This is a genomic window from Sphingobium agrisoli, from assembly GCF_041877245.1.
Lineage (GTDB): Bacteria > Pseudomonadota > Alphaproteobacteria > Sphingomonadales > Sphingomonadaceae > Sphingobium.
On sequence record NZ_JBHDJI010000015.1, the window covers coordinates 1 to 81,204 of the forward strand.

Consider the following 81,204-nt stretch of genomic DNA (forward strand, 5'->3'; position numbering starts at 1 on the left):
CGGCATCAGCCCGCTCGCATTCGAAGCCCAGGTGGCATAATGAGATGGGTGACCGGCGCAAAACCGTTACAAGTCCACACTTTCTCGGCGGTGGTGCCGAGGGTCAGGCTGCAATGGCGAACTGGCTCAAGGGGGGCTTCGAGATGGATCGGAGCGGCAACTGGCGTCTCAAGCCTCAGATCGCCGATACACTGCAGCGCGACGTGCAGGCCATCATCGTGCAGACCGGCTGGTCAAGGAGCATCGCAAGGTCAGCAGAAGATAGTACTTCGATGGGAACCGACATTGGAGGCTCTATCTCCGCCGGTGCACGTCGCGGCGGAGCGAACCAGCGCGCCGGAAAGGGAGGAAGTTCTGTAAGCGGCGGAGCTGGGGGCTCCCTCGGTTTCGTAAGCTCAGATCGCGGATCCACCACTGAAACAGCGGGCGCGACTGTAGACATCGTCAACTACGACGTGCGCGCCGCGATTGCCGCTGCGGAGATGTCGGCGGGACGGTCGGGAAGCCCAGAGACTGCTTTCGCAAAAAGCCTCTCGGAACAAATTCTCGGAGATCATGGACTCAGAAATCGTTACCTCGAACAAGCCGACTCCGCACGCGGCACTGCTGACATCACCGGGCCGATCACATCGATCGAGCAATCCTCGGTGCTAAGCAGTGGACGGTTCTCTGACGATCTCGCGCACGGCCCGTTCGACGGTAATCCTGAATTCAAACAGCGGAGAGATAAATGATTATACTAGAGCCTGTTGTGGCGGCGAGAATGCTTCGGCGACCGCGGATCGAGAGGATCTGCCATCGGATCCAGATATCCGCCGACAGATCGCTTCGGGAAAAGCTGTTCGTCGGCAGGCGGTCCCCACTCCCAGCCCCTATAACCCATCCACACGCGGATGAAGCCGATGCTCAGCGCCATCAAGGCGGTCAGCGGATAGAAAAGCACATTGAGGTAGCCCGCCAATGCCGTCGTGTAGAGATCGTCGAGGATCGCGCTCCAATAAGAGCCGATTTTGCCGGTCCAATAGAGGGCTGCTCCCGCCCACCAGAGCTTCGCATACCACGGACGCCAGAGCCAGCGAGAAGCGCGCGGCCTTTCCAGCTTGTCGGCGATGTAGATGTCGTCACCAGGAAGAGCCAGTCCCTCGGCTTCCGTGTTCATCGCCTTCTCCCTTCGTGTTGATCCATATCATGACGTAGCGAACATGTGAATTTTATCGGCTCCCATTATGGAGGTGTCGATCCGGTGGCCGGAGACGAAAGTCCGGCTCCGCCCTGCCCTCCTCTCTCCTCCTTTCTCTCCGCGAAGTCAGTTGAGGCCCAGCTGCCTGATCATCGGCGACAGCATCGCGCTCGGCCTCGCAAGCGCGCTTGCGTTCACGACCGCGGGGGGTTGCGATGTCCGAGCGCGAGTGGGCGCATCGAGCCGAGCGATCGCCTCCTTTGCCAAAACACGGGCATATGAGGCCGCGTTCATCTCCGCCGGGGCCAATGACGTAGCCAATCCCGATCTGATATCTGACCTTCAGCGACTGCGGCAAACGTTACGGGCTCGGCAGGTCACCTGGGTGTATCCGCGGGCCAAGCCAGCAGCGTGGGCCGTTTACCACGTTGCGAGACGCTTCAACGATCGCACAGTGAGCGTTGAGCAATTCTCCTCACGCGACGGAGTTCACCCAGCGAATTACCAAGCACTCATCCCAAAGATTTTTGGGGTCGCCGTGAAACCGCCGCGAGACGCCGCGGCTCCGCAATAACCCGTCCGCAAAGTGCCGTCGCCCGCGTGGCGGCTGATGAACGCCCAAACGCGATCGGCTTGTACCGATGTGTGGTTCCCATCGATTTCTCAGTGCGAGCATTTCTGACAGGCCGACGAGCAAAGGTCAAAGCGACATCGCTATGTTGGCAAAGATCGTTACCGCCAGATGCAGGTCAGAGCGGGCGGCGAATTGCCGCTATGAACGCCCTGAAGGCAGCGCTGGGTTGCCTCCGGCTTGGATAATAAAGGTGGTTCGGCTGAAGGATCGGTGCCCAGCCTGGTAGCACCTCAATCAAATTGCCGGCATCGAGGTGCGCATGGACTTGCTCCGCGATGAGGCAGCTGATCCCGAGCCCCTCCAGCGCCGCATCCCGCATCACATCGACGTCGTTCGTGATGAAGGTCGAGGGAATTGAGCGCTCAAACCGCGCACCCCCTCGCTGAAACTCCCACCGATGCAGAGATCCGGAGGATGCATGACGATAGCTGATGCATCTGTGCGCGGCGAGATCGCCCGGCTCAAGCGGCGCGCCATGATCAGCCAAATAGGAAGGCGCCGCGACGAAGACGAGTGGCTGTGCGTCACTGATCCGTATTGAGACCATATCTCTCTGCAACTGTCCCTCATGCCGAACGCCGCAGTCAAAGCGCTCAGCGACGATATCGACCAACCCGTCATTCACCACCAGTTCCACCGCAATATCGGGGAACTCCCGCGCAAGCGCTCGAAGGCGAGGCAGGATGACATGCACAGCGGCGGGGCGATGCGCGTTGACACGCACCTGCCCACGCGGACGATCCCGGCTGTCATTCAATATTCCTACCGCTTCCTCGACCGAGGCCATCGCCGGTCTTAGCCGCCGCAACAATTCTTCACCCGCGTCGGTGGGAGCAAGCGAGCGCGTGGTGCGGTCGAGTAACCGAATTCCCAACTTCCCCTCTACGCCGCGCAACGCATGACTGAGGGCAGAGGGCGAAAGGCCTAGTCGGGTTGCTGCTTTCGCAAAGCTTCCTGCCTCAACAATCTCAGCGAATATGGCGAGGCCGGACCAAAGATCACGATCCATTCTTGAAAATACCTCAGCAACCCATACGGTGTTTATGTCCTAATCATTGGTGTCCCCGAACTCCATATTTCTCCTTCAACGCCTGGAGGAAGCGAATATGAACTTAGAAACCTATCGGCCGCTCGGGCGGTCCGGCCTGCTCGTCAGCCCGTTGGCGCTGGGCACGATGACTTTCGGCACCCCGCGCTGGGGAATGGATGCGGGCGCCAGTCGGGCGGTTTTCGACCGTTACACCGACCTAGGTGGAAATTTCTTGGATACAGCGGACGTCTATTCCGGCGGCGAGTCCGAGGAGATGATCGGCGCATTCGTCAAAGACACGGGGTCACGCGATCGTCTGGTCATCGCGACCAAATCGGGCTTTGCGACAGGCAAGGCGCCGCTGACGGGCGGGAATGGGGCTCGCCACGTCCATGCCGCCGTCGATGGTTCCTTGACACGTCTCGGTACCGATTTCATCGATCTTTACTGGATTCACATCTGGGACGGGATCACGCCCGCCGAAGAATTGCTCCAGACGATGGCGGGCCTGATCCGGTCGGGCAAGATCCGCTACTGGGGCCTCTCGAACAGCCCGGCGTGGTACGTGACGCAGTTGGTGATGCTTGCACGCTCCCATGGCCTCCCCGCTCCCATAGGTTTGCAATATTTCTACTCGCTCGCGGAGCGTGGAGTAGAAAATGAGCATATCCCGCTTGCTAGTGCCTTCGGAATGGGACTCATCCCGTGGAGCCCGCTGGCCTATGGTTTGCTGGCCGGAAAATATGATCGTGCATCGGTCGAGGCCGGGCCCTCCCGGCAAGCGGGCGTCCCTAACTCCGGCGGTGACGCTAGTCCGCGACCGGAGGGTGACAAACGTCTCGATGGAGACAATCCATTTGGCGATGCGCTGTTTACCGAGCGCAACTGGCGCATCGTCGATGAGGTCAAACGCGTCGCTACAGATACAGGTGAAACCCCAGCACGAATTGCTCTGGCCTGGGTCATAGGGCGCCCCGGCGTCGCATCTACACTCATGGGTGTAAGTCGCGCGGACCAAGTGACCGACAATGTATCGGCACTCGGGCTAAAGCTGTCATCGGACCATCTAGCAGCGCTCGACGCGGTGAGCGGTGGAGCTGAAAACTTTCTCTACGCCCTTTTCAATCCGGTAGTTCGCAATCAAATCGTGTTTGGCGGCGCCTGCGTCGGTTAAGTGAGGCCCGCGGCCTCGCTTTCAAGGCAAGGGGCTACTCTGCTTGGAAGCGGGACGGCGATCGCGCCCTGGGCCCCCGAACCATTGGACCGTGGGGTGCAATCCATGGCGCTGCTCGCGTCCGCATCGTCGACATCGACCGGCAAAGATGAGTCCGCGGGGTTGGCAGAACACGCCAACCCCCGGTGTCATCCATGATGGCCGTACCAATCGAGCTCGGTAACGTGCCCGAGGGCGGCTGACACGCGCTAATTCATGGCCTTGACGATTTCCTCGACCATCTTCTTGGCATCGCCGAGCAGCATCATCGTGTTGTCCATGTAGAAGACATCGTTATCGACGCCAGCATAGCCCACACCCCCCATCGAGCGCTTCACGAACAGCACGGTCTTTGCCTTCTCGACGTCAAGGATAGGCATACCGTAGATCGGAGAAGTCTTGTCGGTCTTCGCTGCTGGATTGGTTACGTCATTCGCGCCTATCACAAAGGCGATGTCCGTCTGAGCGAATTCCGAATTGATGTCCTCCAACTCGAAGACCTCATCATAGGGAACGTTTGCCTCTGCGAGCAGCACGTTCATATGGCCTGGCATGCGTCCGGCAACCGGATGAATCGCATATTTGACCCTGACGCCTGCCGCCTTCAGAACGTCGCCCATCTCGCGCAGAGCATGCTGCGCCTGACTGACTGCCATGCCGTAGCCAGGAACGATGATGACCTGCTCGGCCTGCCCCATGAGGAAGGCTGCATCATCGGCCGAGCCACGCTTCCATGGGCGCTGCTCCTTGGCGTCGCCGCCGCCAGACGCGGCGCTGTCACCGCCGAAGCCGCCGGCGATCACGCTTATGAAGCTCCGGTTCATCGCCTTGCACATAATGTAGCTGAGAATTGCACCGGACGAACCCACCAGGGCGCCGGTAATGATCATCGCTGAATTGTGCAGGGTGAAGCCCATCGCTGCGGCCGCCCAGCCCGAGTAGCTGTTCAGCATGGAGACGACCACCGGCATATCCGCACCGCCGATGGGAATGATCAGAAGGAAGCCGATAACGAAGCTTAGCGCGGTGACAGTGAGGAACACCCAATGAGCGTCGTCAGTGACGAAATAGCCGATGAGCCCAAAGATTGCGGCCAGCGTACCCAGGTTGATGATATGCCGCCCTGGCAGCATGATCGGCTTGCCAGACATATTGCCGTTGAGTTTCAGGAAGGCGATCACCGAACCTGAGAACGTGATCGCGCCGATCGCGACGCCTAGCCCCATCTCGATCCGGCTGACATTGTGGATATGACCTGTCGCCTCGTCCAAAATCCCGAAGGCACCCGGATTGAGGAAGGCGGCCCCAGCGACCAGAACTGCAGCGAGTCCCACCAGCGAATGGAAGGCAGCGACGAGCTGCGGCATGTCGGTCATCGCGATCTTGCGAGCGGTCACGGAACCGATTGCGCCGCCGATGGCGATAGCGATCGCAATCTCGACAAGTCCGGTGCCGTGCAGGACGAGCGTTGTGGCAACGGCGATGAGCATGCCGGCCATGCCGAAGCGGTTGCCGCGGCGGGAGCTGGCCGGACTTGAAAGCCCGCGCAACGCCAGAATGAAGAGGATACCCGATACCAGATAGGCCAAGGAGGCCCATGCGGGTGTGGCGGCTAGTTCATGCATTATCTATCCCCCTGGCCCGCGCTCAGCTCTTGCGCTCTTTTTTCTTGTACATCGCGAGCATCCGCTCGGTGACCGCGAAGCCGCCAAAGATATTGACGCTCGCGAAAACCACCGCGACGAGGCCAAGATATTTGGCATAGACGCTGCCCTGCGCCGCGCTCGCGATCAGTGCGCCGACGATGATCACTGAGGAAATGGCGTTTGTGACCGCCATCAGCGGCGTGTGCAGTGCCGGCGTCACCGACCACACGACATAATAGCCCACGAAGCAGGCCAGCACGAAGATCGACAAGATCGAGATGAAATCCACAGGCTTGGTCCTTTTGGCGATCAGCCGAGCAGTCGTTCGTGGACAACCTTGCCGCCCCGCGTGAGGCGCACGGCGTTGCCGATCTCCTCGTCGAGGATCGGCTTGCCAGCATTCTTGTCCCAGAACGCGCTCAGGAAGTTGAAGAGATTGCGCGCGAAAAGCGCCGATGCATCCGCAGCCAGACTGCTCGCAATGTTCCTGGCCCCGACGATCCGGACCCCGTGTCTGACGACCGTCTCGCCCGTAACGACGCCCTCGACATTGCCGCCACTTTCCGCTGTTAGGTCGACGATGACCGAGCCCGCTCTCATCGTCGCGATCTGCGTATCGCTGATGAGCCTGGGAGGAGCGCGGCCCGGGATCAGCGCCGTGGTGATGACAATGTCCTGCTTGGCAATATGGCCCGAGACAAGCTCGGCTTGCGCCTTTTGATATTCCGGCGACATCTCACTCGCATAGCCGCCGGCACCCTCGCCTTCGATGCCCGCCAACTGCTCCACGAATACCGGCTTGGCGCCGAGTGACAGGATCTGTTCCTTGGTTGCGGAACGCACATCGGTGGCAGAGACCTGCGCGCCGAGGCGGCGGGCAGTGGCGATTGCCTGAAGACCGGCCACACCTACTCCCATTATGAAGGCGCGTGCCGCCGAGACCGTGCCGGCTGCGGTCATCATCATCGGGAAGGCGCGACCATATTCGCTGGCGGCGACCAGCACAGCCTTGTAGCCGGCCAGGTTCGACTGCGACGAAAGGATATCCATCGATTGGGCGCGGGTGATGCGCGGCATGAACTCCATGGCGAGCGCTTCAATGCCGGCCGCTGCATAACGATCGACGAGAGGCCGCTGCGCCAGAGGGTCGAGACTCCCAACAAGCCATGCGTCCCGTTTCACGCCAACGATCGATTCTGTCGCTGGACCACGTACGCAAAGTAGAATATCGGCATTCTCAGTGACGACACCGCGATCGGCGACCGTCGCGCCGGCATCCTGGTAAGCGCTATCGGCGATCGAAGCGCTCTCACCTGCCCCCGCCTCGACGGCGATATCAGCTCCCAGAGCAATGAACTTCTTCACCGTTTCAGGTGTTGCCGAAACGCGCCGCTCATAGTCGGTGGTTTCCCGCAGGATCGCAATCTTCATGCCGCCTCATACCGTCATGTTATTTGTTGCCGCCCGGCAAGGTGGCAGTTGACACCTTGTATCCATGCGCAAGGGAGAGCTTCTGCTCTGGCAGCCGCGTGCCACATGCAAGGCATCGCTGCGATGGCCTCGATTAGTTGAAACTGATCGTTGATGTTTCTGATCGATCCATTCAACGGGGATTTCAACACGAAGCGACCGAATTCCCCGCCCACCGGCTGATTATGCAACCTGCGCCGATGAATACCGATCTCGGCGAGGCCGGAAGCAATGGTCCACGACGATCGCTATCGGCATTCTTTGATCGATCTCAGCACGCATTGGCGTCGTCCTGTTTCGTGCGAACATATATGCTGGGTTCGTTGCTCCCACCGCTCGCGGCCGTCACATCCCGGCCCTTGGGGGAAGGAAAGAAACACGAGCCGGGCCGGTTGATGCCCCGATGGGCGACGGTCGGAGTCCGGGTAGCGCGGAGAGACAAGATGCTCAAAGACGTTGAGGCACGACTTGCCATTCAGGATTTGCATGGGCGGTACACCGATGCCTTCTATCGCAAGAGCGAAGAGGACTACCGTGCCTGCTGGGCGACGGATGGCGAATGGATAGCTTTTGGACGTGCCACCAAGGGTCGCGAGACTATCGTCGAGTTTTGGCGCACCTTGATGAAGGATCGCCACAATATTTTGCATAGTCCCGTCGCTTCGATCATCGATGTGGAGGGCGATCAAGCGCGCGGGCGCATTTATGTCAGCGAATCGGTACGTGCGACTGATGGCAAGCCGCGCATTGTGATGGGCATCTACCATGATGAATATAAAGTGGAGGACGGTCGCTGGCGGTTCTCTCGCCGATGGTGGAACCTGACCTATCTTGGTCCGCCGGACTTCAGCGGGCGCTACTGGGATGTAGCCCCGATGGGGCCGCCACCTGCCTTCGAAGGCTGGGATGAGCCCAACAGGCCAACGCTGGAAGAGGTCGCCGCCTACGTCCAGACGTTATGATGTGGGTGGCTGCGCGCTCACCTCGCCAAGCCTCGCTTGAGAGCTGCCTTCCAGGATGCAGTGAAGCGTCGCGAGATCGCGGCGTCCGGCACAGCAAGGTCGAACCCATGATAGGCACCCGGTACTATCAGCAGTTCGGTGGGAACGGCCGCGTCCATCAGGCGTCCGGCGAACTCGATGTCCTCCCGCGCGAAAAGATCGATCGAGCCCGCCCCGATATATGTCGGGGGAAGCCCGGCGAGATTAGTCGCGCGCGCCGGCACGCACTGTGTCGGCACGGCATCGCTGCCGGCGGGCATACCGAGCAACGATGACCATCCAAAGCGATTGGAAGCGGGAGTCCAGATGAAACGCCCCGCGTTGGGAGCCGCCGGCCTGCTGCTGCCGGTCCGATCGTCAAGCATCGGATAGAGGAGGAGCTGGAAGGCGATGTGGGGCCCGCGCCTGTCTCGCGCGGCGATCGACAGTGAGGCCACATGACCGGCCCCGGCGCTTTCGCCGCCGACTGCTATTCGGCGTACGTCCACGCCGAGAGCGCCCGCATTGTCCCGCAGCCAGCAGAGCGCCGAATAAATATCCTCAAGCGCAGCCGGGAAGCGCGCTTCCGGTGCCAATCGGTAATCGACGGCCACAACCACGCAGTCATTCTCGATCGCGATCTCCTGAACCAGCTTGGGGTTTCGATCCGCGCTGAACATGACATATCCCCCGCCGTGAACGTAGAGATATGCCGGTCGGCCGCGCGCACCCGGTGAAGGATCGACGATGAAGATCGCGACCGGCGGATTTCCGTGGGATCCCGGGATGATTTTTCGCGCGAGTTGCGGAGCGGGGGGTGGAAGAGTCACAGGAGGGACGGTCGGAGGTGCGTTTCGCCAGCGCAACAAGGTTTCAGCAGTAAGGTCGCCCGCCCCGATCTGACGCAAGCGCGGTATCAGTTCGGGGTCGACTCCTGCGTAAGCCTCTTCCGAAGGGGCAGCCCCCGCTGCTGCACGGCCATCGTCAGCCATGAGACAACCCGAAGCCAGCGCAGTGACGAGAATTTCGCGCCGCGTGATCCTCATGTGCGCGAGGCATGACTGGTCCGCGCCTCGTCAACCAAGCTGGCAACCGCCTTGCGCAACAGCATCAGTTCCATCTCTGCGATGAGCATGTCGGCGTCATCGAAGCCCAGACCATATGGCGCGAGCGCGCTTTTGCCGGCGCGCTTGGTCGCCGCGAGCAGCCTCTGCCAAGCCTCGGCAAGCAAGTGCTTGTCCTCGACGAAGTCGATACCCATGTCGGCCGAAAGGTCGCCGGGCCCGTAGAGGACGATGTCGATGCCCTCGACTGCCAGAATCTCCTCGATATTTTCGATCGCCTTGCGCGACTCCAGAACCGGAATGATCAGGACGTTCGCATCGGACGCATCCACATGCGCGGACCATCCCGCCATCCCATAGCCGCCGGCGTTACAGGCCGGACACATGCCTCTCTTTCCACGAGGCGCATATCGGCTGGCCGCAACCGCTGAACGGGCGTCTTCGGCAGTGTCGACATGGGGGACGAGGACCCCATGCGCACCGAGATCGAGCATCGACTGGATCAAGGTCGGGGAGTTCTCGAGAATCCGAACAAAAGGCAGAATCCCACCGAGATTTGCCGCTCGAACGTGGTTTTCAATGTCGGCGCGTCCGAAACGGCCGTGCTCGCCGTCAATGACAACGAAATCGACGCCCGCAAGCGCCATTATATCGGTCGATGCCGGATCGAGGGAAGAGACGAAGATGCCGAGCGGCTGCCTCCCCTGCGCCATGATCTCAATGAGACGCGATCGCGCGATTATGCTGGTCATTAGCTCGCCTTTCAACCTGTAGGCGCATCGCGCGAGTCAGCCATGGTGGGGAGGCGCCACTGGTCAGCCATGGCTCTTCCAACTAAACTCCTTACCGCCTTGCGCCTGCGCGGCTTGATAGGCGGCACGATAGGATCCGTTGCGGATGTCGTCGATCACATCAAGGTGTTGAGGAGTCCAGCCGAGTTCAGAGACCGTTCGCCGCGCGATCGATCGGCTGTTGACCGCGAGCGCGATATCCACCCAGAAGCTGCCCCAAAGTTCGCACGCAGCGTCATAATCGAGGCTCTGGGTCTCGCATCCCACGACCTGAGCGACCGCTTCGGCGATGCTGCGGAAATTGGCCTCGCCCGAAACCGTGTGATAAAGCGCGCCGGGCGTTCCCCGCTCGACGGCGAGGAGATAGCATGCCGCGAGATCGTCGACATGCACGGCCGAATAGAGGTTGAGGCCATATCCCAGATAGCAGGCCTTGCCTGTTTTCCGTGCCGATTCGAATATCTGCGGGATCTGAATGCTCCCGCCATGCCCGTAGATGAGCGGCGGCCGGATGACGTAGGTGCTCAGGCCGTCACCCGAGGCCTGCCGCACCAGATCTTCGGTCTGGATCCGGATGGCACGGTTCGGACGGGACGGAAAGGGAAAGGGATCGTCTTCTGCAAAGGTTTCCTGGTTCCAGGATCCATCCTTCGACTCGATCGACAGTACGCCGCTGCCCGAGGTAAAAATAAGATGCTTTCTAGAACCGGTGCGGCAGGCCGCAACAAGCGCCTGCATGAGCGGCGCTTCCTCTTCGAAGGGAATCATGCCGGCCATGATGACCACGTCGAAGGGATCGACAAGTGCAGCAAGGCTCGAAAGATCGGACAGGTTGCCCGGCACAGCACTCACCCCGGCCTCTTGCAGCGCTGCCTCATTGGAAGCATTTCGCGAAAGGCCGGAAACGTCGTGACCCGCCGCTTTGAAAGTGCGCGCAACGGCCGATCCAACAAAGCCCGTGGCGCCTATAACGAATACCTTCATGATCTCTCCCCGATTACGGCTGATCGCATCTGGGCGAACTTTTAGCCTGATTGAGGTCGAAGGAGCAGTTTCGAGCCTTGCTCAAAGTGAGCATGACATGCGCCGAGCGACCGTCCGGCGGGAGCGGGGCGTCTGCCGCTCGAGTTCACGCGATCGATTAGCGAACCCTTGTTCCTTCGGCGCCGTAATCGTCGGGGAGGCTGTAATATGGCTGATCATATATCTGGAGCATCTCGGAGGAGACATTGTCGAGCCCAATTCGCTTCGCGCGAACAACTGCCGGACGATCCGACATTTGCTTGAACCACCGGCCGACGTGCGGAAAGTCGTTGAACGACTGGCCGTGCATGCGGTGGAAGAATACCCAGCCCCAGCAAGACATGTCCGCGATGCTATAGTCTCCCGCGAGCCATTCGACGTCTCCCAGACGTCGATCCAGCACCCCGTAAAGCCGGGCGGCTTCCTTTGTGAACCGCTCGCTCGCATGCTCATTGCCTTCCGGAGCATATCGGCGAAAATAATGGGCCTGGCCCGCGATCGGGCCTAGTGCGGACATTTGCCAGAAAAGCCACTCCAGCGCGACCGCCCGCTCGGCGCCCGTAGGGGCCAGGAAAAGACCGCTCTTCTCCGCCAGATAGATGAGGATCGCGCCTGATTCGAAGATGGGAAGAGGTCCGTTGGATGCCTCGGTATCCACGATCGCCGGCACCCGGCCGTTGGGGTTGATCTTGAGGAACTCCGGCGAGAACTGCTCGGAATCATGGATGTTGACGAGCTTGAGCTGATAAGGAAGCCCACACTCCTCCAACATGATCGCAACTTTCCAGGTGTTAGGCGTCGGATGGTAATATAGCTCGATCATAGTTCAGTCCGCTTTCGATTTTTCAGTGCTGCTGCCGGGAATTTGCCGGCTGCATCTGTAGGCGCCTCGAATATTCGAGATCGTCGTGCCTTACGCCACAGTGCCCCCGTCGACGACGAGGCTTTGGCTCGTCACCATTCGAGCGCGGTCGCTGCCGAGGAAGACTACCATTTCCGCAATTTCCACCGGCTCGACCATCCTTCCCAGTTTCGCCATCGCAGACACCTGCTCGAAAAACTGGGTCGTGTCCCCGCCCCCGGTCGCAGCTTCAGCAGACCGCGCCATCATACGGCTGTTGACCGAGCCCGGATGGACAGTGTTGCATCTTATCCCACGCGGCGCGCAGTCGGCGGCGATCGAACGCATCATTCCTGCCACGGCGGCCTTGCTGGCGGAATAGGCGGCGTTACCCGGGAGAGCCATCAGCGAAGCGATCGATGAGGTGATGACGATGCACCCGCCGTCTCGCATGATCGGCAGGAAGTGTTTCGCCATCAGAAACACGCCCTTCACGTTCACGGCCATGATCCGGTCGAACAGCGCTTCGTCAAGCTCGGCAACAGGTGCATAGGGCTGCTCGATGCCCGCATTCAGGAAGAGCAAATCGACCGGCCCCATCTTTTCGCTCACGGCCGCCGCTGCAGCTTCGACATCGCTGCTCGAAGTGACGTCCACGCGCCGGTGAAAAAGGCTTGGATGCCCTGCCGCTGCTGCGGCGATCGCGTCTGCGTCGATGTCGAGAAGCATGACGGATGCTCCCTCTTCCGCGGATCGACGCGCGGTGGCGCCTCCAATGTCACCGGCGGCCCCGGTGATGACGACCGTCTTCCCGTCCAGCTCCAATGTCATTCTCCCTCCTTTTGATCGTTTGCTTGCGTTTGCACCGTCTGGTTGGCGGCCTGGTCTCGCGGGCCAAGCTGCAGAAAGCGCCGAATGGCTGCGAACAGATCGCGCTCGAAGCTCTCGGAAAGTGTGCCCGGCAATCTGTCGAAGCCATGAAAGCAACCCGGGTAGGTCCGCAATTCGACCGGCACTCCCGCGCGCACGAGAGCATGGCCAAAGGCAAGGCACTCGTCGACGAAGAGATCGAGCGTACCAACTCCAATGAAGGCGGCAGGCAGGGAGGAAAAGTCTTGCGCGAGTGATGGCGAGAAATAGCCGAGCTGTTCCGCCGTCAGCTCTTGCTCACCTCGCATTGCATTCCAGCCGAACTGGTTCATCGAGCGAGTCCACAGAAAGTCACCGGTGAAGGGATTGGGAGACGGCTCTTGCGCCGCGCCGGCCCGGCAATCCAGCATGGGGTACATCAGCAGTTGGACGCTGGGCTGCGGGCCGCCGCGGTCCCGCGCCAGGAGGCACAGGGCGGCAGCCAAGCCGCCGCCGCCGCTGTCGCCCATCACTGCCACGCGCCCCGTGTCGACATTCAGTTCATCGGCGTTATCGAACAGCCATTTAAGGCCGTCATAACAGTCTTCCAACGGTCCAGGGAAAGGCGTCTCAGGCGCCAGCCTGTAATCCACGCTGACGACGACGACGCCGAGCTCGTCCGCGAGCCTGGCGCAATAGCCGTTCATCATGGCGGCACTGCCCATGACGAACCCGCCGCTATGGATATAGAGAATTGCTGCCCTCAGGCCTTCCGATCTGATCGCCGGCTCAAAAAGAATGAGCGGCGCCCCGGAGATAAGCCGCGGCCGAACTGGGGAGGCGTCACTAGAAGGAAGAAGGTTGATGAACATATCGACCATGGCGCTGCGGGCCTCGCCGAGCGTTCCAGCCGTGAGTTGAAGCATCGGTATCTGCTGCAATATCTCGCGATATTCAGCGTCAACCCTGTCGATGGCGATCGTGGTCAAGCTCTTACCTTATTTCTGCGCATTCGGCTCGGTCCTGCCGGTGCGCTAGCGCCCGGCCGCATCACGATAGCATCAGGGCCCGGCCGCGCGGGTTCGGGATACATTGAAAAAGCGCGCATTCCGTATTTTTTTCGATCGCGCGCGGAATAAGGCCAGCGCTCTACGGCAGCGCGTTCGCGTGCGGGGGACAGCAGCCTGCGACAATGCTCCATTTCTGAAAGCAAATCTCATTTTTACAATATCGCCATGAACGCGGGCGACGCCAGCGCGCGCTATCGGGGGGCTGGAGTTTTCCACACCACTGATGCCAACTGCCGTTCAGAACAAAAACTATAAGGCGAAACAGAGAGGGGAGTTTTATGCACAAGCGATATCTGAAGCACTCGACGGGGCTGGCGACCATCACGACCTTCGCGGTCGCGCTCATGGCCGTCTCGAGCAAGGCCGAGGCCCAATCCGTCCAGCCGCCGCAAGCCACTAGCGCCAGTGACGAATCAACGGGCGGCGGTGTGCAGGAAATTATCGTCACCGCGCAGAAGCGCGCTCAGAGGCTGCAGGACGTCCCTGTGGCCGTCAGCGCGTTCAACGATGCGGCGCTTGAAGAGCGCGGTATCAAGGATGTTCGGGAACTGACGAGGATCACACCAGGGCTCCAGGTGGCCCAGGGAACGGGCGTCGCGCTTCCCTTTCTGCGCGGTATCGGCAGCAATGCCTCGGCGGCCGGCAATGAATCCAGCGTCGCCGTCTATGCCGATGGCGTCTATTATACCCGGCTGCCGGTTGGCTTTCTCTCGCTTAGCAACATCGAGCGCGTCGAAGTCCTCAAAGGGCCGCAGGGCACCTTGTTCGGGCGCAACTCGTCCGGCGGCGTCATCAACATCGTAACGCCGGATCCGTCGTTTGACTTTTCCGGTCACGCCAGCCTTGGCTACGGCAATTACCAGACCTTCCAGGGCGACCTCTATGTGACGGGCGGCCTGTCGGACACCCTAGCCATGGACATCACCGTCGGTGGCACGAACCAGGCCGACGGCTGGGGTACGAATATCGCGACCGGCAATAAGGCCGGTTTTCAGAACGACTTCACGGTGCGCTCCAAATTGCTGTGGAAGCCCGGCAGCAGCACCAAGGTGGTGCTCACCGGCTATTACTCGCTCTCAAGGGTCAGCACCCAGGGAAATATCATGAAGGGCTATACCGGCGGCACGAGCCTTCCGCCCTATGTCGTCCTTCCGCCCCTGCCCGACTTCTATGACACGCGAAACGGGATCGACGGTCGCAATATCACCAAGGGTGAGGGCGGCTCTCTCCGCATCGAGCAGGATGTCGGCTTTGGTACCCTCACGAGCACGACGGCATTTACGCGCGAGCGCGAGAAGCAGCCCGGCGTTTCAGACCTCACGCCCCAGGGCGATGGTCGGTACCTGCTCCACATCGGTGTAAAACAGTTCACCCAGGAGCTTCAGCTCGCCGGCAAGCAAGGGCCACTGACCTACGTCGCGGGCCTGTTTTACTATAATGCGCTCAGCAAATATGATCCCTCGGACTTTAGCGGGCCGCTCTTTTCCGGACCCGGCTTCAACGGCGTGCAGATTTTCGCCAAGCAGCGGGCGAAATCCTATGCCGGCTATGGTCAAGCGACTTTGGAAGTCGCGCCTAAGCTCAGCCTGACCGGGGGCTTACGCTACACGCATGAGAAAACGTCCGGCGACGGGCGAACCGCTCTCATCAACAACGGCGCTGAGATCGCCAGCTTCCCCGTGCCTCCGGACTCCAAAAGTCTCGACAGACTTACCTACCGAACAGCAGTGGATTACAAGTTCACACCCGACATTCTGGGCTACGTCTCTTACAGCCGGGGCTACAAGTCGGGTGGATATAATCTCATTCCTTTCTCAGCGCCGCCGCAGCGCCCAGAAACGGTGGATGCGTATGAAGCAGGTCTCAAGACGTCCCTGTTCGACCGCCACCTGCGACTGAACGGCGCTGCCTTCTACTATCGGGTCTCCGATCCCCAGGTGCAGTTGATCAGGTCCGGGTCGATCATCCTGTCCAACGCGGAGAGCGCCCGCGTAAAGGGCGTGGAATTGGAGGCCGAGGCCGCTCTGTCATCGCAGTTCAGCGCGCACGGCGGTTTTACCTATCTCGACGCGACTTACAAATCCTACAACAACGCCCCTTCCGCGCCGCCTAATCCCAACACCAATCCTGCGCTGGGATATGTCGGCGGCACCATTCCCGCTATTTCGGTGGACGCAAGCGGCAATCAACTGCCGCTCTCGGCCAAATATGTCTTCAACGTGGGTGCGAGCTATACGGTGGACACAGGGCATGGCGATGCGCAACTCTCGGTCGACTATTACCACACCTCGAAGCTCTATTTCGAGCCGGACAATCTGCTGAAGCAGAACGGCTACGGCTTATTGAGCGCGCAGCTTAAATATTCGCCCACACCAAACACCAGCATACGCTTTTGGGGGAAGAATCTGCTGGACAAGCAATATGTCTCCCTCGGCGTCACCTATGCCGGTCCGGCGGGTTATCCCTATCTGCCGGGTCCGCCGCGCACCTATGGCGTGACGGGCGAAATCAAGTTCTAGTGCCAAGGCGGTCCGGGCGGTCCACATGGCCGGACCGGACCGCACCTTCTTTTAACTGCTCGGAGTTCAACTATGCTGCGTTTCTACTTTCATCACACGCCTAACCCGATGAAGGTGGGCTTGCTCCTTGAAGAACTCGGGCTGGATTATGAGACGATCCCGGTCGATATTCTGAAAGGGGATCAACACGAGCCGGCCTTCCGCGCGCTCAACCCCAACGGCAAGGTTCCCGTTCTTGTCGATGGCGACGTGACCGTCTTCGATTCTAACGCGATCATCCTCTACCTCGCGGAAAAGCACGGCCGTTTCCTGCCGACCGCAGAGAAAGAACGAGGCGCGGCGCTTTCATGGCTGTTCTTCGTGGCGACCGGGTTGTCGCCTTTTTCGGGCCAGGCTGTCCACTTCCTGCGCCATGCGCCGGAAACCCTGCCATACGCGCAGAATCGGTACCTTAAGGAAACACAGCGCCACTATCAGGTGATCGAAGACCATCTCGCGACCAACGCCTTTCTGGCAGGAACCGAATATAGCATCGCGGACATGGCGTTCTGGGGGTGGGCCAACATGGCGCCGGTCATCTTCGGGGATGAAGGCCTTGCAGCTTACCCCCGCGCTGCCAAGCTTCACGCTGAGATCACGGCGCGTCCGGCGGCACAGCGCGCGAACCTGATCAAGGACCGCTTCCAGCTGAAGACCGGCTTCGACGAAGAAACTCACCGGGTGATGTTCCCTCAAAACCACTGAAGGTGCACGCGGTGATACCGCCCTTCTGGTCCAGACTGGATTCGCGTTTGCTGTCAGAGCAGGCTGCGGCACCGCGTGCGCCTGAGCGGTCGCTGGTCTCCAAGCTAAAGGGTGTCGTTGGGCGTCGCCATGTCCTGACGGGGGCGGCGGCTACGCGCCGCTTCTCCCAAGGATATCGCTTCGGCGGAGGCCCGGCCCTGGCCGTGGTGCGCCCCGGGACGCTCCTCGAGCAGTGGGAGGTTCTGCAGCATTGCACCGCTGCCGGCGTCATCATCATAGCGCAGGCGGCCAATACGGGCTTGACCGGGGGCTCCACCCCCTTCGGTCGTTATGATCGCGACGTGATCATCATCAACACTGGACGCCTGCGCGGTACGCATCTTCTTCGCGGAGGCACGCAGGTTCTTTGCCTTCCGGGGACCACGCTTCACGAACTGGAGCAGACGCTCAAACCTCTGGGGCGCGAGCCCCACTCTGTGATCGGGTCGTCCTGCCTTGGCGCTACTGTTATCGGTGGCATTTGCAACAATTCAGGCGGAGCTCTGGTGCGCCGCGGCCCGGCCTACACGGAGCTTGCCCTATATGCGCAAGTTGGAGCCGACGGCGCTTTGCGCTTGGTCAACCATCTTGGGATGGAGCTGGGCACGCAACCGGAGGAGATATTGGACCGATTGGATCGGGGATGCTTCACGGACGCCAATGTCACGACCACCGAAGGACGTGCTGCGTCGGACGCCCGCTATCGCGACCATGTCCGCCAGATCGATGAGGACACACCCGCCCGGTTCAACGCGGATCCCCTGAGATTGTTCGAGGCTGCCGGCAGCGCGGGGAAGGTTGTGCTGTTCGCGGTTCGCCTCGACACTTTTGCCGCCGACGAGCGCACCGCGACCTTTTACCTTGGGACGAACGATCCAGCGGCATTGACCAGGCTGCGTCGCCATATCCTGAGCAGCTTCTCCCATCTGCCGGTCTCGGGGGAGTATGTGCATCGTGATGCCTTCGACATTGCCGCCAGATATGGCAAGGATCTTTTCCTCGCGATCAAATATCTGGGGACGGAGAAGCTCCCCGCCCTGTTTGCAACGAAAGTCCGGCTCGACAATTGGGCGGATCGGCTTCCGTTGCTGCCGCGGCAATCCAGCGATCATTTCCTTCAATGGTGCAGCAGCCTGTGGGGCAATCACCTTCCCCGAAGATTGCTCCAATTTCGTCAGCATTATGAGCATCATCTCATATTGAAGATGGCGGACGGCGGCGTCGAGGAAGCACGAGACTATCTCGGATCTGCTTTTAGATCGTCCGTGAGTGACTTTTTCGAATGCAGCCCATCGGAAGCGGCGGACGCCTTCCGCCATCGATTTGCGGTGGCTGGCGCGGCGGTCAGATATCGCGCGATACATCAAGATAGCGTCGAGGAAATCGTGGCGATCGACTTCGCTCTTCGGCGTAATGACCAGGACTGGGTCGAGCAATTACCGGCATCCATGTCGAGTGCAATCCAGCACCGGCTTTATTACGGACACTTCTTCTGCCACGTATTTCATCATGATTATGTCATATCCAAGGGGGTCGACGCCGCTGCCTTGGAGGAAAAGATGTTGGCGCTGCTTGACCAGCGCGGCGCTGAGTATCCGGCGGAGCATAATGTCGGTCATCTTTATCATGCCAAGAAGCCGCTTGCTGAGCATTACGCAAGGCTCGACCCGCTCAACATCTTCAATCCGGGCATAGGGCGCACTGGTCGCGCCGCCAAGACTGCTACATTTACGGCCCGGGAGCGGTAGTTCAGGCAGGGCGTAACCGTCGGGCAAAAAGCGACAGTCCGAGGAAAGCAACAGGCACGGCGGGTCTCGATGATCAATCCGCCATAGTGAATGCCACAATGAGCAACCCGGAAAGATCGCTTTTGGCGCCACCGGAATGGCAATCTGGTTCCGGCAAGCATGGCGGAGATGAACAGGTGCGATCTGGAATACTGAAGGCGGCTTACATCGGCAAAGGCCAAAATCACCGCCGTTGTTGCGGCACCGCCTTCCGGGTGCTTCCCTCTACCGTAGCGATGAGTCTTGGGTTGATCATCGGTTCGGCTGCTCACAGCCAAGGTGTTGTTGTGCCCAAGTCCGGCCCGCCGAGTGGTGAGAAGCTTTTTGGGCAGCAATGCGGAGCATGCCATTCCACCATAGCGGGAGAGGTTCGTGTCGGTCCGTCGCTGGCTGGTGTCGTGGGCCGGACCGCCGGGAAGTCGCCGGGCTTCAATTACTCCAGCGCGCTGCGCTCTTCCCGGATCAAGTGGACCGACCAAACGCTCAATCTTTGGCTTGCCGACAGCAACGCTCAAGTTCCTGGCAGCGTCATGAACTATCGTCAGCCTGATGCAGCCAAGCGCCTGGCGATCATTGGTTATCTCAAGGGACTAAACGGCAAATGATCGATAGCCCGACTTCATATTTGGGAGCAAGCAAGCATGGCTAAGATCATCCACTCCATGGTGCGCGTGACGGACGAACGAAAGTCCATAGAGTTCTACAAGGAAGCTCTGGGTCTTGATGTCGCTGGACGATTTCCGTTCGATGACTTCACGCTCGTCTATCTGCGCAGCCCGGACAATGATTTCGAGCTGGAGCTGACCGTCAATCATGGGCGGGTCGAGCCCTATTCGCTCGGTGAAGGCTACGGTCACATAGCGGTCGTGAGCGATGACCTGGATGCTGAACATGCGCGTATGGAAAGTGCCGGCCTTTCGCCTCAGCCCATCAAGGAATTCAAGGACGAACGGCTGCCCGCTCGGTTCTTCTTCATCAGCGATCCCGACGGCTACAAGATCGAGGTCCTGCAGAAAAATGGCCGCTACCGCTAATGCGAACCTGCCGAACGGCAGATGCGCGGTGAATATTTCGCTCGCCTGAAGGATCTTATCCGATGTCACGCATCGATATCATAGGTGACCGTGTCTGTATCATGTCGTGCGTGCTTATCGCCGGCTATTTTCTCTACACCGCACTCTTCTGATCGTTCGAAGACGGCTCTCAAATTCGTCTTCTTTCACATATCGGGGCAAGGCCATGCACATTGAAGACAGGAACGGTAATTTCGATCGAAGGACATTGATTGTCGGATCGGCCACTGCTGTCTTCATGGCATCCGCGGCGGCAGTTCTTCCAGGCCGGGTACTCGCACAATCGATGCCGATGGGTTTTGCCGATTCCGCTCCCTTGATACGGATGGCGCGAGATCTTTTTCCGCACGACCGCTTCGCAGACGATCAGTATCAGCGCGCAATCGCAACGATCGCCGAACAGCTCGCCGCCGACGCGAGCAAGAACCAGCTTCTTCGAGCCGGTGCCGCGCTGCTCGACGATGCTGCACGAAGGAAGTACGGGCGCCCATATCTCGCGATCGAGCATGAGCAGGATCGCGCCCTTGTCTTGAAGACGATTGAAAGCAGCGATTTCTTCAAAACCCTTCGGTCGGGGCTCGTCACGTCCCTGTATAACCAGCAAACGCTGTGGAGCCGCTTTGGTTACGAAGGATCGTCCGCGGAAAAAGGCGGATATATCCGTCGCGGCTTCGACGACATCGATTGGCTGCCGGCCTGAACAAGGCGGAGGGATGGTTCATGACAGCGAAATTTGATCTGAATGACGACAGCGTCGTCGTCATCGTGGGCTCGGGCGCGGGTGGCGGCACCTTGGCAAACGAGCTGGCGCAGAAGGGCATCAAGGTCGTATGCCTTGAGGCGGGGAAGCGCTACGAAATCGCCGACTTCGTCAATGACGAGTGGGAAAGTTTCGGGCAGCTCGCCTGGACAGATCGCCGAACGACATCAGGTTCCTGGCGTATCGCGACCGATTTTCCCGAGCTGCCCGCCTGGATCGTCAAAGCCGTGGGCGGCACGACCACGCATTGGGCCGGAGCGTCCTTGCGCTTCCAGGATCATGAATGGAAGGCCCGCACAACCTACGGCGACATCGCCGGCGCCGCGCTGCTCGACTGGCCAATCGACGCTGCCGAAATGGCACCGTGGTACGCCGCCGCGGAATTTCGGATGGGCACGACCGGGACCAACGGGATACCACGGCTTCCGGGGAACAATAATTTCAAGGTGTTGCACGCCGGGGCCACGAAGATCGGCTACAAGGAAGTTCATACCGGGAACATGTCGATCAACAGCCAGCCGCGCGATGGTAGAGGCGCATGTCAGCAGATCGGCTTTTGCTTCCAGGGGTGCAAGTCCGGTGCGAAATGGTCCACCCTCTATACCGAAATCCCCAAGGGTGAGGCGACGGGAAAGCTGGAGGTTCGTGCCGAATGCCACGTCCTGCGCATCGAACATGACGCGCGTGGGAGAGCCACAGCGGCGATTTACGCGGATGCGGACGGCAAGATTCAGCGGCAGAGAGCGCGGGTGGTGGCGATCGCGGGGAATTCGATAGAAAGCCCAAGGCTGCTCCTCAATTCTGCAAGCTCGCTTTTCCCGCATGGCCTAGCCAACGGCGCCGGCCATGTCGGGCGGCATTATATGCGCCATACGACTGGAACGGTATGGGGCATTTTCGACAAGCCGGTCCACATGTATCGTGGCACCGTCATGGCTGGCATCGTGCGGGACGAGGCGCGCCACGATCCCTCGCGGGGCTATGTCGGCGGCTTCGAGATGGAGACCATTTCTCTTGGTCTCCCCTTCATGGCCGCGTTCATGAACCCAGGCGCCTGGGGTCGCGACTTCACCTCGGCGCTCGATCGCTATGATCACATGGCAGGACTCTGGATTGTCGGCGAAGACATGCCGCAGGCCAACAACCGGGTCACGCTCAGCAGCGAGGTCAAGGACCAGCACGGCATGCCCGTGGCTAATGTCCATTATGACGATCATGCCAATGATCTGGCGATGCGCGCCCATGCCTACAAGCAAGGGGAAGCCATCTATAATGCCGTGGGGGCAACGCGCACTATCGTCACGCCGCCCTATCCATCGACCCATAACCTTGGCACCAACCGGATGAGCGACCGTCCGGAAGACGGCGTTGTCGACCGCTGGGGTCGGTCTCACGAGGTGAGCAATCTGTTCATCTCCGATGGTAGCCAGTTCACGACCAGTGCCGCTGAAAACCCGACCCTCACGATCGTCGCACTGGCGCTCCGCCAGGCCGAGCATCTCGCAGGTCTCATGAGCCGGAATGAAGTCTGACCTATGGTTGATACAATAACATCGTCGTCGCGCTATGATCTTATCGTCGTGGGCGCTGGCTCGGGCGGGGTACGGGCCGCGCGTGTCGCGTCCAACCATGGCGCGCGCGTTGCTCTGATTGAGGAACATCGCGTCGGGGGGACATGCGTGATCCGCGGCTGCGTGCCCAAGAAGCTGCTCGTCTATGGCGCTCACTTCGCGGAGGATCTGCGCGATGCCCGTCAGTTCGGTTGGGACGTCCCACCCTGTCGTTTCGACTGGCCGGTGCTGCGCGATCGCGTCTTGAGCGAAGTCAGCCGACTGGAAGGTCTCTATAAGTCGTCGCTGACGTCTGCCGGCGTCGAGCTCGTACATGGCCGCGCAAGGCTTGCCGATCCTAATCGCGTCGTTCTGGAGGACGGTCAGTCGCTCGAGGCTGATCGGATCCTGCTCGCTACGGGTGCATGGCCTGCACGTCCCGACTGCCCTGGCGCTGAATATGGGATCACTTCGAACGAGGTCTTCCACCTGGACGCCCTTCCCCGCCGCATCTTGATCGCGGGCGGCGGCTATATCGCCAATGAATTCGCCGGCATCTTCAACGAGTTTGGGGCCGATGTCACACTGATGACGCGCGGCGACGCGATCCTGCGTGGCTATGATGAGGAACTCTGCCGGCGTCTGCAGGACATATCAGTTGCGAAGGGTATCTCCTTCCGCTTCCATGCAGCCTTCCAGCGGATAGAAAAGCGTTCCGACGGATCGCTGATCGCCTACATCGTCGGACAGGAGCCTATCGAGGCTGATGCGATCCTATTTGCCATAGGGCGGGTACCCAAAAGCTTCGACATGGGTCTGGAGGGTGCCGGCGTCGCCGTGGACGCAAATGGTGCCATCAGGATCGACGCCGAGTATCGAACTAACCTTCCAAATGTGTTTGCGGTGGGCGATGTCACAAATCGGGTGCAGCTCACGCCGGTGGCGATCCGCGAGGGCCAATGTTTCGCGGACGCTCAATTCGGTGGGAAGCCATCCGAAGTCGACTACGAACATATACCGAGCGCGGTGTTCAGCCATCCGCCCATGGCTGGCGTTGGCCTTACCGAAGCAAGCGCGCAAGCACTGGGCCAACCGATCAAAGTCTATCGGTCTAGCTTCAAGCCGATGAAGAATGTTCTTGCCGGACGTGATGAGCGCGCCCTGTACAAGATGATCGTCGACGCCGAAAGCGAACGGGTGCTCGGCATCCATATGATTGGTCCGGATGCACCGGAATTGCTCCAGGTCGCTGCCGTAGCTGTGAAAGCGGGCCTTACCAAAGCGGCCTTCGATCAGACCGTCGCGCTGCATCCCTCGATGGCCGAGGAACTCGTGCTGCTGCGCTGAAATCAGCGTGTCTCACCTGGCGTGAGATCGTGCATCGACACTGAACAAACAGCAGGGCGCGTGAAGCGCGCCCTGCCAATTCAAGGAGCAAGATCATGAGAAGCTGGTTCGTAACGGGTGCCAACCGAGGCATCGGCTTGGAGATTGCACGCTCCGCCCTCGCTGCGGGCGATCGCGTTGTCGCGGCATCGCGCAAGCCGGAAGATGTCGCGGCCGCCCTTGGCGGTTCTGGCGACCGCCTCTTGGCCGTTCCGCTCGACGTGACGAACGCCGATCAAGCGCAAGAAGCCGTAAAGGCTGCTGTCGCTGCATTCGGCAGGATTGATGTCCTCGTCAACAATGCGGGCTTCGCTCAGATTGGTCCGTTCGAGGCGAGTTCGCATGAGCAGATCCAACGGCAATTCGATACCAATGTTTTCGGAACGTTTCATGTGACTCGAGCCGTTCTCCCGATTTTGCGGGCGCAGCGCTCTGGGCACATCTTCACCATTTCGTCTCTCGTTGGCCTCGTGGGCTTTGGAAACTCCTCGCTCTACTGCGCAACGAAGTTCGCTCTCGAGGGATGGTCTGAATCAATCGGCCAGGAATTGGCAGAGTTTGGGATCAAGGTGACGCTGCTCGAGCCAGGGCAGTTCCGTACCGATTTCCTCGATCAAAGCTCCGTCAAGTTTTCCGGCCTTGAGATCGACGATTACAAGGCGGGTTCGGAGGCCCACAAGGCGGCGCTGGCCGGATTCAATCACCATCAGCAGGGTGATCCCTCCAAGATTGGCAAGGTAATCCTCGCAATCCTGGACGCGGAGGAAACGCCGGTGCGCGTAGCGGTGGGATCCGATGCCCTCGCTACCCTGCAGGCGCGAGGCGATACCTTTCACGCGCAAGCCGACGCTTGGCGCGCGCTCTCGCTCAGCACGGATTTCCCCTCCGCCTGACACCAGCCTACCGGCTTGGGTCTTATGATCAGGGATGCGCGCCTGCGGCGCGCCTCCCTCACTGTCAAGCGGTCGGCGTGACAATAGGACCTAGTCGGCTGCCCCGGAACAGATAGTGGGGAGGATAAGCGAGGCGCGAGGCAGCTCTGCATCCACGTAAGCGCTGCCGACATCAGCCATGATGCACGCGCACTTCGGGTCTAGCCATGGGCTACGGCGACGTCTCCGAGGAAGATACCCGAACCTGACTGAATGAAGTTCGCAATATCCTGAGCGATCTCCAGTCTGGCCGCGTCGTCTGGGAAGAACTGATCCCAGTCCTCAATGGTTTGAAACGAGAAATCCGCGTAGCCGCCCACGGGAGATGCGCCCTCGGACCATGACACGACTTCATCGACCCAATTGCGCTCATATTTGGTCAGACTTGCGTGGACGCGAAGCGCTGTCGAGACATGCTCATCCCAATGACGACGTGCTTCCGCGCCTGACAGCTCGGCGAGCCAGCTGACAGGTGTCACATAGGTCAGCGCGGGGCGTGCTCCTTTGCTCCCGGCCTCCGCAAATCGCGGGTCCTTCTCCAGCATCGGGGTGACGCGATAGCTGACGAAAGCGGCGCCTCGCTTGCGCAAGAGCGGCTCTGCTATACGAACCGTGCGCCGGAAATCCTCCGTGGTGACGAACCAGCTTTCGAGCAACACATGGTAGGCGACCTGCGCGGGGTCACCCGGATCGCCCCTCCGTTCCGGAGCCTGGCCAGGCGCAGGCTGCGACAACCGGACCACGGCCGAGACTAGACCAACGCTGGCCTCGACAAAGCGCTGAAAATATTCCGTCGTGAACCACGCCTGGAAAGCCTCGATATCCTCTCCAGATGGGGCGGCGACAAAGGTGGTGAATTTCATGGATGCTGCTCCGGTTTCCGGCGATCCTTGTCGCCCAAGCTATATGCTACGATATAGTCGCCCATCCTTGACCTTAAGGGCAACGACCCTCCCGCAGCTATGACGACCATCTGACGGCCGGACGGCGATAGATAGGTTGCAGGCGACGCGTGACCGCCGGCCGGCAGCTTCGCTTCCCAGAGAAGCTTACCGCTGCCGGTGTCGTACGCGCGGAAATAGGCGTCTTGGCTGGCTCCGATGAAGGTAAGGCCACTGGCGGTTGTCAGCGAGCCGCCCTGCAGCGGCGTACCCACGCGCAAATAGAGATGGGAGCGATAGCCCAGCGGCCCGCTCTCCTCTGCGCTCCCGATCGGCTGCGTCCAGACCAGCTTGCCCGTTCGCACATTGACCGCCGAGAGCACGCCATAAGGCGGCTGTTGGCAGGGGATGCCCAGCGGGGACAGGAATGGGTTGAGTTCGATGCCGACGGGCGTTCCTTGCTGGGCAGCCAGCGAAGGATGCCCTCCCGTCGATGTGCCTATCTTTGACCAGACAATCGGCCGTATCCCGTCACGACGGCGCTCGGTATCGGGGATGAGCCGCGCGTAAGTCGCCAGGCGCAATGTGCCGACGATCGCGACATTGCGCCTGGGGTCGATCGAGACCCCGCCCCAGTTGCTTCCGCCCATATAGCCCGGATAGATGATGAAAGGGGAAAGGCCGGGCGGCGTAAATTCCCCCTCGAACCGAGCCTCCTTGAAGCGAATCCGGCACCAGAGCTGATCGAGCGCGGTGACCCCCCACATGTCGCGTTCAGTCAGGGCCGGCCCGCTCAAGGCAGGCAGACCCGTGGAATAGGGCTGCGTGGGCGAAAGGCGTTCGCCAGCTACGATGCCGCTTTGCGGAACCGGGCGCTCGACTACCGTGGAAAGTGGCTTGCCGGTTCTTCGGTCGAGGAGGAACAGTTGGCCCCGCTTGGTGGGCTGCACGAGCGCCGGCACGATCGATGCGCCGCGTCGGATGTCGACTAGACTGGGCGAGAGGACATCATAGTCCCAGAGATCATGATGCACCGTCTGGAAGGACCAGCGAACAGTACCGGTCCGTGCGTCCAGCGCGACGATCGAACTCCCATATTTCTCGTCGAATGGGCGGCGTCGGCCGCCGAAATGATCCGGCGGCGCTCCGCCCAGAGGGACATAGACGAGTCCCAGCGCCTCGTCGGCCGCCATCGGAGCCCAGCTGTTCGGCGTAGACGGGGTATAGGTTTCGCCTGCCGGCGGCGCACCTTTCCGGTCCGGACGCCCCATGTCCCATGCCCAGGAAAGTTTCCCGGTCTTCACATCATAGGCGCGGATCACGCCGGAAGGCTCGCCCCAGAACTGGTTGTCGAAGACCCAGCCGCCAAGGACGACATTGCCTCCAACCGCCGTCGGCGCCGATGTCTGGTAGTAATAGCCCGGACGCACAGGACCCATGCCTTCGAGCAGGGACACCTCGCCCGCTCTACCAAAGCCCGTACATTTCCGACCGGTATGCGCATCGAGCGCTATGAGTCTCGCATCGACCGTGTTCGTCAGAATGCGCTCCGGGCATTGCGCGTCGTCAACCCTTGCGAAAGCCAGACCGCGGCAGGCAGCTACGGGGACTTCACGAATGTCCGCACCTGATCGAAAGCGCCACCTTTCCTTCCCATTCTCGGCATCCAGCGCGATGACGTCGCTGTAGCCGGTGCAGGCATAGAGCGTATCGCCGATCTTGAGCGGAGTCATTTCCAGGGCGGATTGCTTTCCGAGTCCGGGTGGGGTCGGCCCGACCCGATATGTCCAGGCCACCTTCAGCTTGTCGACGTTATCCGGCGTGATCTGGCCGAGTCCGCTCGATCGATGGGCGCCTGCGTCGCCTCCATAATGAGCCCAATCGGCGGCCGGCATATCGCTGCCGGCTGCTACTGCCGCGTCCGCCGCACCCACCCCAGCCTGGAACGCCGGATCGATGGACGGCGATACGAAAAACCTATGCGTCAGGCCCCCGAGCGCGACCATTATCGCTATCGCGGCTATACCACCAATGCGCATGCCTCTGTTGCGATGTCGCGCAGCGGCCCGCTGGGTGCCTTCCCGTTCTGCGCCTTTCCAGAATATCAGCGGAATGCCGAGTACGAAGGGCGGGATGATGCGTGGGGCGAGCGCCCATCCATTGGCCCCCGCTTCACCAACCGCCCAGGCGATCGTCGCCAGCAGCATGATGGCATAGACCCCGACGCCCTCACGCCGCCGCATGGCAACCAAAACGCCCGCGATCAGAGTGGCTCCTCCGGCAAGCGCGTAGTAGAAGGAGCCACCGAGCCAGATAAGCCTAATCCCGCCGAGCAGCAGAGCACCGCCCACAAGGGCGAGGACAGCCGCATAGGCGAGGATCATTCCGCGAAGGGCGAGCCCTGCCGGCCGCCTGCCGCTGGCTTTGGCGCCAGCCTGATTTGGGGAGCGGATTTCATCATCAGCCATTATCGCGGGCTTTCTCTACCGGTGGCACGGCTTCACGGTCTGATGAAGCCGGTTTTGGATCATGGAGACGCAGGACCGCACCGGACGATGCCCTTCCAAGCCCGCGATCGCCGTCGGATCGAAACGGCTGCGCGCGCCGGCTTTGCAGAATAGTCCAGGTTCTTCAGAGCTGCCGACGTAGCCAGGCTGTCGAAAGACCCACGAACTGCTGGATGCGCGAGCGGCTCAGACTAAGGCATGGTCTTGCGCCTGGATCAGACGGTCGCGGCCGCGACCCTGCCCCTCGCTGCGAAATAGCCGTAGGAAGGATCATCAGGCGCGCGTGTCCCTCGGACAAGTTGTTGGACAAGTCCGTCGGCCATCTGCTCGACGACGGGATCGACCCGGTTCCAGTCTCCAATAACCTGGCGATGTGCGATTTTCCAAACGCCATCTCGGCATTCGAAGCGGTCGAGATAGCGGCCGCACCCCGCAAGATCGAACAGTCCCCCGTCCCGCTCGAAACGCATGATGACCTGAACATAGGTCTCGACCGCAGCCTTGTCCCCATCAAGTTCGATATAGATGTTAGTGATGTAGTGGGACGTCCAGAGGAAATGATTGCTCTGGGTGTCGATCGCCCATTCGACGAACTCCGCCGCCGGCCCATTGAAGCTTCCGTGCGCGTCCCACCCGTCCTCATGATAGGCGGAAAGGGCGAGAGCTCGGTCACAGCGATCGAGCGCTCTTGCGAGCCGCGCCAGCACCTGATGAATGTCCGCTCGCGCCTTCAGCTCCCGCAAAGCCGCCGCGTCGTCTAAATTCGCCACCATCCGCTACCCTCGCCCATGTAATTGGTCCTTAGACACTGGTCTGACAGTCCCGCCCCAGGAAGGAAAGCTGCGGCGGGTTCGCCAGATCGTACAAAAATTCAGAAAAGCGGCGCTGCGATGGGCCTGAGACGCCATGCGCACTTGTGCAATGGACTGATCATTTTGCCACAAAAGCAAAACTCATCGGATATGCAGCGGACGTGTAGCGCAGTGCCGCGGACAGGCATTTGGGACAGCCAGAAGCCCCAAAAGAACGCTGCATGAGAGGAAAACGGGATGGCTGAACCTGAGGTACCGGCAACAAGCCCTTCAGTACGAGCGCGGACATGCACGGCGCCTCTCATCGGCTCCAGGTCGGCCGCCGCCGGAGGGTTCCGTGGCCCAGGAGACGGGCTGCGGAAGTTCGTCGGGCGGCCAAGCAATCACGTCTAGGCTTCGTACCGCGCAGCAGACCGGGGTCTTTCTCGGTCGCTGTTCCGAACTCCAACCCTTAAGCCCAGCATCTATAACCAGACAAGGACTGAACGATGGCCGTCAACCTCAACCGGATTTACCACATCAACATCAACGTCAAGGACCTGGATCGCTCGATCGCCTTCTATGAATCGCTGGGCTTCCATGTCACGGCCCGCTTCGAGATGGAGGGGGAACTCGGGGAGCGCAATGCCAGCGCGTTCGGCGTGCCTTTCAATCCGATCAAAGCCGCGTTCATGAAGTTGGGCAATACGCCCCAATCGATGCTCATCGACCTCTGCCAGCATCTCGATCCGCCGACCGAGGGAACCCCAGTCCAATCCCTTCACCATGCGGGCTTCGTTCGCATGGCCTTCCACGTCGACAATATCGAAGAGGTTTATCAGGAACTGCTGGACATGGGGGTCACGATGCTTGGCCCTCTGGAATTCATGACGCCCCCAGGCGGCACCCGCTCGGGCGTGTTTGCTTTCTACGATCCCGACGGTACCATCCTCGAGGTTCTGACCGGGGTCGAGCACATGGCCGGCTAAATCGAAGGCAAGTCGACGCCACGCCGGATTTTTGGGGGGGCTGCCATGGACGGAGTTCGTTACCGCAGCGCCCGGTCGATAAGCTGGGCAGCCCCCCCAAAAGCCGATGCCCTCCCTGCTGAGAACGGGGGCAGTGGCTTGCTGAACCCGCGGATCAGTCGCCAACTGACTGACGAGCTGGACCCCGCGGCTCCCGGCGGAGGAATGTGCGCACGCGTCTCGTAAGCCAGACATGCCGCTGGCACATTCAACAATCGGCGCATAGCCGAGGCTGTCAACGCAGATGTACCGGTAGGGCAGGCGTCGTCTGCTCATCACCTGCTTATGGGCTCATGCCCGGCAGCGACGGCGGATCGTCAAACCGTGGCTCCGCCGTCGACGACCAATACCGTCCCCGTTATGTAGCTTGCCTCATCTGAGGCCAGAAACACAGTCGCCTGCGCGATCTCAGCCGCATGAGCATAGCGGCCAAGGGTAATCGAGCGGCCATAAGCCTCACCCGCTTCGGCAAGGAACTGCTGGGCCTGTGGCCCGACCGTCCCTATCGCCTTGGTAGAAGACTGTAAAAAGTTCGTCTCCGTTGCACCGGGCGCCACGGCGTTCACTCTCACGCCGCGAGATCCCACCTCGTGTGCCGCCTGACGCGTCAAGCTGATGACCGCGCCCTTCGCGGCAGCATAAGGGGATCCGCCGCCGCCTGCCTTCAGTCCGGCGGTTGACGCCATGTTGACGATGGAGCCCGAGCCGGCCGGAAGCATATGCTTAAGAGCGCTTTGCATCATGAACGCTACCGCGCGGACGTTTACGTTGAATATGCGATCCCATATCTCTGGCGTGACTTCTTCTACCGGTGCGAAGAGGTCCATCACGCCGGCAATGTTCGCGAGGACATCGAGCTTTCCAAAGCGCGCAACGACTTGGTCAACGACAGCATCCATCCTGGCGATCTCAGTGACATCGGCGGGGATTGCCAGAACGTCTTTACCACCGATGGCCGCGGCTGCAGCCGTGACGGCATCGGCATCATAATCCAGCAGGGCCAAGCGAGCCCCTTCGGCCGCGGCTACCCGAGCCACGGCGCTGCCGATGCCATTGCCCGCTCCCGTAATCAGCAGGACTTTGCCGTCCAGCCGTCCGCCGCTGCGCGCCAACACCCGATCCTGGTCCACTGCCCGATCCTTTCGATGAAACTTCGTTATCCGATCTGAGGAATAGGCCCGTCGTCGGATACCCTCCGACGTTCGCAAGGCCGTGCCTGCGGCTAGAAGCTGAAATCGACCGCTATTCCATATTTGCGCGGCGGGGCCGGCATCCAAGGATAGCCCGCGACCCCTTCCTGCGTGGACGCACTCGCGGCGTATTTTTGGCCGGTAAGATTCTTGCCCCAGATCCTCACACCGAGATTCTTGGTCGGCATAAATTTCAGCTGCGCATTGACGATGCTGTATCTGCCCTGATGAAGGAAATTATCAGGCTCAAAATAGAAGCCATCATTGTAATAATAGTCAGCGGTCAGCTGCCAATCGCCGTTTGATGTCTCGAGGATGTAGTCGAAGCCAAGGTTGGCGGTGAACTTAGATGCGTAAGGTGTCTGGTTCCCCTTAGCATCGATGGACAACAGAGGCGAGATGGTGCCTCCAACAGGGCCAAGCGCCGGATTGGTATTCGGATTGGGCGGGCCGCTCGGCGCATTCTGATAATCGGTATACTTCGGATCGAGATAGGTCGCCCCAAATCGGGCTGTGAGACCCTTTGTGACGGCGACCTGTCCTTCCAATTCAACGCCCTTGATCCGCGCGCCCTGCGCATTGGAAAGCAGGATCGTGCCGTTCGCGATCAGCAGCACCTGCGGATCGGTAATGTCATAGTAAAAGGCCGACGCATTTATTCGCAATCGACGATCGAACAGCTCGGACTTGATGCCGATCTCATAGGCGTCCAGGACCTCGGGGTCGGTCGGAACGGGTGTGTAGGTCAGCAGATTATACTGGCCCGACTTATACCCTCGGCTGAACGAGGCATAGGCAAGAACATTATCCTGTACCTGATAATCGATTGCCGTCTTGAAGGTCAGCTTCTTGAAGGTTTTTGAATCCTCCGGGAAGTCGACAGCGACGATCGGAGGATTGGTCAGCAAGGTGATGACACTATCCGCCTTGATTTTGTCTATGGTGTAGCGAAGTCCTCCGGTCAGTTTCAGCCCGGGAGCAACCTCGTAAGTCGCTTGGCCAAAGGCGGCGTACGAGACCGATCGTTGCTCGGCGGGTGCGTTCAGACCGGGACCGAAGGGCAGTCCCCGGAAGAAGGTTCCTTTGTCATATTGGCTGACGTTGTTATAATAGTAGAGACCCAGGATCCAGTTGAGACGTTGCGATCCCTGGCCTTGCAGTTGAAGCTCTTGCGTGAACTGCTTCACCGTCGAGGGAAGATCGACACGAAAATTGGGTGCCGGGTCGTATATGCCGTCGGCCACGCCGACCTCATCCTCAAGGATATAAGCGGAGATGCTGACCAGCCGCGCGAAAGAGAGCTCCTGCTCGGCTTTCAGCGTGAGCGAGAAGGTCTCCGACTCATAATGCATGCCCTCGTTGTCACGCACATTGTAATAGCCAATGTCGGACTGGCGAAACAATGTGTAGGGGGGCTCGAGCGTTCCCTGAGTGGTACCCGGGTAGGTGCCGCCTTGCGCCGAAACGTTCGACCAGGAGTATAGGCCGCTCAGGAGGAAGCGGGTCGTGTCAGATGGCTCGAACAACAGCTTGGAACGGACGAGAATGCTATCCTCATAGCCGTTCTTCTTACCAGTCGTCACGTTGCGGCCATACCCGCCATCCGTCTTCCCGCTGATCGCAATGTCGGCGGCCAGCCTGTCCGTGAGGCCCGTTGTGGCATAGATATTCGCTGCGAACGCATCAAAGCGACCATAGCCGATGCTACCCCTCACCGAGCCGGTATGAGACGGATCCTTCGTGATGAGGTGAATGACGCCGCCGCTGGAATTACGGCCGAACAATGTGCCCTGCGGACCCTTAAGTACTTCAATCCGGTCAATATTATTAAGGTCCAGAAACCCGGTTCGAAGACGCGAATAATACACGCCGTCGAGATAGACGGCCACACTCGATTCACTTCCGACCGCGTTAGCGTTGCTTCCCACGCCGCGCAGATAAGGAAGGACGACGCTGGCCGAGTTTGCAAGCTGGATGCCTGGCATTGATATCGCGATATCGGTGATATTGTCGATGCCACGAGACTCCAGGGCGCCACTGTTAAAGGTGGTGATGGCGAGCGGGACTTTCTGCTGATTCTCCTCGCGCTTCTGCGCGACCACCACGATCTCCTCCAGTTGCCCTTCGGTGCTTGCTGCTTCTTGCGCGAATGCCGGAAAGCCGGATACGATAGCCAGCATGCAGACACTGCCGCGCAGATACCATCGAGCCACACCGTTTCCCATGGTCATTCCTCCCCTCGATTATTAGCCGTCAGTTATTAGGTTTGAGCCGTACTGATATCGCCGCTATCCGAGCGCTTCTTGCCGCTCACCGGACTGAGCGATTGGGACGTCCCACTGCAGCCAGAGGCTTGTGATGGCGTTCTGCTGCGACGCGCTCATGATTGGCGGTCGTGCTCCGTCCACCTTGAAGTCCGGGATGCGGGTAAGCCACTCCTCCAGGAAGATCGTCACCTCCCGCCGAGCAAGTATCGCGCCGGCGCAGGTGTGAGGACCGGCCCCAAAGGTGATGTGTCGGGGATTACGCGTGAAGTCGACCTCATCTGGTCGTTCCAGCGTGTCTTCATTCATATTGAAAAAGGTGGGAGAAAGCAGAATGCGATCACCTCTCTTCAAGACCACACCTTCGTGGCAGTAGTCGACGGCTAGCACTCGTGCGACATTAGAGCCGGTGTAGCGGCGCAGGAGCTCCTGAACGATGCCGCCCATCCGGGATGGATTTTCGCGGATATAGAGCCGGTCCGCCGGATGTCTTGCCAGGTGCAGCGTGATGAAGCTCAGCATCATGGCCACGGTGTCGAGCCCCGCGAACAAGAGCAGCGTCAAGGTCGAGATAACCTCTTCCTCGGAATATGGACGCCCGTCGATCGTCGATCCGATTATACGGGATACCCCGTCGCTGCCTGGGTTTTTACGGCGATAGTCGATCGCCCCGGTCAGATACTCGGTGATGCCAGACAGTGCGGCCGTCTTTGAAGCGATTTCGGGCGAAGTTATGAAATCTTCGACGAGGCCTCGCAGGAGTTTGAGATCGGAAGCCGGGAGCCCCATGATGTGCAGGAATATCCGTAGTGGAAGCTGCAGCGCGAACTGGGACACGAACTCGCATTTGCCCTCTCCGAGAAACGCATCGATCAGCGAAATCGTCAGCGATCGTACATCTCCATCGATGGACTCGATCGCTTTCGGACTGAACAGAGGCATGATGTTTGCGCGATACTTGCCATGCTCTGGGGGATCGCTTTGAGCTGGCAGAAAGCGGCTCGGACCAGGATTGGGAAGCACGATCTGCGCGCTGGAAAATATCTCGGTCGCACGAAGAAAGCGGAAAACATCCGCGCCGTTTGTCGCAACCCAATGGCCACCGTTGCGGGGAGAATAGACAAGCGGCCCCTTGCCGCTAAAAATGCGCCATGCGAGCTGCGGATCAACCACCGCGCCAGGCATATTGTAAAAATCGACATCAACAACGAGTTCGTTCGGTACGTGCGGCGGCAGGGTGAACTTGTCGGCCATGCGAAGCGCGTCCTCCTCTCCAAAGGCTGCCAGCTCATTTTTTTGGTTGCTGACGCGAGCGCTGGTCCTCTTGCTAAGGGAGGCGATTTTGGCCCGCAACATGCGTGCGCAGAACGCGAAAGAGATGATCGGAAATCCGAGACTGTCGTCTTCAAATCAAGTTGCCTGCGCAGGTCGGGTCTCGTCCCGCCGCAGCAGAACTGAGTTCGCGCCGGCACTGCTGCGATGCTCCCCTCAACGCTCGGACGCGTTGAGTAATTATTCCGGTCCTCGCCGTGAGCCACCGGCCACGGGTTTGCGGATCAACCCAGGATCAGGCCCCCCTCCCCTCTCGCCGATCAGTTTTTTAATGCTGTTCTAGCGGGTCGCGCGCGACCTTGGGACTGCTTCGATCAGGGCGCGTTCTGCATTGATTGACGACGCATAGAGGAAGGGCAGGCCCACGCTGACAACAGCCGGTGGCCATTTCCCAGACTACCAGCTGCTCTGCTGACGCTGCCCTATGTCTGGGCTCCCGGCGCCGGGAGGCTCGCAGCAAGTGCAATCATTGCCCTATGGGGCTTGTGTAGCTTTGGCATGAACGAAGTTCTCGGGCGCATCCCAGAAGGGGGGCCTCGGCGGATCCGTGGCGTCTCGACCCGCTGCGATGCCTCGTTGCACCGCGGGCCGCTCATACATGGCAAAGTACCACCTCGCGATATTGGGGAAATCGTCGAGTTGCTGCCCGTGCATGCGATGGAAGTAGACCCAGCCCCAGGTTGCCATGTCGGCAATGCCATATTGATCCCCCGCGAGCCATTCGGCGACCGCCAGCCGCCGGTCGAGGACCCCATAAAGTCGTGCGCTCTCCTTGGTGAAACGGGCCTTGCCATAGTCGTTACCCTCGGGAGCCGAACGCATGAAGTGATGCGTCTGCCCCGCCATCGGCCCCAAGCCACCCATCTGCCAGAACAGCCACTCAAGCGCCGAAACACGCGCCGGGCCGGAAGGCGCCAGAAACTTGCCCGTTTTCTCGGCGAGATAAACGAGGATCGCCCCGGATTCGAATACCGATTGCGGCCCTCCGGGCGCATCATGATCGACAATTGCAGGCACGCGGTTGTTCGGGCTGATCGCAAGGAAGTCCGGCGCGAACTGCTCGTTCTCCATGATGTTGATCGGCCTCAGCCGATAAGGAAGCCCGCACTCTTCCAGCATGATGCTGGCCTTCCAGGTGTTGGGCGTGGGATAATAATATAAATCGATCATGGCTTAGAACTCCAGCGGAAGGCCGATATGATTTCGGTAGATGAAATCACGATGTTCGATCAGCAGGGGATCGAGTGCCTTTGCGACTGCGGGATCAAGGTCGCTATATTTGTCGATGAGCCATGCCGGCATTGCCGGCTGGTGTTCAACCGGCAGTGGCGCCACCATCTGGGAGAAGCAGGCCCAATGATAGTCTATCGTGCTCGGCTGGTCGCCGATCATGTAGCGTGACCCTCGCTCCCGCTGAGCGCGAAGACGGCCAGCCAGCGTGCCCATGATGTCAATCAAGCGAGCTCTTGCAGCGGTGACGGCCGCATCAGAAAAACCATATTGCAGCAACATCGTGCGGACATGTGCCGGGGATTCGTCCGACATGTCCTTCGGGCCATAGCTCGTCTCGAACATGAGAAGACGGCGCGCCCAGCCGAAGCCGTGAGGCGCGCAGATTTCCGCGGACAAGCCCAATGCGAGGGCGCGGTCGGCAGACTGCTCGGGAAGCAAGGACGGGCCGGAGCCGAGGCGCTCCGCCATCATTGCGAGGTCGAGCCAGCCATGGGTAGGAGGATCATCATCCAGCATGGCGACCGGCGCGTTGCGGATGCCTCCGGTCCACACGCACAGTTCCTCGTTGGCGCCGCCGGCGACCTGTTCCACGGCGACGTAGGGCACGTTGCGGGCGTTGAAGATCGCCTTGGCGGATTCACTCCATGGGCCCGGGAGATGGGCGGTCAGTACAAGCCGAAGCCCCCGCATCTGCCGCGCTTCGGCCACCGAAAAATATTTCACGTTGCTCTCTCCTGCCTATGGACGCTGGACGATGCTCACTGGGCGGTGAACCCGCCATCGACCGGCAAGGTGACACCGCTTATGAAGCGGGCGTCATCGCTCGCCAGAAACGCGACGGCCGCTGCGATATCCTCTGGCGCAGCGACGCCGTGCAGCGGACTCAACCCCTTCAACCCATCGATGACCTCCGATGGTTGCTTTGAAGCGCCGGACATGCGCTGCAGCAACGGCGTGTAGACCGCCGTTGGCGCGACCGCGTTCACTCTGATCCCGCGCGGTCCATATTCGATGGCCGCCTCGCGGGTGAGGTTCGAGACACCCGCCTTTGCGGCGACATAAGGCGGAAGACCCGATACCGCCACCATGCCGGCGATGGAGGAGATATTGACGATGTTGCCGCCATCGCCCTGCTTGACGAACTGTCCCAGGCCATATTTCATGCAGTAGAAGACGCCAGTGAGATTGACGTCGATCACGTTGCGCCAATTTTCCAATGTGGCTTCATGGATGAGTGCGCGCGCAGATTCTATCCCCGCGTTGTTTACAAGAACATCCAGTCGCCCGAAGCTCTCTACCGCAAGCGAGATCGCCTGCTCCACGGAAGCCGGATCCGCCACATTCATTCCGACCGCCCGCCCCCCGAACTGCGTTGCGACAGCCTGCGCCCCCTCGACATTCAAATCGGCTACCACTACGCGGGAACCCTCTTCCGCGAAACGGGCGACCGTGGCTTTGCCCAGACCCGAGGCGCCGCCGGTGACAAGCACCACTTTTCCAGAAAGATTCTTCACTTCTCGTCTCCGTCACTTCGTTGACGCGACATTCGGCATGTTCGATGGAAGGAAATCCAAGCGGATGCCGTTGGCGCAGGCCGAGCGGCCGAGGACGAGAAGCATCGCCATCGCCGGGATGGCCAATCCCATGGTCCATGCAAGCGATTGCCCGAGCAGCCGCTCATCGCGAAGGATGTAGTCCGTTATGAAGGCAACCACGACGGGCCCCGTTCCCGCCCCAAGCAGACTGGAGACAAGGACGAAGCAAGCGCTCACCCGGCCGCGAAGGCTGGGCGGCGCGATACGCTGCCAGGTCGAGAATGAGCCGGCGGAAACTACGCCCAGTGCCACCATCCCGAAGCCGAGCGAGAGAATAGCGAGGAGCGGGCTTGCTACGATGTAACCCATGGTGACGAGTGGCCACGCGATAAGGCTGCTGCCCGCAGGCACGATCAGACAGGCGTCGCGAACGCCTGCTCTGTTGACGCGATCGATGAGCATTCCGCCCATGACTGCCCCCGCCGCTCCGGACAAAGCGACGACAAGTCCCCACACCCAACCTATTTCACCCGGTTGCCACCCGAATGTCCGGGCGAAATATGCGGGCGTCCAAGCGCCCATGGCGTATGCGACGAGACTCGCGAGGCCGAAGGCGCCGAAGCTGTATACGACGACGCTCCAATTGCCGGTAAGGTACGCGCCAAAACCCTGAACCGCCGACTTGCGGTGTGCATCCGCGCGACGCGGAGGGCGCGGATCGCGGAGGAGCAAGGCCAGAAAAGCGAACGCGAAGCCAGGCAAACCCGTAACGAGAAAAACGGCCTGCCAGGATGCGATATCGCCGATTATCGGGAATGAAACCGACGCGCTCCCGACGAAGAGGCTGACGACCAAGCCTCCAACGCCGAGCGCGACACCGCTCCCGAGATAAAACCCGGCAGCATAGATGCCCATCGGCGTTCCTACCTTCTCGGGCGGGAAAAGGTCGCTGATAAGCGATACGGACGCCGGCGTGAGCGACGCTTCACCCACGCCCACCATGGTGCGCCCGAAGAAGAGCTGCCAGAAGCTGCTCGCCAGACCGCATGCCGCTGCGCTCAACGACCAGGTCGTGACCGCCAGGTAGATGATGATCTTGCGAGGATAACGGTCGACGGCCCAGCCCAAAGGGATGCTGGCGATGCTGTAAAAAAGCGCGAAGGCGAAGCCCTGCAGCAATCCAAGTTCGGTATCGCTCAGGCGAAGGTCACGCTTGATCGGCTCCACCATGAGGGCGATGATCTGCCGATCAAGAATGGAGATCATCGATAGCAGCAGCAGGATCGCCAGCGATGTCCAGGCCGCAATCGGTGAGTAGGCTGACGCGACATCCGATGTTTTGCGCGACGGTGAAGAATGAAGGTCAGACACGAGCACGCCGATCCTGGTGTTTTCGGGCCGGACTAAATCCGATCCTGCTTTGTCGTTGGCACGCCTGATTTCACCGGCACGTTCGAGGAAAGGATAAGCCATCACCCTCGAACGTGCCGGCTTGCTCAGAAAGTCATTGAAGCCGAAACCCCATAGGTCGCAGGCATTCCGGGGAACCTGACGGTAACGTCGGCCGCCTTGACCACGTTTGTCCAATAATATTTGTTGAATATGTTCCGGCCCCAAATCCAGGCCTTCCACTTTCCTTCGGGGGAGCTGATGCCCAGCTGCCCGTCAACGAGCGTGTATTTGTTGATATCGAAATCCTGCAATCCGGTGCTGCCCGGCGGCGTAAAGACGGCTGAGGTCTTGCTGCGATAGGCTACGTTCACTCCGACGAAGGCATCCAAAGTGTTCGTCACCGGGTGAGAATAATTCAGATCCGCGTTGAGGCTGTATTTCGGGGTGAAGTTAAACGATGTTCCGCTCAAATCCTCAGGCGTGCTACCGATCACCGAGAAGCCCGTATACTTGATGACCTTGCTCTTGATATAGGTACCACTCAGGCTGAACGTCAGATCACGAACGGGACTGATCACAGCGGAGAATTCGGCTCCCTCTATCTTCGACTTGGGAATATTGTCCTGCGCCGACACGTTGCCCACAGGCGGTGCGAAGATACGAGCACGAAGCTGCTTGTTTATATAATCGTAACGAAAGATCGCAGCCTCGAAACGAAGAAGGCGCGAGACCGAGATGCGGCCACCGAGCTCATATGCGGTCAGCTTCTCTTGCACCACCGGTCCGTAGACGATGGGATCGAGGGCACCCAGCGTAGCGAAATTGCCAGACTTATAGCCCCTGCTGACCCGCGCGTAGATCAGGGATCGACTGGTCGGCTTGAAGTTGAGATTGAGGTTCCAGGGGACATTGTCCTGTTTGAGCTCTTTATGGGCAAGCCCGGGCGTCAACAGCGGGAGACCGCCCGTGTCCTGGGCCTGACCGGCGGCAGTACGGTACAGCGAGAAGCACTGGCCGACCTGGAGCAGCGGCACTGGTGCAAGGCCGGCGCCCGCTCGGAAGACGTTGATCAGGTTCGTGTAGGCTGGGGCGGAAAACGCGTCGAGAATGGTTCCGCAACCCTCGAACTTCCTCGTTTCCTCGCTGAGGCGAATGCCGCCAGTGAAATTGAGCCGATCGGTCAGCGGCACATCGATGCTGGTGAAGACACCCCAGCTGTTGATCTTCTGATCAACCCGGGTTCCCGCGCCGTGCGCCGGCAGACCTGCTAGAAGCCGAACGGTCGAGGAATCCCTGATATCCTCCAGAATGCGATCATTTGTCGTGTCGTCCGAGATGTTGACGCCGACCACCCAGTTCACCCCGGAGAAATTAGCTGAAAGCCTGACCTCCTGATAAAGCGATTTGATCTTGCCGAACTGCTCTCTTTGCACTGCCAGGGCATTGGCAATACCGTCATAATCCGTCGTCTGGCGTCGGTTCATATGGGAATAGGCTGTGATCGACGTCAGCTTCACCTCGTCGCTCACATCCAGTTCAGCACGCACCGACCCCTGCCAGAACTTATCATCGCGATCGAGCGGTGTGTTGGGTTCCCAGTCCGTATCGCGCGCATTGTCGCCGGGGCGAGGTGCGTTGACTACGTTGGGAAGCGCCAGGGCCGGATTGGTCGGCGTCACCCGTACAAGCTGTGGCACCAACGTATCAGATCGGTCGATCCAACCATTGGCGTTGAAGGTGACGCGGAAAGTGTCGGCGGGTTCCCACTCGACGATCGCCCTGCCGACGAAGTTCTTCACCTTGCCGATGGTATCGTCCCGCGTCAGGCTTCGTTGCCAACCGCCGCCCAGGGTCCCACGCGCGGCAACGCGCGCCTTTAGCGTGGGCGTGATCGGACCGCTGATGAACCCCTCCAGGCTGCCGCGGTTGAAGCGTCCGAATGTACCTGTGACGCCCGCAGCGAAATCGTCCGTCGGCTTGTTGGCGATATAGTTGATCGCGCCGCCGGTCGAGTTTTGACCATATAACGTGCCCTGCGGCCCCTTGAGCACTTCGATCCGCTGGAGATCCAGCGCGGCACCCTGGGTAGTGATTGGATATGCGAGCGGCACTTCGTCGACATAGATCGCGACTGAGGAGGTGGACCCCACGCTCGGCTCGTTGATGCCGACGCCCCGAAGCGTGTAGATGGGCGTACTGAAGCCGCTGTCGCTGACCGACAAACCAGCGACCAGCTTCGACAGATCCTCGGCTTGGGTGACGTTGCGCTGCGCAAGCGCCTCTGCGCCGATCGCGGTGATTGACATGCCGACGTCCGATAGCGCCTGAGCACGACGTTGCGCCGTCACTACGATATCGCCATCATCGGCAGGAGTTGCAGCCGTCGATGCCACATTCTCCTGCGCCCGCGCGCTGCCGCAAAAGCTGGCGATGGATGCGCTCGCAAGGAGGATTGCCTTCGTACCCCGCATCATTTCGTCAATCCTATCATAACCCGTCTCCCTCTTGGCTTCTCGCCCGCAGCGATGTCGGCGGACGGAAGAGTCTGTTTTCCATGCTCAACGATACTCGAAACCCGACGATAAAAGGCCGTTTCGTTTGGGCGAATCTGCGCAATCCATGCTGATTCCGTGCAGCGCGGCCGCGCCTGGTAAGCGCCTAGAAATCCATCGGCAGCTTCAGATATCGTGCGTAGATAAAATCGCGATGAGCCAGGAGGCCGGGGGTGACGGCCTTTCTCAATCGCGGCTCCCCTGATTCATACAGGTGCCGAATGTGATCCGGCATAGGGTTCAATTCGGCCGGTAGAGGGGACAACATGCCGAGAAATGTCGCGAGATGAAGATCGGGCGCCGTCAGGCTGTCTCCGACCAGATAAGGTGAACCTGCACTCACCTGATGATCGAGCCGGTTTTGAAACATCTCGAGTATCGACACGACTCGATCGGATGCGGCGGCCATCGCCTCCGGCGTGCCGTTAAAATCTTTGAACATTCTCTCGGGAAGGATGGTGAGTTCCGGTTTTCCACCGACAGCTTGCACCTGACGGTGAAAGAGGTCGAGCCTCCGGTTCCAGCCAAGACCATCCTCGCCGCAAATCGCATGGGACAGACCGATGCACTCGACCTGGACCGCGCGATCATCCGGCAGCAGCGACGGCCCACTGCCGAGCCGCTGCGCGAGATACAGAATATCTATCCAGCTGTGCCGAGGCCTGTCGTCGTTATACATCGCGACGGGCGCGTTTCGCGTTCCCGTCCAGGCGAAAATCTCGTCGTTCGTCCCCATGCCTTGGTGACGAACCGCAAGATAGGCAATATTCCTGACATGGAACAAGCTTTTCGCGGCCTCGCCCCAGGGATTAGGGCTCCCTGCAGAAAGGACTAGCCTCAAGCCCTCCCGATCCCGGGCTTCGCTGCAACTGATATAGTCCAATATCTTAGCCTTTCGTGGCAAAAAGAGCCACGCCTGCTCCGGCGCCGGCGATCCTCAGCCGACCTCTTCAAAATAGCTATTTTGTTCGTTGCCGACCAAAGGCCAGAAAATCTCCATCCATGCTTTGATTTCCGGACTTTTAATCAGGAGTTCCTTGGCTGTTGCGGACTCCCATTCCATCGAACAGATGAACGCGCTTTCCGAAGCCTTGTCGCGCAAGAGGCGCAGCGATACAGCGCCGGGATGCGAGAAGAATATGCTCCTGAAGGTCGGGAAAAGCTCGATGTAACGCTCCGCCTGACCATCCTTGATCTGGATATGGCTATGCTCGATCAGATGGTCAGGCATCGAATTCTCCACCAGGAACGGGTATAGCGCGCTGGTTGAACAGCAAGCGGCGGAAGCGCTCCTTCTCTTCCGGCGTGAATGTATTCGGATCGACGGTCAGTTCCTTGCCGACATCGAGTCCTCGCTGGACGCCGGGGCGGCTCAACACCAACTCCAGCCACCGCCTGACGTGGGGAAAGACGTCCAAATCCTGTCCGTGCGCCTTCCAGTTCATCGCCCAGGGAATGACGGACATGTCGGCTATGCTGTACTCCGCGCCGGCCACGAATTCATGCTTGTGCAACGCATAGTTCAGCACGCCATACAGCCGGTTGGCTTCGTCGTCGAAGCGCCGGAGGGCGTAGCTTTGATCACCCTGCTCGGATCCCAGGCGATTGAAATGATTATACTCGCCTATCTTCGGACCCATATTGGCCATCTGCCAGATTAGCCATTGCACCACGGCGTATTTCTTGTCGGTCGACTGGGGCCAGAACTGGCCGGATTTCTCCGCGAGATACATGAGGATTGCGCCGGATTCGAACACCGAGATCGCAGCGCCTCCGCCTAAGGGATCGTTGTCCACCATAGTTGGCATGCGGTGGTTCGGGTTGAGCGCGAGATAGCTTTCGTCAAATTGCTCGCCCATCACGATGTTGAGAGGCTTGATCCGATATGGAATCGACGCCTCCTCCAGCAGGATCGTCACCTTCTTTCCGTTCGGCGTCGGCCAGAAATACAGGTCGATCATCTTTTGTCCTCTCTATCTCAATTGCGCGTCTTCGTGCAGTGCTCGTCGCTGATCCGTCGGCCGGCATCACGCTAGTGCAGCAAGAAGATAGCTTGGCGACATCGGTGTGCGTGTAAGGCCGTCCCGCGAATGCGTCGCCAAACCTCTGCCATACAACCGTCGCGCTGAGAGCGGCTCAGCGGAACAGACCACGGTCCACCTGCTGCCGTACCGTCAATCCACCGCAACCGCAGTAGGCACAGGGGTATCGGCGCTTTGAAGAAGATCTTCGATTACCCGCATCTCCGTGAACACGATTTTATGGGTCGTGTTCATGACGGCATAAGCGCCCGTGATCTCCAGGACCGGAAGCTCGTCGAGCGGATCCATGTCAAGATGACCAAAGGTTACAGACGCCTTGTCTGCAAGCCATGCGCGGTCGATGCTGTTCCCTTCCTCCGTGGAGGTGGCGCAAACCGCATACTGGGTGAAGTGGGAATAATCCGGGCTTGGGATAGCCCTAACCGTCATTTGCTCTGGCCAGACCGCTTGCGCGCGGACAGTGTCGAGTTGCTCGCCCGTCAACTCCGCGCCGATGCGAATGCCCATCGTGATGAGGCGTGTTCCCCGCCGATCGACCGTGATCTCGAATTCGTCGGGCGCCACCGGAATGAAGCTGATGTCGCCCATCTTCTTGGCCATGCCGAAATAGACGCTCCATGGCCCCATGATGTCCATGGAGGTCTTGTCCCCTCGCAGGCCATCCACATATTCCCAGCCCGATTGACCCTTTCGTCCATTGTGGATGCAGGGCGCTGCAAACTGAACGGCATGGTAGGGCGTCACCTGTCCATCAATCGCCCGGTTCTGCGGATTGACGAAATACCACATCTTCACGATGGGCTCTTCCGACCTATCGGCCTTGAGCGGCGGCTGGAGGATCAGGCGCTCGATCGCGTCGTGAGTGCTGCGGAACGTGACCATGTAGACCGGGTAGCTTGGCATAGCTGGCCCATCATATTGAAAGCCGTCACCGGGCATGGCGCCGGTCAAGTTCAAGATCCCGCCGATATAGGTTCCGCTGTTCATATCCTGTCCTTCAAAATCGCCTCGGCTTTCGTCTGGAGCCGGAGTCGTTCAAAAACCTCGCCTGGTCGCCACCCTCGATCGCGAGCACCTGCACCTCCGCCGTTATCGGCGGTCGAACGTCATCCAGAGCTGTGTTAAACCATAGGCGACGTACGTGGTTGTATATGCGTAGCTTTCCGGCCCTCTTGATGCGCGGAAATGCTGCATGCGCTCCGTCAGCTGACGGAAGGCCGCCCGCAACTCACCACGGGCCAACTGATTGCCGATGCACATATGGATGCCGCTTCCGAAAGTCAGATGCGAGCGCGCATTTGCCCGATCAAGATCGAGTGTTTCCGGATCCGGGAAAACCTCTGGATCGAGATTGGCCGCGCCAAAGCGCGTTTCGATGATCGAGCCTGCGGGAATGTCGACGCCTCCGATGGCGATGTCGGCCGTCACGCGCCTGAACATGGTGGTCGCCGGGGCCTTGATCCTCAGCACTTCCTCGATAAATGCATCGAGCTTTTTCGGGTCGTCGCGGATCTGATCCACCAGTTCCGGTCGGTCGATCAGGATTTCCATGCCGCCCGCGATCGCGTTCGCCGTCGTCTCGCCGCCGGCGATGAACAGGAGCCAAAGGATGCTGATCAGCTCGCGCATGTCGAGCTTGCGGCCGTCGGTCTCGGCATGAACGAGCGTGCTCAGCAGGCTTCCATCGGGAGCGGCGCGGACACGTTCGACATTCTTGGCCAAATATTGCTGCAGCTCGATGACGGCCTGCACCAACACAAGCTCCCGCTCCGGCGCCAACGCCGGGTTGGATGTCTCGAGCGACATATCGCTCCACCGCTTGAACTTATCGATATCGCGGTCCGTCACTCCCAGGATCTCGGTGAACACCGTAAGCGGCAGGCGCATGGCGAAAGCATCGAAAAAATCAACTTCCGGCTTGTCGATAAAGCTGTCGATCAACTCTTTGACGGCGCGCTCAATCTGAGGCTCGAGGGCGGCAACCTTGTCGCGCGCGAAGGCCTTGTCCACGAGGGAGCGATACAGACGGTGGTCTGGAGGATCGTTGGTGACGAGCGTGTCCATCGGCAGGTAACCCTGCTCCTCGAACATCTTGTTGATCTGCTCACTGATATCGGACTTCCGGGTCTGGATGACCCCGGTCTTGCAAGACAAGGACTTGGTATCCATCGCCGCTTTGCGCACATCGCTGTAACGGGTCAGAATATAGTTGCCGCTGACAGGATCGCGATAGACCGGACTCTCGTCCCGAAGCTTGTGATAGGCGGGAAACGGGCATCGCCGAGTTTCGGGATCCGTGAAGGTGATCGGGCAACCGTCGAGTTCGACGCTGCTCCGCTGCCGTTCGCTGAGATCCTGCCTATCCAATGATGCTCTCCATTCCTTATAGGGCTTCGAGGCGTCACATCGCCCGGATCGCCGCGGCGAACCGAGCGCGTAAGAACAGGCTCGGCCCGGTGCGAGCGGTGCCCTTAGCCGACAGCCTGGCGCATCTCTGCAGGCGCCACGTCACTATGGCCGCGCCTCAAGCTCTCGGGGATGAGACCGTTCAGGTCCGCGGTGATGAGAAGGGCAAGCCGCGCCGAGCCGGGACGCATCTGGTTGATCCCGCCACCGTTGAACCACAGGCCGCGTTGAGCGGTCTGCCCCCAAATGTTGGCCCATTCTCCCTCGGGATCGAGGCGCGCGATCTCGCCAACCTTGTCCGCGACATCCTCGCCGAAGAAGTCGACGACCTCGGTCCTGCGGCTTTGATAACCGGTGGCGAGGATAACGATGTCAGCCTCGACGATACTGCCGTCGTCCAGCTTCGCGCCGGTCGAAACGAATTCAACGAACTTTTGAAACGGCTGGATCTTGATGGCGCCGTCGGCGATCAGCTCGGATGTGCCGGTGTTGAGATAGTAGCCACCGCCAGATCGCAGGAAGAGATCGAGCCAGCCCTGACCATTCACACCGTCGCCCAATTGGAGGCCCGCAGCCTCGAGGCGCGTGAGAAGCGGGCGATCAAGTTCCTTAGCCATCTTGTGATAAGCCTGGCTGGCCTTCTCGCGCAGCGGATTGATCAATCCGATACCATAGCGGATGTCGACCAGCGGCGTCGGGATCTCGGGATCCAAATAAGCGGCGTAGGCGAGGTTAGCCGTGGCCACGTTATTGACGACGACGGGATCACGCTGGAACATGGTCACGGCGACACCGTGCTCCACAAGGTCCCGCGCGATGTCGTGCGCGCTGGTGGCGACGCCGATGATAACCGCCTTCTTGATGTCGTAGTCGGAAATCCGCGTGTACTGCGAGGAATGAATCACCTTCCCGGCAAAACTGTCCAGTCCCGGGAAGTTAGGCATCGACGGCTTACCGCCGATCCCGCCGGTCGCGAGCACGATATGGCGCGGATGCAGGACCCGTTCGCTGCCATCGGGCAAGCCGAGAACCGCGTCCCATTGCTGCAGCTCGCTGTCATAGCGCGCGCTCTTGAACGTCGTGCTGGTCCAGACATTGAGGTCCATGTAGCGCGCATACAGATCGAGCCACTCGCCGATCAGGTCTTTCGGCAGATATTCCGGATAGTGCGGCGGAAAGGACAGAAAGGGGAAATCGTTCATCTCGATCGGATTGTGGAGAAACAGCGAGTCATAGCGCTTATTCCAGCTGTCCCCGACCCTCTCATGCCGATCGACATTGAGCACATCGACGCCGAACTTGCGGAGATAGGCAGAGGTGGTCAGCCCCGCCTGGCCAGCACCGATGACCATGACCTCCGGCTCGGCATTGTCATAGCGCCGCGCCGCATCGCGATGCTCCTTCCAGGTCTCCCCCGGATAGCTCGGCGTGAAACCGCGGCCGCGCGGATGGGGCGGCACTTTTTCAATGAGCTTGAGATCCTCAAGACGGGTGAAAACCGCCCGCGCCTTCAGTCGCCCGCCCTCGGGAACGGCGTTGAGGAGGAGGACGGCCGATCCATCCTTGGTTTCGAAATCGAAAAAGGCTTCGACAATGGCGGACTCGCCTGTCCCAAGAATTTGCGGCGCCGGCCAACTCTCCGACAGGCGGAAGCGGGTGGGCTCAGCCTCCCGCGCCAAGGACAGGAGCGTGGACACCACCGTGTCGCGGCCGTGGAATTGCCGGTAATCCCAGGTCAGCGCCCCGTTGTCGCGGAAATAGGAGGGATCGCAAAAAAGCTCGGTCAGTCTCGATCGATCATCCGCCTTGATCGCAGCTTCGAAATCCGAGATCCACGCGGCCGCTTCGGCTTGGAGTTGAGTATCGTTCATCGAGACATCCTGTTCCTTGGTCGCATTTTTCACGCCGAACGCAGGCGGCCAGGCGCACATTTCGTGCCGAATGGGCCCTCGCGGCGGTGAAGCTGTCCTTGTTCGCCTGCTTCTGCCTGGAGATAAAAGCTGGCAGCAGGCGGGGCAACCGTGATCACGCGACCGTTCGCATCGCGAACATCGTCCTTTATACCTCCCTCCGAGGGGTGCGATGCTATAGAAAAGCCGTCAAATGATACAGATCATGCCCGGAGCTCTCGGTCGCACCCGGCGAGTTCACTGCGAGAACAATACGGCAATCGATCTTGCGACCCATGTCATCACTGCTTAGCCGTCTCGACTTCGACCACGATGCGTTGGAGGGCAGGCGAGCGCTAGAACTGTTCAGGGGTCAGGTGGCGAACGCGCGATCGGCCGAGCGTCTGCTTCTTTCCTTCCGAATGCTTCTGCTGGCCCATGACATCGTTCCCGGGGATAAAGAGACAGTCCGCCGCGGATGCGAAGAGAATATTGCGGGAGAGTTGAGAATGGAATTCGTCACCTATCCAAGCCTCGAAGGCAAGATTTGCTGGATTTCCGGCGGCGCGAGCGGCATTGGACGGGCGGTCGCGGCCAGCCTCGCGGCCAGCGGCGCGACTGCTGTGATCGCCGATTTGGACGAGGGGAGTGCCCGCAACGCGATCGAGGCCATTGTCTCAGGCGGTGGCAAAGCGGTGTTCAGCCAGGTCAACATTCTCGACACAGCTTCCGTCGAAGAGAGCGTTCAAAGTACCGCGGACCGTTTTGGGCGGCTTGACGTCTTGGTAAATTCGGCCGGACGCACCTCGACCGATCGCTATGATGATTTCGAACGCAACGTCGATATGTTCCTCCTCGGGACGTGGCGCGCGATGCGAGTGGGGCTTCCGCTGCTCCAGCAGGCAGGTGGCGGTTCGGTCATCAACATCGCATCGATCGCTGGTGTGACGGGATCGATCGGCCCGGCAGGCTATGGTCCGTCCAAGCATGGCGTGGTCGGCGCCACCAAGGACGCAGCACTCAAGCATGCCAAAGACGGCATTCGCGTGAATGTCGTGTGTCCCGGCTACATTGAAACGCCGATGACGGCAGGCTTCGCGCCGACGAAGGCGGAAAGCGACGCCCTCATCAACGACAAGCTCCGTGTCCCGATGGGACGATGGGGTCAGCCGGAGGAGATTGCAGCCGTCGTCGCTTTCCTAGCGTCCGACCAAGCCTCGTTCATCACCGGACAGGCGATTGTTGTGGATGGTGGCTTGACCGCACGATAGGCAACGATGCCGACGATCGCGCAATGCGCAGCTCAGGCGGACGGCACGCCTTTACGCTCGGTAAAATCCGCGAGCGATTGCTCGACCTGGTGGACGCAGATTTGTAGCTTGTCGAGATAGCGCTCGGCAGCTTGCTCCGTCGTCATGACGCTGCGAAAGAACACGATGTTCACTGCGCCGGCCACATGGCCATTTGGCCCGGAGACGGGAAGCGCGATCGCACTGATTTTTCCTTCGCTCTGTCCGGTCGAACTTGCATAACCGCGCTCGCGCACCGTCGCGATCAGACTGTGGATACGCTCGCGATTGCGGACATCCTCGGCATTCGTCCCGCCCATTTTCTCTACGATCTCGAGCGAAGCTTCGAGCTCGTCATCGTCCATCGCTGACAATATCGCCAGACCCAGCGCCGAACGCACGAGGAAGCGCTCCTTCCCAACCATGGCGCGATGGACCGACATGGGGCTGATCTTGTGGGTCGTCAGCCGGATCAGAACCTTTCCTCCGACGAAACTAGCAAAGTCGCACGGCCACAGCACATCCTTGCTCAGTTCGAACAGCGGCGGCCAAGCGAATTGGGTGACGATGTCGTCATCTTTCAAAGCGTCGGCGAGATAGGCGAATTTCGGTGTCAATGCGACGGCGCCGTCCTCGGTCCGACGGGAAACATAGCCAAGCTGTATGAGGGTATTCACCAGCCGATATGTTGACGACCGTTCGATGTTCGCAGCAGCGCTCAGGTCGCCCATCTTGGCCCAGCCAAGCTCGCTCAGCGCCTCGATGACCTGCAACCCCCGAACCAGCGACCGCACATCTTTATAGGGGGCTTCCTCGCTCGCTTTCACCGGCCCTCTCTCATGTTCACATTGAGAACATCCACGCAAATGCCGTTGCAAAAGACCAAGCATTTTCCCAATCGTCAAGCGGCAATCCCGCTTTAATCCCACGGCCATTCAGATGGGTGTAATTCAGGAGCAACTCGATGATTGTCGGATCCGTGTGCTTGTCACACAGCCCGCTTAAGGACCGGACCCGCCCGAGTTCTGAAAAGGAAGCTCGATTCAACGCTTCCCTCGATGAGGCGGGAAAATTCGTGGCGGAGCAGCAGCCCGATCTCACGGTCATTTTTTACCCCGACCATATCAACGGTTTCTTTTACGGCCTCCTTCCGCCCTTCTGCATTGGAATTGAAGGCACGTCGATCGGAGATTATGGCACGGCTGCAGGCAAGCTCGACATTCCGGAGGCGCGTGCGGCGGAGCTGGCGAAATTTGTTCTGAACGCGGGTGTCGATGCTGCGATCTCGCACAATATGCAGGTTGATCACGGCGCCGTGCAGCCACTCGAATGGCTTTCGACGGATCACGCGCTCCATCGGGTCATTCCAATATTCGTCAATTGTGCAGCGCCGCCGCTTCCGACCTTCGAACGCGCACGAGCTCTAGGCCGTGCGGTCGGCGCGTGGGCCAGGCAGGCGCCGGAACGCGTTTTGGTTATCGGCTCCGGCGGACTGTCTCACGATCCGCCCATGGCTGAGTTGGCGAGCGCGACGCCTCAAGCACGCGAGCGTCTGATCTCCGGAGCGCCGCTCGATCACGCGTCGCGCTTTGCGCGGCAAGCGCGCGCCGCCACGGAAGGGAATGCGATGGCAGTCGGGCAGTCGCGATTGCGGCCGGCCAACGCCGAATGGGATCGCCAACTGCTGGACGCCTTCCTCGCCGGAAATCTGTCGAGCCTCGACGACTGTTCCCAGCAATCGATCAGCGAAGCGGGCGGCCGCGGTGGTCACGAGGCGCGCACCTGGGTGGCCGCTCTCTCCGCCTTGGGCGCAGGGTATTCGGCCACGGAAATTTTCTACGAGGTCATCGACGAGTGGATCACCGGCATGGGGATTCTCACGGCGACGTCCGCCTAAGTCATTCATGAATGCCCGGAAGGTAAGAACACACATGTCCGAATTCCACAAATCCGTCTGGTCTGACCTGACCCAAGTCGCCTTCACCCAGGGCTATATCGATGCCGACGGCATCAGAACGCGCTTTCTTTCGTCCGGATCGAGCGACAAGCCGTTGCTCCTGCTCCTGCACGGGACAGGCGGTCACGCCGAAGCCTACAGCCGCAACCTTGCGGCCCATGGCGAGCATTTCTGGACGGTTGCCATCGATCTTATCGGCCATGGCTGGAGCGATAAGCCGGCCTGTGCTTACGAAGTGCCGGACTACGGCCCCCATGTCCTGGCGGTAATGAAGGCCCTGGGGCGCGATAAAGCGAGTATCTCGGGGGAGTCTCTGGGCGGTTGGGTAGCGGGTTGGATCGCGCTGCATCATCCGGAGAAGGTGGATCGCCTCGTCCTCAACACGGCAGGCGGCTGGACCGCGCATCCCGAAGTAATGGCTCGGATCAAGCGGCTCTCGATGGAGGCGGTGAACGATCCGACGCCGGCGAGGATCAGGAGCAGGCTTGAATTCCTGATGCATGACATCTCGAAGGTGAACGACGATCTGGTCGAGACGCGCCGTGCGATCTACGCCCAGCCGGGCTTTCCCGAGGTAATGGAGCGCGTGCTGTGCATGCAGGACATGGATGTCCGCCGCCGGAACATGTTTTCAGACGAAGATACGCGGCGCATCGCGTCCCCTGCCCTCGTGCTCTGGACCTCGCACGATCCGACGGCAACTCCGGACGAAGGTCGCCGCATCGCGGAGCTGCTGCCGAACGCCCGCTACGAGGTGATGAACGAATGTGGCCACTGGCCGCAGTTCGAAGATGCCGAGAAGTTCAATCAGCTCCATCTAGATTTTCTGCTGGGCCGCTCATGAGGCATGCTTGCGCCGTCGCCGCTCGCGGAACGACCATAATTCCCCTGACGCCAGGGCATAATGATGCTGCCAGGAGACACTATCGTGCTCGATGACATGGAAGTCGACGTCGCCATCGTCGGCGCGGGACCGGTCGGGCTGACGATCGCCAACTATCTCGGCTGCCTGGGAATCAGCACGCTCGTCCTGGAGCAGCGCGACCGGCTGATCGACTACCCTCGGGGCGTCGGAATGGACGACGAGTGCCTGCGCAGCTTCCAGGCTATCGGGCTCGGCGACGCGATCGCAGAGCATACGACCCCTGGCCAGAAGATGCGCTTCCTGACGATGACGGGAAAGACATTTGCGCTGATCGATCCAAAGACGCGGGAATTCGGATGGCCAAGGCGGAGTTCGTTCATCCAGCCCATGGTCGATGCGATCCTCTATGAGGGCTTGCAGAGGTTCAGCTCCGTTCGAACGCTTTTTGGAGCGGAGGTCTCGGCCTTCGTGGAGCATCCGGATCATGTGGAGCTTGCCGTCAAGACGGGCGATCGTAGCGCGGCGGTCAAAGCCAAATGGCTGGTGGGTTGCGACGGCGGCCGCAGCAACGTGCGCAAGCAGCTCGGCATCGCTTTCGACGGCATCACGGATTCGACGCGGTGGGTGGTGATCGACATCCTCGATGATCCCGTCGGGCTGCCGGACTCCTATCTCCACTGCGTTCCGTCGCGGCCCTATGTTTCGATCGCCCTGCCCCATGGCATGCGCAGGCTCGAGTTCATGGTGTTCGGCGACGAAAGCGAAGAGGAACTGACATCGCCGCAGGGCGTCGCCCAACTGCTCGCCCGCGCATTGCCCCATCCCGAGCGCGCCAATGTCCTGCGAAGCCGCGTTTACACCCACAATGCCCGCCTGGCGCGGAGTTTCGGCAAGGGGCGGGTTCTGATCGCCGGCGATGCAGCGCACCTGATGCCTGTTTGGCAAGGTCAGGGCTATAATAGCGGAATCCGCGACGCGACCAATCTTTCCTGGAAACTCGCCATGGTCGTGCGCGGTGAAGCCTCTCCCGACATCCTCAAAAGCTATGAGAGTGAGCGGCGCACGCATGCCAAGGCCATGATCGATCTTTCGGTCACGGCTGGACGCATCTTCGCGCCTACGAACAAGCTCGTCGCCTGGCTCCGGGATCGTATCGCCTTGGCCCTAAATGCGATCCCGCCGGTGAAGCGCTACTTCGTGCAAATGCGCTTCAAGCCGATGCCCCGCTTCACGCAGGGCATCGTTTTGTCGGATGCAGCGGGAAAGCCGGAGGGCAACGCTACTGGCCGGCTCTTCCCCCAACCCGATGTTCTGACCAGAGACGGCAAGCGCAGCAGGCTCGACGATGTCATCGGCCTGCGCTTTGCCGTGCTTTCCTGGGGGAGCGATCCCCAATTGCACATGTCTGACGCTGTCCGACGCTACTGGTCGCAGGTTGGCGCCCATATGATCGCCGTGATCCCTCCCACGCAGCTCAGCAATTTCCGCGGAACGATTCTCCCGGGGACCACCGTCGTCGGGGACCTGCACGACGCTTTGCACGAATGGTTTGCGCAGCAGGACGCCGACGGTTCCATCGTCGTCATCCGGCCGGACCGCTTCGTCGCCGCTATAGTTTCGCCGCAAGCTCTGGACGAGGCGAGCCGAAAAGTGGCCAGCCTCATAGGTGGGCAAGCCACCTTGCAGATCGATAATCTGGAATTGGGCGGTCGATCGGATGTCACGACAAGCAAGCGCATAGCAACGGTGTGACACCTGGGGGTAAGGACATGGCTCTAACCTTGTTCGCCTTCCCGGGATCGTGCTCCCTTACCGGTATGATTGCTCTAGAAGAGGCAGCAGTTCCTTACGAGGTATTCGTCCTCGATATGTTTGAGGGCCAGCATCTTGATACTGACTACCTCACTCTCAACCCAAAAGGCAAAATTCCGACTCTTTTGGTTGATGGCCAGCCACTCACCGAAACCGTTGCGATACTGACATATATCGCCGACTTACGTGCTGACGCTCACATGCTGCCGTCCGTCGGCCTTCCCTTAGAGCGAGCATTGGTCGTTTCAAAGGCGGCCTGGCTGGCCTCGAGCACGCTTTCGGCGTTTAATCGCCTGTTCCTGCCGGGAAACGCCTGTTCAGACGAGGCGGCAGAGCAATCCGTGCGCGAAGCGGCCCGCACCACGATCAAGAAAGATTTGTGCATTCTCGAAAGCGAGTTGGCGCCGACCGGATATTGGCTCGGCGAGTTCTCAATCGCCGACATTTTCGCGTTCTTTATCCATCAGGTGGCAACGCAATGTTCGATGGATCTCGACGATTTACCAAAGTTTGTCGGCTTGACATCCCGTTTGGCTGAGCGACCCGCATTCCGCTGCGCGATGGCGTGGACAAGGGAATTTGTCACACATGCGTGAAGCGCCACAGATTGCGCCGGGCAACTCTCGACGGGGGTGCGATCGCCGATGCGACCACTCAAAACCGCAGTTATTGTTTCCGCCCAACGACAAGAACAGGATGATCGAATGACTGAGAACGATCTGCGAGACATGTTCGCAATGGAGCTTCATGAAGCACTGAGGAAGAATTGTACGGTTGCTCCGCTTCGCGACAGGGCCGATCTCACGATCGACGATGCCTATGCGATCTCTCTTGGCATTCTGGCCAGGCGCGAAGCAGACGGAGAAACCGTCATCGGGAAGAAGATCGGCGTCACCTCCAAGGCCGTGCAGGATATGCTTGGCGTCGATCGTCCGGATTTCGGATTTCTGACCGATCGGATGTGGATCAATGGCGATACCCCATACCGCATAGCGGGCAACCTCATCGCGCCCCGCGCGGAAGCAGAGATCGCCTTCATCCTCAATCAAGATCTTATTGGTCCGGGCGTTACGGATAGCGATGTGCTTGCGGCTACGGAGGCGGTGTGCGCCTGCTTCGAAATCGTCGACAGCAGGATCGAGAACTGGAACATCCAGATCGTCGACACGATCGCCGACAATGCGTCTTGCGGAGTTTTCGTCCTCGGGGATGCAAGGGTCGATCCACGCACCGTCGACTTGCCGAACCTCAAATGCGAGGTCTTCAAGAATGGCCGGCTTATTTCCGAAGGCTATGGCTCGGCCGTGCAGGGTTCGCCTCTCACCGCGGTCGCTTGGCTTGCCAACACCCTGGGCGCCTACGGCGTTCCGCTGAAGGCGGGCGAGATCATCCTGTCGGGTTCCCTCGTGCCTCTCGAGCCGGCGGCGCCTGGCGACATTTTCAAAACTCGGATCGACAAGCTGGGCAGCGCCAAAATCAGCTTCGCTTGAAAGGGCGCGCAGAGCGCGCCCTTTCCTCTAAGCACTAGGCCGCTTGCTCCTTGAGCATGTCCAACGCCACATCGACGATCATGTCTTCCTGACCACCCACCATCTTGCGGCGGCCTAGTTCGACAAGGATCGTCCTGGTATCGAGTCCGTAGGTTTCCGCCGCCTTCTCGGCATGGCGCAGGAAGGACGAATAGACCCCGGCATAACCGAGCGCGAGCGTCTCGCGATCGACGCGGACGGGCCGGTCCTGCAACGGCCTGACGAGATCTTCCGCAGCGTCCATCAACGCCATCACGTCGCAGCCATGGTTCCATCCACGGCGATCCGCTGCCGCAATGAACACTTCCAGCGGAGCATTGCCCGCACCCGCGCCCATGCCCGCGAGACTGGCATCGATCCTGACTGCGCCGCACTCCGCCGCCACCATGGAGTTCGCCACACCCAGCGACAGGTTGTGATGCGCGTGCATGCCCCGCTGCGTCTCGGGCTTGAGCACGCGGTCATAGGCTTCGAACCGCGCCTTGACGCCCGCCATGTCGAGCGCGCCGCCGCTGTCGGTCACATAGACGCACTGCGCGCCATAGCTTTCCATCAGCAGCGCCTGCTGCGCCAGGGCATCGGGCTCGATCATGTGGCTCATCATCAGGAAGCCCGAGACGTCCATGCCTAGATCCCGCGCTATCCCGATATGCTGCTTCGAGACGTCCGCTTCGGTGCAGTGCGTCGCCACACGTACCGAACGCACGCCAAGATCATAGGCCCGGCGTAGTTCATCGACCGTGCCGACGCCCGGCAGGATGAGGGTGGTGAGAACCGACCGCTCAAGAACGCTCGCTACCGCCTCGAGCCATTCCCAGTCGGTGTGCGCGCCGAAGCCGTAATTGAAGCTGGCCCCGTTCAGGCCATCGCCATGCGCGACCTCAATCGCGTCGACGCCAGCCTTGTCGAGGGCCTTGGCGATCGCCGCGACATGATCGACCCCATACATGTGGCGGATGGCGTGCATGCCGTCGCGAAGGGTGACGTCCTGGACGTAAATCTTGTCGCCCGCTTCCACATTGAATTTAGCGCTCATGCCGCCACCTTCTTTCCTTCGCGAATGCGCTGCGCCAGCAACTCACCGGTCGCCTTGGCCGCAGCTGTCATGATGTCGAGATTGCCCGAATAGCTGGGCAGATAATCGCCCGCGCCCTCGACCTCGAGCAGGATCATCGTCTTGATGCCCGTGAATTCACCACGGCCAGGAATCTTGAGCTTGTTGTTGTCGCCGAAGCGTTCGAACTGCACCTCTTGTTTGAGGCGATAGCCCGGCACGTAGGCCTGCACCTTCTTCACCATCGCTTCGACTGAGGCGCGAATCGTCTCCTCATCGGCGCCCTCGGACAGTGTGAAGACCGTGTCGCGCATGATCATGGGCGGCTCGGCCGGATTGAGGATGATGATGGCCTTCCCCTGGGCGGCGCCACCCACCTTCTCGATCGCACCTGCGGTCGTGCGCGTAAACTCGTCGATGTTCGCACGCGTGCCCGGCCCGGCAGAACGCGAGGATACCGACGCTACGATCTCGGCATAATGGACGGTCGCGACCTGGCTGACGGCGGCGACCATCGGGATGGTCGCCTGTCCGCCGCAAGTGACCATGTTAACATTGCCCGCGTCCAGATTGGCGTCGCCGTTCACCGTGGGAATCGTATAGGGACCGATCGCCGCCGGGGTGAGATCGACCACCTGCTTGCCGTCCGCCCGGAGAGCCGCGTCATGCACCTTGTGGGCATAGGCAGATGTTGCATCGAACACGATACCGATCTCTGGGTAGATCGGCATGCTCTGGAGACCTTCAAGCCCCTCATGCGTCGTTTCGACACCGTGGTCGCGCGCCATGGCAAGCCCTTCGGACTTCTCGTCGATCCCGACAACGGCGACAAGCTCCATGTTCTGCGGATATTTGATCATCTTGATCATCAGGTCAGTGCCGATGTTGCCCGAACCGATGATAGCGGCCTTTATTTTACTCACAGGATCTCCTTTCCATAGACATGTCGCATGGGAGGCGCAGGTCCGTCGTATCGAAGGACTCTCCAATTGAAGATTCATCAACAAGGTTCAACGGTGGGCCTATCCCGAATTCCCGCCTGTCGAAAGTTGATGCATAGGACTGGCATGAAGAACAAATCGATGAGTCGAACTTCGCAACTGACGGACAAAACACTCGATGTCCTCGAGGCGGTAGCGCGCCTGGGCAGCGCTTCGTTGCCAGAAATCCAAGCCCGGTGTGGACTTTCTATGGCCACGGCGCACCGGATCATGCAATCGCTGATCGACCGGGGCTTTGTGATGCGGACGGGCCGGGCGGACTATCGACTTGGTAGCGTCGCCATCACGCTGGCCGAAGGTGTTTCAGTGCGTGACATCCTCGCGCCGGCCGCCCGCCCGCATCTGCTCAGCCTCTCAAAGCATACAAAGAGCAACACCCATCTGGGCGTCTGGAACGACGGCATGGTGGCTTATCTGGTCAAGCGGCGCTTTGGGAAACTCCCGGTTCATTCCGCCGAGGGTGCCCAGCTGGAGGGCTATTGCTCGGCTCTCGGCAAGATCCTGCTTTCGGGCATGCCGGATGACGAACTCGATCAATATCTGGCGGATGGTGGTTTCATCGCGCTGACGCCGCATACCATCACCGATCCGGAGCAGCTCCGCGCAGAGATCGAGGATGTCCGGCGTCGTGGCTGGGCGGCCGACAATGAGGAAATCGCCCTTGGCCTACGGTGCATCGCGGTTCCAGTAAGAGGACGGGACGGGAGCATCCTGGCGGCAATTTCGATCAGCAGGGTCGGACCTTCGGTCCAGGCTGAAGAACCGACGATGCTTCTGCCTTTGCTATGTGAGACAGCCGAAGCGATCACAACGAAGCTATTCCCGATTCCGATCCGACCGATCGATCGCTAGGTCCTCTCACGCGATCTGGTCGCGCGCGGTGCAGATCCCCGCACGCGAATTCCTCTGTCCGTGAAGCCTCTTTAAGCGTTGCAAACCATAGCGGGCCCTCGCGTTCTCAGGGCGAACAAATCTCCATTTGCCGTTGTCCGGCATCTCGCGCGTTCGTATCCGGCTGGAGAGAGCATTCGGTTGCGGCAGACAACATGGCGGGTCCGGCAAGGAAGTCGCGCTCCATAAGGCATGCGTTTCGGGGAGGGAGAGACATGAAGGTCACCAAAGCTGCTCGCCAGAGCATAAGGTTGTCGGGCTCTGCCTCCTTCGCTGCGCTGGCCATCTGCTTCACTGCGACGCAGGCGCAAGCGCAGCAATCGGCCAATGACACTGCGCAAGGCCAGTCAGCCGGCCTTGAAGAGATCGTCGTGACGGCACAGCGCCGATCGGAAAATCTCCAGAAGGTCCCGGTGTCGGTAAGCGCCGTTACGTCCGATGCATTGGCTTCGGCCGGCATTAGAAATGGCGCGGACCTTGGGCGCATCGTACCAGCCTTGAGCGTGTTTACGACCAGCGGCGCCGTCCAACCCTTCCTTCGCGGCGTAGGCACCCCCTCGTCGCTGCAAGGCTATGAGAGCAGCGTCGCGGTTTATGTCGACGACACCTACATCTCGCGCGTCCCCCCCTCGCTCTTGGAGCTTTCGAGCATCGAGCGGGTGGAAGTGCTCAAGGGTCCTCAAGGTACGCTGTTCGGCCGCAACGCCAGCAGCGGCCTGATCCGAATCATCACGCGCGACCCATCGCACGATCCCGTTCTGGAAGGGTCCGTCGGTCTGGGCAATTACGGTACCTTTCGGGGCACCCTTTATGCTTCCACCGGTATTACATCCAATCTCGCCGTCGACGTCTCCGGCCTAATCTCGGATCAGGCGGATGGTTGGGGCCGCAACTTCGGCATCGGCGGCAAGTGGGGCAAGGATACCACGAAGGCAGCCCGTACGAAGGTGAAATGGGAGCCGACCTCCACAACCTCCGTAAGCCTGAGCGCGGACTATACCCACTCCCGCAATAGCTTCATCGCGAATAGCCAGTATAATTATGGGCCCTATCGCGGCTACAGCGAGCCGCCCTACGGCCTCCAGCCTCGGCGTGGCTTCTACGATATCGAAACGAACGACCCGCCGATCGTTGTCGAGGAGAATTACGGCTTTTCCGGGAAGATCGCTCAGGACCTTTCCTTTGGCACATTGTCGAGCATCACGACCTATCGGAAGGATACAGGCTACAACGTCTTCGATTCCGATTTCTCGAGCCAGCCATTCTTGCGAGCAGACCTATACGGATTTACCAAGACCTTTACGCAGGAACTACAGCTCGCTTCGCGCAAATCGTCGGATTTCACCTGGATTGCGGGCCTTTATTATCTGAACTCCAGAGCGGGCTATCTGCCGTCCCGTTTCACCGGAGATGGAATCGATGTTGCTGCACCTCTCCTTGGCCTGCCGACCGGAACACCCTTGGTCAGCGACACCTACGCGGAAAACAGGAACAAGTCCTACGCCGGCTATGCCCAGGCTACCTATCACGTCACGCCGACCACCGGCATCACGCTCGGGGCACGATATACCAAGGACGATATTGCGGGCGTCGGATCTTCGCAAATCTACCCCGTGGGCGGCACACCCTTCACGCTTTCCACGGTGAACGTATCGAGCTCCTTCGAGAAATTCACATATAAGGCTGCTGTGGACCAGCAGGTAACGCCCGATGTTCTGGTCTATGTCTCGCAGAGCAGAGGCTATAAGGCCGGGCTGTACAACACACTGCCCGTTAACAACACGCCGGCGAAGCCTGAAGTTCTTGACGCGACCGAGATCGGCGTGAAGTCTGAATTGTTCGACCGAAAGCTTCGCCTCAATGCCGCCGGCTTCTATTACAAGCTTCACGACGCTCAGTTTCAGCAGTTCAACGGCCCTACGGTTCAGGTGATAAACGCCAAAAGCGCGCGCATTTGGGGCGCTGAAATTGACGGTGTAGCCGTGTTGGCGAGAGGTCTGCAGCTGCGCTTCAGCGGCGGGTACTTGGATACGAAATATACCAGCTTCACTAATGCGCAGACGCCTGTTCCCAATCCCAACACCGATCCCGCACTGGGTCCGGTCGGAGGCTATCTGGATAATCTAGCGCCGTATGATGCATCGGGGAACCGGATCGTCCGCGCCCCTAAATGGACCGCGAATATCGGCGCAAATTATGAGCTGGAGACCTCCGCCGGTAATTTCAATTTTGACGTCAATTATTCCTATACAGGCAATTTCTATTGGGACGCCGATAATGTTCTCAAGCAACCTGGCTATGGCCTACTCGACGCCCAGATCAAATATACCTTCCCGCAACAGGAGCGGTTCTCCGTCCGATTGTGGGCAAAGAATCTGACGAAAAGGGAATATTATGTGGCTGAAATTCAGAGCTCCGGCGCGCGAGGATCGTCAGCCATGCCAGGCGCACCACGAACCTATGGCTTCGATTGGCTTTTCAACTTCTAGGCAGGATCGCGGCGGCTGGGCTGCCCCGACAAGCAGCGATGCGTCTTTGGCCAGACGACACGCCTCAAAGGATGGCTTTAAAGTCCCGTTTCTACCTGTCATTCCAATGATGACCGGCCGTCATGGGCGAGGAGTATCGGAAAATGTGTGACAAGCACGGGCATGGCGCATCAGGGGGCTCCGAGGTAGGCCAGCTTTTGTCGGACGCGCCGAGCAACTGGGGCCGCTGGGGTCCGACCGACGAGGTGGGATCGCTGAATTTCCTGACCAACCTCGAAGTTCTGCGCGGCGTACGCGCAGTTCGACAGGGAAAGGTGTTCACCTGCGGCGAAGTGATCGGCAACCCGAACGGCGACCCGCTCTGGCCTGGGCGGGCACCGGCCAAGCGCGAGACGATGATCGACAAGGACAGCTATGTTCGCGGCGACCTACCTTCCCTGCCCGGTGGCGCTGAATTCACCGACGATCGCATCGAGATGTTTCTTCAGGGCTCAACCCAATTCGATGCACTGGGGCATGTCTGGTATGACGACAAGCTCTGGAACGGCTATCCGTCCAGCGACACCAATGGCGGCCTCAAAAATGCTTCGATCCTTCCGATTTCCGAGCGCGGCGTCGTAGGACGCGGCGTTTTGCTCGACATGGCTGCCTACAAGGGCAAGCCGTTTCTCGACAAGGGTGACCTCCTTCATCTGGAGGATCTGCTCGGCTGCGCCGAACAGCAGCAGGTGAAAATCGAGAAGCACGACATTCTCTGCCTACGCCTTGGCTTCCTCCAATTATTGCGGGTCCAAGGGCCGGAAACTTTCTACAAGGATTTTCTGGAGCCTGGTCTTACCTACTCGCCAGAACTGGTCGCGTGGTTCCACGAAATGGAAATACCCTGTCTGGCGACCGACACGATCTCGAACGAGACCGAACTTGACCCAGCGATCGGCGTCCAGATTCCGCTTCATTGCGCTTTGATGCGGAACCTTGGAATTGCGTTCAATGAAGTCTGCAATTTCGAGGCGCTCAACAAAGACTGTCATGCCGATGGCCAATGGGATTTCCTCTACGCGGCCGCGCCCCTGAAAGTCACCGAGGCGACTGGCGCTCCCGTCAATGTGCTGGCGATCAAGTGATCGCGTCCCTTTCGTCTGGTCCGGCATTCGTCCGCGGTCTGTCGGCACCGCAACCCGCAGAGGATGGGCATGGCTGAAAGTGCGTATGATCTCGTCATCGCCGGATCGGGCGCGGCTGGCCTTTCAGCGGCGATCATCGCGCAATCCAAGGGTCTACGGGTCGCGATCGTCGAAAAAACGAGCTTGATCGGCGGTACGACATCCTATTCCGGCGGCGTCGTCTGGATACCCAATAGCCGCCAGAACGTCGCCACCGGCCTGCGGGACACGCTCGATGAAGCTGAGCGGTATCTCGACAGCACCGTGAGCACACCGCACGAACGCGAGGCGCGCCGCGAATATCTGGAACGTGGGCCTGAGGCGTTCGCCTATCTTGAAAGCCTGACGGGCCCTCTCTTCTACGTCCGCGCGATCAACTCACCGGACTATTTTCCGGACGCGGCGGGCGCTTCGCAACAGGGCCGGGCGATGACGCCTCTCAGCGTCGATGGCCGACTATTGGGTGATCGGTTCAACGACATTCGCCCTCCCCTTCCAGAGCTTTGCCTGTTCGGTCGGCAGATGCTCGAGCTTATGGATGTCTATCATCTCCTGAACGCCCGTCGGTCTGCCAAATCCGCGCTCCACACCGGCCGCCTTCTATTGCGCGATCTGCGAGATCGTACCCTCTATCGCAAATATGGCCGCGGAACCCGTCTTACCGGCGGGAATGCGCTGGTCGCCAACCTCTACAAATCGGTCTTGGATCGTGGCATCCCTATATTTCGCAAAAGCCCTATCGTGGAACTGACGCGAGAAGGCGATCGCGTTACCGGCGTCATCGTCGCGCGGAACGGAAGCCGCGAGACGCTGCGCGCCGCACGGGGCGTGATCCTCGCCACCGGCGGGTTTCCCTGGAGCAAACCGCTGCGGAACGCGCACATGGACGAAGCCGAATTCGGCTACTCAGCGACCAGTCCCGACAGCACGGGAGACGGTATCGCAATCGCGACGGCGATCGGCGCGAAGTTTGATACGGCGAACGTTGAAGGCGCGTTCTGGACCCCTGTCTCAACCGGAACGCGCAAGGATGGGTCGGTCGCGCGCTTCCCTCATCTCATGGCGGACAGGGCGAAGCCCGGGCTGATCGCGGTCAACAAGTCCGGGGTACGCTTCTTCAACGAGGCGGAAAATTATCATGACTTTGTCCGCGCCATGCTCGGGCGGATGAAAAACGAGGATCAGCAGCCGGTCCATTTGCTGTGCGACGCCACCTTCGTTCGCAAATATGCCTTCGGCGCGGTGCCACCTCTCGCGTCGGAGCGTCGTCGCGCTGTGCGGTCCGGCTATCTCATCGAAGCATCAACCATCGATGAGCTGGCCGACAAGATCGGCGTGGACCGCGATGCTCTCAACGAAACCATCGCCGAGTTCAATCGGGATGCCGAACGGGGTGTCGACACTAAATTCGGTAAGGGCGATAGCGCCTACAACCGATATCTTGGCGATGCATCTAACAAGCCCAATCCCTGTCTGGGGCCGCTCAAAAAGGCGCCCTTCTACGCCATTCGTGTCCATGCCGGCGACATCGGGACAACTTATGGTCTGGCGGCGGACATCCATTCCCGTGTTCTCGATGAGCAGGGGCAGCCAATCGACGGCCTCTATGCCTGCGGCAATGACCGCAATTCGGTGATGGGGGGATTCTATCCGAGCGGAGGAATCACGATCGGCCCTGCCCTCACCTTCGCCTATCTGGCGGTGATGCATGCGGCCCGAGAGGACCCGCGCCCCGTAGCCGCCAGTTGACGGCTCGCCCACATCCTCCCTCCGAAAGGCCGGACCTCCATGTCAAGCACCTCGTCCCATATCGCGTTCCAGCGCAAGGAGATACTCGTCGACGGGCTCGAGACCAGCTATCTTGAGGCGGGATCCGGCGACCCCGTCATTCTGCTCCATGGCGGCGAGTTTGGCGGCGAAGCCGAAATCTGTTGGGAAGAGACCATCCCCGCGCTGGCCGAACACTTCCGCGTCCTGGCACCCGACCTGCTCGGCTTCGGCCACACGGCCAAGGTTGTTGATTTTGTCGATGGACGGGCGCGTCGGATCCGGCATTTGGCGCGATTTGTGGAGGAGGTTGGTGCTGTCGGCGCGCCCTGTGTCGGCAATTCGATGGGCGGGATGCTCCTTCTTTTCGACGCTGCCTCGCCGACCCCCCGGCTGACTCCGCGCAAGATCGTGACCATCGCCGGCGGCGGCGCATTGCTTATGGATTCTCCCCACACTGAAGCACTGTTCGCCTATGACGGTTCAGTAAAGGGCATGACGAAGATCGTGGAAGCGCTCTTTCACGGCGAGCGCTGGATCACCGACAGCGATTATATCGAGCGGCGCCGCGCAAGCAGCCTTGCGCCCGGCGCGTGGGAGGCCGTCGCAGCCGCGCGCTTTCGCCGCCCGGAAGAATTCCAAGAAGCAAGGGCACCGTCCGGCGGCATCGACTATGCCCGGATTTCCACGGAAACGCTGATTATCGCGGGCGCGAACGACAAGATCAAGCCATCGGGATGGTGGGAAGAACTTACCGGCAAGATGGCAAAGGCCGACACTCTCATTGTGCCCGAAGCAGGCCATTGCGCCCAGATTGAGCAGCCTGAAATCGTCAACGAAGCGCTGATCGCATTTTTGGCCGCAAAATAGGCGTCTCACTGCTTGAGCGCAGCCGCCGTGAGGCGTTTCGGCGCAGTCTAGGACTGTCTGCCGTTTCGTACACGCATCCTGAAAGCGAGTGGTGTCTCCCCCGTCGCACGTTTAAACGCGCTGCAAAAGGAACTGGCGCCGGAAAGCCCCAGCAGGTGAGCGATCTGCTTAAGCATCAGGTCAGTGTTGGCCAGCAATTCGCGAGCGCGCTTGACCCTCTGCTGCTCTACATATCTGTGCACGCTGAGGCCAAATGTCTGGCGGAAAAGCCGGTTCAGATGTGACTCGCTGATGATGCAGTGACGGGCGATATGCGCCACGGAAATGCTGCATCCAAGATTGTCGGCGACATATGTCTTAATGTCCTGCTGCTTGCGCTTCGACAGTTTCGCGGATGAGGTGCGGTGGGCAGTCAAATCCCGCTCGCCCGCCACGGAATCGTAGACTTCGTTGAGGATGATCTGCAGCAGCAATTCGATCGTATCTTCAGTTGATGGGGTCGGATGCTGCAGTTCCTCGGCGATCCAGCTCATTGCCCGCTCGATGCGGCCGCCAAACAAATTGAGCCCGAGTGACAGGCGATCTTCCGTCCATTCGAGCCGGCCCGCGACGGTAGCCTCGAACCACTCGGGGTCGATAATGCATCGCACTGTCTGTTCCACGGCAAAGGTTTCGTCGCGTATCACCTCGATCTCGGCATGAGCTGGTAGAAAAAATGTCTTGCTGGGAAGCCGGTAATTGCAGCCCGCGACCGCGACACGCGTGCGCGATTCCGATGGGATAATGCGCCGGACCAACAAATGGGAGTCGTATCGCCGTGAATATTGGGCGACATCGGTCCAGCGGAAATTGACCAGCTGGACTTGCGCTGCCGACAGGTTTAGCTGGCGCCCAATATGCTCATCATGAGCCATTCCAGATCTCTCGCCAAATCAATATCCCACGTATCCTATGCCACCTGCTGAAGCAACGGAAGGCATCCAGCCAGACCGCACCGCTGAGCGACTTCCCCGAGTGCGCAACGCTTCCGATGAAAACGCTGGGAGCTTCAGAGACGGATGTCTACCGCCAGTCCATAGGTGAGAGGCGGAGCCGGCAGATACGGGTAGCCAGCAGCACCAGACTGCGTGGAGGCACGAAGTAAATATCGGGATCCGGTCAGGTTCTTGCCCCACAGTCTAAAAGCAAAGACATCGTTCGGGCTGTACCGCACCTGTGCGTTAACAACTTCGAACGACCGCTGTCTGATGAGATTGTCGGGTTCCGTGAAATAGCCGTCATTGTAGAAGTAGTCGGCAGTGAGGAGCCATTTTCCGGAACTGGAATCGAACTCGTAGTCGACGCCGATATTGCCGGTGAGTTTGGGAGCCTGTGGCGTGTAGTTGCCGCCGGCAACGACGCCTTTCAATGGTGACGCCGCGCCGAACGGCGGGCTGAGATTCTGCGGGCCGCTTGGCGCACAACGAACGCACGCCCCGGTGACTGGGTCGATAAAGCCGTAGCGGGTATATCGGGAGGACATCCTGTTCAGGCTCGTGCGTAGGGTCAGGCCGCGCGTGATCCGAGCCTCCGCCTCCAATTCCAGGCCCTTCACGCGGGATGCATCGGCATTCGAGAATAGGACCGTGGTACCAACGGTCAATTGCACCTGCGGATTTTTCAGCTTGTAATAATAGGCCGCGGCATTGAGACGCAGCCGCCGGTCGAAGAATGTGCTCTTGAAGCCCACCTCATAGGCGTCGACCACTTCCGGCTTGTTCGGGATGGGATTGTAGGTGAGCGTGTTGAACACCGCCGATTTGAAGCCGCGACTGGCGCTCCCGTAAACCAGCGCGTCGCGGCTGAGCTGGTAGTCGAGCGCTGCTTTATAGGTGAGTTTGTTCAAGCTGTCTCGCGCCGCGGGCGCGTCAGAAAGGATATTGCCGTTGCCCCGGACGATCCTGCCGTCGGCGCGGTTCCGGTCCCAGCTAAAGCGCAAGCCGCCGGTAAGCTTGAGGCGCGGCAGAATTTCATGCGTCGCCTGCGCGAAGACCGCGTATGATTTCGCACGCTGGAAACCGATAGGATGGAAACCCTCATTGCGCAGCACAGCTGCCTGGCTTCCATTTGGGCTGTAGAAGAACGTCTCGTCGTCATAGCCGCTCTTTGCATTATAGTAAAAGAGCCCGAGAACCCAATCCCAGGACGATCCGGGTGGGGAGGAAAGCTGGACTTCCTGGGTGAACTGCTTGACGGGCGCATGCAGCAGCGCGACTTGGTCGGGTCGAGGACCATTATCGGCATCCGTACCGGCACTGCTGATCGTCTTGATGTAGCCGCTGATGCTACTGAGCGTGGCAAATGACAGTTCCTGACGGGCGTGCAAGGTCACGCGCCAACTTCGCGCTTTCAGGAAACCGTCCTGGTCATTATCCTGATCGAACCAGTCCCGCGGCAGCAGCGGATCGAAGGGCGCGGTGAGATAGCCCCGGATGGTACCAGGCAAACTGTTCCCTTCGCGCCCCATCTTGGAATAAGAATAGAGGCCGGTGAGGATGAACCGTGTGTTGTCCGACGGCTCAAACATCAACTTTGATCTGGCGGTCATATAATCGAGGTAATTCGTACGGCGTCCGGTCGTGACGTTCGTACCGAAGCCGCTGCCCTGTCTTCGGCCATTCAGGGACACGTCGAGCGCAAGCCTATCGGTGAGCCCTCCAGTGACGTAGATATTCCCTTCGACAAGGTTGAAGCGACCATAGCTCAGGCTCCCCGTCGCCTTCGGATCATATGAGGGGATGGGCGTGACGATCTGGATCACGCCACCGCTGGCGTTGCGGCCGAACAACGTTCCCTGAGGGCCTTTCAAGACCTCGACGCGTTCCACGTTTCCGAGTGAAAAGAAGCCGACCGGCAGTCGTGAGTAATAGACCCCATCGACATAGAGAGCGACGCTGGCCTCGTTGCCGACCGTCGTGCTGGAATTTCCTACGCCCCTGAGAAACGGTTGTACCGTGCCGCCGGACTGGCCAATCTGGAGACCGGGAAGAGCGCGCGATAAATCCTCGACCCCGCTGATCCCGCGCGCCTGCAGGTCGCCGGTCTGGAGGGCGGTTATCGCCATTGGAACCTGCTGCAGATTTTGCTCACGCTTCTGAGCGGTGACGATGATGTCGTCGATTTGCGGTTCATCGCCGGTCGCCTGACCATAGGCCGGCGGACTGAGAGACAGCGCGATCGCTGCCGATGCGACGCCATAGCTCCTAAACCTCATCATAGCTCTCCCTCCCATTGTCCGCCCGATTTCGGGTCCGGTTATCCGAAGGGCAAAGTAGGCTGTGCGCCCACGCGGGCGCTATGCTCGCGGATGTATTGATTCGGTCATGCGGTTTCTGAATCCCGCCGCGCTCATCTTCCAAGCGGCGCGCGGTTGCGCGCCATTCGCTTTCCTGCAGCCACACCTTGAACGGGTGAACTGTTGAGAAGACGCCGATCCCGGATATACGAAACCAGCCGATGGATTCTCATATCCTGTCAGACAGCCTACTGACTCACGCCCGCTTCATTCACATAATCCTTTGAAATACTGCACTTAGTCTGGAAATCCGCTCCTTCGTTATTCGGCGGCCCCGACGACTTAAGGGGCGGGCCCCGATTGTGATCGCGCACCAGATCCGCCTATATCGTTGGCGGTATTGCGGTTGAGGCACCCGTGCCCAGCTCCGCGGTCGGCGGATTCCAGCCGCGCTCTCCAGACAAATGCTTCGAGGTTGATAGTGGAACGATCGAACTATGAGACGCAGCGTGTGGGCTATATCGGCCTCGGCAATATGGGCGGCGGCATCGCTACCCACTTGGTGCGCGCGGGCGTGCCGTTGATCGCCTATGACATCAACCCTGACGCAGTGGAGAAGATTGTCACCGCGGGCGGCAAGGGTGCGGAGTCCGTGCGTCAAGTCACGGAGGAGGCTGACATCCTCATCGTCTGTGTGCTCGATTCAGCGCAAGTGATGGATGTCGTGGCCGGCGCGAACGGCATTCTCGAGCACTCTCGCCCGGGCCAAATCGTCATCATTCAGTCGACCGTGATCCCGCAGACTATCGTGCGCGTGGCGGATGCGGCCAGGGAGCGGGGCGTCGACCTGATCGATGCGCCGGTCAGCGGCAGCTTCGACGACCGCCTGAACGGCACGCTGGCCGTGATCGTTGGTGGTGACGACACGGTGGTCGAGCGCTGCCGCCCGGTCCTCGAAACCATCGGAAACAAGGTGCGGCATGTAGGCCCGCTGGGTAGTGCCGAGGTGGCAAAGCTCGCCAATAATGCCATCATGCATACCACTCGCCTCGCCGCCATCGAGATCATGCGGTTCGCCGCGGCCTATGGTGTTTCGGAGGACATGGTGCGAGCGGTGGCAAAGGTGTGCAGCGCCGATTCCTGGGTGCTCGACAACTGGGGCTATTTCGATGCGCAGACGATGCTCGCGATCGGAGATGATGCACCGCAGATCCGCAACGCGCTGGAGGCGGCAGAGCATCGCGACATCGATCTGCCACTCTGTCGGGCAACTGCCGGTATTGCCCCCTCCATCGAATCCGGCCGACGGCGACAGTTGCAAGCGTGTGAGCCTTCCACCCACGCTGATTAGCGCGCCAAAGGTGCGGACAACTTACAACATCCTCTGGGAACAGGTTGCCAATGATAGCCATCGGCGAGTTGCAGATAGACCGAGTTGAGGAGATTTGCGGCGCATTTCTCGGTATGGACGAGTTTCTTGATGGCGTACCTCGCGAGGTTCTTGCGCGGGATCCGGCATGGCGCGCGCGCCACGGCGTTGACTCCACCGGCAAGCTTGTCACCAGTGTGCATAGCTGGATCGTCCGAACGAAGCACCATGTGATTCTGATCGACACATGTTTGGGCAACGATAAGGATCGCGGCGAGGGCAACGCCGGTCACCGGCTCCAGCTTGACTGGCTCAACCGCCTAAGGGCCAAGGGCTTACGGCCGGAAGACGTCGACTTCGTCATGTGCACGCATCTTCACACCGATCATGTCGGATGGAATACCCGCCTCGTCGATGGCCGCTGGGTCCCAACCTTTCCCAACGCGCGCTATATATTCTCGCGCATGGAGTATGAGCATTGGCATCCAGAAATCCGCGCGTCGAACTTCCTCGATCAAGGCGTTGCGTTCTTGAACAGCGTTCTTCCCTGCGTGGAGGCGGGGCAAGCCGACATTGTCGAGGAAGGCTATTCGATAGACGATCATCTGATGTTGGAGGGCGCGCCTGGGCACACACCCGGCACGTGCATCATTCGCGCAAGCAGCGCAGGCTCGGTCGGATTGTTCGTCGGCGACTGTATGCATTCCCCAATCCAGGTCGCTTACCCTGACGTAAATTCGGTTGCCTGCGAAATTCCAGATCAAGCACGCGATACCCGTCGGCGCCTGCTCTCGGAATGCGCGGAGCACGGCCATATGATCCTGCCCGCGCATTTTCCGCCGCCCTTCGCCGGCCATGTAAAGCGAGCAGGCGAGGCGTTCGAATATCTTCCGCTTACAGGTGACACGGACCGCCGCCATATGTGACACCCGACCAGCTATCCCGTCGTGGGCAGGAGGCCGTAGCCAGCTTTTCGGGTCCCCTTAGCAAACTTGAAGACGGACCCGTCCGGCTGGCAAGGCCCTCTTATCCGCGTGTCGTGGCTATCCCCAATGGCGCTGAGCCGCCGCTCGGCTTTGTTCGTCCGTCACCCCGTCGCCCGGCTACCTGCTCAAATAGCCAATGCAGTGCACAGCTTTGGCAAATCTTTACATCTCCCCAGAAGCCCGGAATCGCGGCAACGCTTCAAGAAGCAAAAGACGATAGCTCCGTTGCGTGTGATGCAGGGCTTTGGACGGTTTGATCGCCGAGGACATGCTTCGCCCGCAAGTTTAGAAGGCCGAAAGTGAGCGCTGATTTTCATCGCCTGGTCATTGTGGACGTCGTCCACGAGACCGATGATGCCAGGTCCTTTTTCCTGAAGGTCCCGGAAGATGTTCGCACGGTGTTCGCATATCGCTCGGGGCAATTTTTAACGGTAGGCGCACCCGGGCAGAACGAGGAGATACACCAGCGCTGTTACTCGTTGTCCAGCGTGCACGGCTGCGACGCCGATCTCAAGATTACAGTAAAGCGGGTGCCCCTCGGTCACGTTTCGAATTGGATGATCGATAATCTCAAACCCGACGATCGTTTGGCGGTCATGCGGCCCGCCGGCCTGTTCACAAGCCGCTGGCCGGATCGCAACCTCGCATTGTTTGCCGCCGGAAGCGGGATCACGCCGATCATCTCGCTCGCCAAGGATCGACTTCGATCCCATGCATCGGCCAGCGTCTTCCTGTTTTACGCCAATCGCGACGAGCGCTCCGTTATATTTCGGACCGAGTTGGCCGCGCTCGCGCAAGAGTTTCCGGCCCGGTTTCGCGTCATCCACTGGTTGGAGAGCGTTCAGGGCCTGCCGTCGCAGACGCAGATCTCCGGCCATGCCTCCGGCCTGGAGAGCAGCGAGTATTTCATCTGCGGCCCCTCCCCGTTTATGGATGCCGTCTCAGCGGCTCTATCCGGCCTGGGCATCGAAAAGGATCTCGTGCATCTGGAGCGGTTCGTCCTTGCTTCGCCTGGCGAGCCAACGATCGATCGATCGCCCGCGGCGCGTAGCGACGCCGCTACGGACGGCGGGAACGCAAGTTTGACGGTAGTGCTCGACGGGCAGGCGACCACGATCGATTGGAACACCGGCGAACTGATGCTCGACGCCCTTCAGGCCGCCGGGCTCAATCCGCCCTATTCGTGCCGCTCGGGTTCCTGCGGAGCGTGCATCTGCACGCTGGAGAGCGGCGAGGTCGAGATGCGGCACAATGAAGTGCTCGACGAGGCAGATCTGGAGGACGGCTTGGTGCTCGCCTGCCAATCGGTAGCCCGCTCAAGCCACATCAAGGTCAGCTTCTGACATCGAGGGAGAATGAAATCATGTTCAAGGTGTTGGCCTTTCTATCGCGCAAGCCGGGCATGTCGCCGGAAGAATTTAAAGCATATTACGAGACGCGGCATGTCCAGGTAATCAACGAGGTCGCTCCCGGGATTCCCGTCTACCGGCGCAATTTCCTGCAATTGAACGACCCGCAGAATCGCAATGCAGACCAGATCAACTTCGACGTGGTCACGGAGATGGAATTCCCCGACCGGGAGTCGTTCCAGCTTTGGGCCAAGAGTTTCGCGGCGCCTGGCGCTGCCGAGCGCGTTGCTGAGGACGAAGCGCAATTCATCGATCGAGACCATATTCGCGTCTGTGTTGTCGAGGTCTCGGAGAAGGATTAACGGCCGCGCACAATGGCTGCGACCCGCGTACGAAGGAACGGCGTTTGGAATGCCTTGCGGAGACCCGGTGTCCCCGCGGTCGGGCGCAGTTGCACGGTTCGCCCTTGAAAGGCCACTGCTTCCGGATCGGGAGGCGTATCCCCTGTCGCAGCATCGCAAAACGAAATTCATGCGCTGATCGGCAAATCATTTCCGCTTCCGGTGCGCGACGGGGCCGTTAGCCTCGTCGCTACATCATTAGGGAACCGGGGACCTTCCGCAACCTCGGCTACCCTGTGGGCGAGAGGATAGTTTCATTGGACAATGCTGCACCAGAACGGGGACAGCTCGCCGGCAACGAGCCTCCCCGACGTTATGCCCGGGGTTGGCACTGCCTGGGTCTTTCAGCGCCATTCAAGGACGGCCGACCCCATACGCTGGAGATCTTCGGAACCAAGCTGGTGGCGTTCGAGCAGGCGGACGGCCGCATGGCCGTTCTGGACGGTTTTTGCCCGCACATGGGCGCCGACCTCGGCACCGGTGCCATTATCGAGGGCACGGTCGCGTGCCCGTTTCACGGGTGGCAGTGGAACGGCAAGGGCGAATGCGCGCACATCCCCTATTCGCCTCGCATTCCGCGCAAGGCCAAGACAAAGTCCTGGCCTGTGATGGAGCAGAACGAGCAGTTGTTCGTCTATCACGATCCCGAGCAGAAGCCGCCGCCTTCCGAAGTGGCCATTCCCGCGATCGACGCCGTGGTGAACGGCGAGTGCACCCCTTGGGAGTGGCAGACAATCCATATCCCCGCCAACTGCCGCGAACTCATCGACAACGTCGCCGACGCGATGCACTTCAAGCTCGTCCATGGACTGGAAGCGACTCGCTTCGCAAATGTCTTCGAGCGGCACATGGCTACTCAGAGCGGCACCTTCCAGGCGCTGAGCGCGGACGATGGACGCGGAAATAGCGACGGCACGGCGGCATTCTCGTTCGAAAGCACAGCAACCTATTATGGTCCGGCATATATGATCGTCAGTCAGACGGTCGATCATCTCGGTAAGCCCGTCGAGCTCTATCTGATCAACGCTCATTACCCGATTACGCCGACCAGCTTTGCGCTACACGTCGGCATCACCACGCGGCGCATCGAAGGCGTCTCCACGGACGAGAGCATCGCGCTCGGGCGGGCGGTAGCGAAGGCGGCGGTCGACACATTTCTCCAGGATGTCGGCATCTGGCAGACCAAAGCCAGAATAGACGCTCCGGTGCTCACCGAATTTTGCGGGCCGATCTATCAACTCCGCCGCTGGTACGAGCAATTTTATGTCGACGCGGCGGATGTGGTCCCTGCGATGACCGACAGGTTCGAATATGAGGTCGACCTCCGAACGCCCAACCAGATGCTCAATGCGGCGGCTCGGTCCTGACCGCTTTCCGTCATCGACCGCCGTTCGGAAGGCATCCGATAAGATCGCCAGCGTCTTAAAGCGGGTCCCCGTCAGTCTCCAAGCGATGCAGAATATCGCTCTTCAATCGCGGCGAAGGCGTCGAGGCGCGCCGCACGCATGAGTTCCAGCGGGCTGGTGTAAGGCCCGGCGTTACGGGCCCAATATGCAGCGTCACTGCCGGTCTCGTGAATGGTCTTGAACAGATCGGCCATGGCATTCGCCGCAGCGCTGAGCGCGCTTGCCGCGTACATGGTGAATGCATAACCGGCATCCGCAAGGTCGTCGGTGGTGTAGCCGGGGGGCGGGCTTCCGCCCATGTTCATCACCGGCCCGTCGATCGCCGCGATCATCCTGCGCGCCCATTCCATCTGCTCATCCGCGAGAAGGCTGAAATAGGATTGCCTCTCCACCTGCATGATGACCGGCATGACCATGTCCGCGCCTTCCTCCAGAAAGAGGTTGGAGCGGTCGATCACCTCCTGGAAGGATATGGTGTCGGCATCCGTGCGGGCCACGATGACGAAATCGGGATCGGTTCTGGCGTCGAGCGCAGCCTTTAGCCTGTCGATCGCCTCTCCCCGTCCGACCACCTTGCGACCAGTCAGCAGCGGACAATGTTTGGGCAACGCCTGATCCTCGATATGTACGCCGGCAATGCCCGCCCGCTCCATTTCCCGGATCGTCCGGCCGACGTTCAGCACGCCGCCGAAGCCGGTGTCGATATCAGCGAGAATCGGGATATTAGTCGCCTCGGCCATGCGGGCGGCATGGCCGCAAATCTCCGTCATCGACATCAGCCCCAAGTCCGGAGCGCCAAGTTGCGACGCCTCGACGCCCAGCCCGGTCATATGGATTGCGCGAAACCCCGCCAGTTGCGCCAAACGCGCGGAAAATGCATCGAAACAGCCTGCGGCAACCACCATGCCGCTCGCTAGCTCATTCCGGAGCATAGAGGTCATTTTCACCGAGCGCGCCCTTATGCCACGCGTGCCAGCGCCCAGTCGAGCGCATTCCCGGCAGCAAGGATATCGCGAACGAGCTGGGGCACCGGCTGAAACCGACGGCTTTCTCCCGTCGTTTCGTTCTGCGCCTCTCCGGAGGCAAGGTCGATGCGCAGCCGGTCTCCGTCATTCACGAAGTCGCCGATGCCTGGCAATTGCCATATCGGATAGCCTTGGTCGATCGCCGCACGTTGAAAGAGCGCGTTGACGCTTTCGCAGAAAAGTGCCGCGATACCCGCATATTTGCACGCCATGATCGCACTCGTGTAATAATGCGCATGGCCGGTCCCGAGGCGCGATCCGGCAACGATGATATCGCCCGGCACAAGCTTCTGGAGAAACTCCGGATCGACATTTTCCAGCACATGTTTGGCGCAGCCGTCCCAGTCATGGCTCATGCCAAGTTTGTCATAGTCCGCTGAAACGATGTCGGTCGCGCAAAGATCGTCGCCATATTTCCATGCTCTGCCCTGCACTATCATATGAGCGTTTCCTCCCGTGCCGGCAGCCTCGCCGGGTCGATGATCCTTCCGGTCACGGCCGATGCCGCCACCACCGCGGCATTGGCCAGGATGACCTCGGACTCCTTGCTGCCCATTCGACCGCGAAGCGTCTCGACCGACGTGGAGATGCAACGCTCTCCGTCGCTTAATTTTAACGGTGAAAGATTGCCACTATAGCAGGCGCCGCACCCCGGTTGGGTGACGGTGGCGCCGGCGTCCACCAAGTCCTGCAAAATGCCGGTCCGGCTTGCTTCGCGATAGGTTTCAGCCGAAATCGGCGTGACCACCAGCCTCACGGTCGGATGCACCTGGCGCCCGCGCAGAATGTCGGCAGCCAGGGCGAGGTCGGACAGGCGTCCGCTGGAACAGGACCCCACATATGCGGCATCGACCGCCAGGCCCGTGACATCGTCCAGCGGCCGAACCAGCTCGATCTGGTGAGGGCCAGCGACAAGCGGCCGAATGCATGAAAGATCATATTCGAAATGCGCGACATATTCCGCATCGGCGTCCGCCTCGACAGGAGCAAACGCTTCGCGCGCGCGCGGTTGGATATAATCGAGGAGAACCTGGTCGGGCGGGAAGATGATCGTCAGCGCGCCGATCTGCACGGAGCCGTTGGCGATCGCCAGACGCATGTCCATCGACAAGTTCAGGACACCGGGGCCGTCAAATTCGATTACGCGCCCCTGCGCCACTTCCCCAAGATCGGCGATCAGGCGATAGACGAAATCCTTGCCGTTGACTCCCCCGGGGAAGGCACCGGTCAGCGTGATGCGGATGCATTCCGGCACGATCATCCAGATGTCGCCGGTAACGATGATAGGATCCACCCCGAACAATGCAGGCAAGGCTAGGCAGTTGGTTGCGCCCATCGTCGAGCTCTGGGTGTCTGCGCCAATGCAGACCGTACCAGGAAGCGCCCAGCCATGCTCCACGGGTATCTGATGCGATATGCCGTTTCGACCCAGATCGTAGATATTTTCCTCAGGAATTCCCTGCTCCTTGGCGAAGCTCCTGATCTTGGGATGCTCCGTGACGGCCTGAACCTTCATCCAGTCAGGCTGGAACATATGGTCGAAGCAGAAGATGATCTTCTTGGGATCCCAGACCTTGAGCCCCCTGTCCCTGAAGGTGTCGATGAATGTCTGGCCGTCAAGGCATGTCAGAAAGCTGATTTTCGCGAGCACCGCGTCTCCGGGGGAAACATCCTCAGCGCCGCTGGCTCGGGCCAGAATTTTCGCTGTCATGGTCGACCCCATAGGCCTGACTCCTGTCCAAAATCTTCGGCGCATCGACTGTAACCTGCGAGGTACGACAGTGCGGGGCATGTGGGGACGGAACTTTTTTGCGTAACCGCTCATCTTTGTCGCAGTCGACGCATCCGGGCGCCCCGGACTGTGCGGAATTTGTGCCGGGCTAACGTGCGCACCTTGTTCGACAAAAAACCGTCTAGCGCGGAGGCATTTCTTCAGGCTCGGTCCGCGGGACGAGCGTGAACTAAAAACTTCTCCTAATAAGGCTCATTAGTCGCGAGCGGGTAGTCGTTCACTTCGACCATACCAATATCGATTTGAACGGCGTCATCGTATCGGCTCTTGAAAGAGTCCATCTTTCGCTGACGTTTATGACGAGCTTAGCGCTCACTCGCCGGCCGGCCTGCGATTGCTCCCCGTGTCTTAGCGGCGGCTTGTTACTCGCCGGTATCGCCATGAAATGCGGCGAACGCGCGAGACCGGAAGCCTCGATCCAAGCCGATCTGGCGACGGATCGTTTGGGCGGCTGGCCCATGAAGGAGGAGTTTCGATTTGTATCGCTTTGACGGAAAGACTGTGCTGATTTCGGGCGCCGCGCGCGGCCAAGGCTCTTCACACGCGCGGGCATTCGTAGCGGAAGGCGCCAACGTCGTGGTCGCCGACATCCGCGAAGAGCGCGGTCGCGCCCTTGCCGAGGAGCTCGGCGAGAATGCTGCCTTTATAAAACTTGATGTGCGCATCCCCGGCGATTGGGACGCAACCGTGCGCGAGGCCGAGCGCCGCTTCGGACCGGTGTCCGTGCTGATCAACAATGCGGGAATACTAGCGCCTGCGGTGGCTATTGCCGACAGCGACCCGGAAGACTGGAACGAGGTCATCGCCAGCAACCTGACAGGGCCTTACCTCGGGATCAGGGCGGTTGTACCGTCCATGCGCAAAGCGGGAAGTGGAGCGATCGTCAATATAGCATCCACCTCGGGCCACGTCGGCACGGCAATGCTCGCGCCTTACGTATCCAGCAAATGGGGCGTTCGAGGGTTGACGCAGACTGCGGCAATCGAGCTCGCCCGCGATCGCATCCGCGTGAACTCGATCAGTCCAGGCGTCATCAACACCCCGCTGATTACCACCGCGCTCCGACCGGGCGAGGTTCCGGTGAGCGATCACTTTTCTGCTGATCCGTTCGCAATTCCGCGGATGGGCGAACCGGAAGAAGTGACGAAACTCGTGCTCTTCCTGACCTCGGAGAACGCAGCGTTCATTACCGGGTCCGACTACGTTATCGATGGCGGAATGCTTCTCGGCCCCGTCCCGAGCGCGAAATGAAGCACAACCCTTTAACGGAGCGTAGGATGATCGTTATCGGCGAGAACTCAGTGGGCGACGAACGCGACGTCCAGGCGATTATCGAGACACTACGCGACGCCGGCCGTGCGGTTGAGCGAGGCGATCCAGATGGAGTGGCCGCAATGTTCGATCCAGGTGACGAAGCGACTATCTTCGACTTCCTGGCACCTGGCGTATGCGGGGTGGAAGACATCCGGCGCAACGTCGCTGGCATAGCGCAAACAGCAGTCGGCGAGGTTGTTTGCACCTACCCCAAGGTAACTGTTCGGATGCTCGCGCCAGACATCGCCTACTCCCTTTCTTATACCGAAATCGATATCAACAGCGAGGATGGCTCTCGCGTCCATGTTCATGCAGCCGTGACCGATATCTGGCGGCGGATAGACGGCCGTTGGCTCTGCATCCATGAGCACAGCTCACTGCCCGTCGATGTCGCCACCGGTAAAGCGGAATTGTTGCAGCCGATTTAGCTTTCCCGTTCGGTGGAAATCGGCGCCTCGGCTGCATGAGGCGCCTCCCCTCCCCATGCGCATTCGCGCTTGGGAAGTGCCTGTCATGAAAATTTGCTTGCTCGAAGCGCGTCCTTAAACAGCTCGAAGGCCGTCGTGCCCTGCCGATCAGGATAGTAGAGATGGTAGCCGGCAAACCGCTCGCACCAGGGTTCGAGCATTCGGATCAGAAGACCGTCGGCTATAGGGGCCGCAACCACATCCTCCAATATGTATAGGACACCGAACCCCTCTACGGCCGCGGCCACAAGTAGGTCGGCGTCATTAAACACCGGGCCACGGCCTGGCGCGACGGTCACCGAGTGTCCGTCGCGCTCGAACGACCACGGTGACAGATCGCCGCTGGCGTCGCGATAGGCGATACAGCGATGGCCCGTGAGTTCCATGGGCTCCTTGGGCGCCGCACGGCCGGCCAAATAGGCGGGCGAGGCCACCACTGCGACGCGAAGCGGAGATCCTATCGGCACCGCGATCATGTCCTTTTCAAGTCGTTCTCCCAGCCGGACTCCCCCATCGTATCGGCCCGCCACGACGTCGGTCAGCGCATCATCCACGCAGAGCTCAACTTCGATGCCGGGATGAAGGCGCATGAAGGTCGGAAGCATAGGCCACAACACTGTATCTGCGGCGTGTTTACCCGTCGTGATGCGGACGGTGCCGATTGCCGCACCACGATCCTGCGATAGAGCCCCGATTTCGTCGTCCAAGCCTTCGAGTGCGGGTGTCAAAGTCGCAAGCAGGCGTTCGCCCGCAGCCGTCGGCGCAACGCTACGCGTCGTGCGAGAAAGCAGGCGGAAGCCTAGATCGCCTTCCAAGCGCTTCATGGTCTGGCTCAACGCCGACTGTGTCACTCCCAATCGCTTCGCGGCGCGCGTGAAGCTACGATCGGCTGCGATAGCCGCGAAGATGGCGAGGTCGGCAAGCTGATCCGGGCGCATTGATAATCCCTGCTTCTAGGCCATATTATCTATTAGCCTGTTAACTCGATAAATTAGCACACCTAAATAGAACAAAACAATCTTAGCTAGGAACAGACTATGGGTCAGGTATGGTTGGTGACGGGAGCAAGCCGAGGGTTAGGACGCGAGATCGCGCGCGCAGCCCTGGACGCAGGCAAGATCGTTGTGGCAACGGCCAGGTCTGCCGATGCGGTGCTTGACGCATTCGGGAGTGAAAATGATCGCCTGCATCCACGCACATTGGATATCACAGACGCCGAGGCCGCAAAGTCGGTTGCGGCCGAAACCGTCGCGCGGTTCGGTGCGATCGACGTGTTGGTCAACAACGCCGGCTACGCCGAGCTCGGTTTTTTCGAGACATTCACCGACGCCGCAGTCCGGCGGCAATTTGAGGTGAACCTGTTCGGTACCATGAATGTTGCACGCGCAGTGGCTCCTCACATGCGCGAGCGGCGCTCAGGCCTCATTGTCACCATCTCGTCAGTCAGCGGGCTGGTCTCAAACGGTGGGGGCGCCGTCTACTCGGCTTCGAAGTTCGCAGTCGAGGGATGGATGGAGGGCTTCGCGCAGGAACTGGCGCCTTTGGGCGTTCGCTCACTCCTTGTCGAGCCGGGGATGCTTCGGACCGACTTCATGGACAGCAAATCGGCGAGCTTTGGCAGCATTGAGATCCCAGACTACGCTGAAGCGATCGCGCAATATCGTGCATTCGTGGACGGAGCTAACGGGAGCCAGCCGGGCGACCCGAAGGAACTGGCGGTTTGCATCGTGACCCTTGCTTCGCAGGACAAGGCGCCGGCGCGGCTCGTGTTCGGCAACGATGCCCGACAGTGGGCCACCGCAAAGATCGATCATTTGCGAGAAGAGATCGCCCACTCCGCTGACAAGATTTGAAACGACACCAAGATGACCCATCAGCGACGCTGCTGCAATCAGCGTGCCTCGCTGCGGTAAGGGATCATTGCGGGATCCGATAATCGAGAGGGGCAATTCATCAGGTGCCGGGTTGGAGCACGGTTGGGGCCCAAGGTTTTGGAGGCCATCGCGTCCATATCGTGTTCGCAATGAGAACAAATCTGGCAGGAGGTTTGCAATTCACGCATTTTGGATTTAGACGTTTGAGGACAGGACACCTGTGGATCCGTGGTTCACAGTGTGTCCCCGACCAACAATGTTGGCGGGATCAAGGCAGCGAGCGCCAGCTTGGGTTGCCGTCGGCCCGTCGAAGGGACCGGTATGGCGAACGAAAATGTTCCACCTGCAGCGCGTCGAAGATTGCGCCCATTTTTCCTGAATGACGCGCCTCATAACCGACGGTTGGAGGCGACTGTTGGCAGCGGATTTCGCCATTGAGGTTGCCGCCCTCTTGTTCCAGCCGGAGAAAGCTGATCCGGCACTGGACAGGGGCTCAGGTCGGCCCCGATATTAATCGGGACCGGCCACCCTCGCGTAGAATGATCTAATAAGCGCAAGAGCGCAGAAAACAGATAGGAGTGGCCTGATGGTAGCAAGGACGAGCAACGTTACCGGTGAGATGAAGCTACCTGGTCTCAACGTTCAGGTTCTCGACTATCGTTGGGACGTGGATGAAAGCATATCCGAATGTGAGGATGACTTCATCCTTCGGTATCGTCCCCATCCGGGCCAAGTCAGCGTCGCTGCTCATATGAAGGGCGGGAAGGTGCAGGATTACGGGCCCTTGATGTTTTTTCCGGCGCATACGCAAACGGAGACCACTCCGGCAAAGATGAGTGAGCGCACCCGCAATGTGATGTGTCGTTTCACGGACGATTGGTTCCAGAGGGTGTGGATCGATCGTCATGATTGGACAGCGAATGATTTGGAACGTTGCTATAATATGCACAATTTCCGGATCGAACATGCGATGCAAAGACTGTCCGCCGAGGTGACTTCCCCCGGATTCGGCAGCGACCTAATGGTGGAATCGCTCGCCAACCTTGTTGCAGTGGAGATCGCGCGCCATTTCCGTGATCGCTGCAACCCGAAGCGGATTCGAACTTACGAGGGACAATTCTCAGCCAGAGAACTGACGAGCATCTACGACTATATAGACAGCGCGATAAATCGATGCCCAACGACAGAAGAAATTTCCAGAGAATGCGGAATAAGCTCAGCGCACCTACGGAGATCTTTTAAAAAGACCACCGGGCTGACGCTTCACGAATATGTCGCTCGAACCCGGCTGAGTAAAGCGCAGACAATTCTTGCGGAGACAGATCTGCCGCTGAAAGAAGTCGCCTACCGGCTGGGCTTTACGAGTTCAAGCACCTTCTCCTCAACTTTCCGAAAGGATTCAGGCGAAACCCCCAGCGGCTACCGCCAGAGAGTTCGAAAGGGCAACTAACGTCCAGCACAGCCATCCATCAAGAGACCTGTGAGCCGGCAAGAAAGGCTGCCCTGCCTACCCTGTGTGTTGGGACTCGCCGTTGATCTGGCCCCAGGCCAGGCGTTTTTATACTAAGGTGCGTTGAGGCTGACTCACGCGGGGGATTCCCAAGCTCGTGAAAATCTGATTCGACGTAGCAGGCACG

The 81,204-nt window shown here is 59.9% G+C and carries 69 protein-coding genes and 1 pseudogene; 33 read left to right on the plus strand and 37 right to left on the minus strand.

Annotated features, from left to right (window positions below):
• Nucleotides 1-734 (plus strand): annotated as a pseudogene (locus ACETPF_RS18885) (conjugal transfer protein TraG N-terminal domain-containing protein); the annotation flags it as partial.
• 5 nt (nucleotides 735-739) lie between these two features.
• Here ACETPF_RS18885 and ACETPF_RS18890 read toward each other — a convergent pair.
• Nucleotides 740-1,159: a hypothetical protein gene (locus tag ACETPF_RS18890; RefSeq protein WP_373936155.1), complete on the minus strand. Its 420-nt coding sequence runs from the start codon at nucleotides 1,157-1,159 to the stop codon at nucleotides 740-742.
• A gap of 770 nt (nucleotides 1,160-1,929) precedes the next feature.
• A complete protein-coding gene (locus ACETPF_RS18895) occupies nucleotides 1,930-2,823 on the minus strand; it encodes a LysR family transcriptional regulator (protein WP_373936156.1) in 894 nt (297 codons plus the stop codon).
• A 97-nt stretch (nucleotides 2,824-2,920) separates the two neighbouring features.
• Here ACETPF_RS18895 and ACETPF_RS18900 point away from each other — a divergent pair, with 97 nt between their 5' ends.
• Nucleotides 2,921-4,018 carry an aldo/keto reductase gene (locus ACETPF_RS18900; RefSeq protein WP_373936157.1) on the plus strand — a complete coding sequence of 366 codons (1,098 nt, stop codon included), beginning with the start codon at nucleotides 2,921-2,923 and terminating at the stop codon, nucleotides 4,016-4,018.
• A 248-nt stretch (nucleotides 4,019-4,266) separates the two neighbouring features.
• Here the strand turns inward: ACETPF_RS18900 and ACETPF_RS18905 are convergent, their stop codons facing one another.
• From ACETPF_RS18905 to ACETPF_RS18915, 3 genes are read right to left on the minus strand one after another with little or no spacing between them, the layout of a single operon-like run.
• The gene (locus ACETPF_RS18905) at nucleotides 4,267-5,682 is read right to left on the minus strand and encodes an NAD(P)(+) transhydrogenase (Re/Si-specific) subunit beta (protein WP_373936158.1); all 1,416 of its coding nucleotides are present in this window, start codon (nucleotides 5,680-5,682) and stop codon (nucleotides 4,267-4,269) included.
• Nucleotides 5,683-5,704: 22 nt separating this feature from the next.
• Nucleotides 5,705-5,992 (minus strand): NAD(P) transhydrogenase subunit alpha part 2, encoded by a 288-nt coding sequence (locus ACETPF_RS18910; RefSeq protein WP_373936159.1) that lies wholly within the window; start codon nucleotides 5,990-5,992, stop codon nucleotides 5,705-5,707.
• A 20-nt stretch (nucleotides 5,993-6,012) separates the two neighbouring features.
• Nucleotides 6,013-7,134 carry an NAD(P) transhydrogenase subunit alpha gene (locus ACETPF_RS18915; RefSeq protein WP_373936160.1) on the minus strand — a complete coding sequence of 374 codons (1,122 nt, stop codon included), beginning with the start codon at nucleotides 7,132-7,134 and terminating at the stop codon, nucleotides 6,013-6,015.
• A gap of 137 nt (nucleotides 7,135-7,271) precedes the next feature.
• Between ACETPF_RS18915 and ACETPF_RS18920 the strand changes: the two genes are divergently transcribed.
• Entirely contained in the window at nucleotides 7,272-8,135 is an 864-nt protein-coding gene (locus ACETPF_RS18920) for a nuclear transport factor 2 family protein (protein ID WP_373936161.1), read from the plus strand.
• Between the two features lie 17 nt (nucleotides 8,136-8,152).
• Here the strand turns inward: ACETPF_RS18920 and ACETPF_RS18925 are convergent, their stop codons facing one another.
• The 6 genes from ACETPF_RS18925 to ACETPF_RS18950 all read right to left on the minus strand — a co-directional run bounded on the left by ACETPF_RS18925 (nucleotide 8,153) and on the right by ACETPF_RS18950 (nucleotide 13,710).
• Nucleotides 8,153-9,145, minus strand: a complete 993-nt coding sequence (locus tag ACETPF_RS18925; protein WP_373936162.1) for an alpha/beta hydrolase — start codon at nucleotides 9,143-9,145, stop codon at nucleotides 8,153-8,155.
• Nucleotides 9,146-9,195: 50 nt separating this feature from the next.
• Nucleotides 9,196-9,969, minus strand: coding sequence for an HpcH/HpaI aldolase family protein (locus ACETPF_RS18930; protein WP_373936163.1), 774 nt, complete (start codon nucleotides 9,967-9,969; stop codon nucleotides 9,196-9,198).
• Nucleotides 9,970-10,032: 63 nt separating this feature from the next.
• Nucleotides 10,033-10,992 (minus strand): NAD-dependent epimerase/dehydratase family protein, encoded by a 960-nt coding sequence (locus tag ACETPF_RS18935; RefSeq protein WP_373936164.1) that lies wholly within the window; start codon nucleotides 10,990-10,992, stop codon nucleotides 10,033-10,035.
• A 157-nt stretch (nucleotides 10,993-11,149) separates the two neighbouring features.
• On the minus strand, nucleotides 11,150-11,854 hold the full coding sequence (locus ACETPF_RS18940) for a glutathione S-transferase family protein (protein WP_373936165.1): 705 nt from the start codon (nucleotides 11,852-11,854) through the stop codon (nucleotides 11,150-11,152).
• 90 nt (nucleotides 11,855-11,944) lie between these two features.
• On the minus strand, nucleotides 11,945-12,703 hold the full coding sequence (locus ACETPF_RS18945) for an SDR family NAD(P)-dependent oxidoreductase (RefSeq protein ID WP_373936166.1): 759 nt from the start codon (nucleotides 12,701-12,703) through the stop codon (nucleotides 11,945-11,947).
• The gene (locus ACETPF_RS18950) at nucleotides 12,700-13,710 is read right to left on the minus strand and encodes an alpha/beta hydrolase (protein WP_373936167.1); all 1,011 of its coding nucleotides are present in this window, start codon (nucleotides 13,708-13,710) and stop codon (nucleotides 12,700-12,702) included. Before ACETPF_RS18950 ends, ACETPF_RS18945 begins: the two co-directional genes overlap by 4 nt.
• 425 nt (nucleotides 13,711-14,135) lie before the next feature.
• On the opposite strand from ACETPF_RS18950, the gene ACETPF_RS18955 reads away from it, so the two are divergent.
• From ACETPF_RS18955 to ACETPF_RS18995, 9 genes are all read left to right on the plus strand, one after another.
• Nucleotides 14,136-16,310, plus strand: coding sequence for a TonB-dependent receptor (locus ACETPF_RS18955; protein WP_373936168.1), 2,175 nt, complete (start codon nucleotides 14,136-14,138; stop codon nucleotides 16,308-16,310).
• 72 nt (nucleotides 16,311-16,382) lie between these two features.
• Entirely contained in the window at nucleotides 16,383-17,054 is a 672-nt protein-coding gene (locus ACETPF_RS18960) for a glutathione S-transferase family protein (protein ID WP_373936169.1), read from the plus strand.
• An 11-nt stretch (nucleotides 17,055-17,065) separates the two neighbouring features.
• Nucleotides 17,066-18,841 (plus strand): D-lactate dehydrogenase, encoded by a 1,776-nt coding sequence (gene dld / locus ACETPF_RS18965; protein WP_373936170.1) that lies wholly within the window; start codon nucleotides 17,066-17,068, stop codon nucleotides 18,839-18,841.
• Between the two features lie 98 nt (nucleotides 18,842-18,939).
• Complete coding sequence (locus ACETPF_RS18970; RefSeq protein ID WP_373936171.1) at nucleotides 18,940-19,485, plus strand: c-type cytochrome; 546 nt, start codon at nucleotides 18,940-18,942, stop codon at nucleotides 19,483-19,485.
• A gap of 36 nt (nucleotides 19,486-19,521) precedes the next feature.
• Nucleotides 19,522-19,914 (plus strand): VOC family protein, encoded by a 393-nt coding sequence (locus ACETPF_RS18975; RefSeq protein ID WP_373936172.1) that lies wholly within the window; start codon nucleotides 19,522-19,524, stop codon nucleotides 19,912-19,914.
• 205 nt (nucleotides 19,915-20,119) lie between these two features.
• A complete protein-coding gene (locus ACETPF_RS18980) occupies nucleotides 20,120-20,653 on the plus strand; it encodes a hypothetical protein (RefSeq protein WP_373936173.1) in 534 nt (177 codons plus the stop codon).
• Nucleotides 20,563-22,245, plus strand: coding sequence for a GMC family oxidoreductase (locus ACETPF_RS18985; protein ID WP_373936174.1), 1,683 nt, complete (start codon nucleotides 20,563-20,565; stop codon nucleotides 22,243-22,245). The genes ACETPF_RS18980 and ACETPF_RS18985 overlap by 91 nt, the downstream gene beginning before the upstream one ends.
• 3 nt (nucleotides 22,246-22,248) lie before the next feature.
• Nucleotides 22,249-23,610, plus strand: a complete 1,362-nt coding sequence (gene gorA, locus ACETPF_RS18990; RefSeq protein ID WP_373936175.1) for a glutathione-disulfide reductase — start codon at nucleotides 22,249-22,251, stop codon at nucleotides 23,608-23,610.
• 95 nt (nucleotides 23,611-23,705) lie between these two features.
• Nucleotides 23,706-24,542, plus strand: a complete 837-nt coding sequence (locus ACETPF_RS18995) for an oxidoreductase (RefSeq protein WP_373936176.1) — start codon at nucleotides 23,706-23,708, stop codon at nucleotides 24,540-24,542.
• 200 nt (nucleotides 24,543-24,742) lie between these two features.
• On the opposite strand, the gene ACETPF_RS19000 is transcribed toward ACETPF_RS18995, so the two are convergent.
• From ACETPF_RS19000 to ACETPF_RS19010, 3 genes are all read right to left on the minus strand, one after another.
• Nucleotides 24,743-25,444: an EthD domain-containing protein gene (locus ACETPF_RS19000; RefSeq protein WP_373936177.1), complete on the minus strand. Its 702-nt coding sequence runs from the start codon at nucleotides 25,442-25,444 to the stop codon at nucleotides 24,743-24,745.
• A complete protein-coding gene (locus ACETPF_RS19005; RefSeq protein ID WP_373936178.1) occupies nucleotides 25,441-27,930 on the minus strand; it encodes a membrane-bound PQQ-dependent dehydrogenase, glucose/quinate/shikimate family in 2,490 nt (829 codons plus the stop codon). Before ACETPF_RS19005 ends, ACETPF_RS19000 begins: the two co-directional genes overlap by 4 nt.
• A 254-nt stretch (nucleotides 27,931-28,184) precedes the next feature.
• The gene (locus ACETPF_RS19010) at nucleotides 28,185-28,742 is read right to left on the minus strand and encodes a nuclear transport factor 2 family protein (RefSeq protein WP_373936179.1); all 558 of its coding nucleotides are present in this window, start codon (nucleotides 28,740-28,742) and stop codon (nucleotides 28,185-28,187) included.
• Nucleotides 28,743-29,269: 527 nt separating this feature from the next.
• Between ACETPF_RS19010 and ACETPF_RS19015 the strand changes: the two genes are divergently transcribed.
• Nucleotides 29,270-29,749, plus strand: a complete 480-nt coding sequence (locus ACETPF_RS19015) for a VOC family protein (RefSeq protein ID WP_373936180.1) — start codon at nucleotides 29,270-29,272, stop codon at nucleotides 29,747-29,749.
• A gap of 356 nt (nucleotides 29,750-30,105) precedes the next feature.
• Here ACETPF_RS19015 and ACETPF_RS19020 read toward each other — a convergent pair whose 3' ends face one another.
• The 14 genes from ACETPF_RS19020 to ACETPF_RS19085 form a co-directional block, all read right to left on the minus strand.
• Complete coding sequence (locus ACETPF_RS19020; RefSeq protein ID WP_373936181.1) at nucleotides 30,106-30,918, minus strand: SDR family NAD(P)-dependent oxidoreductase; 813 nt, start codon at nucleotides 30,916-30,918, stop codon at nucleotides 30,106-30,108.
• A 92-nt stretch (nucleotides 30,919-31,010) separates the two neighbouring features.
• Nucleotides 31,011-33,209: a TonB-dependent receptor gene (locus ACETPF_RS19025; RefSeq protein WP_373936182.1), complete on the minus strand. Its 2,199-nt coding sequence runs from the start codon at nucleotides 33,207-33,209 to the stop codon at nucleotides 31,011-31,013.
• Nucleotides 33,210-33,266: 57 nt separating this feature from the next.
• Nucleotides 33,267-34,496 carry a cytochrome P450 gene (locus ACETPF_RS19030; RefSeq protein ID WP_373936183.1) on the minus strand — a complete coding sequence of 410 codons (1,230 nt, stop codon included), beginning with the start codon at nucleotides 34,494-34,496 and terminating at the stop codon, nucleotides 33,267-33,269.
• 552 nt (nucleotides 34,497-35,048) lie between these two features.
• The gene (locus ACETPF_RS19035; protein ID WP_373936184.1) at nucleotides 35,049-35,744 is read right to left on the minus strand and encodes a glutathione S-transferase family protein; all 696 of its coding nucleotides are present in this window, start codon (nucleotides 35,742-35,744) and stop codon (nucleotides 35,049-35,051) included.
• 3 nt (nucleotides 35,745-35,747) lie between these two features.
• Nucleotides 35,748-36,497 carry a hypothetical protein gene (locus ACETPF_RS19040; protein ID WP_373936185.1) on the minus strand — a complete coding sequence of 250 codons (750 nt, stop codon included), beginning with the start codon at nucleotides 36,495-36,497 and terminating at the stop codon, nucleotides 35,748-35,750.
• Nucleotides 36,498-36,565: 68 nt separating this feature from the next.
• Entirely contained in the window at nucleotides 36,566-37,321 is a 756-nt protein-coding gene (locus ACETPF_RS19045; protein WP_373936186.1) for an SDR family NAD(P)-dependent oxidoreductase, read from the minus strand.
• Between the two features lie 12 nt (nucleotides 37,322-37,333).
• Nucleotides 37,334-38,815 carry a spinster family MFS transporter gene (locus ACETPF_RS19050; RefSeq protein WP_373936187.1) on the minus strand — a complete coding sequence of 494 codons (1,482 nt, stop codon included), beginning with the start codon at nucleotides 38,813-38,815 and terminating at the stop codon, nucleotides 37,334-37,336.
• 23 nt (nucleotides 38,816-38,838) lie between these two features.
• On the minus strand, nucleotides 38,839-41,208 hold the full coding sequence (locus ACETPF_RS19055) for a TonB-dependent receptor (protein ID WP_373936188.1): 2,370 nt from the start codon (nucleotides 41,206-41,208) through the stop codon (nucleotides 38,839-38,841).
• Nucleotides 41,209-41,392: 184 nt separating this feature from the next.
• Complete coding sequence (locus tag ACETPF_RS19060; protein ID WP_373936189.1) at nucleotides 41,393-42,169, minus strand: glutathione binding-like protein; 777 nt, start codon at nucleotides 42,167-42,169, stop codon at nucleotides 41,393-41,395.
• A 54-nt stretch (nucleotides 42,170-42,223) separates the two neighbouring features.
• The gene (locus ACETPF_RS19065; protein ID WP_373936190.1) at nucleotides 42,224-42,517 is read right to left on the minus strand and encodes a putative quinol monooxygenase; all 294 of its coding nucleotides are present in this window, start codon (nucleotides 42,515-42,517) and stop codon (nucleotides 42,224-42,226) included.
• The gene (locus ACETPF_RS19070) at nucleotides 42,510-43,247 is read right to left on the minus strand and encodes a glutathione S-transferase family protein (RefSeq protein ID WP_373936191.1); all 738 of its coding nucleotides are present in this window, start codon (nucleotides 43,245-43,247) and stop codon (nucleotides 42,510-42,512) included. Before ACETPF_RS19070 ends, ACETPF_RS19065 begins: the two co-directional genes overlap by 8 nt.
• A gap of 213 nt (nucleotides 43,248-43,460) precedes the next feature.
• Entirely contained in the window at nucleotides 43,461-44,315 is an 855-nt protein-coding gene (locus ACETPF_RS19075; RefSeq protein WP_373936192.1) for an acetoacetate decarboxylase family protein, read from the minus strand.
• Between the two features lie 102 nt (nucleotides 44,316-44,417).
• A complete protein-coding gene (locus ACETPF_RS19080; RefSeq protein ID WP_373936193.1) occupies nucleotides 44,418-45,695 on the minus strand; it encodes a cytochrome P450 in 1,278 nt (425 codons plus the stop codon).
• Nucleotides 45,696-45,799: 104 nt separating this feature from the next.
• Nucleotides 45,800-47,638 carry a flavin-containing monooxygenase gene (locus ACETPF_RS19085; protein ID WP_373936194.1) on the minus strand — a complete coding sequence of 613 codons (1,839 nt, stop codon included), beginning with the start codon at nucleotides 47,636-47,638 and terminating at the stop codon, nucleotides 45,800-45,802.
• A 494-nt stretch (nucleotides 47,639-48,132) separates the two neighbouring features.
• Between ACETPF_RS19085 and ACETPF_RS19090 the strand changes: the two genes are divergently transcribed.
• Complete coding sequence (locus ACETPF_RS19090) at nucleotides 48,133-48,894, plus strand: SDR family NAD(P)-dependent oxidoreductase (RefSeq protein WP_373936196.1); 762 nt, start codon at nucleotides 48,133-48,135, stop codon at nucleotides 48,892-48,894.
• 32 nt (nucleotides 48,895-48,926) lie between these two features.
• Here the strand turns inward: ACETPF_RS19090 and ACETPF_RS19095 are convergent, their stop codons facing one another.
• Nucleotides 48,927-49,739 carry an IclR family transcriptional regulator domain-containing protein gene (locus tag ACETPF_RS19095; protein WP_373936197.1) on the minus strand — a complete coding sequence of 271 codons (813 nt, stop codon included), beginning with the start codon at nucleotides 49,737-49,739 and terminating at the stop codon, nucleotides 48,927-48,929.
• A 137-nt stretch (nucleotides 49,740-49,876) separates the two neighbouring features.
• Here ACETPF_RS19095 and ACETPF_RS19100 point away from each other — a divergent pair, with 137 nt between their 5' ends.
• The 5 genes from ACETPF_RS19100 (at nucleotide 49,877) to ACETPF_RS19120 (ending at nucleotide 55,036) form a co-directional block, all read left to right on the plus strand.
• Entirely contained in the window at nucleotides 49,877-50,809 is a 933-nt protein-coding gene (locus tag ACETPF_RS19100) for a 3-carboxyethylcatechol 2,3-dioxygenase (RefSeq protein WP_373936198.1), read from the plus strand.
• Nucleotides 50,810-50,843: 34 nt separating this feature from the next.
• A complete protein-coding gene (locus ACETPF_RS19105; RefSeq protein WP_373936199.1) occupies nucleotides 50,844-51,713 on the plus strand; it encodes an alpha/beta fold hydrolase in 870 nt (289 codons plus the stop codon).
• Nucleotides 51,714-51,797: 84 nt separating this feature from the next.
• The gene (locus tag ACETPF_RS19110) at nucleotides 51,798-53,486 is read left to right on the plus strand and encodes a bifunctional 3-(3-hydroxy-phenyl)propionate/3-hydroxycinnamic acid hydroxylase (protein ID WP_373936200.1); all 1,689 of its coding nucleotides are present in this window, start codon (nucleotides 51,798-51,800) and stop codon (nucleotides 53,484-53,486) included.
• Nucleotides 53,487-53,503: 17 nt separating this feature from the next.
• Complete coding sequence (locus ACETPF_RS19115; protein WP_373936201.1) at nucleotides 53,504-54,142, plus strand: glutathione S-transferase family protein; 639 nt, start codon at nucleotides 53,504-53,506, stop codon at nucleotides 54,140-54,142.
• A gap of 108 nt (nucleotides 54,143-54,250) precedes the next feature.
• A complete protein-coding gene (locus ACETPF_RS19120) occupies nucleotides 54,251-55,036 on the plus strand; it encodes a fumarylacetoacetate hydrolase family protein (protein ID WP_373936202.1) in 786 nt (261 codons plus the stop codon).
• A 34-nt stretch (nucleotides 55,037-55,070) separates the two neighbouring features.
• On the opposite strand, the gene dmpG is transcribed toward ACETPF_RS19120, so the two are convergent.
• Nucleotides 55,071-56,111, minus strand: a complete 1,041-nt coding sequence (gene dmpG, locus ACETPF_RS19125; protein WP_373936203.1) for a 4-hydroxy-2-oxovalerate aldolase — start codon at nucleotides 56,109-56,111, stop codon at nucleotides 55,071-55,073.
• Complete coding sequence (locus ACETPF_RS19130) at nucleotides 56,108-57,052, minus strand: acetaldehyde dehydrogenase (acetylating) (RefSeq protein WP_373936224.1); 945 nt, start codon at nucleotides 57,050-57,052, stop codon at nucleotides 56,108-56,110. Before ACETPF_RS19130 ends, dmpG begins: the two co-directional genes overlap by 4 nt.
• Before the next feature lie 144 nt (nucleotides 57,053-57,196).
• Here ACETPF_RS19130 and ACETPF_RS19135 point away from each other — a divergent pair, with 144 nt between their 5' ends.
• From ACETPF_RS19135 to ACETPF_RS19155, 5 genes are all read left to right on the plus strand, one after another.
• Entirely contained in the window at nucleotides 57,197-57,982 is a 786-nt protein-coding gene (locus tag ACETPF_RS19135) for an IclR family transcriptional regulator (RefSeq protein WP_373936204.1), read from the plus strand.
• 254 nt (nucleotides 57,983-58,236) lie between these two features.
• Nucleotides 58,237-60,510: a TonB-dependent receptor gene (locus ACETPF_RS19140; RefSeq protein ID WP_373936205.1), complete on the plus strand. Its 2,274-nt coding sequence runs from the start codon at nucleotides 58,237-58,239 to the stop codon at nucleotides 60,508-60,510.
• A 122-nt stretch (nucleotides 60,511-60,632) separates the two neighbouring features.
• Nucleotides 60,633-61,634 carry a cyclase family protein gene (locus ACETPF_RS19145; RefSeq protein WP_373936206.1) on the plus strand — a complete coding sequence of 334 codons (1,002 nt, stop codon included), beginning with the start codon at nucleotides 60,633-60,635 and terminating at the stop codon, nucleotides 61,632-61,634.
• A 69-nt stretch (nucleotides 61,635-61,703) separates the two neighbouring features.
• Nucleotides 61,704-63,422, plus strand: coding sequence for an FAD-dependent oxidoreductase (locus tag ACETPF_RS19150; protein ID WP_373936207.1), 1,719 nt, complete (start codon nucleotides 61,704-61,706; stop codon nucleotides 63,420-63,422).
• A gap of 39 nt (nucleotides 63,423-63,461) precedes the next feature.
• Nucleotides 63,462-64,310 carry an alpha/beta fold hydrolase gene (locus ACETPF_RS19155; RefSeq protein ID WP_373936208.1) on the plus strand — a complete coding sequence of 283 codons (849 nt, stop codon included), beginning with the start codon at nucleotides 63,462-63,464 and terminating at the stop codon, nucleotides 64,308-64,310.
• A 47-nt stretch (nucleotides 64,311-64,357) separates the two neighbouring features.
• On the opposite strand, the gene ACETPF_RS19160 is transcribed toward ACETPF_RS19155, so the two are convergent.
• Entirely contained in the window at nucleotides 64,358-65,224 is an 867-nt protein-coding gene (locus tag ACETPF_RS19160; protein ID WP_373936209.1) for a helix-turn-helix transcriptional regulator, read from the minus strand.
• A gap of 134 nt (nucleotides 65,225-65,358) precedes the next feature.
• Nucleotides 65,359-67,563: a TonB-dependent receptor gene (locus ACETPF_RS19165; protein ID WP_373936210.1), complete on the minus strand. Its 2,205-nt coding sequence runs from the start codon at nucleotides 67,561-67,563 to the stop codon at nucleotides 65,359-65,361.
• A 502-nt stretch (nucleotides 67,564-68,065) separates the two neighbouring features.
• Here ACETPF_RS19165 and ACETPF_RS19170 point away from each other — a divergent pair.
• From ACETPF_RS19170 to ACETPF_RS19190, 5 genes are all read left to right on the plus strand, one after another.
• On the plus strand, nucleotides 68,066-68,935 hold the full coding sequence (locus ACETPF_RS19170) for an NAD(P)-dependent oxidoreductase (protein WP_373936211.1): 870 nt from the start codon (nucleotides 68,066-68,068) through the stop codon (nucleotides 68,933-68,935).
• A 50-nt stretch (nucleotides 68,936-68,985) separates the two neighbouring features.
• Nucleotides 68,986-69,879, plus strand: coding sequence for an MBL fold metallo-hydrolase (locus ACETPF_RS19175; RefSeq protein WP_373936212.1), 894 nt, complete (start codon nucleotides 68,986-68,988; stop codon nucleotides 69,877-69,879).
• 359 nt (nucleotides 69,880-70,238) lie between these two features.
• Entirely contained in the window at nucleotides 70,239-71,282 is a 1,044-nt protein-coding gene (locus ACETPF_RS19180) for a 2Fe-2S iron-sulfur cluster-binding protein (protein ID WP_373936213.1), read from the plus strand.
• 20 nt (nucleotides 71,283-71,302) lie between these two features.
• Nucleotides 71,303-71,650: an EthD domain-containing protein gene (locus tag ACETPF_RS19185; RefSeq protein ID WP_373936214.1), complete on the plus strand. Its 348-nt coding sequence runs from the start codon at nucleotides 71,303-71,305 to the stop codon at nucleotides 71,648-71,650.
• A gap of 296 nt (nucleotides 71,651-71,946) precedes the next feature.
• The gene (locus ACETPF_RS19190) at nucleotides 71,947-73,056 is read left to right on the plus strand and encodes a 3-ketosteroid-9-alpha-monooxygenase, oxygenase component (protein ID WP_373936215.1); all 1,110 of its coding nucleotides are present in this window, start codon (nucleotides 71,947-71,949) and stop codon (nucleotides 73,054-73,056) included.
• A 71-nt stretch (nucleotides 73,057-73,127) separates the two neighbouring features.
• On the opposite strand, the gene ACETPF_RS19195 is transcribed toward ACETPF_RS19190, so the two are convergent.
• Genes ACETPF_RS19195 through ACETPF_RS19205 form a run of 3 tightly spaced genes read right to left on the minus strand, consistent with a single transcriptional unit; the run spans nucleotide 73,128 to nucleotide 75,831 of the window.
• Complete coding sequence (locus tag ACETPF_RS19195; protein ID WP_373936216.1) at nucleotides 73,128-74,000, minus strand: isocitrate lyase/PEP mutase family protein; 873 nt, start codon at nucleotides 73,998-74,000, stop codon at nucleotides 73,128-73,130.
• 53 nt (nucleotides 74,001-74,053) lie between these two features.
• The gene (locus ACETPF_RS19200) at nucleotides 74,054-74,560 is read right to left on the minus strand and encodes a 3-isopropylmalate dehydratase small subunit (protein WP_373936217.1); all 507 of its coding nucleotides are present in this window, start codon (nucleotides 74,558-74,560) and stop codon (nucleotides 74,054-74,056) included.
• Entirely contained in the window at nucleotides 74,557-75,831 is a 1,275-nt protein-coding gene (locus ACETPF_RS19205; RefSeq protein ID WP_373936218.1) for a 3-isopropylmalate dehydratase large subunit, read from the minus strand. The genes ACETPF_RS19200 and ACETPF_RS19205 overlap by 4 nt, the downstream gene beginning before the upstream one ends.
• A 558-nt stretch (nucleotides 75,832-76,389) precedes the next feature.
• Here ACETPF_RS19205 and ACETPF_RS19210 point away from each other — a divergent pair.
• Together ACETPF_RS19210 and ACETPF_RS19215 are read left to right on the plus strand one after the other, a co-directional pair.
• Nucleotides 76,390-77,163 (plus strand): SDR family NAD(P)-dependent oxidoreductase, encoded by a 774-nt coding sequence (locus ACETPF_RS19210; protein ID WP_373936219.1) that lies wholly within the window; start codon nucleotides 76,390-76,392, stop codon nucleotides 77,161-77,163.
• Between the two features lie 26 nt (nucleotides 77,164-77,189).
• Nucleotides 77,190-77,654 (plus strand): YybH family protein, encoded by a 465-nt coding sequence (locus ACETPF_RS19215; RefSeq protein ID WP_373936220.1) that lies wholly within the window; start codon nucleotides 77,190-77,192, stop codon nucleotides 77,652-77,654.
• 83 nt (nucleotides 77,655-77,737) lie between these two features.
• On the opposite strand, the gene ACETPF_RS19220 is transcribed toward ACETPF_RS19215, so the two are convergent.
• Nucleotides 77,738-78,631, minus strand: coding sequence for a LysR family transcriptional regulator (locus ACETPF_RS19220; RefSeq protein WP_373936221.1), 894 nt, complete (start codon nucleotides 78,629-78,631; stop codon nucleotides 77,738-77,740).
• A gap of 99 nt (nucleotides 78,632-78,730) precedes the next feature.
• Here ACETPF_RS19220 and ACETPF_RS19225 point away from each other — a divergent pair, with 99 nt between their 5' ends.
• Together ACETPF_RS19225 and ACETPF_RS19230 are read left to right on the plus strand one after the other, a co-directional pair.
• Complete coding sequence (locus ACETPF_RS19225; protein ID WP_373936222.1) at nucleotides 78,731-79,546, plus strand: SDR family NAD(P)-dependent oxidoreductase; 816 nt, start codon at nucleotides 78,731-78,733, stop codon at nucleotides 79,544-79,546.
• Nucleotides 79,547-80,153: 607 nt separating this feature from the next.
• Nucleotides 80,154-81,017, plus strand: a complete 864-nt coding sequence (locus ACETPF_RS19230) for a helix-turn-helix domain-containing protein (RefSeq protein ID WP_373936223.1) — start codon at nucleotides 80,154-80,156, stop codon at nucleotides 81,015-81,017.
• Nucleotides 81,018-81,204: the final 187 nt, after the last annotated feature.

What these genes read in the sequence shown, in the direction of transcription:
- ACETPF_RS18970 (WP_373936171.1), top strand. Translation starts at nt 18,940, where the DNA reads ATGAGCAACCCGGAAAGATCGCTTTTGGCGCCACCGGAATGGCAATCT.
- ACETPF_RS19165 (WP_373936210.1), bottom strand. Translation starts at nt 67,563, where the DNA reads ATGAGGTTTAGGAGCTATGGCGTCGCATCGGCAGCGATCGCGCTGTCT.
- ACETPF_RS19155 (WP_373936208.1), top strand. Translation starts at nt 63,462, where the DNA reads ATGTCAAGCACCTCGTCCCATATCGCGTTCCAGCGCAAGGAGATACTC.
- ACETPF_RS19200 (WP_373936217.1), bottom strand. Translation starts at nt 74,560, where the DNA reads ATGATAGTGCAGGGCAGAGCATGGAAATATGGCGACGATCTTTGCGCG.
- ACETPF_RS19100 (WP_373936198.1), top strand. Translation starts at nt 49,877, where the DNA reads ATGATTGTCGGATCCGTGTGCTTGTCACACAGCCCGCTTAAGGACCGG.
- ACETPF_RS19175 (WP_373936212.1), top strand. Translation starts at nt 68,986, where the DNA reads ATGATAGCCATCGGCGAGTTGCAGATAGACCGAGTTGAGGAGATTTGC.
- ACETPF_RS19040 (WP_373936185.1), bottom strand. Translation starts at nt 36,497, where the DNA reads ATGCGGGGGCTTCGGCTTGTACTGACCGCCCATCTCCCGGGCCCATGG.
- ACETPF_RS18900 (WP_373936157.1), top strand. Translation starts at nt 2,921, where the DNA reads ATGAACTTAGAAACCTATCGGCCGCTCGGGCGGTCCGGCCTGCTCGTC.
- ACETPF_RS19105 (WP_373936199.1), top strand. Translation starts at nt 50,844, where the DNA reads ATGTCCGAATTCCACAAATCCGTCTGGTCTGACCTGACCCAAGTCGCC.
- ACETPF_RS18960 (WP_373936169.1), top strand. Translation starts at nt 16,383, where the DNA reads ATGCTGCGTTTCTACTTTCATCACACGCCTAACCCGATGAAGGTGGGC.
- ACETPF_RS19070 (WP_373936191.1), bottom strand. Translation starts at nt 43,247, where the DNA reads ATGATCGACCTGTATTTCTGGCCGACGCCGAACGGAAAGAAGGTGACG.
- ACETPF_RS19150 (WP_373936207.1), top strand. Translation starts at nt 61,704, where the DNA reads ATGGCTGAAAGTGCGTATGATCTCGTCATCGCCGGATCGGGCGCGGCT.
- ACETPF_RS19115 (WP_373936201.1), top strand. Translation starts at nt 53,504, where the DNA reads ATGGCTCTAACCTTGTTCGCCTTCCCGGGATCGTGCTCCCTTACCGGT.
- ACETPF_RS18980 (WP_373936173.1), top strand. Translation starts at nt 20,120, where the DNA reads ATGCACATTGAAGACAGGAACGGTAATTTCGATCGAAGGACATTGATT.
- dmpG (WP_373936203.1), bottom strand. Translation starts at nt 56,111, where the DNA reads ATGAGCGCTAAATTCAATGTGGAAGCGGGCGACAAGATTTACGTCCAG.
- ACETPF_RS18895 (WP_373936156.1), bottom strand. Translation starts at nt 2,823, where the DNA reads ATGGATCGTGATCTTTGGTCCGGCCTCGCCATATTCGCTGAGATTGTT.
- ACETPF_RS19050 (WP_373936187.1), bottom strand. Translation starts at nt 38,815, where the DNA reads ATGGCTTATCCTTTCCTCGAACGTGCCGGTGAAATCAGGCGTGCCAAC.
- ACETPF_RS19015 (WP_373936180.1), top strand. Translation starts at nt 29,270, where the DNA reads ATGGCCGTCAACCTCAACCGGATTTACCACATCAACATCAACGTCAAG.
- ACETPF_RS18940 (WP_373936165.1), bottom strand. Translation starts at nt 11,854, where the DNA reads ATGATCGAGCTATATTACCATCCGACGCCTAACACCTGGAAAGTTGCG.
- ACETPF_RS19140 (WP_373936205.1), top strand. Translation starts at nt 58,237, where the DNA reads ATGAAGGTCACCAAAGCTGCTCGCCAGAGCATAAGGTTGTCGGGCTCT.
- ACETPF_RS19225 (WP_373936222.1), top strand. Translation starts at nt 78,731, where the DNA reads ATGGGTCAGGTATGGTTGGTGACGGGAGCAAGCCGAGGGTTAGGACGC.
- ACETPF_RS18995 (WP_373936176.1), top strand. Translation starts at nt 23,706, where the DNA reads ATGAGAAGCTGGTTCGTAACGGGTGCCAACCGAGGCATCGGCTTGGAG.
- ACETPF_RS18945 (WP_373936166.1), bottom strand. Translation starts at nt 12,703, where the DNA reads ATGACATTGGAGCTGGACGGGAAGACGGTCGTCATCACCGGGGCCGCC.
- ACETPF_RS19030 (WP_373936183.1), bottom strand. Translation starts at nt 34,496, where the DNA reads ATGGCCGACAAGTTCACCCTGCCGCCGCACGTACCGAACGAACTCGTT.
- ACETPF_RS18890 (WP_373936155.1), bottom strand. Translation starts at nt 1,159, where the DNA reads ATGAACACGGAAGCCGAGGGACTGGCTCTTCCTGGTGACGACATCTAC.
- ACETPF_RS19135 (WP_373936204.1), top strand. Translation starts at nt 57,197, where the DNA reads ATGAAGAACAAATCGATGAGTCGAACTTCGCAACTGACGGACAAAACA.
- ACETPF_RS19195 (WP_373936216.1), bottom strand. Translation starts at nt 74,000, where the DNA reads ATGGTGGTTGCCGCAGGCTGTTTCGATGCATTTTCCGCGCGTTTGGCG.
- ACETPF_RS19010 (WP_373936179.1), bottom strand. Translation starts at nt 28,742, where the DNA reads ATGGTGGCGAATTTAGACGACGCGGCGGCTTTGCGGGAGCTGAAGGCG.
- ACETPF_RS19075 (WP_373936192.1), bottom strand. Translation starts at nt 44,315, where the DNA reads ATGAACAGCGGAACCTATATCGGCGGGATCTTGAACTTGACCGGCGCC.
- ACETPF_RS19160 (WP_373936209.1), bottom strand. Translation starts at nt 65,224, where the DNA reads ATGGCTCATGATGAGCATATTGGGCGCCAGCTAAACCTGTCGGCAGCG.
- ACETPF_RS18915 (WP_373936160.1), bottom strand. Translation starts at nt 7,134, where the DNA reads ATGAAGATTGCGATCCTGCGGGAAACCACCGACTATGAGCGGCGCGTT.
- ACETPF_RS18935 (WP_373936164.1), bottom strand. Translation starts at nt 10,992, where the DNA reads ATGAAGGTATTCGTTATAGGCGCCACGGGCTTTGTTGGATCGGCCGTT.
- ACETPF_RS19205 (WP_373936218.1), bottom strand. Translation starts at nt 75,831, where the DNA reads ATGACAGCGAAAATTCTGGCCCGAGCCAGCGGCGCTGAGGATGTTTCC.
- ACETPF_RS19230 (WP_373936223.1), top strand. Translation starts at nt 80,154, where the DNA reads ATGGTAGCAAGGACGAGCAACGTTACCGGTGAGATGAAGCTACCTGGT.
- ACETPF_RS19220 (WP_373936221.1), bottom strand. Translation starts at nt 78,631, where the DNA reads ATGCGCCCGGATCAGCTTGCCGACCTCGCCATCTTCGCGGCTATCGCA.
- ACETPF_RS19000 (WP_373936177.1), bottom strand. Translation starts at nt 25,444, where the DNA reads ATGAAATTCACCACCTTTGTCGCCGCCCCATCTGGAGAGGATATCGAG.
- ACETPF_RS18905 (WP_373936158.1), bottom strand. Translation starts at nt 5,682, where the DNA reads ATGCATGAACTAGCCGCCACACCCGCATGGGCCTCCTTGGCCTATCTG.
- ACETPF_RS19215 (WP_373936220.1), top strand. Translation starts at nt 77,190, where the DNA reads ATGATCGTTATCGGCGAGAACTCAGTGGGCGACGAACGCGACGTCCAG.
- ACETPF_RS18925 (WP_373936162.1), bottom strand. Translation starts at nt 9,145, where the DNA reads ATGGCTGACGATGGCCGTGCAGCAGCGGGGGCTGCCCCTTCGGAAGAG.
- ACETPF_RS18955 (WP_373936168.1), top strand. Translation starts at nt 14,136, where the DNA reads ATGGCCGTCTCGAGCAAGGCCGAGGCCCAATCCGTCCAGCCGCCGCAA.
- ACETPF_RS19025 (WP_373936182.1), bottom strand. Translation starts at nt 33,209, where the DNA reads ATGACCATGGGAAACGGTGTGGCTCGATGGTATCTGCGCGGCAGTGTC.
- ACETPF_RS19065 (WP_373936190.1), bottom strand. Translation starts at nt 42,517, where the DNA reads ATGCCTGACCATCTGATCGAGCATAGCCATATCCAGATCAAGGATGGT.
- ACETPF_RS19055 (WP_373936188.1), bottom strand. Translation starts at nt 41,208, where the DNA reads ATGATGCGGGGTACGAAGGCAATCCTCCTTGCGAGCGCATCCATCGCC.
- ACETPF_RS18930 (WP_373936163.1), bottom strand. Translation starts at nt 9,969, where the DNA reads ATGACCAGCATAATCGCGCGATCGCGTCTCATTGAGATCATGGCGCAG.
- ACETPF_RS19035 (WP_373936184.1), bottom strand. Translation starts at nt 35,744, where the DNA reads ATGATCGATTTATATTATTATCCCACGCCCAACACCTGGAAGGCCAGC.
- ACETPF_RS19005 (WP_373936178.1), bottom strand. Translation starts at nt 27,930, where the DNA reads ATGGCTGATGATGAAATCCGCTCCCCAAATCAGGCTGGCGCCAAAGCC.
- ACETPF_RS18975 (WP_373936172.1), top strand. Translation starts at nt 19,522, where the DNA reads ATGGCTAAGATCATCCACTCCATGGTGCGCGTGACGGACGAACGAAAG.
- ACETPF_RS19120 (WP_373936202.1), top strand. Translation starts at nt 54,251, where the DNA reads ATGACTGAGAACGATCTGCGAGACATGTTCGCAATGGAGCTTCATGAA.
- gorA (WP_373936175.1), top strand. Translation starts at nt 22,249, where the DNA reads ATGGTTGATACAATAACATCGTCGTCGCGCTATGATCTTATCGTCGTG.
- ACETPF_RS19185 (WP_373936214.1), top strand. Translation starts at nt 71,303, where the DNA reads ATGTTCAAGGTGTTGGCCTTTCTATCGCGCAAGCCGGGCATGTCGCCG.
- ACETPF_RS19090 (WP_373936196.1), top strand. Translation starts at nt 48,133, where the DNA reads ATGGAATTCGTCACCTATCCAAGCCTCGAAGGCAAGATTTGCTGGATT.
- ACETPF_RS19145 (WP_373936206.1), top strand. Translation starts at nt 60,633, where the DNA reads ATGGGCGAGGAGTATCGGAAAATGTGTGACAAGCACGGGCATGGCGCA.